This is a genomic window from Hylemonella gracilis str. Niagara R (assembly GCF_000600295.1).
Classification (GTDB): Bacteria; Pseudomonadota; Gammaproteobacteria; order Burkholderiales; family Burkholderiaceae_C; genus Hylemonella; species Hylemonella gracilis_A.
Genome location: NZ_JEMG01000001.1, coordinates 909,062 through 1,023,347, shown reverse-complemented (window position 1 = coordinate 1,023,347; position 114,286 = coordinate 909,062). Strand labels below are relative to the sequence as shown.

Genomic DNA, 114,286 nt, shown 5'->3' with positions numbered 1-114,286 from the left:
ACGTGGACGAGGCTTGCGGCGACCGCAAGGATATTTGATCCGAACTTGATCCGTGTACGCAGCCTGGCCGGGAAAACGGACCGGGCAAAGCTGCGGCTCAGGCCGGTTTCATCAGCACCAGATTGTCCCGGTGCACCATTTCCTGCTCAGCCATGTAGCCGAGCAAGATTTCAATCTCAGACGAAGGCTTGCGGCACAGCAGCCGGGCTTCGGCGCTGGCGTAGTTGGCCAGGCCCCGGGCGATCTCTGCACCCTGTTCATCGCGCACGGCGATGACCTCACCCCGCGAGAACTCCCCTTCCACCGCCGTCATGCCAATCGGGAGCAGGCTCTTGCCGTCCTCGCGCAGCTTGCGCACAGCGCCAGCATCCACGACCACCGCGCCGCGCAGCTGCAGATGGTCGGCCATCCACTGCTTGCGCGCCTGCGTCTTGCCAGTTTGAGCCACCAGCAGGGTGCCAATGGCTTCGCCCTGCGCCAGGCGCAGCAGCACGCTGGGCTCCCGACCCCAGGCAATCACGGTGCTTGCGCCGCTGCCTGCGGCGCGCTTGGCCGCGAGGATCTTGGTGATCATGCCGCCCTTGCCGATGCTGCTGCCCGCACCACCGGCCATCTGTTCCAGGGCCGGGTCGCCCGCGCGGGCTTCGTGCACGAACTGCGCCGCCGGGTCCTTGCGTGGGTCAGCTGTGTAGAGACCTTTCTGGTCGGTCAGGATGACAAGCACGTCGGCCTCGACCAGGTTGGCCACCAAGGCCCCCAGTGTGTCGTTGTCGCCGAACTTGATCTCGTCCGTGACCACGGTGTCGTTCTCGTTGATGACGGAGACCACGCCGAGGTCAAGCAGGGTCAGCAAGGTCGAGCGCGCGTTCAGGTAACGCTCCCGGTCGGCCAGATCGGCGTGTGTCAGCAGCACCTGGGCGCTGGGCAGACCGTGGGCGCGCAGGCGTGTTTCGTACATCTGCGCCAGCCCCATCTGCCCGACGGCGGCGGCGGCCTGCAGCTCATGGATTTCCTTGGGGCGACGCGTCCAGCCCAGGCGCTTCATGCCCTCGGCAATCGCGCCGCTCGACACCATGATGACTTCACGGCCGTCCTTCACCAGGGCGGCGAGCTGGCGACTCCACTCCTCAATCGCCGCTTCGTCCAGCCCCCGGCCTTCGTTGGTCACGAGACTGGAACCGACCTTGACGACAATGCGGCGCGCCTCGCGCAGCAGTGTCTGCGTTGCTTGCTGGTTCATGCTTCGTCAGGCAAATCCTTGAAACGCGGATCGACTTCCTCCGGCGCAGGACCCTGCTCGGCTTTTTGCTGCGTCCGCACCTGCTTGTAGACGGACTTGACCAGCAGGTCGCAGCCCTCATGCGTGAGCGCCGAGATCTGGAACACCGGGCCCTTGTACTTGTAGCGTTTGATGAAGTCCTGAACGCGGGCCTCGCGCTCTTCGATCGGGATCATGTCAAGCTTGTTCAACACCAACCAGCGCGGCTTCTCATACAAGGCCGTGTCGTATTTCTTCAGCTCGGCCACGATGGCCTTGGCCTGTGCCACCGGGTCGCTGTCGTCGAAAGGCGCCAGGTCCACCACATGCAGCAGCAGGCGCGTGCGCTGCAGATGGCGCAGGAACTGATGGCCCAGGCCCGCGCCTTCGGACGCGCCTTCGATCAAGCCGGGTATATCGGCCACCACGAAGCTCTGTTCCGGCCCGACCCGCACCACGCCCAGGTTGGGGTGCAGGGTGGTGAAGGGGTAGTCGGCAATCTTGGGCCGCGCATTGGAAATGGCGGTGATCAGCGTGGACTTGCCCGCATTGGGCAGGCCCAGCAGGCCGACGTCGGCCAGCACCTTGAGCTCCAGCCGCAGACTCTTCTTTTCACCGGGCCAGCCGGGCGTCTTCTGGCGCGGCGCGCGGTTGATCGCGCTCTTGAAACGCAGGTTGCCGAAACCCCCGTCACCGCCCTTGGCGATGGTGATGACTTCGCCCGGCGTCAGCAACTCGTACAGCACCTCACCGGTTTCAGCGTCGCAAATCAGCGTGCCCACGGGCATCTTGAGCGTGATGTCCGATCCGGCCGCGCCGAACATGTCCGATCCCATGCCGTGCTCGCCGCGCTGCGCTTCGAAGCGGCGTGTGTAGCGGAAGTCCACCAGGGTATTGAGGTTGGGATCGGCCACGGCATAGACATGGCCGCCGCGTCCGCCGTCGCCTCCGTTGGGACCGCCGAATTCCTTGTACTTCTCGTGCCGGAAGGAAACGCAGCCGTTCCCACCGTCGCCCGCGGCGACGTCGATCAAGGCTTCGTCTACAAACTTCATGGCGGGGATGTGCGTTGGTTTTCAGCGATTAGAAACGACAAACCCTGCGCCCCACGGGCAGCGTGGGCGCAGGGTTTGGTGCGAGAGTGCCCTGGAAGGCCGTTCAGGCCGCCGGCATCATGCCGTGGTCACGTTCACCATGTGCTTGCTCAGCGCGCCCTTGGTCGAGAAGGACACCACGCCGTCCGCCAGCGCGAACAGGGTGTGGTCCTTGCCCACGCCGACGTTCACGCCGGGGTGGAACTTGGTGCCACGCTGGCGCACGATGATGGCGCCAGCGCTGATCTGCTGACCGCCGAACACCTTCACGCCGAGCATCTTGGGCTTGGAATCCCGCCCGTTTCGCGTCGAGCCGCCGCCTTTTTTCTGTGCCATGTCTGCTGCTCCTTATGCGGAGATGGCGCCGATCTGCAGCTCGGTGAACTGCTGGCGGTGCCCCTGGTGTTTCTGATAGTGCTTACGACGGCGCAGCTTGAAGATGCGCACCTTGTCGTGCTTGCCATGCGCCACCACGGTGGCCTTGACAGTCGCGCCGGACAGCAGGGGCGTCCCGACCTTGAGCTCCGCGCCGTTTCCGACGGCCAGCACCTGGTCGATGACGATCTCCTGGCCCACGTCCGCAGCAATCTGTTCTACTTTGATCTTTTCGCCAGCGGCAACGCGATACTGCTTGCCACCGGTTTTTATGACCGCGTACATATTGACCTCTTGAGAAATCGGTTTCTGTATCCTTGGCGCTTGGCTTTCGTGGCCGCGCTTCATGTCGATGACACACAGCGGCTTGGGCCGCGCTAGGCGCCGCGCCATGGATGCACCCCGCGGACGGATTTCCACGGAGCCGGCGATTCTAGCATGGCCCGCGCATTCTAGCCAAGCACTGACCAGCCCTCCCGCATCGACGCTGCCGCAGGCTCCTGCCGGGGTCGCATCTGCCACGAACCGGCGCTCCAACCGAGCGGGGTGATGACCCTGCTTCCTATAATCCCGCTCTTCTATCGCTTGCTTCGATCCACTGTCGTGTCCTCCCCATCCGCACCCTCCCCGCTCACCCTGATCACCGACGACATGCGGGAAGTGGACCGGGTCATCGGCGAGCGACTTGATTCGGGCGTGCCGCTGGTGGGCCAAGTGGCCCGCTACATCATTGGCGCGGGCGGCAAACGCCTGCGCCCGGCCCTGCTGCTGCTGGTCAGCGGCGCGCTGGGTTACCAGGGCCCGCGCCGTCATGCGCTGTCCGCCGTGGTGGAATTCATCCACACCGCCACCCTGCTGCACGACGATGTGGTGGATGACTCGAAGTTGCGGCGGGGCAACGCCACCGCCAACGAGGCCTTCGGCAACCCGGCCAGCGTGCTGGTGGGGGACTTTCTGTATTCCCGCGCCTTCCAGATGATGGTGGAAGCGCAGAGCATGCGCATCATGGAGGTGCTGGCCGAGGCCACCAACGTGATCGCCGAGGGCGAAGTGCAGCAACTGATGAACATGCACAATGCCGACCTGGACGAGGCCGGTTATGTGCATGTCATCCGCTCCAAGACGGCCAAACTGTTCGAAGCCAGCGCCCGCTGCGGTGCCATCCTGGCGGGGGCCGACGCAGCACTTGAGACTGCCTGTGCCGACTACGGCCAAGCCCTGGGCACGGCCTTCCAGGTCATCGACGATGTGCTGGACTATGCAGGCGACGCCTCCGTCATGGGCAAGAGCCTGGGCGACGATCTGCGCGAAGGCAAGGCCACGTTGCCCCTGATTGCCGCCATGCAACGCGGTACCGAGTCGGAACGGCAACTGATCCGCGGTGCCATTGAAAGCGGTCTGGGCGACGACGAAGCGCGCAATGCCCAGGTGCTGCAGGAGGTGATAGATATCGTGCGCCGTACCGGCGCTCTGGACGTGACCCGCGCCGCCGCGAGCCGGGAAGCCGAGCGCGCCATCGCAGCGGCACAGGGCTTGCCAGTCAATCCATACAGCGCCAGTTTGGTACAATTGGCGACTCAGTTGCTTGCGCGTCAGTCTTGATGCGTCAAACAACCGCAAGGCAGGGCATCCCCATCGACGCCCTGCCTTGAACCAGTCGGAATGTAGCGCAGTCTGGTAGCGCACTTCGTTCGGGACGAAGGGGTCGGAGGTTCGAATCCTCTCATTCCGACCAGCAAATTCAAGGGTTAGCAGCCAAGCGGCTGCTAACCCTTTTCATTTTCTGGGCCCCGTGGATGCCGCCCTGGTGCCACCGGTCACCAAAAAAATTCAGATGCCTGCATCCAGATGAGCAATCGCGGCGTTCTGTCAGCAGAGTCGCAATGGTGCGACTCCACAACCAGATATGACAGGACACACTTCATGAAAAAGAGCATCTTCATCGCCGCTTGCGCAATTTCGGCCTTGCTCAGCGGCGCCGTCCAGGCCCAATTGGTCGTGCGCGATGGCGTGCTGACCGGCGCGGGGGGCCGCACGGTCTATACCTTCGACAAGGATGAACCCGGCAAAAGCAATTGCACCGGCGGCTGCCTCAGTGCATGGCCGGCTTTCCTCGCCAAGCCCGAAGCCGTGGCCAAGGGCGAATTCGGCTTGATCAGCGCCAGCGGCGGTGCACGCCAGTGGACGGTGAATGGCAAGCCGCTGTACTACTACGCCGGGGACGCCAAGCCGGGTGATCGCAATGGCGATGGCCAAGGTGGCGTTTGGCATGTGGTCAAGCCTGAAACCAAGTAAGACCTTCGCCCGCGCTCGGGGATGGTCGAGCATGCCGGCGCGGTATGCTCGACCCATCTCAACCCGGGACCCTGCCCAGATGGACGACGGAGACGAAACCAGTCACTTGCTGGCGCGCGTGGCCTTGCGCGATGCACAGGCGCTGGAGTCGCTCTACCGTCGGGTCGCCGGGCGTTTGATGGCGGTGGCCTGGCGCGTGACCCAGGATCGCGCCTTGGCCGAGGATGTGCTGCAGGAGGTGTTTGTCGGAATCTGGAACCGATCCGCCGCAGCCGCGCCTGGCGAGCACCGGACACTGGCTTGGCTCTGCGTGGTGACGCGGCACCGAGCCATAGATCTGCTGCGCAGACGCAGGCCGGAAGAACCGCTGCAATGGCGCACCGCATCCGGCGACGAAAGCACGCACGACATCGCGGCCGAGGGCGCCTCTCCCATGGAGCAGTTGCTGGGCCATGAGGACGATGCGCGCTTGGGACGCTGCATGGAAAGGCTGGAATCCGAACCCCGGCGGGCATTGCTGCTCGCGTTCTACGAGGGTCTGACCCACGCCGAAATCGCCCTGCGCATGCAACGCCCCTTGGGCACCATCAAAGCCTGGACACGGCGCAGCCTGATGCGACTGAAAGGATGCATGGAGGCGCTGGCATGAACTGGTACCGCAATCCATCAGCCATTGATTTGTTGGCCGCTGCCTATGTGGCGGGCACCTTGCAGGGCCAAGCCCGCAGGCGCTTCGAAAACGTGATGCAAGGCCAACCCGCCTTGGTCGATGCGGTGAACCGATGGACGACCCGCCTGGCGCCGCTGTACGACAAGCTTGTGCCCTTGCCCCCGAGCACCAGGCTCTGGCACCGGATCGCCGCAGCCACGACCACGCCTGCTGTGCCCCGGACTGCCTGGTGGCGGCATCTGCTGACGCCCTTGCCCGCCGGTGCCTTGGCCCTGGGCTTGATGCTGGGCACCGCCCTGCCCATCCTGTGGCAGGCCCAGGGCAGCCCAGGACGGGGCGTGCAACTGCCCGACAGCTACGTGGGCGTGCTCGCCACGGCGCAGGGGCAAACAGGGCTGATCGTCTCCAGCCTGCGCGCAGGCAAGGTGGTGGACATCAAGCAGGTCACGCCTGTCCACGTCCCGCCAGGGCAGACCTTGTACCTGTGGCGCATCGACAAGGCGGGTGCCATGGCGCCGCTGGGCCCCCTGGACAACGGCCCATGGACCCACATGACGCTGGACGTTCCCGCTGAACAGCTGTTCTTCACCGCCGTGGAACTTGCCGTGTCGACGGAACCCCTGGGCACGCAACCTCGCGCGCCGACCCAACCCTTCGTGTACCGCGGGCTCTGTGGCAAGCTCTGGCGCTGAGGATCAGGCAGGGCAGGTCCTACAATCGCCAGATCATGCGCCGTTGGCCCATCGCCATCCTGACATTGCATTTTTTTGCAAGCGTAGTTCTTTTCGCCTTCGGTCAATTCCATGCGCTGGGCCAAGACATCCCGGACCGGGTGTTTGCCGGTTCCTCGTCCACCGAAGCCAGCGGCGCCACCCACCCACAGCAGCACGTGGAGCAACTGGACCTCACACCAGATCACGGGCTGACCGATGGCCAGCCTGATCTGCCGGACACAGTCCAAGCCCATGTGAGCGGGCACAGTACCGACCGTGCGCCTGGCCAACCGAGCACATCGGCGCCGCTCAAGTTCGCCCCTCCCACGCTGGAAGGATTGCAGCGTCCTCCTTGCGCCTGCGCCGTGGCCTGAGGTCAGTTCAGGCCAGCGCCCGATCGGTCGCGCCCCCGACTCCCTCGCGGGCCACGCCTGGACCCGCAATTTCGCCTTGATCCTGAACTTGCGCACACTCGGTTTCGCAGCCCCGTTTCAAAGGCTCACTTGACTTAGCACCCCCATGGAAATTGCCTTACTGATTGCCTTGATCCTGCTGAATGGCCTTTTTGCCATGTCCGAACTGGCACTGGTGTCCGCCCGCAAGGCCCGTCTGCAAAAGTTCATCGACGAAGGCGACCGGGCGGCCATCGCCGCCGTGAAGCTCGGCGAGGACCCCACGCGTTTCCTGTCGACCATTCAGATCGGGATCACGTCCATCGGCGTGCTCAACGGCATCGTCGGCGAGGCGGCCCTGGCCGCGCCATTGTCAACCTGGTTGGTGTCGATGGGCATGCCGCTCAGCTACAGCCAGATCACGGCCACGGCCCTGGTGGTCGTGTTCATCACCTACTTTTCCATCGTGGTGGGTGAACTGGTGCCCAAGCGTCTGGGCCAGACCTACCCTGAGACGTTTGCCCGCCTCGTAGCGCGCCCCATCAATTGGCTGGCCGCAGCCACCAAGCCCTTCGTGCAACTGCTCACGGTCTCCACGCGGGGCCTGCTCAAGCTGCTGGGCGTCCAGGAAAACGCGGCCAACGCGGTGACCGAGGAGGAAATCCACGCCATGCTGGCCGAGGGCACGACCGCGGGCGTTATCGAGTCCCACGAGCACGCGATGGTGCGCAATGTGTTCCGGCTCGATGACCGCCAGATCACCTCCCTCATGGTGCCGCGTGGCGACGTGGTGGTTCTGGACCTGGAACAGAGTTTCGAAGCCAACATGGCCAGGATCGAGGAGTCCGATCATGCGCGCTTTCCCGTCGTCAAGGGCGGCATCGGTCATGTGGTGGGCGTCATCAATGCCCGCCAATGGCTCGCCCGGGCCTTGCGCGGCGAGCGTCGCGAACTGGCCGAACAGACTTTGCAGTCCCCGCTGTACGTCCCCGAGACCATCACGGGCATGGAGTTGCTCGACAACTTCCGCCAGTCCGACATGCAGATGGCCTTTGTCATCGACGAATACGGCGAGATTCAGGGCATCGTCACCCTGCAGGACCTGATCGAAGCCATCACGGGTGAATTCAGCCCGCGTGATCCCGCGACTTCGTGGGCAGTCCAGCGGGAGGACGGCAGTTGGCTGCTCGATGGCCACATCCCCGTTCCGGAGCTCAAGGATCGCCTCGGCCTGGCGGCGGTTCCCGACGAGGAGCGGGGCCGCTATCACACACTCAGCGGCATGATGATGTTGCTCACGGGACGCCTTCCGCAGACGGCGGACGTCGTGACTTGGGAAAACTGGCGCCTGGAAATCGTGGACATGGACGGACGCACCATCGACAAAGTGCTGGCGACCCGCGTCTCGGAGCGGGGGTTGGACGATCCTGCCGAAACCTGAGCGAATCGGGCATGACAGGGCAGATGTGCTCATGCCGCCAGGCTGACGAAGCCGCCCGGTCTTTCATCGCTCAACACGGCGGGGCTGACCGCTTGGAAGGCCGTGCATGCCTCCAAAACCAGCGCCGCGTTCACGGCACGCGACGGATCGACGAAGATGAACGCATGAGCAAAGCCGCGCCTCCCCGCAACGCCCCTCGCGCGCTTACCCCCGTCCTGTACATCTGGACGGGCGAAGATGCCTCTGGCCGCATGGTCCACGGCGAATTGCGCGCGGCCAGTACGCAGGCAGTGCGGGTGGCCTTGCGTGACCAGGACATCCTGCCCATCCGGATTCAGCGGCGCTGGTGGAACCCGCCGTCCCGCCGGATCACCGCCAAGGACATTGCCCTGTTCACCCGCCAGTTCGCCGCCATGGTGAAAGCCGGCGTGCCGCTGCTGCGTGGCTTCGACATCGTGGCGCAAGGTCGTGCCCATGCCAGCCTGACAGCCTTGCTGCGGCAGGTCCGCGTCGACGTGGAAGCCGGCGCGACGCTGAGCGCGGCTTTTGGCCGGCACCCACGCCATTTCGATCGCCTGTACTGCAGCCTCGTCGAGGCGGGTGAAACGGCGGGCATGCTCGACCAGATGCTGGAACGCTTGGCGCTGCACCTGGAACGCACGCTGGCGCTGCACTCCAAGATCCGCGCGGCCCTGATGTACCCCGCCGTCGTGGTCGGCACGGCCTTGCTGGTGGTGTTGCTCATCATGGCTTTCGTGATCCCCGCCTTCCGTGACGTGTTCCATTCCTTCGGCGCGGAGCTGCCCCATGCGACGCTGCTGCTCATGGCCATGAGCGACTTCCTGGCCCGCTGGTGGGCAGCTTTGCTGGGTGTGTTGAGCGCGGGCGCTTACCTGCTGCGACGCGCCCTCGGTCGCAATGCGGCGCTGCGCGCCCTGCGAGACCGCGCCGTGTTGACACTGCCGCTGGTCGGCCCCCTGTTGGACAAATCCTGCCTGGCGCGCTGGACACGCACGCTCGCCACCCTGCATGGTGCCGGCGTGCCCATGGCGCAGGCCCTGACGGCGGTGCGCGGCGCGGCGGACAACCAGGTCTATGAGGCAGCCACCGACCGTATCCGGCAAGAAATCACCCTGGGCACCAGCCTGGCCGTCGCCATGGAACGCAGCGGAGCCTTCGCACCGATGGTGCTGCAGATGTGCGCGATCGGCGAGGAGTCCGGCGCGATCGATGCCATGTTGGCCAAGGCCGCTGACTTCCATGAAGCCGAGGTCAGTGATCTGGTGACGGGGCTATCCGGCCTGCTGGAGCCACTGATCATCCTGCTGCTGGGGCTCGTCATTGGCGGGATCGTGGTCGCCTTGTACCTGCCGATTTTCCAGCTGGGCCAGATCGTCTGAGGAGAAATGCACTTGACCGTGGGCATCACCGCGCCGGACGCGGATTGGATCGGGGCTTTCGCGCTGCTGGGCCTGTTGATCGGCAGTTTTCTGAATGTGCTGGTCCATCGCTTGCCCCGAATGATGGAAAAACAGTGGCAGGCCGAGCTCGCTGCGGCGTCGGCGGCAAGTTCCGACGCCCCCTCAGCGCCTGAGTCTTCGGAGCCCGTGCTCTCCCTGCTGGGTCCGCGCTCGCACTGCCCGCGCTGCGGCCATGTGCTGCGTTGGCATGAAAACGTACCCCTGCTGAGTTACCTGGTGCTGCGGGGCCGCTGTTCGGCCTGCCACGGCGCCATCGGCCTGCGTTACCCCCTGGTGGAACTGGCCACGGCCCTGCTGTTTGCCTGGTGCGCGGCCCAAGCGGGCGGCTCGCAGTGGCCGATGGCACTGGCCTGGTCCGGCTTCTGCGCCGTGCTGCTGGCCCTGGCCCTGATCGACTGGGACACCCACCTGCTGCCCGACAGCCTGACCCAGCCCCTGCTATGGACGGGCTTGAGTGGTGCGGCGCTGGGCTGGACCGGGACCTCCCTGCCGGATGCCTTCTGGGGTGCAGCGATCGGCTACCTGAGCCTCTGGCTGTTGGCCAACAGTTTTCGCTGGGTCACGGGCCGCGAAGGCATGGGGCAGGGCGACTTCAAGCTCTTGGCCGCGCTCGGGGCCTGGCTGGGCTGGGCAGCCTTGCCGCCTCTGCTGCTGTTCGCTTCCAGCCTGGGCGCGCTGATCGGCCTGCTGCTGCTCGGCTTGCACCGGCGGGCAGCGGCGCGCATAGCAGGTGATGAGCCGGCGCAAGAAGCGCCGTTTTACATTCCCTTCGGTCCCTTCCTCGCCGTCGCGGGCCTGATGCTGATGGCGCTGGGGCACGAGCTTGTGTATGCCGCGCTGGGCTTGAGGCTGGCGGATCTGATGCTCATGTTGAAATAAAGCCCATGCCGCCGAACGCATCTTCCTCCCAGGCCATGCCGCTCGCGCCCTTGCGCCTGGGGCTGACCGGCGGCATCGGCAGCGGCAAGAGCACGGTAGCGGCCCTGCTCGCGGCCCGGGGTGCCGTGGTGATCGACGCCGACGCGATATCCCGCGCAAGCACGGCGGCAGGTGGCGCCGCGATCGGAGCCTTGCGCGCGGCTTTCGGTGCGCAAGCCCTCACGGCAGAAGGTGCGCTGGACCGCGCGCGCATGCGCGCCTGGATATTCGCGGACCCATCGGCGCGCTTGCGGCTGGAGGCCATCGTCCACCCCCTCGTCGCCCAGGAAACCGATGCGCAGACCCGGCGGGCAGTCGCCGCCGGCGCGAGCTGCATCGTCTACGACGTGCCCCTGCTGGTGGAGTCCAGCCTGGTCCAACGTGAGGACGGTCGACGACCCTGGCGCGAGCGGCTGGACCGCGTGTTGGTCGTGGACTGCACCCCGGCCTCCCAGATCGAGCGGGTGATAGCCCGCAGCGGCCTGACCCGTGCCGAGGTGGAGGCCATCATCGCGCAACAGGCCAGCCGGGCACAGCGCTTGCATGCCGCTGACCACGTTGTTTGTAACGAAGGTATCAGTCTGGCGGTGCTCGAAGCGGAGATCGCTGGTTTGGTGACATTGCTAGGTTTTTGACACGGTATTTGCCCGCAGTGCGGGCTTCTCGGACCGATTGCCCGGCTATGATTGCCGCAGAGTCCGCGCCAACAGTTGTGATCACTTACGAATACCCCTTCAACGAACGCATACGGACCTACCTCCGACTGGAGAGTCTGTTTCGCCGCCTGCTCGAGCTGGTCGCGCGCGAAGAAGCGCTGGACCACCACTACGCGCTTTCCAGCCTGTTCGAGGTGATGGAGGTCGGCATGCGCTCCGACCTGCGCGCCGAAGTGCTGCGCGACCTCGAGAAGCAGAAGCAGTTGCTCAACACCTATCGCGACAAGCCCGGCATCGCGCAGGCCGTGCTGGACGAAGTGCTGCAGCAACTCGACGAAAGCTACGGCCAGCTCACCAGCCTGACGGGCAAGACCGGCGCCATGCTGATGGAAAACGAGTGGCTGATGGGCATCCGCAGCCGCATCAACATCCCCGGCGGGGCCTGCGCCTTCGACCTGCCCGCCTACTTCGCCTGGCAGAACGAAAGCGCCGAACGCCGGCGCGCCGATCTGCACCGCTGGATCAGCCCCCTGACGCCTTTGGCGGCTGCCATCACCCTGTTGCTCACGCTGCAGCGCGATTCGGGCGTGCCGCAGAAGGTGCTGGCCAACGGCGGCCAATACCAACAAGCCCTGCCTCAGGGCCGCGCCTTCCAGCTGCTGCGCCTGGTGATCGACCCAACGCTGGGGCTCATCCCCGAGATCAGCGGCAACCGGCTGATGCTGTCGATCCGCCTCATGCGCAAGGACGACAACGACCGCCTGCACGCCAGCACCGAGGATACGGGCTTCGAGCTGACCCTCTGCGCCTGAGCTGGATTCCCGCGATGAATCGGTATCCGAGTGATACGCCGCCGCCGCAGGCCCGCGTGGTCCCTTGCCCGCGCTGTGGTGGCGACAGCATCTACGCACCCAGCAACCCTTACCGCCCTTTCTGCAGCGACCGTTGCAAGAAAGTGGACCTGGGTGCCTGGGCCAGTGAGAGCTTTCGCGTGCCCACCGAGGCGCCACCGGAAGACGAGCAGTACGGCGACCCGCGGCTGCAGTGACGCCGCCCCGGGGTTAACGCCTTTTCAAGTCCGGGCGTCAAGCCCGCGTGCAGCGCGCGGCCCGCTCCCCGGCCACGCGCAGGCGGTCCTTGAGGGCCGGTGGTTCCAGCACCTCGAAATCCACGTCCAACGCCAGCAGCCAGTACACCAGCGGGTCCAGCCCGTGCGCACCCCACTCCAGCAGGCAGCGCTGGGCATCCAGCACCTGCACCACACCGGCCGAGGGTGGAATGCGGCGCGCCATGACCTCGTGCGATGCGTGCAATACCACACGCGCCTGCTCCGGGTAAGGCGCCACTGCCAGGGAGCGCGACACGTAGGCGCGCAAATCGCCGCCCTCGGGCCCGGCGCGTGGCGCGAAATGCGCGCCCACCACCGGCTCACCCACGATGCGGTCAATGCGGAAAGTGCGCCAGTCCGCGCGCGTCAGATCCCAGGCCACGAGGTACCAACGCTGGCCAGTGTGCACCACGCCCTGTGGCTCCAGCCTGCGCAAGGCGCTGCGTCCCCTGATATCGGTATAGCTCAGGTTCAGTCGCAGTTGATCGCGACAAGCCGCCGCCAGAGTGGCCAGCAGCGTGGCATCCACAATGGGGCCGGCGCGGTCCAGGGGAAGGATGGCCGAGCGCAGCGCATCCACGCGGCGGCGCAGGCGCACGGGCATGGCCTGCTCCAGCTTGACCAGCGCGCGCAAGGCGGGCTCTTCGATGCCGCCGACCGCACCCGCCGTGGCCGTGCGCAAGGCGATCGACACCGCCAGCGCCTCCTCGTCATCGAGCATCAGGGGCGGCAAGGCCTGGCCGGCCCGGAAGGCGTAACCCCCTGCCACGCCGCTGCTCGCGTGCACTGGGTACCCGAGCTGGCGCAGCCGGTCGATGTCGCGCCGCAGGGTGCGGGGGTGCACGGCCAGCCGCTCAGCCAGTTCACTGCCGCCCCAATGGCTGCGGGTTTGCAGCAGGGAAAGCAGACGCAGCAGGCGAGAGGAGGAACTCAGCATGGCCCGACTGTACCTTTCATTGAGGGCCAAAACTGTCCGCAATGACACCTACAGTGCACCCACTTCAACCACCTCCAAGGAGCTTTCCATGTCCATCGTCCTGTACTGGCACCCCATGTCCAGCGCCACCCCCATCGCCTGCGCCCTGACCGAGTTGGGTGTGCCCCACGAACGCGTGAAGATCGACATCCAGACGGGTGAGCAACGCCGCCCGGACTACCTGGCGCTCAACCCCAACGGCAAGGTCCCGACCCTGACCGTGAACGGCGCGCCCATGTTCGAGGCCCTGGCCATCCATCTGTGGCTGGGCCACAGTTTCGGCGTGGAACGCGGACTGTGGCCGAAAGGCGGCACGCCCGAACACCTGCAGGCCATGTCCTGGTGTGTCTGGTCCTACGTCACCTACGGCGCGGTGCTCGTGCGCCTGCAGGTCAGCACGCAAGGCGATGAAGCGCTGCGCCACTCTGCGCATGCCGAAGCCGCCCGCCAGGGACTGGACCAATTGCTGGCCCTGCTGGATGCACGCCTGGCCGCGCAGCCCTGGATGCTGGGCGCGGACTATTCGCTGGTCGACCTGGTGGTGGGTTCCGTCATCGGCTACAGCGTCTATGTCGGGGCGCCGGTGGACGTGCACCCGCACGTCAAGGCCTGGCTCGCGCGCGTGCAGGCGCGGCCGGCGATGCAGATCGACGCGTGAACTGCGGCAAAACGTCTCGCAAAGATTAAGATGCACGCACCGCCCTGGGTGTGCAGGGATCGCCCAGCGGTTTCAACCAACTGGAGAAAAGGGATGATGCGTCAAAAATTCTGGGCAGTGCTCGTCGCAATTTTCGCGGGGCTGCTGCTGCCACTGGTGCCAGCGCACGCCACCGAGACACCGGAGGGCGAACTGGCTTTCAGCATCGAGGTACCGCCCCAGCTGACGGCACAGGAAGTGAACAAGACGGTCGTCATGGCCTCCATGGGCCGCGACTGGACCATCAAGGAAGACTCGGTCGGGCGTGTGGTGATCTACCTCAACCATCGCAACAATGAAGCCACCGTCACGTATCTGATTTCAGACAAGCAGATTCAAGCCTATTGCGTGGGCTACCGCCTCTACAACCAAGGGACGAGCAGCGAGAGCAAGTCCCCAAGTCAGCCCAAGGGATGGCTGGGCAATCTGAACCGGGACATCACCAAAGGGCTGCAGCAGGCCGTCTATCTGAAGAAATAACGATCCCCTGGCACGCTTGAAACGGCGTGGCTTCTTCGTTCGCCGGCATGCCATCCGTGCACCAGCCCTCGGTGACATGGGCTTGGTGAACCCAACGATTTGCATGCGCGCAGCGAATCGTATGAAAAGTGGTCGCCAAGCCCATGACGCCATGCGCCAGAGACAAGGCAGGCAAACACCACCCTAGGGATTTCGGGAATACTCCGCTTCCAGCCAGTCCAGCACTGGGTAAGCGCCCGGCAACACCGGTGACACCGTGAGCGGGAAGGTCTGCCAGGCCATCTGCTGGCCTTCGCGCATCTCGAACTCGCCCGACCAGGCGCGCACCTTGCACCAGTGCAGTCGCACCAGGGCATGCGGGTAGTCGTGCTCGGTGACCTTCCAGACCTCGGCGTCGGCGATGGTCACGCCCAATTCCTCGATCAACTCGCGCCGCAGCGCCTGGACCACGGTTTCACCCGCCTCCAGCTTGCCGCCCGGGAACTCCCAGTAACCGGCGTAGGGCTTGCCCTCGGGCCGGCTGGACAGCAGCAGCGCACCGTCGTCCCGGATCAGGATGCCGACGGCGACCTCGGTGTGCTGGCGGGGTTCGGTCATGCAGGGCTCCGCTGGGCCGTGCACGAGAGAGCCCGACCTCCTCGGGCCGCGGCGTATGAACGGCGTAACGCGCCTGAGGAGGTCATGCGCCGTGCCGCCCAGCGTAATCACGCGCGAACTGGTAGGCCACGCGCCCGCTGCGCGAGCCACGCTCCAGCGCCCAAACCAGCGCCTCGGGTTGCGCTTTCGCGATGTCGGCTTCGCCGACACCGAAGGAACGCAGCCACTGCGCGGCGATGCTCAGGTACTCGTCCTGGCTGAAGGGGTAGAAACTCACCCAGAGGCCGAAGCGCTCGGAGAGGGAAATCTTCTCCTCCACCACTTCGCCCGGATGGATTTCGCCGTCCTCGCTGGTGGTGTAGCTCAGGTTGTCCTTCATGTGTTCGGGCAGCAGGTGGCGGCGGTTGCTCGTCACGTAGATCACCACGTTCGGCGTGGCCGCAGCCACCGAGCCGTCGAGGATGGACTTGAGCGCCTTGTAGCCGCCCTCGCCGTCCTCGAAGCTGAGGTCGTCGCAGAAGATGATGAATTTCTCGGGCCGCTGCGCAACCACTTCCACAATGTCAGGCAGGTCCACCAGATCACTCTTGTCGACCTCGATCAGGCGCAGACCCTGGTCGGCATAAGCGTGCAGGCAGGCACGGATCAACGAGGACTTGCCGGTCCCGCGCGCGCCCGTGAGCAGCACGTTGTTGGCGGGCAAGCCGCGCACGAACTGTTCGGTGTTGCGCAGGATCTTGTCCTTCTGCGGCTCGATTTCCTTGAGATCGTCCAGCTGCATGCGCCCGACATGGCGCACGGGCTCGATCAGCCCCTGGCCCGAACTGCGTTTGCGGTAGCGAAACGCGATGGACGCGGCCCAGTCCGGCTGCGCGAACGCGCCCGAGGGCAAAGGCAGGATCGCCTCGACGCGCGCCAGCACCTGTTCCGCGCGTTCCAGCAGACGTAGGAATTGTTCGTTCATGGTGAGAGTTTATTCGCGGGCACCCGCAGGACCGGCTTTGCCGGGCTGCTGGGTGCAACCCCTGCCAGGGGTGGCGTAGCGACACGCAGTGCGCGCAGCCTGGGGGTATTCAACTCCGATAGTCGGCGTTGATGGACACGTAGTCGTGGCTGAAGTCGCAGGTCCAGACTGTGTCTTCGGCCTGCCCGCGCCCCAGCACCACGCGCACGGTGATTTCGCTCTGCTTCATCACGCGCTGGCCATCCTCTTCCCGGTATTCGGGGTGGCGTCCGCCCTTCACGGCCACGTGCACATCATCCAGGTAAAGATCGATGCCGCCCTGGTCCAGGTCGGTGATGCCGGCGTAGCCCACGGCGGCGAGGATGCGGCCCAAATTGGGGTCACTCGCATAAAACGCGGTCTTGACCAGGGGCGAATGCGCGATCGCATAGGCGGCCAAGCGACATTCTTCGGCGGTCCGGCCACCTTCCACCCGCACGGTGATGAACTTGGTCGCGCCCTCGCCGTCACGCACCAGGGCCTGGGCCAATTGGCGCGCCACGCCAAGCAGTGCGTCCTTGAGCGCGCGGCCCTCGACGCTGTCGAGCGAGGTGATCTCGGCGTGCGCGGCCTGGTTGCTCGCGATCAGGATGAAGGAGTCGTTGGTCGAGGTGTCGCCGTCCACCGTCACGCGGTTGAAGGAGCCCTCGGCGAGTTCGAATGCCAGTTGCCGCGCAACGGTGGGACTGACCCGCGCATCGGTGGCAAGGTAGCCCAGCATGGTCGCCATGTTCGGACGGATCATGCCCGCGCCCTTGCTGATGCCTGTAATGCTGACGGCCACGCCGCCTATCTCGGCGCGCGCGCTGACGGCCTTGGGCAGGGTATCCGTGGTCATGATGCCTTCGGCGGCGCGCAGCCATTGCACGCCCGAGGCGTCGGTTTTCGCATCGGCCAAGGCCGCCGGCAATCCCGCGATGATGCGGTCGTGCGGCAGCGGCTCCATGATGACACCGGTCGAGAAGGGTAAAACCTGCTCACGCGCGACGTTCAGATGCTTGGCGAGCGCGTCACAGCTTGCGCGTGCACGCTGCAAGCCATCGGCGCCGGTGCCGGCGTTCGCGTTGCCCGTGTTGATCAGCAAGGCACGGATGTGGTTGCCGGGGTGCGCCAGATGTTCGCGGCAGATCTGCACCGGTGCGGCACAGAAACGGTTCTGCGTGAACACGCCGGACACCGTCGCGCCCTCGTCGAGCAGAAAGACCGTCAGGTCCTTGCGATTCGCCTTGCGCACGCCGGCTTCGGCGACACCGATGCGCACGCCCGCGATGGGCAAGAGTTCAGCGGGGTTCGGTGCAGAGAGGTTGACGGGCATAAGAAAACTCTTTCAGCAAAGAGGTACCCTGTACGCGGGCACTCGCGGAACTGGCTTTGCCAGGCCGCTGAGTGCGCCCCCTGGAAGGGGGGATGCGAGCCACACGCAGTGGGCGAGAGTCGGGGGTCAGTTCAGTTTCCCGTGGCAGTGCTTGTACTTCTTGCCGCTGCCACAGGGACAGGGATCGTTGCGGCCGACCTTGGGAACGGCGGCCACTGCCGTGGCGGCATCCAGCCGGGTCTCGACCTCGCCGGTTTCGGTGGGCGCGGTGTAACGCACATTGCTGAGATGCTCGCCCTGCTGCTCCAGCGCCTCGGCGGCCTGGCCGACCTGTTCGCTGGACTGGACGCGCACCGTCATCAGCAGGCGGGTCACGTCGTTCTTGATCGCGTCGAGCAGGAGGGCGAAGAGTTCAAAAGCCTCACGCTTGTACTCCTGCTTGGGCTGCTTCTGCGCGTAGCCGCGCAGATGGATGCCCTGGCGCAGGTAGTCCAGCGCGCTCAGGTGCTCGCGCCAATGCGTGTCGATGCTCTGCAGCAGCACCATGCGCTCGAACTGCGTGAACTGCTCGGTCCCGACCAAGTCCACCTTGGCCTTGTACGCTGAATGCGCGGCGGCCAGCACCTGTTCCAGGATGTCCTCGTCGCTGATGGCGTCGGCCTGTTCCACGGTCTGGCGCAGGGGCAGGTTCAACTGCCATTCGTCGTGCAAGGCCTGCTCCAGGCCGGGCAGATCCCACTGTTCCTCCACCGAGCCTTCGGGCACATACTGGCGCACAAGATCGGTGAAGCAACCTTCACGCAAGCCAGCGATCTGGCCGGACAGCTCGGGCGCGTCGATGATGGCGTTGCGCTGCTGGTAGATGACCTTGCGCTGGTCGTTCGCCACGTCGTCGTATTCGAGCAGCTGCTTGCGGATGTCGAAGTTGCGGGCCTCGACCTTGCGCTGCGCGCTTTCAATGCTGCGCGTGACGATGCCCGCCTCGATGGCCTCGCCCTCGGGCATCTTGAGGCGCTCCATGATGGCGCGCACGCGCTCACCCGCGAAGATGCGCATCAACGCGTCGTCCAGGCTCAGGTAGAAGCGCGAGGAACCCGGGTCACCCTGGCGGCCCGAACGGCCGCGCAACTGGTTGTCGATGCGTCGGCTCTCGTGCCGCTCGGTGGCGATGATGCGCAGGCCGCCCAGCGCCACCACCTTATCGTGCTCCTCGCTCCACTGCGCGCGCAGGGCCTCGATCTTCTTTTGCTTGGCCGCTGCGTCGAGCGAGGCGTCGGCCTCCACGGCTTCCACCAATTTCTCGACGTTGCCACCCAGCACAATGTCCGTGCCGCGACCGGCCATGTTGGTGGCAATGGTGATGGCCTTGAGGCGTCCCGCCTGCGCGATGATGTCCGCCTCACGCGCGTGCTGCTTGGCGTTGAGCACCTGGTGCGGGAGCTTTTCCTTCTCCAGCAGCCTGTCGATGATCTCGGAATTCTCGATCGAGGTCGTGCCCACCAGCACCGGCTGGCCGCGTTCGTAGCATTCGCGGATGTCGGTGATCGCGGCCTGGTATTTTTCCTGGGTGCTCTTATAGACGCGGTCGAGTTGGTCCTGACGTCGGCTCGGGCGGTGCGGCGGGATCACCACCGTCTCCAGCCCGTAGATCTCCTGAAATTCGTAGGCCTCGGTGTCGGCAGTGCCGGTCATACCGCCGAGCTTGCCGTAGAGGCGGAAGTAGTTCTGGAAGGTGATGCTGGCCAGGGTCTGGTTCTCGGCCTGGATCTTCACACCTTCCTTGGCCTCGACGGCCTGGTGCAGGCCATCGCTCCAGCGGCGGCCCGTCATGAGACGGCCGGTGAATTCGTCGACGATGACGACCTGCCCGTCCTGCACCACGTAATGCTGATCACGGTGGTAGAGGTGACGCGCGCGCAAGCCCGCGTTCAGGTGATGCATCAGCGAGATGTGCGCCGGGTCGTACAGGCTGGCGCCTTCGGGCAGCAGGCCGGCCTGGGCCAGCAGGGCCTCGGCCTTCTCGTGGCCGGATTCGGTCAGGAAGACCTGGTGGCTCTTTTCATCGACCGTGAAGTCACCGGGCTTGATGACGCCCAGGCCCGTGCGAGGGTCGGCTTCGCCCTCCTGGCGGGTCAAATGGGGCGCGAGCTGATTGATGGCCAGGTACAGCGCGGTGTGGTCTTCGGCCTGGCCACTGATGATCAGCGGCGTGCGCGCTTCGTCGATCAGGATGGAGTCCACCTCGTCGACGATGGCGTAATGCAGGCCGCGTTGCACGCGGTCCTTGGCCTCGTACACCATGTTGTCGCGCAGGTAGTCGAAGCCGTACTCGTTGTTCGTGCCGTAGGTGATGTCGGCGGCGTAGGCGGCCTGCTTCTGCTCGCGCGGCATCTGCGGCAGGTTGATGCCCACCGTCAGCCCCAGGAAGTTATAGAGCTTCTCCATCCAGCGCGCGTCTCGGCTGGCCAGGTAGTCGTTCACCGTCACGACGTGCACGCCTTGGCCGCTCAGAGCGTTCAGGTAGACCGCCAGCGTGGCCGTCAGCGTCTTGCCCTCGCCGGTGCGCATTTCCGCCACCTTGCCCTGGTGCAGGGCCATGCCGCCGATCAACTGCACGTCGAAGTGGCGCATCTTCATCACACGGCGCGAGGCCTCGCGCACCACGGCAAAGGCCTCGGGCAGCAGTTTGTCCAGGCTCTCGCCCTGGGCGACACGCTGACGGAATTCCTGCGTCTTGGCCTGCAGGGCCGCATCGTCGAGTTGAGCGAGGCCCGGCTCCAGAGCGTTGATGCGCGTGACCACCGCGCGGTATTGCTTGAGCAGGCGCTCGTTGCGGCTGCCGAAGATTTTGGTGAGGATGTTGATGCCCATGAACACGACGCGTCCCGGTCGGGCCCCGCGCCTGTTTGGGCGGAGGTGCCGGAACACTTATCCGATGACCGATACCTTGAGTGTGAAAGCCCGCCCCTCGCGAGCGAGGCCGGCGGGCGCAGCTGAACGACGCATTCTACCCGGCAGGTCAATCACCTCGGGGGGGCCGGGTGTGTCGTCTTAGCGGGGTGCCTGGGGCGCGGAAACTGCCGCAGGCGCGGTGCCGGGCTGCGCGGCCACGCGAGCGGCCGCGTCCAGGGAAGCGGATTCGACCGGGGCAGCGTCCGTGCCAGTCTCCACCACTCGCACTGGGCGGGGTGGCAGACCGTTCGGTTGAATGCTGGCGGCGAAACGCAATTGCTGATCCAGGCGGTTGCGGCTGGCATTCATGAACTTGTTCGGATCTTGAGGCACCCCCCGCACCAACACCTCGAAGTGCATGTGGGGGCCGGTCGAGCGTCCGGTATTGCCCGAGAGCGCCACCTTTTGCCCGCGCTTGACCAGATCACCCTTGCTGACCAACAACTTGGCGTTGTGCGCATAACGTGTGATCACGTCCTTGCCATGGTCGATCTCGACCAGGTTGCCGTAATCGGGCCGCATTTCCGAAGTCACCACCACCCCACCGGCGGCCGCCAGTACCGGCGTGCCCATCGGGGTCTGGTAATCGATGCCGGTGTGCAGGGCCGCACGGCCCGTGAACGGGTCGATACGCCAGCCAAAACCGGAACCGAAACCGAACTCGACCGGATGCGAGGTCGGAATCATCATGGTGCGCACCTTCTGCTCGAACAGGCGGGACTCGGCCACCGCCATCATGTCCGTGCGCCGGCGCGTGGAACGCTCCAGGTCCGCCATGATCTTCTGCAGCTCCTGCATCGAGAGCGGGCGACTGTCCAGCCCTTCGACCAAGGCGCCGCCCTGGCCGGGCTTGGCGCGCGCCTGAGCCGGATCAATGCCCGCCATGCCGGCCACGCGCTCGCTCAGGGATTCCAGCTGCAGCAGCTTGGCCTGCATCTCGCCAATTCGGCGGGCCATGGCGTCCAGGTTGTCGCGCATGAAGCGGTCACGCAGGGCCATTTCATCTTGCACCATCCACTTGACCAGGGAACCGATCACCGGCCAGTTCTCACGCGCGCCCTTGAGGAACACCCAGTGGTACAGGCCCGCAGCGGCCATGAGCAGCACGAGCATGGCCGTCACACCCGCGAGCAAGAGCTGCGTGCCGCTCAGATGAATCGAGCGCCGCTTGGACACCCAGGAGGGGTCCGTGATAATCACATGCATCGTCTTACCTTTCCGTTGCGGGCCGCGCTCGTCGCCTGAGGTCTCGCGAGTCCTGCGGCGACACCGCAGCATCACACCCTAGCTATATCGGCAACACGCCGCCCCGCATGAACCCCCATCCCTCGCGTCAGCACCCGCCCCTGAGCCTGCAGGAAGCCGCCCAAGCATCCCCGGTGTTGGCCCGTCTGAGCGAGCTCAGCCGGGAATCCCAGGCCCGGCTGCTGACCATTCAACCGATATTACCAGCCGTGTTACAAGCAGCGGTACAGGCAGGCCCCATCGAGGGGCGCAATTGGTGTCTGATTGTTAAAAATAACGCAGCCGCCGCGAAAATTCGACAACTGTTACCGGCTTTCGAGGCGAGGCTGCGCAGCCAGGGCATGCCGGTGGATGGCATCCGGATCAAGGTGCAGTCTGGTGGCGGTTGACCGAAACACCCCCGAAAAAGCAAAAAACCCCTGGAAACCTGATTCCAGGGGTTTGCCGCTTTTGAGGCCCATCCGAGCATCTGAAATGGTGCCGCCTGTCGGATTCGAACTGACGACCTACCGCTTACAAGGCGGTTGCTCTACCAACTGAGCTAAGGCGGCACGGCCGTGCATTCTAACGGGGCCAGGGTCTGGGATTCTTGGTGCTCTGAGTCATTTTTCCGCAGGCACTTCTTTTAAATGTCTGATTGTTCCGGGCGCCAAAAGCAGAAACCCCCGCCGCGTTGCCGCGAACGGGGGTTGAACTTTCAGATCACAAGCTGACTTACGTCAGCAGGAGATCAGAAGTTGACGCGCAGGCCGGCCAGCATGGTGCTGACGGTGTCGCCGCCGTTGTAGTCGTCACCCGTGGTGGACACATAACGAGCGTAGACCGAGGTCAGCTTGCTCAGGGCATAGTTCACACCCACGGCGACTTGGTTCACGTCACCGGTGGCATCGACTTCGTCCGTCAGCGTTTGGTAGTTCACGCCCAGGGTCAGTTGCTCCGACAGCGGCACAATGGCTTGCAGGTTCAGGCCGGAGTTGACGTCGTCACCGTCGGCCGTGTAGTTGTGGTACCCCACACCGAACGTGGCAAAGCCGAAGTTGTACTGGAAGCCCAGGTGCAGCAGTTGCTCTTCAACAGCGCCCGTGGACTTGTTCTCGCCCAGGCTGTAGATGGCCAAGCCAGAGTTGATCGGGCCGGCCTTGTAGAAGACGGCAAGGTCGGTTTGTGCGGCAGTGTCTTCACCCGCATTGTCTTGCGAGCCAGGCACAATCATCGCCGCCGCGCTGAAGCCGCTGAAGTTGGGTGTTTCGTACACGATGGAACCGTTCTGGCGAGTCAGGCTCTTGCCGAACATGACCAGGGCCGGAGTGCCCGTGCCCGTGCCGGGGCCAGAAGCGTAGACACCGCCGGCAGAGTTACGACCACCGTCCTTGGTGCCGAACGGTGCGCCACGCAGACCGCTTTGGATCGTCAAGGACGGCTGGTTGGGAGCGCCCAGCTTGATGGTACCGAAGGCACCTTGCAGGCCAGCATAACGCTCACCCGTGCCATCGTTGGACGAGGCACCTTGGTCAGCAACCGTACCGCCGGTGAAGTTGAAATCGTGCTCGTACAGACCAATCGCCTTCAGGCCATCACCCAGGTCTTCGCTAACACGGAGGTACAGACCCGTGGTGCCGGAACCGTCACGGCCCACGGTGGTCTTTTGCGCCGTGCCGTTGTCGGTGATGCGCAGGGTTGTGTCAAGCGTACCGAACACCGTCACTTCAGCCATTGCACCAGCAGCAGCGAACAGGGCAGCTGCGGCAATCAGGGTCTTTTTCATGTGGAAAGTTCTCCAAAGGTTAAACAAGAGGTCCCAAGACTGGGTTCTTCAAGAGGCCTAAACAGCCGCAGGCTGTGAAGCCTGCGATGCTGGGGTGGACCCCTGGTTCACCTCCTCTAGCAAGGAAGTTGGGCGCTATTGCACCAGAAGCCCTCAGGGCTAGACAACGTGAAAACCCTGAAGTGGCCGCTTTGCGACATGGGTTGTGGTGCTGAGGCAACAATCGCCGTCAGACCAAATTTGCATCAACGAGGTCCATGTCACCCAGCACATCGCCCACTTCTACCTTTGAGCAAAGCACAGCATGTCAGTGCGTCTTTTAATAACCCGCTGGTCAGCGAGTGACAGCCTCACAAAGGCATCTGCACCCTGCGCAGACAGCAGACGCAAACGGCGCAGGCTCGTCTTTTTGTTACAGGTCATCGAACCACGTACCGCGCTTGTCATTTGATCTGCGTCATGCCTTGATGCGACCCACATCCACAGGCCGATGCACAATCCCGTCATGCCCTCCAATCAGTTGCCCTCGTCTTTTCCCGACGACCTGCTCACCGCCGCCGACACGGCCTTGCGCACCTTGTTCGCGCCGCCGCGCTCGGCCCGGCCTATGCCGCGCACCATGCAGTCCGCGAGCGATGCGGCCCGGCCCCGGGAGCTCAGCACGGAAGAAAAGCGCCTCTCCGCCGCGCTGATGCGCGTCAACCATGTGGGGGAAGTCTGCGCCCAGGCCTTGTACACGGCCCAGGCGCTGACCACGCCAGACCCCGCATTGCGCCGACACTTCATGCGCGCCTGCAACGAGGAAACCGACCACTTGGCCTGGACGAAGCAGCGCCTGGATGAACTGGGCTCACGCACCTCCCTGCTCAACCCGCTGTGGTACGCCGGGGCCTTCGGCATCGGACTGCTGGCCGGGCGCATGGGTAATGCCATCAGCCTGGGGTTCGTGGTGGAGACGGAGCACCAAGTGGAAGCGCATCTGGACAGCCACCTGGAACGCCTGCCCGCAGGTGACACGGCCTCACGCGCCATCGTGGCGCAAATGAGCAAGGACGAAGCCGGCCACGCCTCTGAGGCGCTGGACGCGGGCGGCGAGGAGCTGCCCGGCCCCGTCAAGGGCCTGATGCGCGCCGCCGCCAAGGTGATGACGACAACCGCGCACTACGTCTGATCGACAACTCAGACCAACGAACCGGCTGCGCGGCGCGGACCAGGTAGACCACCGATACAGACTCAGGCGATGCGCGTGACGATGAGCACCGCGAAGAACAGCAACGCCGCGATGATGGTCCACTTCAGCGTGAGCAACCCCCAGCGACGATAGCGGGACTGGCCCGTGCCGGCGTAGAAAGCAAAGCAAACGGCCGCACCCAGCAGCAGCAAGAGCATGGCCCAACGGAAAAGCAGCATGTCGATGTAACTCCGTGAGACGTGGGCGTGTCAGCGCTTCGGCGAGCGCGGATCGATGTAGCGGCTACCAAGCACGCGCCAGCTGAGCGTAACCTTTGGGCGCGAGCTTTTCGTTCTGGAACGTCACCAGTTCCCAGGCGTCCTCGTGCGCCAGCAGTTCACGCAACAGCTTGTTGTTCATGGCGTGGCCGGAACGGAAGGCGGTGTAACTGGCCAGCAGCGGCTTGCCCAGGATGTAGAGGTCACCCATGGCGTCGAGGATCTTGTGCTTCACGAACTCGTCGTCGTAACGCAGACCGCCAGCGTTGAGCACTTTGTAGTCGTCCATCACGATGGCGTTGTCCATGCCACCACCGAGGGCCAGACCATTGGCGCGCATCATCTCCACGTCCTTGGTGAACCCGAAGGTGCGCGCGCGGGCGATGTCACGTGAGTAGTTGTGCACGCTCAGGTCGAACTCCACGCGCTGGCCGGTGGAATCGACCGCAGGGTGATGGAAGTCAATCTCGAAGCTCAGCTTGTAGCCATGGTAGGGGTCGAGGCGCGCCCACTTCACGTTCTGCCCCTCGCCTTCGCGCACTTCCACCGGCTTCTTGATGCGCACGAAGCGTTTGGGCGCGTTCTGCAGCTCGATGCCGGCGCTCTGCAGCAGAAAGACAAAGCTGGCCGATGAGCCATCCAGGATGGGCACTTCCTCGGCCGTGATGTCGACGTAGAGGTTGTCGATGCCCAGGCCCGCGCAGGCCGACATCAGGTGCTCGACCGTGTTCACCCGCGCGCCACCGTGGCTCAGGGTCGAGGCCATGCGGGTGTCGCTGACCGCCAGCGTGTTGACCGGGATGTCCACCGGCTCGGGCAGGTCCACGCGGCGAAAGACGATGCCCGTGTCCGGCTGCGCGGGACGCAGCGTGATTTCCACGCGCTGACCGCCATGCAGGCCCACGCCTACCGCGCGAGTCAGAGATTTGAGAGTGCGTTGTTGCAACATGGCGACTATTTTAAGTTAGCAAGCCCTCACAGAGCCTGTTCAACGGCAGAAACCTTGACTATGGCGGCAATAGTTTGCTTGTGATGACAAACCATCGCGTCTCTGAACACCTCTCACGATGGACGGAATGGAAAGCGTGGCGAGCGGGTCGAGGTGCGGTTGAGAAGCGCAGCCGTACTTCCTGTACGGCGAGCATCACAAGCCGCAGATCGGCCCGCTCAGTAGCTTTACATCCGTCAATCCGCTTGCTTGCGCAGGAAGGCTGGGATCTCCAGATCCTCCATGCCCCCCGCAGACAAGGCGTCCACCTTGGCCGCGGCCTGGGTGCGGTCGCGGGTGCGCCAGACGGCGGGTGAAGCCATCTGGTTGTAGTCGGCCTGCGGCGGCGCGGGCGGAGTCATGCCGGGCAGATTGCCCTGCGCGGCGGCGGTGCGCTCGGCGACGCGGGCCTGGGCGGCGGCACGCGCGGCGCTGGACGAGGACGCACCCAACGGAGCGCTGAAGGGCTGGGACGGCGTAAATGGCTGGGCCGATGGTTGGGGCATCGGCTGCCCCAGGGGCTGGGTCAGCGTGGGCGGCGCGGTCACGGGCGCGGCATTGATCGGGTTATTCAGCGTTGGCACCTGCAGGGGTGCCCCCACGGCATCGTGCGTGCCGGTGCGCAAGACCTGCAGCGGCGGCGCGGTGCGGCGCCCGCCCTGGCGGATGGACAGGCCGGTGGCCACCACGGTCACGCGCAGGTCTTCACCCAGGGTGTCGTCGTACGCAGTGCCGAAGATCACCATGGCCTCGGGGGCGGCATAGGCGCGGATGGTGTTCATCGCCAGCTTGGTTTCGGCCAGCTTGAAGTTCTCCTTGCAGGCCGTGATGAGCACCAGCACGCCGCGCGCGCCCGACAGGTCGATGCCTTCCAGCAGCGGGCTGGCCACGGCCTGCTCGGCGGCGATGCGCGCGCGGTCCGGGCCACTGGCGCGGGCCGTGCCCATCATGGCCTTGCCGGGCTCGCCCATGACGGAGCGCACGTCGTTGAAGTCCACGTTCAGCTCGCCAGGCGTGGTGATGATCTCGGCGATGCCACCCACGGCGTTCTTGAGCACGTCGTTGGCGTAGGAGAAAGCCTGGGCCTGGGTGATTTCATCCCCCAGCACTTCCAACAGTTTCTCGTTGAGCACCACGATCAGGGAGTCGACATTGGCCTCCAGTTCGGCCAGGCCCGCGTCGGCGTTGATCATGCGGCGGCCTCCCTCCCACTCGAAGGGCTTGGTGACGACGGCCACGGTCAGGATGCCCATTTCACGCGCGATGCGCGCGATCACCGGCGCAGCGCCCGTGCCCGTGCCACCGCCCATGCCGGCGGTGATGAAGAGCATGTGCGCGCCGGTGATGGCTTCGCGGATCTGGTCTTCCGCCGCCTCGGCCGCCTCGCGGCCCTTCTCGGGTTTGCTGCCCGCGCCCAGGCCGCTGCGGCCCAGCTGGATCTTGCGCGCGGCGCTGCTGCGGCCCAGGGCCTGGGCGTCGGTGTTGGCGCAGATGAACTCCACGCCCTGCACGTCGCGCTCGATCATGTGCTCGACTGCGTTGCCGCCACCGCCTCCCACGCCGATGACCTTGATCTGGGTGCCGCGGTCGAATTCAGATTCGTCGATGATTTCGATGTTCATGCTGCTCATAACTTGCTCCTTGCCATCCGTGTCAGTTGCCTTGATTGAATTTCTGTCTTTGCCTCTCGGCTTGTTGTTCTCATGCGCCAGTCCTCATCCGCTCGCGCGCGGTCTTCGCCAGCGCCGCGGTGGACTTCGGCCCGGGCTGCCTCGGGCCAGTCGGCACAGGTAAAGCGTCGTCATGTCCTGGCCTCGCCTCAGAAGTTGCTGATGAACCAGTCACGCAGACGCGTGACCTTGCTCTTGACCGTGTGCAAGGGATTTCCCGTGCCAGCGCGGTACCCCCGCAAACGGGCCAGACGCGCCTCTTCCAGCATGCCCATCACGGTGGCGGCCCGGGGCTGGCCGACCAGCTCGGCGCCGCGCCCCCCGAACTTCGGCACGCCGCGTCGCACGGGCTTGAGGAAGATGTCTTCCCCCAGCTCCACGATGCCCGGCATCAGCGCGCTGCCGCCCGTGAGCACGATGCCCGAGGACAACACCTCCTCGCAGCCCGATTCGCGCAGCACCTGCTGCACCAGGGTGAAGATTTCCTCCACCCGCGGCTCGATCACGCCCGCCAGCGCCTGCTTGCCCAGCATGCGCGGGCCACGGTCGCCCAGGCCCGGCACTTCGAGCTGGCCGTCCGGATCGGCCAGCAGCTGCTTGGCGCAGCCGTTCTCGACCTTGATGTCCTCGGCGTCCTTGGTCGGTGTGCGCAGCGCCATGGCGATGTCGCTGGTGATGAGGTCGCCCGCGATCGGGATGACCGAGGTGTGGCGGATCGCGCCGCCCGTGAACACGGCCACGTCGGTCGCGCCCGCACCGATGTCCACCAGGGCCACGCCCAGCTCCTTCTCGTCCTCAGTCAGCACCGAGAGACTAGAGGCCAGCGGGTTCAGCATGAGCTGCTCCACCTCCAAGCCGCAGCGGCGCACGCATTTGACGATGTTCTCCGCCGCGCTGGCCGCGCCAGTGACGATGTGCACCTTGGCCTCGAGGCGGATGCCGCTCATGCCCACCGGCTCGCGCACGTCCTGGCCATCGATGATGAATTCCTGTGGCTCGACCAGCAGCAGGCGCTGGTCGTTCGGGATGTTGATGGCCTTGGCCGTCTCCACCACGCGCGCCACGTCGGCCTGCGTGACTTCACGGTCTTTCACCGCGACCATGCCGCTGGAATTGATGCCGCGAATGTGGCTGCCCGTGATGCCGGTGTAGACGCTCGCGATCTTGCAGTCAGCCATCAGCTCGGCCTCGCGCAGCGCCTGCTGGATGCTATGCACCGTGGCATCGATGTTGACCACCACGCCGCGCTTGAGTCCGGTCGAAGGCGCGATGCCCAGCCCGACCAGCCGCAGCTCACCCGCGTGCGGGCCTTCGTGCAAGACCTCGGCCACCACCGCCATCACTTTGGCGGTGCCGATGTCCAGTCCGACGACCAAATCCTTGTATTCCTTTGCCATGGGGGTGCGTGTCCTTCGCTTGTCCTTTATTGGCCCCGCGCCTTGTCCAGGGCCGCGACCGTGCTCACGCCACGCAGGCGCAGTGCATAACCCTGGGCGTACCGAAGGTCCGCGCTTTCCAGTGCCGTCAGATCACGCCGGTGATGCGCCGCCACCTGCGCCGCCGTGTCCAGGAAACGCTGCAGGCGTGCCCGCACCTCCGGCGTTTCGCCACCGCCCAGTTCGATCAAGGCCACGCCTGGGGCACCACCACGGGATGTGCCTGCAGGCGCCGCAGCCCGTTGGCGCACGCCGAGTTGCCAATTGCCGCGCGGCGTCAGCACCAGGCTGGCCGTGCGCAGGCCCTGCGCAGCCAGAATCGGCTCCATGTCACGCTGCAAGGTCAGCACCTCGGCGGCGCGCGCCACCGGACCATCCAGGCGCGGCAGGTTCTCGGTTTCCACCTCGTCCAGGTTGGCCTCGAAGACCTCGCCCTGCACGTTCAGCAGGGCTTGCGCGCCCGCGCCCTGGTCGGTGCCCTGCTCCTGGCCCCAGTAGGCAGCAGCTTGGTGCTCCTCCAGGATCACGCGCAGACGGTTGGGAAACTCACGCTGCACCACGGCGCGCCGCACCCAGGGTTGCGCCTCGAACACACGCTGCACTGCCTGCAAATCGACGGTCAGGAAAGTGCCTTCGATGTACGGCATCACGCGCGCGCGCAGCGTCGGCGCGTTGCTGTGCCGCACGTCCCCCAGCACCGTGAGGCCGCTGATCGAGAACACCGGATGCTGCATCACCCAGCGCCCGAAGTACGCCAAGGCCAGCAGCACGAACACCAGCAGCAGCGCGCGCGCCAGGCCGTTCATCAGCCTTACGTCGAAAGTGGCAGCTGCGGGCGCGGCCCGTCCCGCCGCCCTTGCGGCGGACGCGGATTTGGCCGTTGTCGTTTTCTTCATGCGCTGGCACCCTGTCGCGCATGGTCGAGCGCGGCCGATTGCAGCAGCGCCAGGCACAGGTCCTCGTAGCTGAGGCCCGCCGCCTTGGCCGACATGGGCACCAGCGAATGGCCCGTCATGCCCGGTGAAGTGTTGATCTCCAGCAAATAAGGGGCCCGCGTCTTGGCATCGATCATCACGTCGGCCCGCGCCCAGCCTCGGCAGCCCAGGGCATGGAAGGAGCGCAGCACCAATTGCTGGATGCGCGCTTCCTCGCCCTCGGGCAATCCGCTGGGAATGATGTACTGGGTGTCGTCGCTGAAGTATTTATGTTCGTAGTCGTAGTTGCCGCCGGGCGCGACAATGCGGATGGCCGGCAGCGCCCGTGCCTCGGCGCCGCTGCCGATCACGGGCACCGTGACCTCGTCACCCGCGATGAACTGCTCGCACAGCACCAGCGGATCATGCTGGGCGGCCAGCTGGTAGGCCCGCGTGCACTGCGCAGCGTCCGTCACCTTGGTCAGTCCGATGGTGGAGCCTTCGCGCGCAGGCTTGACGATCATCGGGGCGCCCAGATCTTTCAATGCGGCTTCGGTTTCCGCCGCGCTGCTCACGTTCTTCCAGCGCGGCGTGGGCAGACCCTCGGCCAGCCAGATGCGCTTGGTCATCACCTTGTCCATGGCCACGCTGGAAGCCAACACGCCGCTGCCGGTGTAAGGAATGCCCAGCAGTTCGAGCGCGCCCTGCACCGTGCCATCCTCTCCGAAACGGCCGTGCAGGGCGATGAAACAACGTGCGTAACCTTCGCGCTGCAACTCTCCCAGCTCGCGCTCCGACGGGTCGAAGGCGTGCGCGTCCACGCCGCGCGATTGCAAGGCCTTGAGCACACCCGCGCCCGACATCAGCGACACCTCGCGCTCGGCCGAGGCGCCGCCCATCAGCACGGCAACTTTCCCCAAATTCATTTCGTCAACTCCACAACCTTGGCCGGGACTCCTCCGATAGAGCCCGCGCCCATGCACATCACCACGTCGCCCGCGCGCGCCAAGTCCAGAATGGTCTGGGGCATGGCGGCGATGTCGTCCACGAACACCGGCTCCACCTTGGCCGCCACGCGCAGGGCACGGGCCAGGCTGCGTCCGTCGGCCGCGACGATGGGACTCTCGCCCGCCGCGTAGACCTCGGCCAGCAGCACGGCATCGGCGCTCTCGCCGATGACTTTGACGAAATCCTCGAAGCAGTCGCGCGTGCGCGTGTAGCGGTGCGGCTGGAATGCCAGCACCAGGCGCTGCCCGGGGAAGGCGCCACGCGCCGCGGACAGCGTCGCGGCCATCTCCACCGGGTGGTGGCCGTAGTCGTCGATCAGGGTGAAGGTGCCACCACCCTTGGCGGGAATGTCGCCGTAGCGCTGGAAGCGCCGTCCCACCCCCTTGAACTCGGCCAGGGCCTTGAGCAGCGCCGCGTCCGGAATTTCCAGCTCGGCCGCGATGGCGATGGCCGACAAGGCGTTGAGCACGTTGTGCCGCCCCGCGAGGTTGAGCACCACGTCCAGGTCGGGCAGCACCACCCCATTGCGCCGCTGCGCGGTGAAATGCATCTGCCCGTCCACGGCGCGCACATTGATCGCGCGTACCTGGGCGCTTTCGTCGAAACCGTAACTGGTGATCGGGCAGTTCACCGTCTCCGCCACCTCGCGCACGGCCGCGTCGTCCGTGCACAGGATGGCCGTTCCATAGAAAGGCATGCGGTGCAGGAAATCGACGAAGGCCTGCTTGAGCCGGCCGAAGTCATGCCCGTAGGTCTCCATGTGGTCGGCGTCGATGTTGGTCACCACCGAGAGCACCGGCAAGAGGCTCAGGAAGGAGGCATCGCTTTCGTCCGCCTCGACGACGATGAACTCCCCCTGCCCCAGGCGCGCGTTCGCGCCCACGCTGTTGAGCCGGCCACCGATCACGAAGGTCGGGTCCAGCCCGGCCTCGGCCAGCACGCTGGCGACCAGACTGGTCGTCGTGGTCTTGCCATGGGTGCCCGCGATGGCGATGCCGCGCTTCAAGCGCATCAGCTCGGCCAGCATGACGGCGCGGGGCACGATGGGCACATGCCGCTCGCGCGCGGCCAGCACCTCGGGGTTGTCGGCCTTCACCGCGGTGGAGGTGACCACCGCGTCCGCGTCCGCCACATGCTGCGCCGCGTGCCCCACGAAGGTCCGTATTCCCAGGCCCGCCAAGCGCCGCAACGTGGCGCTATCGGACAAGTCCGAGCCCGAGATCGTGTAGCCCAGGTTGTGCAACACCTCGGCGATGCCCGACATGCCGGCGCCGCCCACGCCGACGAAATGAATGTGCTTGATCGCGTGCTTCATGCGAACTCCTTCATTTCGTCGGCATGCCGAATGCGCGACGAAATGAGCTTTTGCTTGATCGCGTGCTTCATGCCACGCCTCCCGTCAGTTCCTCGCAGGCCATGACGACCCGCTGCGTTGCATCCGTCTTGCGCATCGCGTAAGCCGCCTCGGCGCGCCGCAGCAGTTCCTCGCGCGAGGCGTTCTTCAGCAACAGGGACAGGCCCGCAGCCGTCAAATCCTGTTGCTGGATCAGCCAGCCCCCGCCCACGTCCACCAGGAAACGCGCGTTCGCGGTCTGGTGGTCGTCCACCGCCGCCGGAAAGGGCACGAAGATGGCCGCCGCGCCGACAGCGGCGATCTCGGTCACCGTGCTCGCACCGGCACGGGCGATGATGAGGTCGGCCTGCGCGTAGGCGCTGGCCGTGTCCTCGATGAAAGGCGTCAGCTCGGCCTCCACGCCCGCGGTTGCGTAGTTGGCGCGCAGCGTGTCGATCTGCTTGGTGCCGCTCTGGTGCGTGACCTTGGGCCGCTCACCGCGCGGGATATAAGCCAAGGCCCGGGGCACGATGTCGTTGAGCGCTTGCGCGCCCAGGCTGCCACCAACCACCAGCACGTTCAGCGGTCCTGTGCGAGCGGCGAAACGCGCGGCGGGTGCAGGTTGGTTCAGGAACTCCGCGCGCAGGGGGTTGCCCACCCATTGCGCCTTGCGCAGGGCGCCTGGCCGGTCGGAGGGAAAGGCCGAATACACCCGGTCGGCCACGCCCGACAGCACCTTGTTCACCAGGCCCGCGATGGAATTCTGCTCGTGCAGCACCAGGGGTTTGCCCAGCAGCACGCCCATCATGCCGCCGGGAAAGGCGATGTAGCCACCCAGGCCCACGATCACGTCGGGCCGCACCCGGCGGACCACGACGATGCTCTGCCAGAAGGCGCGCAACAGGTTGAGCGGCAACAGGACCAGGGTGCGCAGGCCCTTGCCACGCACGCCACCGAAGTCGACATGCTCGAAGGCAAAACCACGGGGCGGCACCAGCGTGCCCTCCATGTGCTCGCGGTGGCCCAGCCAGTGCACACGCCAGCCGCGTTCGCGCAAGGCTTCGGCGACTGCCAGCCCGGGGAAAATGTGACCGCCCGTGCCGCCGGCCATGATCAGGGCGCATTTGGCGCGCCCCCCACCGCTCCCCGAAGGGATTTGGTCCGTCGCCACTTGGGGCGACCCGGCGTGGCTCACGGTCATGACCGACCTCCGTGCATCAAGGCGCGATTCTCGAAGTCCACCCGGAGCACCAAGGCCATCGCCACAAGATTCATCAGGATCGCCGATCCTCCATAGCTCATGAACGGCAAGGTCAGTCCCTTGGTCGGCAGTGCGCCCAGGTTCACGCCCATGTTGATGAAGGCCTGAAAGCCGATCCAGATGCCCACGCCCTGCGCCACCAGGCCGGCGAACACGCGGTCGAGCGCGATCGCCTGGCGGCCGATGTGCATGATGCGACGGGTGAGCCAGAAGAAGAGTCCGGCCAGGGTCAGCACGCCGATCAGGCCGAATTCCTCGCCAATCACGGCCAGCAGGAAATCGGTGTGCGCCTCCGGCAGCCAGTGGAGTTTTTCCACGCTGCCACCCAGGCCCACGCCGAAGATTTCCCCACGCCCGAAGGCAATCAGGGCATGCGAGAGCTGGTAGCCCTTGCCCAGCGCGTGCTGTTCACTCCAGGGATCGAGGTAGGCAAAGATGCGTTCGCGCCGCCAGTCGCTGGCGGCGATCATCAGCACGAAGGCGACCAGCAGGATGCTGGCGATCAGGAAGGACATGCGCGCGTTGACACCGCCCAGAAAGAGGATGCCCATGGCGATCACGGCAATCACCATGAAGGCGCCCATGTCGGGCTCGGCCAGCAGCAATACGCCGATCAGCGCGACCGCCAGGCCCATGGGCGCAACGGCACGGAAGAAATGCTCCTTCACCTCCATCTTGCGCACCATGTAGCCTGCGGCGTAGAGCAGCACGGCCAGCTTGGCCGCCTCGGAAGGCTGGAAGTTCATGAACCCCAGCGAGAACCAGCGCCGCGCACCGTTCACTTCGCGGCCCACGCCGGGCACCAGCACCAGCGCCAGCAGCGCCAGTGACGCCAACAACAACCAGGGCGCCAGTTGCTCCCAGCGGTCCATGGGGATGCGGAAGGCCACCACCGCGAGCACGATGCCCACGCCCAGGGCGAGCGCGTGACGCAACACAAAGTAGCCCTGTCCATATTGCGCGAAGCGCGGGTTGTCCGGCAGGGCGATGGTGGCGGAATACACCATCACCAGCCCCCATGCCAGCAAGGCCACCAACACCCCGAACAGGGCCTGGTCGAAGGCCATCAGGCGGGCGGGCAGCCCGCCATCGCCCTGGCCATAGAGGTAGCTGCGCCGCGCCGAACCCAGGTCCACCGTTGCCGCACCGCCGCCCAAGGCACCGAGACCGAAGCTGCTGTTGCCGAAGGTGCTGGTGCCAAAACCCGTGCCTGCGCCATACAAGCCTACCTTGACCGGCAGTTCCATGGGCGGTTCGACGTCTTCACGCGGCGCGGACCCGCCACGCTGGCCCTGCAGACGGACGCGCAGACCTTGCCAGGCATAGCGTGTGCCCCCCGAGGCCAGGCGCCACGCGTGGCCCGCGCCGGTGCTGATCAATCCGCCCAGGGAAGCGGCCATCGTGCCCAGATGTGACATTGCCTGGGCCGCCAGGGGGGTGGAATTGCGATCGGAGCGCTGGTTCACAATTCACCTCCAGCGTCTTGCGCCAGGACCCGCACTGCCTCGACGTACACGCGCGCGCGGTGTTCGTAGTGGTCGAACATGTCGAAGCTGGCGCAGGCGGGCGACATCAGCACGGTGTCCCCCGCGCGGGCCTGCTCGCTCGCCAGCCGCACGGCGTCGGACATGTCCCGGGCGTCCAGCATCGGCACCCCACTGTCTTGCACGGCGGCGCGGATTTGCGGCGCGTCGCGCCCGATCAGGACGACCGAACGCGCGTAGCGCCGTACCGGATCGGCGAGCGGGGAGAAATCCTGCCCCTTGCCTACGCCTCCGAGGATCAGGACGATGCGTGGCCCCGAAGCCTGGCCCACCAGATCATGCGCGCCCCCGGCCGGCGCGGTGTTCATCGCCTCACCCAGGCCCACGAGCGCGGCCACGGTCGCGCCCACGTTCGTGCCCTTGCTGTCGTCGACATACTCGACCTCGCGCACGATGGCCACCGGCGCGACGCGATGCGGCTCACCCCGGTATTCGCGCAGCCCGTACAGCAAGGGCCCCAGGGGACAACCCGCCGCCTGGGCCAGCGCCAGCGCGGCCAGGGCATTGGTCGCGTTGTGTCGGCCACGGATGCGCAAGGCATCGGCGGGCAGCAGGCGCTGGATGAACAGCTCCTCGTCCTGCGCTTCGCCTGTGGGCTTGCGGCGCTTCTGGGTTTCGTCCGCGTCCTGCGCGCGCACCAGCCAGCTCATGCCATTGACCTGTTCCAGGCCGTAGTCACCCGGGCGGCGTGGCATGTCCACGCCAAAGCTGACCGTGGCGCGCGCGCGCGCCTTGCCCGCGCGGGTCTTTTCACCCAGTGGTGACGCAAGCATGGCGACCACGGCCGGGTCGTCACGGTTGTACACGGCCAGGCCCTGACGGCCGTACACACGCGCCTTGGCCGCAGCGTAAGCCGCCATGTCGGGGTGCCAGTCCAGATGGTCTTGTGTGAGGTTAAGCACCACGGCGGCGGTCGGTTCGAAACCCTGCACCTCGTCAAGCTGGAAGCTGGACAGCTCCAGCACCCAGACCTCGGGCAAGGCCTCTCCCCGCTGTGCCCGCGCGTCGAGTTTTGCGCTCAGCACGTCCAACAGGTTGGGGCCGATGTTGCCGGCCACGGCCACGGTCTTGCCAGCGTGCTCCACGAGCAGCGCCGTCAGCGCCGTGGTCGTCGTCTTGCCATTGGTGCCGGTGATGGCCAGCACCTTGGGTTGGTAGTCCTCAGTCTTGTCCGCGCCTGCCCGCCCGTCCCGCAGGTCGCGCAGCGCATGCGCGAACAAGTCAAGCTCCCCGCCCGTCCACAGGCCACGCGCGCGCGCGGCCTGCCACACCGGCGCCACCTGCGCGGGCGACAAACCCGGACTTTTGAAGACGGCGCGCACATCACCGTGGTCCACGCCTTCGACGAGAGCCGCGCTGAACTCGCCCGCGATGAAGGTGGCCTGCGGCAACTCGGTGCGCAAAGTGTCGAGTTGCGGCGGCGCTGCGCGTGTGTCAGCCACGCTCACGCGTGCGCCCTGACGCGCGCACCAGCGCGCCATGGCCAGGCCAGAAGCGCCCAGGCCCAGCACCAGCACATGCTGACCTTGCAGCGCGGAGACGGGCGCGGCATCCGCCTTGTCGCCGCTGTCACCCCCCTCGCCCAGCTCGTCCTCGGCGGAGCGGCCCAACAAATCACCGGAACCCGGCACGGCGTCGGTTGGTTCGGTCACACCGGCCGATGCGGGCACCGCACCGTCGCTTGCTGGCGCATCGGCGAACAAGGCAGCGACGAAAGCGGCCGCCTCGCGGCCCGCGGTCAATGTGTCCATGCCGGGCACGGCGTGCGTGCGCCCCCCCGGCTGCGCCACGGGCAGTCCGGCCAACGGCGCTTGCGCGGCCGTGGACAGCGGGTCTTGCGGGATGTGGGACGATTCTGAATTCATCGCGGCGGGTTCAACGCAATTTCAGGGTGGCCAGGCCAGCCAGGCACAGCAGCATGGTGATGATCCAGAAACGCACGACCACCTGCGTTTCCTTCCAGCCGCTTTTCTCGAAATGGTGGTGCAGGGGCGCCATCTTGAGCAGACGCCGGCCCTCGCCGTATTTTTTCTTCGTGTACTTGAAATATGTGACCTGCAGCATCACCGACACCGCCTCGGCCACGAAGATGCCGCCCATGATGGCCAGCACGATTTCCTGGCGCACGATGACGGCGATGGTGCCCAGGGCGCCGCCGAGGGCCAGCGCACCCACGTCGCCCATGAAGACCTGGGCCGGGTGCGCGTTGAACCAGAGGAAGGCCAGACCTGCGCCCGCCATGGCGGCGCAGAAGATCAGTAGCTCGCCCGAGCCGGGGATGTAGGGGAACAGCAGGTATTTGGAATAGAAGACGCTGCCGCTCACGTAGGCAAAGACGCCGAGCGCGGAGCCGACCATCACCACGGGCATGATGGCCAAGCCGTCCAGCCCATCGGTCAGGTTGACTGCGTTGCTCGCCCCCACGATCACCAGGTAGCTCAGCACGACAAAGCCAATCACACCCAAGGGGTAGCTGACCTGCTTGAAGAACGGCAGCAACAGACCGGCCTTGGGGGGCAGCGTTACTTCACCCGCCTGGATCCAGGTCATCAATAGCTCCCACACGCTCTGGTTGCCGTTGGCCGAGATCGCGAACACCAGGTAGAAGGCCGCGACGATGCCGATGAGCGACTGCCAGAAATACTTCTCGCGCGAGCGCATGCCTTCCGGGTCCTTGCGCACGACCTTGCGCCAATCGTCCACCCAGCCTATGGCGCCGAAACCGAAGGTCACGAACAGCACGGCCCAGACAAAACGGTTGCCCAGGTCGAACCACAGCAGCGTGGACACCGCGATGGAGAGCAATATGAGCACACCGCCCATGGTGGGCGTGCCGCTCTTGACCAGATGCGTCTGCATGGCGTACTCGCGCACCGGCTGGCCGATCTTGAGCGCCGCCAGACGACGGATCACGTAGGGCCCGGCGATCAGTCCGATCAGCAGCGCCGTCACCGCCGCCAGCACGGCGCGCAGCGTGAGGTATTGAAAGACGCGCAGGAACCCCAGATCGGGATTCAGCGTCTGCAGCCATTGGGCCAGACTCAGCAGCATGTCGGACCCTCCTGTTCAGGACGAAGAAGCATGTTGTTTTTCCTTTTCCAACGTGGCGTAGGCCTGGATGGCCTGCACCACGCGTTCCATCTTCATGAAGCGCGAGCCCTTGACGAGCACGCTGCGCACCTGGGGCAAGGTGGCCAGCACGACGAGGTTGAGCGCGTCGATGTCCTGGCCATGGTGCATCCCCCCCGTGTAGGCCTGGGCCGCGGCCTCGCTCATCTCGCCCAAGGTGTGCAGCAGTTCGATGCCGCGCTCGCGCGCGTAGGCGCCAACCTCGGCGTGAAAGCGCGGGCCTTCCTGCCCCACCTCGCCCATGTCGCCCAGCACGAGCAGGCGCGGGCCGGGCAGGCCAGCCAGCACGTCGATGGCAGCGCGCACCGAATCCGGGTTGGCGTTGTAGGTGTCGTCGATCACGGTCAAGCCCTGCCCGCGCACCGTCAGGTGCAGGGCCCGGGACCGACCCGAGACCGGCTCAAAGGTCTCCAGCCCGCGCGCGATGGCGTTGAGCGGCACTCCCGCGGCCAGGGCACAGGCGGCGGCGGCCAAGGCGTTCTTGACGTTGTGCAGGCCCGCGACGCGCAGGGTGAAGCGCAAGGGGCCTGCCGGCGTGCGCGCCTGGACTTCCCAGCGGCCACTTTGCTCATCGGCGCGCCACAGGGGTGCCGCCAGCGAGGGATCGGCGCAATGCAGATCGGCCGCCGCGTCAGTGACGGAGAACGTGAGCCGGGTCCGTGCGCCGGCCAACTCACGCCAGACGCCGGTGTAGGCGTCATCCGAGGGATAAACCGCGACGCCCTCGGCGCCCAAGGCCGCGATCACCGCGCCGTTCTCGCGCGCGACCGCTTCGATGCTTTGCATGAATTCCTGGTGTTCGCGCTGCGCGTTGTTGACCAGCGCCACCGTGGGCCGGGTGATGGCGGCCAGCTGCGCGATCTCGCCGGGATGGTTCATGCCCAGCTCAACCACGGCCAGCTCGTGGCGGGGCCGCAGGCGCAGCAGGGTCAGCGGCACGCCGATGTCATTGTTGAAATTGCCTTCGGTGGCCAGCGTGGTCTGCGGCTTGTGCGCACGCAAGATGGCCGCCGTCATCTGCGTCACCGTGGTCTTGCCATTGCTCCCGGTGACGGCGATCAGTGGCAGGCGGTGCCCGCGCGCGATGTGTTGGCGCCAGCCCGCAGCCAGTTGCCCCAGCGCGCGCCGAGTGTCGCTCACCACCAGGCCGGGCAATTGGGCCTGGCGCAGGGCTGCGGCATCACTGCACAGGGCCGCCACGGCGCCCGCTCCCCGGGCCTGGGCCAGGAAGGCGTTGCCGTCGAAACGCTCGCCCTGCAGCGCCACGAAGAGATCACCTTCGCGCAAGGTGCGTGTGTCGGTGTGGACGCGCCGCACCCGAACCTCGTCCGCAACGGAACCGTCCGCCCCCGCGGCCAACAGCTGGGCACCGTCGATCCAGGGCAAGGCCTCGCGCAGGCCGAACATGGTTTCCGTGTTGCCGTTCATGCCCGCGCTCCTGCCGGTGTGGACTGACGCTCGCGCCACGCCCGCAGCGCCGCGCCCACTTCTTGCCGGTCGGAGAACGGCCGGCGCACACCCGCCGCCTCCTGGTAGTCCTCGTGGCCCTTGCCCGCGACCAGCACCACATCGGAGGCCTGCGCCTCGTTCACGGCGTGCTGTATCGCCAGGGCACGGTCCGGCTCGATCCAGGCCCCGCTGGTCGTGGGCAGGCCACTGCGGATCTGCTCGATGATGGCCTGCGGTGACTCGCTGCGTGGGTTGTCGCTGGTCAGGACCACGCGGTCGGCATGCCGGGCCGCCGCCGCGCCCATCAGCGGTCGCTTGACCGGATCGCGATCGCCCCCGCAACCGAAGACGCACCACAGACGGCCGCCCCGCTGCGCCGCCAGCGGACGCAAGGCTTGCAGAATCTGCGCCAGGGCGTCGGGGGTGTGCGCATAGTCGACGACCGCCAAAGGCATGGCGTCTCCGCCCTGGAACTCCATGCGCCCCGGCACCGGATGCAGCTGGCCACAGGCCGCCACCGCGTCGGCCAGGTCGTAACCCAGGCAGCGCAAGGCGGCGACCACGCCCAGCAGATTGCTGACGTTGTAGTCACCCAATGTACGGACTTGCAGACTCGCCGTCTGCGCGCCTTCGCGCAATTGAAAGCCCAAGCCCCCGGCGTTCACGCGGATGTCGGTGGCAAGCAGGCGGGCCGGGCTGTCGGCGCGCAGTGAGCAGGTCCAGAGATCAAAGTCAGGACGCTCGCCCAGCGCGGAGGCCAATTCCGCGCCCTTGGGATCATCGATGTTGACGACCGCCGCGCTCAGAAGCGGCCAGTCGAACAGGGCCGCCTTGGCTTGCCAGTAGGCTGCCATGCTTCCGTGGTAGTCCAGGTGGTCCTGAGTGAAATTGGTGAAGAGCGCGACATGGATGCGCGTGCCATCGAGCCGGCGTTCGACGATGCCGATGGACGAAGCTTCGATGGCGCAAGCGGAAACGCCCTGGTCCACGAAACGACGCAGGGTCTGCTGCAGCAGCACGGGGTCGGGTGTGGTGAGCCCCGTGCCGACGATCTCCTCGGCGGCGGCGGTGACGCGTCCCACCCCCAGGGTGCCGATCATGGCGCAGGGCGCGGCGGGGCGCAGCGCCGACAAGGCCTGGGCAAGCCACCAGGCGGTGGAGGTCTTGCCATTGGTGCCGGTGATGGCCAGCACCTCGAGCGCTTGCGATGGCTGCCCGTGGTAGTCGGCCGCGATCAGGCCGCTGGCCGCCTTCAGGCCCTCGGGGCCGTCATAGGCGGCGATGCGTTGCGCGCGCGCCGGGTCATCCAGTCCGAAGCCCGCGGCAAACGCCGCCAGCCCGCGCGCGTCGACCAGGCAGGCCGCCGCGCCCTGGGCCAGGGCTGCGGACACGAAAGCCCGGCCGTCACGCGCCGCGCCGGGCCAGGCGATGAAACCATCGCCCGCGCCGATGCGCCGGCTGTCGGTGGACAGCTGGCCGCGCGCGGGGGCGACGCGCTCGCGCAGCCAGCGCGAGGCCTGCTCGGGGGTGCGCAACAGCAGCGGTGTCACCGTCACAGCCGGCCCCCTCTCGTGGTCCGGTTCATGCCCTCGGCGACGATCTGCGGCTTCACGTCCAGGTCCGGCTGCACGCCCATCAGGTGCAGGGTCTGCTGCACGGTATCGCTGAACACCGGCGCGGCCACGTCGCCACCGTAGATGCGGCCAGCGCCAGGCTCGTCGATCATCACGGCCACGATGATGCGCGGCTGGTCCACAGGCGCCAGCCCCACGAAGACGCTGCGGTACTTCTGCATGGAATAGGTGCCGTTGTCGTCGAGCTTGCGCGCCGTGCCCGTCTTGCCGCCGACCGAATAACCCTGGGCCTGCGCCCGGGTGGCCGTGCCGCCAGTGCTGGTGACCATGCGCAGCATCTGGCGCACGGCGCGCGCATGATCCGCTTGCAGCAGGCGCACGCCGCGCACAGCCTGCGCCGCGTCGGCCTCGGCGCCCTGTGCCCGCTGCAGGGTGATGGGGATGATCTCGCCGTCGTGCGCGAACACGGAGTAGGCCTGGGCCAGTTGCACCAGACTGACCGACAGGCCATACCCATAGCTCATGGTCACATGCTCGATGGGCTTCCAGCCTTTCCAGGGCCGCAGCCGCCCGCTGACCACGCCCGGGAAGGGCAGTTGGGGGCGCTGGCCAAACCCGATCTGGCTGTAGAGCTCCCACAGGTCGCTGGCCGGCATCTGCAGCGCCAGCTTGGCCACGCCGATGTTGCTGGACTTCTGCACGATCTCCGAGACCGTGAGCACGGGGTAGGCATGGGTGTCGCTGATGACGGCGCCACCGAAACGCATCTGGCCGCTGGCGCTGATGGCCACGCGGGTAGAGGGCGTCACGATGCCCCGTTCCAGCGCCAGCGCCGCGACGAAGGGCTTGACGGTGGAGCCGGGCTCGAAGGTGTCGGTCAGCGCGCTGTTGCGCAAGGCCACGCTGCCGCGCCGCGTCAGACGGTCCGGGGTGTAGCTGGGGTAGTTGGCCATGGCCAGCATTTCGCCGCTTTGCGCGTCCAAGACGACCACGCTGCCCGACTGCGCGCGTTGTTCCTCCACGGCCTGGCGCAGTCGCTCGTAAGCGAAGAACTGGATCTTGCTGTCGATGGACAGGCGCAGGTCCCGGCCTTCCACCGGCGGCACTTCGGTGCCCACGGCCTCGACCACGCGTCCCAGCCTGTCCTTGATGACACGGCGCGAGCCGGGTTTGCCCGCCAGCGTAGCATTGAATGCGAGCTCCACGCCTTCCAGCCCATGGCCCTCGATGCTGGTGAAACCGACCAGATGCGCGGCGGCCTCCCCCTCGGGGTACTGACGCTTGTATTCCTTGGTCTGGTAGATGCCCTTGATTCCGAGCGCGGCCACCTGCCGCGCGGTGGGCTCGTCAACCTGGCGCTTGAGCCAGACGAAGGTCTTGTCCTCGGCCTGAAGCTTGCGCTTGACCTCGGCCAGGGGCATGTCGAGCAAGCGGGCCAGCTTCTGCCATTGCTGGGGCTGATCCTCGACGTCCTCGGGGATGGCCCAGATGCTGGGCGCGAGCACACTGGTGGCCAGCAATTGGCCATTGCGATCCAGGATGCGCCCGCGCGTGGCCGGCAGTTCCAGCGTGCGCGAGTAACGCACCTCGCCCTGTCGCTGGAAGAAATTGTTCGAGAAGACCTGGATGTAGGCCGCGCGCGCGGCCAGCACCAGAAAGGCCAGCGCGACCAGGGCGACCACCATCTTGCTGCGCCAGACCGGCGTGCGGCTGGTCAGCAGGGGGCTGAGGCTGTAGCGGATGTTGCGCGGGCCGGCCATCAGCGCCCCTCCCTAGCCGTGTCGCCGCCATCGGGGTTGACCAGGCCACGCGGCAGGTTGACGCCGCTCAGGCGTCCCTGCACCTCGCGCGCGGCGCCTGCCTCCACCATGGCCACGCTGCCGTTGCGACCCAAGGTCACATAGTCGGTGATGGCCGGCGTGGCGGTGCGCATCTGCAGACGGTCACGGGCCAATTGCTCCACGCGTTGCGCCCCGGCTTGTCGACGCTTTTCCAGCTCCAGCTGTTCGCGCTCGGTATCGATGCGGTGAGCATCCAGCATGGCGCGGTCCAGCGCGGCAAAAAGCCGGCGCGACTCATACTGCACATGCACCAGGTACAGGGCGCTGACCATCACGGCCAGGAAGAGCATGAAGTTGACGCGGGTCATGGCAGAGCCCCCACGCTTGTCACTTCGTGTACTGCGCTGCCCCCCGAGGGGGTCTTCACGCCTTGGGACGGCCCGGCGGCGCTCATCATAGCCCCCACGCTTGTCACTTCGTGTACTGCGCTGCCCCCACGCGCAGGCTTGCCCTGCGCTTCGCTGGGGGTAGGGTCTCGCAACACTTGGGACGGCCCGGCGGCGCTCATCATGTCGGTCATGCGTCTGCCCTTCCGGCGTCCGTGCGCACGGCCACGCGCATGATCGCGCTGCGCGCGCGCGGGTTGGCCGCCACCTCGGCCTCCGAGGGGCGCACCCGCTCGACGGCGCGCAGGCGCGTCGGGATCGGCGCGGCGAAGGGCGCGCGACGGTCGTAGACCTCGCGCGCGTGCCGCGCGATGAACTGCTTGACGATGCGGTCTTCCAGTGAATGGAAACTGATCACGACCAAGCGCCCTCCGGTTTGCAAGACATCGAGACTCGCCTCTAACGCCGCCTGCAGTTCTTCAAGCTCGGCGTTGATGAAAATCCGAAAAGCCTGAAATGTGCGCGTCGCAGGGTTCTGGCCCGGTTCGCGGGTTTTGACCGCGCCAGCCACGAGCTGGGCCAGTTCAGCGGTGGTGGCAAGGGGGCGGCCCGTCTGGCGGCGTTCGACAATCGCCTTTGCAATCGGGCCAGCAAACCGTTCTTCGCCATAGTCACGAATCACCTCCGTGATCTCCCGCACCTCGGCCATCTTCAGCCACTCGGCCACGCTGCGTCCGCGCGTCGGGTCCATGCGCATGTCCAGCGGACCCTCGGCGCGGAAGGAAAACCCCCGCGCCGGGTCGTCGATCTGCGGCGAGCTGATGCCCAGGTCCATCAGGATGCCCTGGCAACTCTGCGCGGGCAGCTCGTTCAGATGCGCGAAGCCCTGGTGCCGGATGGAGAAACGCGAGTCGGACTCGGCAATGCCACGCGCCTCGGCCACCGCCTGCGGGTCCTTGTCGAAGGCCGTCAGGCGCGCTTGAGGTGAGAGCCGGGACAACAGCAGACGCGCATGGCCACCGCGCCCGAAGGTCGCGTCGACGTAGTGCCCGTCCTCCGTCGTCAGGGAGTCCGGCAATTCCACCGGTCTGTTGAGCAAGGCATCGACCGCTTCGTTCAACAAGACCGTGGTGTGCGTCCATGTCTGTTCCACCGCCGCCCTTCAGAAGGAAAAGTCCTTGAAGGCGTCAGGCATGCTGGCCTGCATGGCCTGGGCCTCCTCGGCCTCGTAACGCGCCTTGTCCCACAACTCAAAATGCCGCCCCATGCCCAGCAGCATCACGTCCTTGCTGATGCCGGCCGCGGACCGCAGCTCGGGCGAGATCAGCACGCGCCCCGTGGCGTCGATTTCCACGTCCATGGCATTGCCCAGGAAGATGCGCTTCCACCACTGAGCGTCCATGGGCAGGGCCGCGATGCGCTCGCGGAATTTTTCCCACTCGGGACGCGGGAACACCATGAGGCAACCGTGCGGGTGCTTGGTGATGGTGAGTTGCCCAGCGCCCAGGCCTGCCGCGTCGGAGACGAGCAAGTCCCGATGCCGGGTCGGCACGGACAGCCGCCCCTTGGCATCCAGACTCAGCGACGAAGCCCCTTGAAACACGCGCAGCACCTCTTGTTTGCACCAGCACAGGAGGGTGGAAAGCGCACACGCACTTTCCACCACTTAATTGCACTTTTTTGCACTGTATCAGCAAAAACGACGGGCGCAAGAGGTGGCTGCGAATTTTTTCAATGAAATCAAAGACTTAAACGCTTAATTGAAGGCAATTAGGAATGAAAAATCGATCTAAATGAAGGACTTAGATCGTAAAGTGCATGTTTCGCTTGAAGGAAGTGGGCGCCCACAAAAAGAAACCAGGGCGTCCCTGGGACGCCCTGGTTCAGACTTGCGAGCACTTGCCCGGTGGCGATGCAAGGCGTTCGCCGCCGGTCAGGGTCAGGCGGCGCTCAGAGGATGTAGTGCGACAGATCCTCGTCCTTGCTCAGCGCCGCGAGGCGTTGATCGACGTAAGCCGCGTCGATTTTCACCGTCTGCCCGCCGAGCTTTGCAGCGTCGAAGCTCACCTCGTCCAGCAGTCGCTCCATCACGGTGGCCAGACGGCGCGCACCGATGTTCTCGGTGCGTTCGTTCACCTCATAGGCGATATGGGCAAGTCGCGTGATGCCGTCCGGCGCGAACTCCAGGGTCACGCCCTCGGTGGCCAGCAGGGCCTGGTACTGCCGGGTGAGCGAGGCATGGGTTTGCGTCAGGATGGCTTCGAAATCCTGCACGGACAGCGAACTCAGTTCCACGCGGATCGGCAGGCGACCTTGCAGTTCGGGTATCAGATCGCTGGGTTTGCTCAAATGGAATGCGCCCGAGGCGATGAAGAGGATGTGGTCAGTCTTGATGACGCCGTACTTGGTGCTCACCGACGTGCCTTCCACCAGGGGCAGGAGATCGCGCTGCACGCCCTGACGCGAGACTTCCGCCGTGCTCTGGCCCTCGCTGCGCGAGGTCACCTTGTCGATCTCGTCGATGAACACGATGCCGTTCTGCTCGGCGTTGCTCAGCGCCTGCGCCCGGATTTCGTCTTCGTTCACGAGCTTGGCGGCTTCCTCATCCAGCAGCAGCTTCATGGCCTCGGCGATGCGCATCTTGCGCAGCTTGCGCTTGCCCGCGCCCATCTGCCCGAAGAGGCCGCGCAATTGCTCGGTCATTTCCTCCATGCCTGCCGGCCCCATGATCTCGAGCTGGGCCTTGGGTTCGTTGAGTTCGATTTCGATCTCGCGCTCGTCCAACTGGCCTTCGCGCAGCTTCTTGCGGAAGATTTGGCGCGTGTTGCTATCGCCCGCGCCCTCGGAACGTCCGCGTTCCAGTTCCTCGCCAAAACCATCACGCGAGAAATCACGCGGCGGCGGCAACAAGGCGTCCAGGATGCGTTCCTCCGCGGCGTCCTCGGCGCGGGTACGCACCTTCTTCATCTCTGCTTCGCGGGTCTGTTTCACGGCCACGTCGAGCAGGTCGCGGATGATGCTGTCCACGTCCTTGCCCACGTAACCCACCTCGGTGAACTTCGTGGCCTCGACCTTGATGAAGGGCGCGTCGGCCAGGCGGGCCAGGCGGCGCGCGATCTCGGTCTTGCCCACGCCGGTGGGACCGATCATCAGGATGTTCTTGGGCGTGATCTCAGGCCGCAACGCGGCCTCGACCTGCTGGCGCCGCCAACGGTTGCGCAAGGCGATGGCCACGGCACGCTTGGCATCCTTCTGGCCAACGATGTGGCGGTCCAGTTCGGAGACGATCTCCTGGGGGGTCATGCTGCTCATTTTTGCTCTACCGGCTCCAGCACCTCGATGGTGTGGTTCATGTTGGTGTAGATGCAGATCTCGCCCGCGATTTCGAGCGACTGCTTGACGATCTCCCGTGCGTCCAGTTGCGTGTGCTTGAGCAAGGCGATCGCGGCGGATTGCGCGTAAGCGCCACCCGAACCGATGGCGACCACACCATGCTCGGGTTCCAGCACGTCGCCATTGCCGCTGATGATGAGCGAGCTTTCCAGGTCAGCGACAGCCAGCATGGCTTCAAGGCGGCGCAGCACACGGTCAGTGCGCCAGTCACGTGTGAGTTCGATGGCCGCGCGCTGCAGATGGCCCTGATGCTTGTCGAGCTTGGCCTCGAATCGCTCGAACAGCGTGAAGGCGTCGGCCGTCGCGCCCGCGAAGCCCGCGAGCACCTTGCCATGGTGAAGCTTGCGCACCTTGCGCGCCGTACCCTTGACGACGATGTGCCCCAGCGTGACCTGCCCGTCCCCGCCGATGGCGACCTGCATGCCCTGTGGGGTCTGCCGCCGCGCGCTGACGATGGTGGTTCCGTGAAATTGTTCCATGGGGGTATTGTCCCGCATCGGGTTTGAAGGCGGCATGGACGCACGCGGGCGTGAGGACTTGGGGACCGCTCCCCGCTGCAGGAAATACGCGGGCACTCGCGGAACTGGCTCTGCCAGGCCGCTGAATGCGTCCCCCCTGCCACCGAAGGTTGGCGTTCAGGGGGCTGAAGGCTGCGGCTCCACGCCTGTCTGCGCAGGCTTGGACAGCCTGAAGAACCTTGGTCTCTGGCAATTGGTACCGAGGCGCGCGGTGCCTCAGGGGGGTCAGTCTGATCTCGGAACGACCCGCGCGTGTTCGGAAATCCCGATCACGTTGAAAAAAGCCGCCACCAGCCGGTGCACGTCGCGCAACTGCACCTGCCGTCCCTGGGCTTGTTGCTCGGCCGCCCAGTTGAGCAAACCACCCGCCGCGGGAAAATCCACCCGGATCAGGTCCGTGCAAGAGACCACCATGTGCGTGCGCCCCGCGATGGCCTTGGCCAGCTTGGCCAGTACCTCGGTGGCGTCGCCGACGATTTCCCCATACAGATCGACCCGTACCGGCTGGGCCGCGCTGCCCTCAACCGGCGGCTCCACCACGTCAGCGCCGCTGCCGATCCATACATCCAGCGTGCCCAGCGCGTCGCGGTCCAGTGAGACCCCAGGCAGGGTCTCGCCATTCCAGGCCGAGCCCTCCATCGTGTCCCAGTTGGCGCGGATGTCCTCGGCCTCGGCTTCCAAGGGGTCGCTCGGCCCCCGCAGTAGACAGACCGCCAGGGGCTCCTGCCAGGCCGGAGCCTGGGTCTCGTGGGTCACGCCATAGTCCAGCGCGGCCAGTTCAAAGGCATCGCGCAAACGCATCAGGCGCAAGGCATCCATGCGCAGACGCCATTCCGCCGCGCTGGCCTGGGCCTGGACCCCGGCTCCGTGCGTGAGGGCCAGCAACGCCCGCTCCAGGCTCGTGGGCCCCCGGAAGACCAGACCCAAGGAGGCGCTGGCGGGCGCCTCGCACCATTGCGAGAACAAGCGAGCCAGCACGGGCACCGCCTCGACCGCGATGACGCGCAGTGCCTGCCAATCCAGAACCAGGGCGGCCGTGCTGTCGTCCACCACCGGGGGCACGTCCGAGGGCACGAACATCGCGCTGGACTTGGCTTGCAATGCCAGCGCGGCCGGGGCATCCAAGCGGGCGGGGCTGCGCCAGTCCGGCGCGCGCACAGCCGGCAGCGCGGGGCGATGCAAGCGCACCGCGCCCTTGCCCGGCCCAACCCGGTCGGGAATCGAAAACCAACGCGGCACCGGGCAGGCGGCCAGGTGGGTGTACACCGGTGCGTAGCGCTGCTGCCAGTCCCGGGCCACGCGCTCGTACTCGGCCTGCTGGCCGGTCGCGCGAGCCAGGTCCACGCAGGCCAGCAGCCAGGTCTCCACCAGTTGCGGCGGGGGTGCCTTGCCGCCGTGGGCCGCGCGCACCAAAGCCTGCAAGACCGAGGAGGCCGCGATCTGCGGCGCCTGCGCCGCAGCTTCCAGCGCCGATTCCAGCGCGGCGTGCAAGCTGCGCGCCGCGCCTTCATGGTCGCCGTTGGCGTAGCGGATGGCGGCATCTTCCAGATCGGGGTCGGCCAGATGGTCAGGTGCGGGCGGTGGCAACGGGCGCGCGAAGATGGCGCGCGCCGCGGAGGCACCGAGTTGCGGCAGCACGCCGCCGCGCCACCCGCCACCGACGGTGCCGACCCCGCCCAGGCCCGCCGGGCCGCCCAGTCGCGAGGCGCGCCAGGCCTCGCGCCCCGGATCGGCCGGCATGGGCACCGCCGGCCAGGCCGAAGCACTGGTTCCCACGCTGTTCAAGGCGGGGGATGGAACCGGCTGCGCGGGCAAGCCAGGCAAGGCGCTGGGGTTTGCATCGTTCCAGACATGGCCGTCGTCCTCGGACGGGGGCGCGGAACGGTCATACGCCAGGCCGGACAACGCAGCCATGCCATCGAGATCCGGCGCGGAGGGCGGTGCGCTGGCCTTGGAGGCGTCCCCGCTGTCCGCGCCAAAAAAAGTAGACAGGGGCTCAACGGCGTCATCCGCGCGCGCGCGTGGCCAGGGCGCCTGGGCCGAGGCATCGGATGCACCCTTCGAAGGGGCCGAGTCAGTCCGCGGAGGAACCGGAGCGGCCTGGGCTGCGCGTGCATGCCCCCGCCCCACGGCCGAGGCGGGCATGGACCCGGCAACCGCATCTTTTTCCCCGCCCAGCCACTGGCGCGACATCTGCGCCTCGATCTCGTTGATCTTGCGGATGGTGGCGGCGCGGTTGCGCAAATCCGAGGACGCCAGACTGCTTTGAAAGGAGGTGAAGCGATCGGTCTCGGTCGTGGCGACCGGCTCGCGGCGACGCAATCGCCGCAGGTGCTCGAATTCGCGCTTGCGCACGAAATCATTCTGGCGCTTGCGCTCGATCAGTTCCTTGAGAGCTTCCTTGCTGTAGCCCGGCCCGGGACCGGTTTCCTCCGGCTCAAGCCAGGCCGGGATGCTGCGCCAGCGCAGCCAACGGGCCAGCCAGCGCAACAGGCCGGCTCGGGACCAGCGCCATTTGCGTCCGGTCCCTGCTGCGGCTGGCTTCATGGCACGACCCTGGGTGCGAAGCGGCAGCGGGGTCAGGGGCGAGGCAACACCTCCGGCGACGGAGGCATCAGTCCCCGAACATCTTCTGTTTCAGCTCGCGCCTTTGCTGCGCCTCGAGCGACAGTGTGGCCGTGGGGCGCGCCAGCAAGCGACCGACGCCGATGGGCTCACCGGTTTCGTCGCAATAGCCGTAGTCGCCCGCGTCGATGCGCGCGATGGACTGCTCGATCTTCTTGAGCAGCTTGCGCTCGCGGTCACGCGTGCGCAGCTCTAGTGCATGCTCTTCCTCGATGGTGGCGCGATCGGCCGGATCGGGCACCACCACAGTGTCCTCGCGCAGGTGCTCGGTGGTTTCACCGGCATTGGTCAGGATGTCCTGCTTGAGCTGCTGCAGGCGCAGCCGGAAAGCCGCGAGCTGCTTGTCGTTCATGTACTCGCTGTCGGGCATCGCGATGAGTTCCTCATCGCTCAGTTCCTCGGCGGACTTGGTTTTCCAGTTGTTGGCGAGCTTGGGATCTTTCTTCACGGGCGCAATCAGAGGGGAGTCAAGAACAGGTTGAGTCAGGGTCGAGACGTAGCTCGCCCTGCTCGCATGGGCCGCGGCCGGGTCGATGGATGGCACGGTGATCTGCGCCAGTCGGGCATTCGCCTTGCTCATGCGAGGCAAGCCTTCGCTGGCCGACGAGACGGACACGACGGGCGCGGAGGATACAGGAGTTGGCGCCCTGGCGGGCACCGATGGTGTGAGTTTTTGTGTGCTGGCTGGCTTCGCGAGGGACAGGGCCGGCGGCGCGGTCTTCGCCGCCGCCTTCTTCACCGGAGCCGACGGGGTGGTGGGTCGCTTGGCGACGGACGGGGCCGGGGCGCGGGATACAGCTTTCGAAGCGGTCTTGGCAGGTGTTTTGGCTATCGTCTTGCTGGGCGCCGACTTCGCGCTCACCGGCTTCTTGACTGCGGGTTTGGCTGCAGCTTTGGCGGTGGGCTTGGCCGGGACCTTGGCGACCGGAGCAGCCTTGCCGGTCTTGATGGTTTTGATGGTTTTGGCAGTGGCCGACGACTTGGCGGCCTTGACAACCGTCGACGCCGTTTTCTTGACCGTCGGCTTGGCGGCCGCTTTCACGGCGGCCTTCGGTGATGCGCTGGTCTTGCCGGTCGTCTTCGCCCCCGTCGCGCCCCGATTCGGGGACGCAGCGGCCCCGGCCTTGACCCGCGCGGGGCTGGCAGGCGACTTGGCCTTGGAGGGGGACGATGTGGTCATCGACTTGGCTGGTTTGGCTTTCACTTGATGGACTCCTCCGGGCAAGCTCGGGCTTGCTTCTTCTGGTGCACGACAGCGACGCCCCGTGTTGACGAACGCAACACGGACAAGGCCAGGAACGGCCTCAAGGGGCGCGAGTGTAATGCATGCCCGTTACAGACCCTTCGCCCCAGGCCCCAGAGGAATCCCGCAGGGCTCCGCTCAGGCTTGCAAGATTCAAACCAGGCTTTGCTGCAGCCCCTGCACCAGGATGTCCTTGGGTAGGTCGATGCCGATGAACACCATCTTGGAAAGACGCTGCTCCTGAGGGCCCCATTCCGGCCCCAGATCGCTGCCCATCAGCTGATGGACGCCCTGGAAAATCACCTTGCGGTCCGTTCCCTTCATGTTCAGCACGCCCTTGTAACGCAGCATGCGCGGGCCATAGATGTTGACGATGGCGCCCAGGAAGTCCTCCAGCTTGGCCGGGTCGAAGGCCCGCTCGGACTTGAAGACGAAGCTCTTCACGTCATCGTCGTGATGGTGGTGGTGCGGGTGGTCGCAGTGCTCGCCATGTTCGTGATCGTGGTGATCGTGGTCATGCCCGTGATCATGGTCGTGCTCGTCGGCGTTCAGGAAGTCCGGATCGATTTCCAGCTTGGCGTTGAGGTTGAAGCCGCGCAGGTCAAAGACCTCGGAAATCGGCACCGCGCCGAAATGCACGGCCTTCTGCGGCGCGCGCGGGTTCATGTGCTTGAGGCGATGGATCAGCGCCTCCACCTCCTCCTCCGCGACCAGATCGGTCTTGCTCAGGAAGATCTGGTCGGCAAAACCCACCTGCCGCCGCGCCTCCTGGCGCTCGTCCAGCTGCTGGTTCGCGTGCTTGGCGTCCACCAGGGTGATGATGGAATCGAGCAAATAGCTCTCGGCAATTTCATCGTCCATGAAGAAGGTCTGCGTCACCGGGCCCGGATCGGCCAGACCGGTGGTCTCGATCACCACGCGTTCGAAATCCAGCAGGCCCTGGCGCTTCTTGGCCGCCAGCAACTGCAGCGTCGTGCGCAGATCCTCGCGTATGGTGCAGCAGACGCAGCCGTTGTTGAGCTGGATGATCTGTTCCTGGGTGTCGTTGACGAGGATTTCGTTGTCGATGCTTTCCTCGCCGAATTCGTTCTCGACCACGGCGATCTTCTGCCCATGCGCTTCCTTGAGCACGCGCTGGAGCAGGGTCGTCTTGCCGGAACCGAGGAAGCCGGTGAGGATGGTGGCGGGAATCAGGGCCATGGTGGGTCTCGCAAGCGGGAAGTAATAAAGGCCGCTGCAAGCAAGCGGCCCATCCAGGAGAAGATGGGAAGTTTATCGATTACTTCAAGAGCCTGCCCGCCAAGGTTCAGAGCAGGCGCGGCATCACTTCTTCATCACCACCAGCCCCTTGAGGTACTCCCCTTCCGGGAAGGCTAGCGTCATGGGGTGGTCCGGTGCGCCCCCCAGGCGTTCCTGAATGTAGCCATCCACGCCAGCGTCGGCGCCGGCCGAGGCCACGATCTTGTGGAACAGCTCAACGCCAATGCCACCCGAGCAGGAGAAGGTGAAGAGCACCCCGCCGGGCTCCAAAATCTTGAAGGCCAAGCGGTTGATGTCCTTGTAGGCCCGGGCCGCGCGTTCTGCATGGGCCACGGTCGGAGCGAACTTGGGCGGGTCCAGGATGATGGCGTCGAAACTGCGCCCCTCCTCGGCGAAGCGGCGCAGGCTGGCGTTCACGTCCGCGTCCAGGAATTCACTGCGATCCGCGTCCAATCCATTGAGCGCGACATTGGCCCGCGCCTGCGCCAGCGCGGGCGCGGAGGAATCGATGGAAGTCACCCGCGCGGCCCCGCCTTGCAAGGCCGCGACCGTGAAGCCGCCCGTATAGCAATAACAGTTCAGCACCCTTTGGAACTGCAGGCGCCGTGTGAAATCGCTAAAGCGCTTGCGGCTGTCCCGCTGGTCGAGGTAAAAGCCGGTCTTGTGACCATGCGCGATGTCCAGCCCCAGCTTCCAGTCGTGTTCCCGCAGGATCAGGGAGGTATCACCCTGCCCGCGCAACCAGCCGGTGGCTTCTGGCAATCCTTCCAGCCCACGCGCGCTGGCGTCCGAGCGCTCGTAAAGACGGCTCAAGCCTGTTTCCGCCAACAAAGCATCGACCAGCACCGCCTTCCAGCGCTCAACGCCAGCGCTGGTGAACTGCGCGACCAGGGTGTCGCCATAACGATCGACGATCAATCCCGGCAAGCCATCGGCTTCGCCATGGACCAGGCGCAGGCCATCGCTGGCAATCGCGAAACGCGCGCGCGCCCGCACGGCGGCGGCCACGCGCTGGCGAAAGAAATCCGGGTCGATGCGCTGCTGCGCGTCAAAACTCCAGACCCGGGCGCGGATCTTGGACTGCGGACTGTAGGCGGCCCAGGCCATGAACGCCCCCGCTGCGGACTCCACGCGCACGGTCTCGCCCATGTCGCCCCCGCCCTTGGCGATGGCCGACTCGAACAGCCACGGATGCTGGCGCTGCAGGGCGCGCTCCTTGCCCTCTTTGATGCGTATCACCTTCATGGGGCATCATTGTCGCGGCTATTGCGAAGAAATCCGCGGTGGTGCCCCGACAAGGCGAAGTCCACCGCCACAGTCCGGGGCTTTCCCGAACTATGCATGCACACGGCTTGGGCATAGAGTGGCCGTCATATAAAAAACCAGGAGACCGCGCGCCATGCGCATCAAGGACTTGCAGATCGGCGCCCAGCTCATGGGTGGCTTCATACTGGTGTTGGTGCTGGCCGCCGCGCAGTCCCTGTACGCCATCTACGGGGCCGGATCGCTGAACGACAACGCGCGCCAGATGGCCGAGCGCTGGTTGCCCGCCACGCAACACGCGGGCGCGCTGCATGCGCAGGTCAATCTGCTGCGAGCCGCGCAGTTCCAGCATGTGCTGAGCTTCGGCGAGGACGAACGCCGTGCCCTTGAAAAGCAGATGGAAGAAATGCGCAAGGGCATCGACCAGGAACTGCGCAGCCTGACACCTTTCTTCACCGAGGGCGCACAGCAGCAGACCGTGACGGCCCTGCAGGAGGCGTGGAAGCAGTACCAGGCCCAGCAGGAGGAAATCGTCGGGCTGGCGCGGCAACGCAGGGACGAGGAAGCCCTGGACATCCTCAAAGGGCCGGCGCTGCGAACCTTTGGCAGTCTGACGGCCGAAATCGGCAAGCTGGGCGAGCAGGCGAGGCTGGGTGCGGGTGAAGTCCACGCCCAAAACGGCGCCGTGCGCGACCGTGTCTTGTACGGCAATCTGGGTTCCCTGGTGCTGACCTGCGCGCTCGGGCTGCTGATCGGCCACGCTCTGAGCCGACGCATCTCGGGCGGCGCGCGTCACGCCGCCCAGTTGGCGCTGCGGGTGGCCCAGGGTGACTTGAGCGCGCAGATCCAGCCCAATACCCGTGACGAATTCGGACAGCTGCTGCGGGCCTTGCTGGAAATGCAGACTGCGCTGACGAACCTGGTCGCCCGGGTCCGCGCCGGCAGCGAGGCCGTTTCACTGGCCAGCGCGGAAATCGCCGAGGGCAACCAGGATCTGAGTGCGCGCACCGAAGCCCAGGCCAGTTCACTGGAGCAGACGGCAGCCTCGATGGAGCAGCTGGGCAGCACCGTCAAGCAGAACGCGGCCAACGCCCAGCAGGCCAATGAGTTCGCGCGCAACGCCTCCGCCGTCGCGGCACAGGGCGGCGAAGTGGTCTCGCAGGTGATCGAGACCATGAAGGGCATCAGCGAAAGCAGCCGCAAGATCGCCGACATCATCAGCGTGATCGACGGCATCGCCTTCCAGACCAACATCCTGGCGCTGAACGCGGCGGTGGAAGCCGCACGTGCCGGTGAGCAAGGACGCGGATTCGCCGTGGTGGCCAGCGAGGTGCGGTCATTGGCGGGCCGCAGCGCCGATGCCGCCAAGGAAATCAAGGCCCTGATCTCGGCCAGCGTCACCCAGGTGGAACAAGGCGCTAGCCTGGTGGACCAGGCTGGCAGCACCATGGCCAAGGTGGTGGACAGCATCCGGCGCGTGACCGAGATCATGGGCGAGATCAGCGCCGCCAGCGCCGAACAAAGCGATGGCGTGGCGCAGGTCGAAGAGGCCATCACCAACATGGACCAGACCACCCAACAGAACGCCGCGCTGGTGGAGGAAATGGCCGCCGCCGCCGGCAGCATGAAGACGCAGGCGCAGGCCCTGGTGCGCACGGTCGGGGTGTTCAGGCTGAAAGAGGGCGCCACCGCCTCCGGCCCGATGGCCCTGGCGCCCCCGGGCGAGACAGAAGAGACCATCGGAGACGACACCTTGCCGCCTGCGGACCCGCCGAGGCTGCCCATGCCGGGCCAGCCCTGAGGTCCTCAGAACCGAAGCCAGCCTGCGGATCACTTCTTGGCGCGGGTCTTCCCCTGCGACTTGGCATCCAGCTTCGCGCGCGGATGCGCCTCGTCGTAGGCCCGCGCGAGGTGCTGGAAGTCCAGGCGGGTGTAAACCTGCGTGGTGCCGATGTTGGCATGCCCCAGCAGTTCCTGCACCGCCCGCAGATCGCCGCTGGACTGCAACACATGGCTGGCGAAGGAATGGCGCAGCATGTGCGGATGCACGGGCGTGGACAGACCGGCCTGCAGGCTGCGGCGCTTGAGGCGCTGCCAGATGGCCTGCGGCGTCAGGCGTGTGCCATTGCGACCGATGAAGAGCGCGGTCTGTTCGTCCTGCGCGGCAGCCGGTAGCCCCTGCCCGCGCACGACCAGCCACTGCGACAAGGCCTGGCGCGCGGCGGCGCCCACGGGCACGGCGCGGCGCTTGCCCCCCTTGCCCTGGACTTCAACTTCGCCCGCCTGCAAGTCCAGCCAGCCCCTGCCCGCCTTGCGCGCCGCCTCGCTTGCGGCCACGTCCAACCCGGTGAGTTCCCCCACGCGCAGGCCGCTGCTGTAAAGCAACTCGGTCATCGCGGCGTCACGGGCTGTGAACCAGGGATCCTCTTCTTCGCCTTGGCGCGCAGCCAAATCGTCTGCGTGGCCACGATAACTCGCGAGCCGCACGGCGTCGTCGACGCTGAGCGCCTTGGGCAGTGGTTTTGCGGCCTTGGGCGCGCGCACGTCCTGCACGGGGTTGCTGGTGATCAGTCCCTGACGCCCCAACCAGGCATAAAAACCGCGCCAACCGGACAAGATAAGCGCGATGCCGCGCCCGCTGCGCCCGCCGGCGTGCATCTGCGCGATCCAGCGCCGCACATGCGCGCCATGGACCTGCAGCAATGGCAGGCCGGTTTGCTGCGCGAACTCACCGAGCTTGTGCAAGTCCAGCGTGTACAACTCGACGGTGCGCTGCGCGAGGCGTTTCTCCACGCGGACATGGGCCAGATACTGCTCAATGAGTTGCGTATCCGACAGCGCCATGCCTCACCTCAGCCGCGACAGGGCCGCGCTGGCCACCTCGGCGATGCGAATCAGGAAATCCGTGCCCATGGTGCTGCTGTAGCGCTGCGCGTCGGGCGACGCCAGCACGATGAGGCCCATGGCCGACTCGGCCTGTGGCATGCGCAAGGGCAGCAAGGCGAGGGACACTGCCTGCTCTGGATGCGGCAACCAAGCGGTGGCTTCGAAACCGGTGTTCACGCCGCAGAAAGGCTCGTACAGGGCGTCGGCGAACTGGCGGATGTCCTCGGTCGCACCCTGGACCCAAGGCGCACTGCTGTGCGCGGCAGCCACGTCCCAGACACGCAAGGCCACTTGTGGCACGGCGAACTGCTGCTGGATGGAGTCGGCGATCAGCATGGGCACGCGGGTGGCATCGTGCTCCAGGAACAGGTCGCGCGCCCAGCGCAGCAGGCGATCCGCCAGCACGGTGTTGTCGGCACCATGGCGCAAGAGTTCCATGAGCCGCGTCTCGAAGGCGCGGATCTTCTCGCGCAACAGTTCGGCCTGGCGCTCCTGCAGACTCACAGTGCGTCGGCTGTGCGGGCTGACCAGCACAATCTCGGCCAGGGCATCCGCGTTGCGGTCAAAAAAAGCTGGATTGCCACGCAGGTAGCGGACGATTTCTTCTTCGGTCATGGGGCGCAGATTCAGGCTCAGGAATTCACAAGATCGGGAACATCGGGCCGCTCAGGCACGTCGATGACGCCCTCGAAGACCGTGGTGGCCGGGCCGGTCATCTGGACCGCTTGCCCCTCTCGCCACTCGATGGTCAGCACGCCCCCCCGTGTCTGCACATCGACGCGCGCATCCAGCAGGCCCAGACGAATGCCGGCCACCACGGCAGCGCAAGCCCCGGTGCCACAAGCCAGGGTCTCGCCCGCACCCCGCTCCCAGACGCGCAGTTTGACCTGATCGCGGCCCAGCACCTGCATGAACCCCGCGTTAACGCGACGCGGAAAACGCGGGTGGTGCTCGATGCGTGGCCCCTGCTCGCGCACTGGCGCGGCATCCACGTCCGCGACGAGCTGCACCGCATGGGGGTTGCCCATGGACAGCACGGCCAGGACCACCTCTTGGCCATCCACCGGCACCCGCCAGCTTCGCCAGGCGCCTGGCCCGCTGCCATGGGACACGGCGCTCAGGCCAGCGGCGTCAAAGGGCACCCGCGTGAGTTCAAAGATGGGGGCGCCCATGTCCACCGTGACACGGCCATCGGGCGTGAGCCGGGGTTCGATCACACCGCCCACGGTCTGCACGCGGATGGCTTGCTTGCCGCTCAGTCCTCGGTCGTGCACATAACGGGCGAAGCAACGCGCGCCGTTGCCGCATTGTTCGACCTCAGCGCCATCGGCGTTGTGGATCACATACTCGAAATCGATGCCGGGCACCGGCGCGGGACGCACGCTGAGGATCTGGTCCGCACCCACGCCGAAATGGCGGTCCGCCAGCCAGCGGTATTGGGCCGAACTCAGGCCCAGCAAGCCCTGGGTTTCATCGAGCACGACAAAGTCATTGCCCGCGCCCTGCATCTTGGTAAAGCGTATGCGCATATTGCAAATTATCGGGCAGACGGATGCGCGGTCTGAGGCCGCCGCCGATCTGGCATTCGGTCTTGATGCCGTTCCTGTTGTGCCAGAGACGGCCATCCGCATCGCCATGCAAGCATCGAACCCACCGCGACACCCTCCTGACTTGGGTCACCAGTCGTGGGCGTGCAGGCCGGTGAAGACGGGGTCAACGCAAGCTTCTCGCATTTACATAACTTTATTCACCACAGTTGTTGGCAATCACTTTCAATAAAAACCAATAAAAACAAGGCATTGAAACTATTTTCACTCGCCAAAGCGAAAAAGCCTTGAAGTTGAAGGGAACTTCCCTATGTTGGAATGACTCAGTCCCTCACCGATTGAGCAGGACGCGTCCGAACCGCCTACTCGGTCGGGTTCGAAGTTTTCTGGCCAAAAGAAAAGGAGTTCCCCATGCGTCTGAGCGCCAAAAGCCGCTTCGCCGTCGCCGCCATGATCGACCTCGCCCTGCGCGAGGCCACCGGCCCCGTGCCGCTGAACTCCATCGGCCAACGGCTGCAAATCTCCCTGTCCTACCTGGAACAGCTCTTCTCCAAGCTGCGCCGAGCCAATCTGGTGGAAAGCACCCGTGGCCCGGGCGGCGGTTACACCCTGGGCCGCAGCGCCCAACGCATCAGCGTGGCCGACATCATCCGTGCCGTGGAAGGCACGCAGGAGCTGATGGGCGAGGAAGTCGCGGATGCCGGCGAAGCCGGCCTGCAGCTGACACGCGACCTCTGGTCGGGCCTGAACAGCCGCATGATGGACCACATGGAAGGCATCAAGCTGCACCAGCTCTGCGAGGAGCAGCGCGCCAAGGGCGTGGACCTGGGCGCCGAGCCCGACCATGGCGGGCAGCCCTCCGCAACCCGCAGCACCCAGACCCGCCGGGGCATCTTCGCGCCACGCCCCGTGGAGCGCCCCCGCACCACGGCGCCGAACTCGGTGTTCGCGCTGGGCGCGGCTCTGGCGGCGGCATCGAAGTCCTGAGCACACATCGGTCTTCGGTGCCCTGTTGGCACCGAAAACCCGATGCATCCCGGAAAGGCTGGCTCTGTCCAGCCTTTTTCATGGGCGGCATGCTGCGAACAGTCGCGCCGCGCGGAGAAAAGTGTGAAGTCGGCCTGTAAGCCGGATTCTGTGCATCACGGTCGCCCGTGACGTGACCGCCATTCATCTGGGCCGCCGGTCACCCGTGCGGCTCGGTGCCACCTACCCGCACACTCGGGGGGCCCCGTCATCGTGTGCCTATTTGGTGTTGCTGCGCGTAGAGATTGCCCGTTTCACCCACCTTGGTGCTCGTGCCTCGGGCTTGCGCCCTCGGTGCGGCCCCAAGGTGACTCGTCTCTGTTGCTCTGATCCTCACCTCGCGGTGGAGAGGTATTACCTCCTACGCTGCCCTGCGCAGTCCGGACGTTCCTCCAGCACCAGGTTTCCCTGATCGTGCCAGCGGCGGTCCAGCCGACTTCACGGGCCGCATTATCCCCTCGCCTTATCATTCCGGTCTTGCTCCACCTCTTTCTGCTTGATCACCACAAGCCCGAGGAACCCATGATTCGTCTGTCCGAACTCAAGCTCCCGCTGGAGCACGACCCTGATGCCCTGCCCGCGCTCATCGCACGGACCCTGGGTATCTCCCCCGATGAAATCCTAACCCACCAGGTCTACAAGCGCAGCTTTGACGCACGCAAGGCCGAGCTGCTGCAGGTTTACATCGTGGACGTGGAAGTCGCACCCGGCTTGGAACCGAGTCTGCTCGCCAAGTTCGGACCACACCCGCATATCGGCCCCAGCCCCGACCTGCACTACCGGGCACCTGTCCAGGCGCCGGGGGACTACGCGGCACGCATCCAGTCCCATCCCGAAGACCGCCCCGTCGTCATCGGCTTTGGCCCCTGCGGCATCTTCGCCGCCCTGCTGCTGGCGCAGATGGGCTTGCGCCCCATCGTGCTGGAACGCGGCAAGGCCGTGCGCGAACGCACCCAGGACACCTGGGGCTTGTGGCGCAAGAAGGTGCTGCACCCCGAATCGAACGTGCAGTTCGGCGAAGGGGGCGCCGGCACCTTCAGCGACGGCAAGCTCTACAGCCAGATCAAGGACCCGCGCCACCTGGGCCGCAAGGTGCTGAACGAGTTCGTGGCCGCAGGCGCGCCAAAGGACATCCTGACCGAGGCACACCCGCACATCGGCACCTTCAAGCTGGTGAAGATGGTCGAGTCCATGCGTGCGCAGATCGAAACCCTGGGCGGGGAAATTCGCTTCCAGCAGCGCGTGACGGACCTGCTGCTGGACAGGGGCACCCCCTCGGACGGACAGAACAGCCTGCGCGGACTGAAAGTTCTCGACCTCGCCACGGACACCACCTACGAACTGCCGACACGCCATGCCGTGCTGGCCCTGGGCCACAGCGCGCGGGACACCTTCGCGCGCCTCTGGGACCAGGGCGTGGCCATGGAGGCCAAGCCTTTCTCGATCGGCTTTCGCATCGAACATCCGCAAAGCCTGATCGATCGCGCGCGCTGGGGCCGGCACGCGGGCCACCCGCTCTTGGGCGCGGCGGACTACAAGCTGGTGCACCACGCCAGCAACGGACGCGCCGTCTACAGCTTCTGCATGTGCCCGGGCGGCACCGTGGTGGCCGCCACCTCGGAACCGGGCCGGGTCGTCACCAATGGCATGAGCCAGTACTCACGGGCCGAACGCAATGCCAACGCCGGCATGGTGGTGGGCATCGAGCCGGACGACTACCCCGATGGAGTGCATGACCAGGCGGACTGGATCGCGGCCTTCGGCGAGGAGGACGGTCGCCGTTACGCCACCCAGTCGGCTGCGCTCGCGCGATTGCAGCCACGGCAGTACCACCCGCTGGCCGGTGTCGTGCTGCAACGCAAGCTGGAAACGCTGGCCTACCAATTGGGAGGTGGCACTTACGAGGCGCCCGGCCAGCTGGTCGGTGACTTCCTGGCGCAGCGCCCTTCGCGGGAATTCGGCGCGGTGCAGCCGTCCTACAAACCGGGCGTCAAGCTGGGCGATCTGAGCCTGGCTTTGCCGACCTACGCCATCGAGGCCATGCGGGAGGCGCTGCCGGCCTTCGGCAAGAAGATCAAGGGCTACGACCTGCCAGACGCCGTGCTGACGGGGGTGGAGACACGCACCTCCTCGCCCCTGCGCATGCCGCGTGGCGAGGACTACCAAAGCAGCAATGTGCGCGGCTTGTACCCGGCGGGGGAAGGCGCGGGTTACGCGGGCGGCATTCTGTCTGCGGGCGTGGACGGCATCAAGGTCGCGGAGGCCCTGGCCTGCGCACTGTCACGCGACTTGTCGGTCGCTCAGACCGTCTGAGCGCGACGCGACGCACACCCGGCTCAGCCTCTGCAGCTCCCTGGTCTGGCGCCCTGGATCAGGCTTGGCTCATGGCGTCCAGATCGTAGGGCGTGGCAGCCAGCCGCGCCACCAACTCGGCGAACTCCGCAGCCGGCAGGGGACGTGCCAGGTGATAGCCCTGGGCTTCGTCACACCCCAAACGACGCAGCGCGGCCAGCACCTCGGCATCCTCCACGCCCTCGGCGATGGTGCGCAGCCCCAAGCCTGCGGCCATCTGGATGATGGCCCGCACGATGGCCGCGTCATCGGGGTCATGCGCCAGATCACGGACAAAGCTCTGGTCGATCTTGAGCTTGTCCACCGCGAAGCGCTTCAGGTAAGCCAGACTGGAGTAACCGGTGCCGAAGTCGTCGATGGAGAGCTTCACACCGAGTTGCTTGATCTGGTCCACGCTGGCCAACACCTGTTCCGTGTTGTGCAGCAGGATGGATTCGGTCAGTTCCAGCTCCAGTAGTTCGGGGGCCAGACCACTGTCCCGCAGCGCCTGCGCCACCACGCTCTGCACCTCACCGCGCCGGAATTGGACGGCTGACAGGTTCACCGCCATCAGCAGGGGCGGCAGCCCGGCCTGGCGCCAGGCCACCGCTTGCGCGCAGGCCTGCCGGATCACCCATTCGCCGATCGGCACGATCAGGCCGCTGTCTTCCGCCACGGGCACGAAACGCGCGGGCGAAATCAGCCCCTCCTCCGGGTGCCGCCAGCGCAGCAGGGCTTCCACGCCCACCACGCAACCGGTGCGCAGGTCGAACTGAGGCTGGTAGTGCAGTTCCAACTCGCCACGGCTCAGGGCGCGGTGCAGGCCGTTTTTCAGGTGCAGATGGTCCACCGCCTCGGCGTTCATCTGCTCGTCGAAGAAACGCGCCTGGTTGCGCCCCGCGTCCTTGGCGCGGTACAGCGCGGTGTCAGCTTTCTTGAGCAGAGTTTCGAAATCGCGGCCATCGTCCGGGTACAGGGCCACGCCGATGGACGAGGAAATGCTCAGTTCATGGCCGTCGAACAGGAATGGTTGCTGTAGTCGCTCACGGATCTTGACCAACACGGGTGAGATCATCTCGGTGCCCTCCAGATCGGACAACACCACCAGGAACTCGTCGCCGCCCTGACGGCTGATGGTGTCGATCTCGCGCATGCACTCGCTCAGACGCCGCGCCACCTCCTTGAGCAGAGCGTCGCCGGTGGCATGCCCCAACGAGTCGTTGATGGTCTTGAAATGGTCCAGATCCAGGAACAGCAGCGCTACCTTGTAGTGATGGCGCTCCGCCCGCGCGATGGACTGGGCAAACCGATCCTGCAGCAAGGAGCGGTTGGGCAGGCCGGTGAGCACGTCGCGGTAAGCCAGGAACTCCACCTGCCGCTCGGCCCGCTTACGCGCCGTCACGTCCGCCGCGATGGTGAGAAAACCGCTGATGGCACCATCATCGTCACGCAGGGGGGTCAGGGATGCGCTCAGGTCGAACAGCTCGCCAGTGGCCTTCTGCCGCTGCACCTCCAGGTCGGGAATGCTTTCCCCCGCCAGCACTCGCCCACGCAAGGTCTTGTCCTCATCCTGGTACTCCGTGGCCAATGGGACGCTGGGCAGAAAGCGCCCGAGCACCTGGGCCTCGGTCCAGCCAAACAGTTTTTCAGCCGCCGGATTCCAGGCCGTGACCCGCCCTTGGGTGTCGCGCGTGTAGATGGCCAGGGGTGCCGAGCGCACGATGGTTTGATTCAGTTCCTTCTCGAAGCGCAAGGCGCGCAAGGCGGCGGCCTGGCTACGCCAGGCGCGATGGATGAGCACGGAAACGACGAGGCTCGCCAACAGGAACAGCAGGATCAGACCCAAGGCCTTGTCGCGTTCCAGGCGCCAGTCATGCAGATAGTCCTGCGCCGACAGGCCCAGCGCGAGATAGAAGGTGCTGCCTTCCAGGCGACGAACCAGGAACAGGCGCTCATGCGCGCCGACGCCCATGCGATGGGTCCAACGCTGCCTCGTACCCACCGGGGTGAAAAAAGTCCCCGCCATCCGCCCCTCCACCACCATCGCCTGCAGTTCAGGGGATTCGAACGATGCCGAGCTTTCCTCCAGCGCCCGGCTCGACGGCGGATGGCGCACGATCTGGCGCAGACCCGCGTCAAACACCGCGAAATAGCCGTGCTTGCCCAGAAAGCCCTGAAGCTCCGGCAGGAGGCGCAACTGCTGCGCCAGCACGCGTTCGGGCTCCAGCGGGTCCTGCCCGTTCAGGGCGTAGGCAGTGTTCTGCGCCAAGGAACGCAACAAACTCTCGGACGCCACGATGGTGCCCTGCTCGAAGCGCATGCGGCTGGCTTGCAAGGCGCCCACCGTCAATCCGAACAGCACCAGGTTAAAAACCAGGGTGACTCCCCATAGACGGGCCACGAAACCGCGCGCGAGGCGGGTCGGACGGGGATGACCCCAGGGGGATGGCTCTTTGGGGTGCGGCACGATGGCTGAACTTCGCGTGGCCTGCGATGCAAGGGCTTTCATCATCATGGCTGGCGCAAGCGCGGTCAAGCTGGTGACGCGGGTGGCGCGTCGGCCCCGAGCACACCGCCACCATACCAATCACAAGCAAAAAACCCGCCCGGGTTTGCACCGGGCGGGGCTGCGTGTGGCGATGGCGTCGTCCACACGAAGCGCGCGCGACGGCGCCTCGGAGGACTTAAGCTATCTCAGCGCATGGCTTGCAGCGCGGCAATGCGCTCTTCGATCGGCGGATGCGTGCTGAAGAGCTGGCCAATGCCGCCGGCAATGCCCATGGCCGCAACGCTCTTGGGCAGTTCACCGGGCGTCAGCCCACCCAAACGGGACAGGGCGTTGATCATCGGCTGCTTGCGGCCCATCAGCTGGGCGGCGCCCGCATCGGCACGGAACTCGCGCTGGCGCGAGAACCAAGCCACGATGATGGCGGCGAGGAAACCCAGGATGATGTCCAGCACGATGGTGGTGACGTAATAGCCGATGCCGGGGCCGCTGTTTTCCTGGTCGCCCTTGCGCAGGAAGCTGTCAACGGCGTAACCGATCACCCGAGACAGGAACACGACGAAGGTGTTCATCACGCCCTGGATCAGGGTCATGGTGACCATGTCGCCATTCGCGATGTGCGCCACCTCGTGACCGATCACGGCCTCCACCTCCTCGCGCGTCATGTTGCGCAGCAGGCCGGTGGACACCGCGACCAGCGCCGAGTTCTTGAATGCACCGGTGGCGAAGGCATTCGGCTCACCCTCGAAAATACCCACCTCGGGCATGCCGATGCCAGCCTGGTCGGCGAACTTGCGCACGGTGTTGACGATCCAGGCCTCGTCCGCCGTGCGCGGTTGCTCGATGATCTGCACGCCCGCGCTCCACTTGGCCACTGGCTTGCTGATCAACAGGGAAATGAAGGCGCCACCAAAACCCATGATGAGCGCGAAGCCCAGCAAAGCGCCCAAGTTCAGGCCATTGGCCGTGAGGTAGCGGTTGACACCCAGCAGGTTCGCCACGATGCCCAGCACGAGCACGATGGCCAGGTTGGTCAGAACGAAAAGAACGATGCGTTTCATGATTTCCTTGGAACAAACCGCACGGGGGATGGCGGCCACGGCGCGAATGGTAAGGGCGCGCCGCCCGGTTTCAAGAAAAACCGTGCAATCCCACAGGCGGCACCGGCAATTCCCGTGATTTCACCCCGTATGGGATCAGCTCCCGATCCGGCGGCCCCCTCCCCTGGCGGCACCACGGCCCACTATCATGGCGCCCGGTCAGCCCCCACGCCGTTGGAGAAATGCCTCATGTCCATCGTTCTCTACCACCACCCCTATTCGCGCGCGGCGAATACCCTGTGGATGCTCGAGGAAACGGGGGTGCCTTACGCCCTGCGCTTCGTGGACATCATGAAGGGCGCGCAGAAAATGACCGAAATCCTGGCCCTGAATCCCATGGGCAAGCTCCCCATCCTGACCGATGGGGCGACGGTCGTGACCGAAAGCGCGGCCATCGGCCTGTACCTGGCCGACCGCCATGCCCCGGGGCACCTGGCCCCCGCGCTGGACGATCCGGCGAGGGGCAGCTACCTGCGCTGGTCCTTCTTCGCGCCTTCGGTCATCGAACCGGGCGCCATGGCACAGGCGTCGGGCTGGGAATTCAGGCCCGGCGCCGCAGGTTTCGGCAGCTACAAAGAAATGCTCACCACGATGGAAACCGCACTGACCCCCGGCCCCTGGCTGCTGGGCGAGCACTTCACGATGGCCGACGTGATCTTCGGCGGTACCCTGCGCTACATGCTGCGCTTCAAGATGATGGAACCGCGCGCCGTCTTCACAAGCTATGTGCGGCGCCTGGACGAACGCCCCGCCTACCAGCGGGCGGATGCCAAGAACACCGCCATCGCGCGGGAGCACGGCCTGGGTTCGTGACCTGGGCGCGGACCGCGCCTTTCACGCCAGCGAAGCACCGGTCCGAGCCGGCCGGAACACCCGGGTGTCGTCGTAAAACCCGGGCGCTTCGTTGTCGGCGCACCAGCCTGGAATTCCCAGTACCGGCAATGGCGTGAAGGGCTTGCGCGCCAAACACTCGGACTGCAGTTGACCGGCCAGCCAAGCATCGAGCATGGCCATGGAGGACCACTGCGCCTGCGCGCGCAAAACATGGGCCGTCAGGTCCTTGCGCGGCCGCTGCAACTGTTCCAGCAAGGCATGGCCGCAGACCAGCAGGCGCGCCTCGTGCCAGCGCGGACGCAGCGTCAGGAAAAGACGCGTCCAATCCCGGGCGATCAAAGCCTCCCAGATGTCGCACGGGGCCATCAACACGGCGCCGTTTTCATCAAAGACCGTCAGCGCATCGCGCACCGGCCCACGCTTGGCGCCAACGCCGCGTGCCGTGATCTCGGCCGCCTGCAGCTGGTTCATGCGCCGCTTGGCCTGGGGCAAGCCCAACCAGACCAGACCGTTGAAGAAATCATGCGCGTTGTCGCGCGTCGGAACGGCGCCCTGCTCGAAGATGTGGCGCTCGTAAGGCGCGCCCACAGGCAAGGTCTGCTGGGACACGAAACGTGGTGCCAGGCCATGGGCCTCCTGCCCCAACGCATTCAAGGCCTGGTGCACGGCGAGACCACCCTGGCACCACGCCGCGGCCTCGGCCCCGGTGTCACGCCAGGGCCGGAACCAGGGCAAGGCCCAGTCGATCGCTGGCGGCACCCAGCCTGCGGCCGGGCCGACAGGCTTCGATGCAACACGCATGCAGCATCAGGCCCGGCGCCAGGCCAAGGCCTCGCCTGCGCGCAGGGGCTTGAGTTCAGCATCCCCGAAGGCGAAACGCTCGGGGGGGGTCCAGCTCTCGCGCTTCAAGGTGATGCGCTGAGGGTTGCGCGGCAGACCGTAGAAATCCGCGCCATGGTGGCTGGCGAAACCCTCCAGTTTGTCCAGCGCATTCATGGCGTCGAAGACCTCGGCATACAGCTCGATGGCCGCGTGGGCGGTGTAGCAACCCGCGGCGCAGACCGAGTTCTCCTTCAGCAGGGCCGCGTGCGGCGCGCTGTCCGTGCCCAGGAAAAAACGCGGATTGCCGCTGGTCGCCGCCTGCACCAGGGCCAGGCGATGTTCCTCACGCTTCAGCACGGGCAGACAATAGAAATGCGGGCGCAGGCCGCCGGTAAAGATCGCGTTGCGGTTGTAGAGCAGATGCTGGGCCGTGATGGTCGCGCCCGTGTAGCGGTCGCTGGTGGCCACGTATTGCGCGGCCTCCTTGGTGGTCAGGTGCTCGAAGACGATCTTCAGTTCCGGAAAATCCTGGCGCAGGGGCCGCAGCACACGATCGATGAACACAGCCTCGCGGTCAAACACGTCCACCGCCGGGTCGGTCACCTCGCCGTGCACCAGCAGCAGCAGGCCGTGGCGCTGCATGGCCTCCAGGGTTTTGTAGGCCTTGCGGATGTCCGTCACACCCGCATCGCTGTTGGTCGTCGCGCCCGCGGGATAGAGCTTGAGCGCCACCACGCCCGCGTCTTTCGCGCGCGCGATTTCCTCGGGAGGCGTGTTGTCGGTCAGGTAAAGCGCCATCAGGGGCTGGAAGCCGGCGCTGTCGGGCAGGTCCTGGGGCACGGCCGCGAGGATGCGCTGCCGGTAAGCCTGTGCCTGCGCGGCGGTTGTGACTGGGGGCCGCAGGTTGGGCATGATGAGCGCGCGACCGAACTGCGCGGCCGCGTGCGCCACGGTCGTGGCCAGCACCGCGCCATCGCGCAGGTGCAGGTGCCAGTCGTCGGGACGGGTCAGGGTGATGGTTTGCGTCATGCCCGTATTGTCCCAGCATCGATAATCCTGCCCACCATGCAGCCCGCGCTCGCCGATCCCCTGTTCAATCAATCGTTGGAAAAAGGGCTGGCCGTGCTGCGCGCCTTCGACGCGGCCCATCCCACGCTGACCCTGGGCGAGGTGGCAGAACTGGCGGGCATGAGCAAGGGTTCGGCCCAGCGCGCGGTGCACACCCTGCAGACCCTGGGTTATGTGGGCAAGCACCCCCAGACGCGGCGCTTCCAACTGCTGCCCAAGGTCATCGATCTCGGCTTCAACTACCTGGCCGCGCATCCGCTGATCCGTGCGGCCCATCCCTATCTCTCGCAGCTGGCTCAGTCCAGCGGCGAGACCGCCAGCCTGACCGAGGCGGTGGACGCGGACATGGTCTACATCGCCCAATTCCTGACCACACAGCACATTCCGGTACTCACGCCGGTGGGCATGCGCATTCCCATGTACTGCACCAGTTCGGGCCGCGCCTGGCTGAGCACCTTGCCCGATGCGCAGGTGCGCAGCCTGCTGAACAGCACGCCACGAACTGCGCGCACGCCCAACACCCTGACCAGCGTGAACGCCATCCTGGAGCACGTGGCCTTGTGCCGCAAGCAGGGATACGCCACCAACTGCGAAGAACTGTTCATCGGCGACATGGGCATCGCCGCGCCGGTGGTCAACAGCCAGGGCCGGGCGGTGGCCGCCGTGCACCTCTCTCCGCCGACCAGTCGCTGGTCCCTGCAAGAGGCGCAAACCAAGTTGGCGCCGTTGGTCATCGAATGCGCGCGCGCGATTTCGCGCTCGATCGCCTACTGAAGGGCTGCCGCCACCCACAAGTCACCGTGTGCTCTGCGCCTAACCGGCATGGCAAGCCGGACTGTCAGCGCGCGTGCTCCAGCATGGCCAACAACAGCACGTTGGCGCCAGCCGCCAGGTGCTCGGGCTTGGCATCCTCAATTTCGTTGTGGCTGATGCCATCCTTGCAAGGCACGAAGATCATGCCCGTGGGGGCGACGCCGTTCAGATAAACGGCGTCGTGCCCGGCACCGCTGACCACGTCCATCTGCGGCAGGTTCAACGCACGCGCCGCGCTGCGCACGCTGTCCACGCAGTCCGGGTGGAAGACGCAGGGCTTGTACTTGGTGACCTGCGTGATGCCGACCTCGCACTGGCCTTGCGCGGCGGCCAAGGCAAAGGCCTCGCGCATGGCCGCGTCCATGCGGTCGAGCCCGGCTTGCGCCAGGTTACGGAAATCCACCGAGAACTTCACCTGCCCCGGAATGACGTTGCGCGAATTGGGCGCGGCCTGGATGAAACCCACCGTGCCGCGGCCATGTGGCGCTTCGGCCAACGCGATGCGGTTGACCGCCTCGATCATGCGCGCGGCGGCCAGCAGCGCGTCATGCCTCAATGCCATCGGCGTGGGGCCCGCATGCGCGTCCTGCCCGGTCACGACCACGTCGTACCACTGCTGTCCCAGCGCGCCCGTGACGACGCCGATGGGCAGGTCCGCGTCCTCAAGCACGGGACCCTGCTCGATGTGCGCCTCGAAGTACGCGGCGTACATGCCGCCCGGCACCTGCCCGCAGGGCTGGGCGCCACGGTAACCGATGCGCGCCAGTTCCTCACCCACCGTCTTGCCCTCGAGGTCCGCGCGTTCGCGAATGAAATCCGGCGCGAACAGCCCGGCAAACGCGCCTGAACCCATCATGACCGGGGTGAAGCGCGAACCCTCTTCATTGGTCCAGAACACCACCTCCAGCGGCGCGCGGGTGCGGATGCCGTGGTCGTTGAGCGTGCGCACCACTTCCAGGCCGGCCAACACACCATAGTTGCCATCGAACTTGCCGCCCGAAGGCTGGGTGTCAATGTGGCTGCCCGTGGCCACGGCGGGCGCCTGGGGGTCCGTGCCGGCACGGCGACCGAACACATTGCCGACTTCGTCCACGCGCACCTCCAGCCCCGCAGCGCGGAACCACTGCACCACCTGGTCACGGCCCTGACGATCCTCCTCGGTCAAGGCCAAGCGCCGCACGCCTCCCCGGGACGTGGCGCCGATACGCGCCAGGTCCATCAGGGACGCCCAGAGGCGTTCGGGATTGATGCGGAGTTCAGTCGTGACGGGGGTGCTTGCGGGGGCGTTCATGGTGCAGGCCTTTGAGAAAGCGTGGGGGTAAGGCGCGGAACAAACGTAACAGTTCCTTCCACCCTTTGAAGCGAATACCATGCCAAATATCGATAAGTTAATCAACAGTATCGATAATCGATTCATTGATCATCTTTTTGGCACGCGGTTTGCAACGACGCCTGCATCCTCAACCCGCTGACTTCTGGAGGTCACATGCGTCTGTTCCCTTCCGCCGCGCGCCTGGCCACGCTGGGCCTGGCCCTGAGCGCCACCCTGTCATTGCTGCACGGTCACGCCCAGGCGCAAGAGAAAGTCTTGCGCATCGCCATGACGGCCGCTGACATTCCGCGCACCTTGGGCCAACCCGACCAAGGCTTTGAAGGCAATCGGTTCACTGGCATTCCCATCTACGACGCGCTGACGCAATGGGATCTGTCCAAGTCCGACGCCCCCAGCGTGCTGATCCCCGGCCTGGCGACCTCCTGGGCGGTGGACGCCAAGGACAAGACCAAATGGACCTTCAAGCTGCGCAGCGGCGTGAAGTTCCATGATGGCTCCGCATTCAATGCCGACGCCGTGGTCTGGAACGTGCAGAAGGTGCTCGACAAGGAAGCCGTCCATTTCGACGCCAGCCAGGTCGGCGTGACCGCCTCGCGCATGCCCACGCTGCGCAGCGCGCGCAAGGTCAATGACCTGACGGTGGAGCTGACCACCAGCGAACCCGATGCCTTCCTGCCGCTGAACCTGACCAACCTGTTCATGGCCTCGCCCGCCCACTGGCAGAAGAAGTTCGAAGCCGCCGCGGGCGCCACGCCGGCCGACAAGGCCAAGGCCGCCTGGACGGCTTTCGCCGCCGACCCCGCGGGCTCCGGCCCCTTCCGCGTCACCCGCTTCCTGGCCCGCGAGCGCCTCGAACTGGCGGCCAACAAGGGCTACTGGGATCCCAAGCGCACGCCCAAGATCGACAAGGTCGTGATGCTGCCCATGCCCGAGGCCAATGCCCGCACCGCGGCGCTGCTGGGCGGCCAGGTGGACTGGATCGAGGCACCCGCGCCCGACGCCATGGCGCAGATCACCCAACGCGGCTTCAAGATTTACAGCAACGCCCAGCCCCATGTCTGGCCCTGGCAGCTGTCCTTCGCCGAAGGCTCACCCTGGCTGGACAAGCGCGTGCGCCAGGCCGCCAATCTGTGCGTGGACCGCGCCGGTCTCAAGCAGTTGCTGGGCGGCATGATGGCCGAGCCCAAGGGCGTGGTCCCGCCGGGCCACCCCTGGTGGGGCAACCCCAAGTTCGACATCAAGTACGACGTCAAGGGCGCCCAGGCGCTCATGACCCAGGCTGGCCACAGCGCGGCCAAGCCGCTGAAGGTCAAGGTGCAGATCTCCGCCTCGGGTTCGGGCCAGATGCAGCCCCTGCCCATGAACGAGTTCGTGCAGCAGTCGCTCAAACAGTGCTACTTCGACGTGGAATTCGACGTGATCGAATGGAACACGCTGTTCACCAACTGGCGCAAGGGCGCCAAGGACCCGTCCGCCAACGGCAGCAACGCGGTCAACATCAGCTTCGCGGCCATGGACCCCTTCTTCGCCATGGTGCGCTTCGTCTCCACCAAGGCCTTCCCCCCGGTTTCGAACAACTGGGGCTATTACGGCAGCCCCGAGGTGGACAAACTGGTGGCGGATGCCCGCAACAGCTTCGACGACAAGGCGCGTGACGCGGCCCTGGCCAAGCTGCACGCCCACATGGTCGAAGACCCGCCCTTCGTCTACATCGCCCACGACGTCGGCCCGCGCGCCATGTCGGCCAAGGTGAAAAACGTGGTGCAACCGCGCAGCTGGTTCATCGACATCGCCACGATGACCATGGACTGATCGCGCGGCTGGGGGCGCCCTCTCCCCCAGCCCGTGATCCGCTGTAGATCGACGTCAAACCGGCAGGCACCACCGAACAAGGTGCGCAAACGCGACGCCTGCCGGCCCCTGTGATCCGCATCCGAGCCAGCCCCACGCCCGCCACCATGCTTGCCTACCTGCTCAGACGCATCGTCTACACCCTGCCCATCATGCTGGGCGTGGCCCTGGTCTGCTTCACCTTGGTGCACCTGGCGCCTGGGGACCCTCTGGTCTCCATCCTGCCGCCCGACGCCTCGGCCGAGTTGCAGGCCCAGCTGCGTGAGCTCTATGGCTTCAACCGCTCCCTGCCAGAACAGTTCGGGCTGTGGATCTGGCGTGCCCTGCAGGGCGATCTGGGCACGTCCATCGCCACCAGCCGCCCGGTGATCGACGAGGTGCTGCGTGCGGTGACCAACACCCTGAGGCTGGCCGTGGTGGCCACGCTGATCGGTTTCCTGCTGGGCAGCCTGTTCGGTTTCGTCGCTGGTTATTTCCGCAACTCCCTGCTCGACCGCGCCGCCTCGCTGCTGTCGGTGCTGGGCGTGAGCGTGCCCCATTACTGGCTGGGCATGGTGATGGTGATCGTGTTTTCCAGCCTGCTGATGTGGCTGCCGGCCACGGGTGCGGGCCCCGGCGGTTCCGATGAATGGGCCTGGAACTGGGAGCACATCCAGTTCATGCTGCTGCCGGCGCTGACCATGTCGGTCATCCCCATGGGCATCATCGCGCGCACGGTGCGGGCGTTGGTGGCCGAGTTGCTGGAGCAGGAATTCATCGTCGGCCTGCGCGCCAAGGGCCTGACCCAGTTCGGCATCTTCCGCCATGTGGTCAAGAACGCGGCCCCCACCGCGCTGGCGGTGATGGGCTTGCAACTGGGTTATCTGCTGGGCGGCTCCATCCTGATCGAAACCGTCTTCTCCTGGCCGGGCACGGGTTTCCTGCTCAACTCGGCGATCTTCCAGCGCGATCTGCCTCTGCTGCAAGGCACCATACTCGTGCTGGCCTTGTTCTTTGTCATTCTCAACCTGCTGGTGGACCTGCTGCAAACGCTGCTGGATCCCCGCATCGCACGCTGATGAACGCACAAAGCTCCACCCTGGCCACGGCCGCCGTCCAAGCCTTGCCCGCCACCCGCTCGCCCGGCTACTGGACTTCGGTCGTGCGGCGCTTCCGGCGCGACCCGGTCGCCATCGGCGCGGCCATCGTCGTGCTGCTGCTGGTCCTGATGGCCCTCTTCGGCCCCTGGATCGCGCCGGCCGATCCTTACGCGGCCTCCATGCTCAAGCGTCTGCGACCCGTGGGCAGCGAAGGCTTTCCGTTGGGCAGCGACGAACTGGGCCGTGACCTGCTGTCGCGCCTGATCGTGGGCACCCGGCTGTCGCTGTTCATGGGCATCACGCCGGTGATCTGCGCCTTCGTGATCGGTGCCTCCCTGGGCATCGTCGCGGGGTACGCGGGCGGTTTGACCAACACCGCCATCATGCGCACGGTGGACGTGTTCTACGCCTTTCCATCGGTGCTGCTGGCCATCGCGCTGTCAGGCGCCTTGGGCGCGGGCATCCTGAATTCCCTGATTTCCCTGACCATCGTCTTCATCCCGCAGATCACACGGGTGGCCGAGGCGGTGACCACCCAGGTGCGTGGGCGCGACTACGTGGAAGCCGCGCGGGCCTCGGGCGCGAACGCTTTCACCATCGTGCGGGTGCATGTGCTGGGCAATGTGCTCGGCCCCATCTTCGTCTACGCCACCAGCCTGGTGGCGGTGTCGATGATCCTGGCCTCGGGCCTGTCCTTCCTGGGCCTGGGCGTCAAGCCACCGGAGCCCGAATGGGGCCTGATGCTCAACACCTTGCGCACGGCCATCTACACCCAGCCGCTGGTGGCGGCGCTGCCGGGCGTGATGATCTTCATCACCTCGATCTCCTTCAACCTGCTGTCCGACGGTCTGCGTTCGGCCATGGACAACAAGGGGTGACACCGTGACCGAGTTGCTGACTCCCCTGGCCGACGTAGGCGGACCCGCGCAACCGCTGCTCACCATCCGCGGTCTGCAGAAACACTTTCCACTCAAGAAAGGACCTCTGGGCGGGGGTGGGGGCGTGGTGCGCGCCGTCGATGGTGTCGACTTCGACGTCCTCAAGGGCGAGACCCTGGGCGTGGTCGGCGAGTCGGGCTGCGGCAAGTCCACCACGGCACGGCTGTTGATGCAACTGATCGCGCCCACCGCCGGCGAGGTGGTGTTCGACGGCCGCGTGGTCGGCACACGTGACCTGCCGCTGAAGGAATTCCGCCGCCAGGTGCAGATGGTGTTCCAGGACAGTTACGCCTCGCTCAACCCGCGCCTGACCATCGAGGACTCGATTGCCTTCGGCCCCCAGGTGCATGGCCTGGACGCCCGGCAGTCCGTGGCGCGTGCGCGCGACCTGCTGGCGCGGGTGGGTCTGGAGCCCGGCCGTTTCGCCGAGCGTTACCCGCATGAACTCTCGGGCGGTCAGCGCCAGCGGGTCAACATCGCCCGTGCGCTGGCGCTGCAGCCGCGCATGGTCATCCTCGACGAAGCCGTGTCGGCGTTGGACAAGTCGGTGGAAGCTCAGGTGATCAACCTGCTGCTGGACCTCAAGGCCGAGTTCGGCCTGACCTACGTCTTCATCAGCCATGACCTGCATGTGGTGCGTTACATCAGCGACCGCGTCATGGTGATGTACCTCGGCCAGGTGGCCGAGATCGGCGCGGCCGACCAGCTCTATGAGCAACCGGCCCACCCTTACACCCGGGCGCTGCTCTCGTCCATGCCCTCCATGGACCCCGACCACCGCACCGATTCGGCCCCGCTGGCCGGCGATCCACCCAACCCCATCAACCCGCCTTCGGGCTGCCGTTTCCACCCGCGTTGCCCGCAGGCCGCACCGGTGTGTGCCGAGCGCGTGCCGCGGCTTGGAGCCATCACGCCCCAGCAGCGCGTCAGTTGCCTGATCCACGAGGCCGGCAGCGGCCACCCCCTCGCCTTGACGCAAGCGGCCTGAGCACCATGACCCACACCGCCTCCACCGACGAGCCGCTGGTCCGCTTGCGTGACCTGAGCGTGACCTTCACCGGCGGCCGCAAGCCCGTGCGTGCCGTCAGCGGCGTCAGCCTGGAGGTGCGGCGCGGCGAGGTGGTCGCACTGATCGGTGAATCCGGCTCGGGCAAGAGCGTGACCCTGCGCACCCTGCTGCGCCTGCACCCCGAGCGCCGCACCCTCCTGGCCGGCGAAGTGCGCGTGGCGGGACGCGAAGTACTGTCCCTGTCCGGGCGGGCACTGGCCGCCTACCGGGGCAAGGTGGTCTCCATGATCTTCCAGGAGCCGCTGCTGGCGCTGGATCCGGTGTATTCGGTGGGCGCGCAGATCATCGAGTCGATCCGCCGCCACGAAGGTGTGGACGCTGCGGTCGCCCGCCAGCGTGCACTGGCGCTGTTCGAGCGCGTGCGCATCCCCAGCCCTCAACGGCGCCTGGCGGCCTACCCCCATGAGATGTCTGGTGGCATGCGCCAACGCGCCATGATCGCCCTGGCCATGGCCTGCGAACCGCAACTGCTGCTGGCCGACGAGCCCACGACGGCCCTGGATGCCACGGTGCAGATCCAGATTCTGCTGTTGCTGCGCGAACTGCAACGCGAACTGGGTTTGTCCATCATCTTCGTCACGCACGACATCGGCGCCGCCGTCGAAGTGGCCGACCGCATCGCCGTGATGTACGCGGGCCGTATCGTCGAGGAAGGCACGGCCAAGGAACTGATCCGCACGCCGCGCCACCCCTACACACGCGCCCTCTTACAGGGTCGTGCCCATGGTGCGATGCAAAAAGGCGTGGCCCTGCAGACCATTCCCGGCGCGCCGCCGGACCTGAGCGCGCTGCCGACGGGCTGTGCTTTCGCGCCGCGCTGCCCGCACGCGAACGATGCCTGCCGCACGCAGCAGCCCGAGGCCGAGGAACTGAGCCCCGGCCACCGTGTGCGCTGCCTGCGCCTGCACGAGATTTCCTGACCGTTTTTCCGACCGCCCCGGCCATGCCCCTGAACGACCCGTCTCACGCTTTTGTCCCCTACCCCGACGTCCCCGTCGCCCACGCATCCACCGGCCCACTGACCGGCCTGTCTTTTGCCGTCAAGGACTTGTTCGATGTGACCGGTTACCCCACGGGCGGTGGCAACCCCATTGTGCTGGCGCTGTCGGGCATCAAGACCCGGACTGCCCCCACGGTGCAGAAGCTGCTGGACGCGGGGGCGCGTTTCGTGGGCAAGACCGTCACCGACGAACTGGCGTTCTCGATGAACGGCAACAACGCGCATTTCGGCGCGCCGATCAACGGCGCGGCGCCAGATCGCATCACCGGCGGTTCGTCGTCCGGCTCGGCCTCGGCGGTTTCGTCCCGGTCGTGTGACTTCGCGCTGGGCACTGACACCGGTGGCTCGGTGCGCGCGCCAGCCAACCATTGCGGCCTGTACGGCATCCGACCCACGCATGGCCGCGTCAGCCTGGCGGGCGCGCTGGACCTGGCGCCCAGCCAGGACACCTGCGGCTGGTTCGCGCGCGACGCACAGACATTTGCACGCGTGGCCGACGTGCTGCTGGGAGCCGATCCGCAAGCGCTGCCCGCCCAGGTCCGCTTGCTGCGGCCCACCGATGTCTGGGATCTGTTGTCAAAGGAAGTCACCGCCGCGTTGAGCCCCGCCGTGCAACGCGTGGAACAACTGCTGGGCGGGAGTGATGCCGTCAACGCCGCGCTGGACAGCTTCGACACCATGTACTGGAGCTTCCGCTACATCCAGGGCCGCGAAGCCTGGACGACCGACGGTTCCTTGATCGAACGCCACGCGCCGCCCCTGGGCCCGGGTGTGGCGGAACGTTTCGCCTGGTCACGCCAGGTGACGGACGAACAGGTGCAGACCGCCACCACCTTCCGCGCGCGTTTTCGGCAGCACCTGACGCAGCTGCTGGGCACGGATGGTGTGCTGCTGATGCCCACCATGCCCGACATCGCACCGCTGCGCAGCACTGCCGAATCCGCGCTGGAGGATTACCGCAACCGCGCCATCCAGATGCTGTGCATCGCTGGGCTCGCTGGTTTCCCGCAACTGTCGATGCCGCTGGCGCAACGTGAAGGCGCGCCGCTGGGCCTGTCCTTGTTGGGCCCCGCGGGCAGTGACCGTTCACTGATCGCGTTGGCTGAAGGCATCGCCGCAGCCGCTTGATTGAGGTTGAGGACGTGGGCCGCCCGCGCAGCCCATTCAACTCTACGCCAGTGCCAGCACCATGGGCTGCGGCAGATCCACTTCGTCACAATCGACGGCGCTTGCAGCGCGCTCGATCACCACGAAATCCCCCGCGTCCACCGCCAGCAAGGCGTGATGCCAGACACCAGGCGCGAGCACGATGCCCTGCTGACCATCCGTGATGAAGGCAGACAGGTCTTGCGCGCGCGGGGCGGCCCCTGCGGGCGCGACGACGATGACAAAGCGCCGCAGCCCCAACGGGATGAAGGCCTGGCTGCCCAAGGCGTGACGCTCCAACACCGTGAGCGTTTGCGGAAACGCGCGGGCATGGGCACGGAACAGGGCCAGTGCCGCGCGCCCGTCGTGGGCATGCAGGGAGAGTTCACCCAGATCCCAGCGTTGCGCGCTGCCGGCGTTGATGACCCGGCCCGGGCCGCCCGGGTGCTGGATCACCAGCCCGAAAGGCGCGAAGGCCGACGCCGACAGCGGCGCGGGACGCAGCAGGACCGGGTTCACGCGAGGGCGCGCCGGAACTCAGTGCGCCAGGATCTTGTTGAGGAAGTCCTTGGTGCGCGGCTGGCGCGCCTCGAGGTTGCCGAAGAACTCATCCTTGGAGCAGTCCTCCAGGATGCGGCCGCCGACATCGATGAAGATCACGCGGCTGGCGACCTTGCGGGCAAAGCCCATCTCGTGCGTGACCACCATCATGGTCATGCCTTCCTTGGCGAGGTTGACCATCACGTCCAGCACCTCGCCCACCATTTCGGGGTCCAGGGCCGAGGTCGGTTCGTCGAACAGCATCACGATCGGGTCCATGGACAGCGCGCGCGCGATCGCCACGCGCTGTTGCTGGCCGCCCGACAGCTGGCCAGGGAACTTGTCCTTGTGCGCCATCAGGCCCACGCGATCCAGCATCTTCAGGCCACGGGCCTTGGCCTCGTCCACGCTGCGGCCCAGGACCTTCACCTGGGCGATGGTCAGGTTCTCCGTCACGGACAGGTGCGGGAACAGCTCGAAGTGCTGGAACACCATGCCCACGCGACTGCGCAGCTTGGGCAGGTTGGTCTTGGGATCGTGCAGCGGCACGCCGTCGACGAAGATCTCGCCCTGCTGGAAGGGCTCCAGCGCGTTCACGGTCTTGATCAGGGTGGACTTGCCCGAGCCCGAGGGACCACACACCACGACCACGTCACCCTTGTTGATGCTGACCGAGCAGTGGTTGAGCACCTGCACCGGGCCGTACCACTTGGACACTTCCTTGATTTCGATCATGGGCTGGGACATGGATGAAAAACTCCGACGAAACAGTATTTGGCTTTAGCGAATGATGGCGATCTTCTGCTGCAGGCGCTTGACGCCGTTGGACAGGGTGTAGCAGATCACGAAATAGAGCACGGCGGCCAGGATGTAGGCCTCGCGCGGGTGGCTCAGGTTGTTGCCCGCCACGGTGAAGCCGTGCAGCAGGTCATGGGCTGTGATGATGTAGACCAGGGAGGTGTCCTGGAACAAGATGATGGTCTGCGTCATCAGCACCGGCAGCATGTTGCGGAAGGCCTGCGGCAGGATGACCAGCTTCATGTTCTGCCCATAACTCATCCCCAGCGCGTAACCGGCGTACACCTGGCCACGGGGAATGGACTGGATGCCGGCACGCATGATTTCACTGAAATAGGCCGCCTCGAAAGCGATGAAGGTGATCACCGCCGAGCCCTCGGCGCCAATGGGACGGCCGATGATCAGGGGCACCAGCAGGAAGAACCAGAGCAGCACCATCAACAGCGGGATGGAGCGCATGCCATTGACGTAGATGGCGGCGATCGACGCCAGAATCTTGAAGCCCGAGAGGCGCATCAGCGCCAGCAGCGTGCCGAAGAAGATGCCGCCCAGCGTCGCGACCACAGTCAGCCCCAGGCTGAACCACAAGCCGCCCAGGATGTAGGAACGGAAAACGTCCCAGGTGAAGAAGGAGAAATCGAGGGCCATCATGTCAGTGTCCTCCGCCGGTCGAGGCCACGAAACCCGGCACGCGCACGCGCTTCTCGACCATGGCCATCAAGCGGTTGATGGTGAAGGCGGAGATGATGTAGAGCGCGGTGACGGCCAGGTAGATCTCGACGCCGCGCGAGGTTTCCTCCGCCACCTGCTGGGCAAAGAAGGTCAGCTCGGTGATGGAGACGGCGAAGGCCACGGAAGAATTCTTGAAGATGTTCATGCCTTCGCTGGTCAGCGGCGGCACGATGATGCGAAATGCCATGGGCAGCAGCACATAGCGGTAGGTCTGCCAGGTCGAGAAGCCCAGCGCCATGCCCGCGTATCGCTGGCCGCGCGGCAGGGCCTGGATGCCCGCGCGCACCTGTTCGGCGATGCGCGCCGAGGTGAAGAAGCCCAGGCCCATCACCACCAGCAAGAGCTTGGGCGTGTCGGCGAACAAGGGAAACACTACCGGCACCACGTGGTACCAGAGGATGACCTGCACCAGCAGGGGGATGTTGCGAAAGAACTCCACCCAGAGATTGGCCCAACGCGCGATGCGCGATTTGCCACGCGGGGTATCGGGCAGGGTGCGCGCCACGCCGATGACCGTGCCGATCAGCAAGGCGACGATGAGCGACAGCACGGCGACCAGCACGGTCTGCCCCCAAGCCTCCAGCAGCCAACCCAGGTAGGTCTGGTTGCGGCCAAAACCAAGGCAGGTGGCCTGCACCTGCTGGTCGATGGTGTCAGCACAGAAGATGGACCAGTCCAGCGCCATGTACGTTACTCTCGCTCGGGTTTTTAACTGCTCTTGTGAAAACGCCCGCCGGGCGAATCGCCGGGACTCGCATCACGGCCATTCCTGCGGCGGGCGTGGTCAGGCGCTTCTTACTTGTTGAATTCCTCGGCCGGCGCGTCGGACGGATTCTTCAGCAGGTCCTTCAGCACGGAACCCATGGCCAGGTTCACGCTGGTGTTCTTGGGCGGGATCGGGGCCAGGAACCACTTGGTGTAGAGCTTGTTCAGTTCGCCGGACTTGATGGCAGCGCGGATGTAGTCGTCCACGGCCTTCTTGAAGGCCGGGTCGTCCTTGCGGACCATGATGGCGATGGGTTCGATGTTCAGCGTCTCGCCAACGATGGTGAAGTCCTTCGGGCTCTTGGAACCGGCGATCAGGCCGGCCAGGATGTTGTCATCCATCACGAAGGCATCGGCGCGGCCGGATTCGAGCAGCAGGAAGCTGTCGGCGTGGTCCTTGCCGTAGACCTCGTTGAACTTCACGTCGGCGCCACGCTTGTGCTTGCGCAGCAGGGCCACGGAAGTGGTGCCGGTGGTCGTGGCCACGGTCTTGCCTTCGAGGTCAGCGATGGACTTGATCTTGGACGTGGTCTTGACGGCCGTGCGCACTTCGGTCACGTAGGTCGTCAGCGCGAAGCTCACGTCCTTCTGGCGGGTGGCGTTGTTGGTGGTGGAGCCGCACTCGATGTCCACGGTGCCGTTTTGCACCAGGGGGATGCGGTTGGCGGACGTGACGGGCGTGTACTCGACCGTCGCGCCGGGGGCGATGGACTTCAGAATGTTCTGGCAGAGCTCGACGTGGTAGCCGGTGTACTTGCCGTCGCCCAGGGTGTAGGACAGGGGTGCGGACGATTCGCGCACGCCCATCACCACCTTGCCGGAGGACTTGATCTTGGCAAGGGTGTCATTGGCCTGGGCTTGCACGCCTGCCGCCAGGGTCGTCAGCGCCACGGCAAAGGCGGAAACCAGCAAATGCTTTTTCATGGGAGGAGCTCCTTCTGTGTGTTCCGGAAAAATCCGGGATGGAAAAATTGAGACGGCGAAGTATCCAGCAAAAAGACGAGCAAAAACCGTACCCGGGTCTCCTTTACGGGAAAACCGGGAGCGGATTATGGCCCCAGTCCATGACCTCTGGACCGCGCGCGGCTCAGGCCCCGTTCGAAACGCTTTGTTGCAAGGCCCACATGCGCGCATAGACCCCTTTCTTTTCCAGCAGGGCCACGTGCGCGCCCCGTTCGACGATGCGCCCCTGCTCCAGCACCAGGATTTCGTGCGCATCCACCACAGTGGACAGCCGGTGCGCGATGACCAGGGTGGTCTTGCCCCGCGCCGCGCTTTGCATCTCGGCCTGGATGGCGCGTTCGTTGGCGCTGTCCAGGGCGGAAGTCGCTTCATCGAAGATCAGGATGGGCGGATTCTTCAACAAGGTGCGCGCGATCGCCACGCGCTGCTTCTCGCCCCCCGAGAGCTTGAGCCCGCGTTCGCCCACCATGGTGTCGTAGCCCAGGGGCTGCGCGCTGACGAAGTCATGGATGTGAGCGGCCTTGGCCGCGGCCTCGATCTCCTCGCGGCTCGCGCCGGCCTGGCCGGGACGGGCCGGGTCGGTCGTGCGGCCGTAGCCGATGTTGTAGGCGATGGTGTCATTGAACAGCACCGTGTCCTGCGGCACGATGCCAATGGCCCGACGCAAGCTGGCCTGGGTCACCTGGCGGATGTCCTGCCCCTCGATGCGGATGCTGCCGCCCGTGATGTCGTAGAAGCGGTAGAGCAGACGCGCCAGCGTGGACTTGCCCGCGCCCGAAGGCCCGACCACGGCCACCGTCTTGCCGGCCGGGATCTCGAAACTCAGGTCGTGCAGGATGGGGCGGGCCGGGTCATAGGCGAAACTGACATGATCGAACCAGACGGAAGGCGGGCCCGCTTCCGGCAGCGCCAGTTCCACCGCGCCGGGTGCATCCGCCACCTCGCGCTCGCGTTCCAACAAGGTGAACATTTTGTCGATGTCCGCCAGGCTCTGCTTGATCTCGCGGTACAGCACGCCCAGGAAGTTCAGCGGGATGTAGAGCTGGATCATCAGGGCATTGACCATCACCAGATCACCCAGGGTCATGCGGCCCTCGGCCACCCCCGACGCCGCGCGCCAGAGCATGGCCACCAGGCCCGTGGCGATGATGAGCTGCTGCCCGGTATTGAGCAGGCTCAGGGTCATCTGGCTCTTGATGGCGGCGCGCCGGTACTGCTCCAGATGCTCGTCGTAACGACGCGCCTCGAAGGCCTCGTTGTTGAAGTACTTGACCGTCTCGTAGTTGAGCAGGGAGTCGATGGCGCGGCCGTGCGCGTTGCTGTCCATCTCGTTCATGCGGCGGCGGTACTGCGTGCGCCACTCGGTCACCGAGACCGTGAACACGATGTAGGCGATCAACGCCGCCAGGGTGATCCAGACGAACATCGGATCGAACTTGAGCGCGAGCAGGCCCAGCACCAGCGCGAACTCGATCAGGGTCGGCAGGATGCTGTAGAGCGAATAGGAAATCAAGGTGTGCACGGCGCGCGTGCCACGCTCGATGTCGCGTGTCATGCCGCCTGTCTGCCGCTCCAGGTGGAAACGCAGCGACAGTGCATGCAGGTGCCCGAAGACCTGCAGGGACAGCTTGCGCGCGGCGCCCTCGGTCGCCTTGGCGAAGATCAGCTCGCGCAGTTCGGTGAACAGCGAGGTCATGAAGCGCAGCGCGCCGTAAGCCAGCAGCAGGGCCGCCGGCACGATCACCGCCGCGGCCACCACGCCACTCATGCCCGTGACCCCGCTCATGCGGTCCACCAGCTCCTTGAGCAGCACCGGCACGCCCACGTTGGCCAGCTTGGCGCAGACCATGAAACCCAAGGCCGCCAGCACGCGCCATTTGTAGTGCCAAAGGTAGGGGAACAGTTTGCCCAGGGTGGCCCAGTCGGAGCGTTGCGCGCCCGCCTGCGTGGGCCCGGCGGAAGCAGCAGCATTCAGGAGCGCGCCAGCACGGCGCGCGGGGGAGTCAGCGTGGCTGCGCATGGGAAGGAGGGGAAAGGGAGTGAGACAATTCGGAAAATCCGCCTTGCGCGGACCGGTTTTCAGGAATTGTCCTCCATGTCCTTTGTCCCCGCTGCCCTCCCCGCCAATCTCGGCCCTGCCACCCCGCCTTCTGACGAAGAATTGGTGCTCAAGGTCATCCCCATGCCGGCGGACTGCAACGCCAACGGCGACATCTTCGGCGGCTGGGTCATGGCCCAGGTGGATTTGGCAGGATCCGTCATCCCTGCGCGTTACGCGGGCGGCCGCATGGCCACCGTGGCCGTCAACGAATTCCTGTTCAAGCAGCCCGTGCGCGTGGGCGATCTGCTGAGCTTTTATTCCAAGCTCGTGCGTATCGGCCGGACTTCCATGACAGTCAAGGTCGAGGTCTTTGCCGAGCGCATGAAGTCCCAAGGCCAGTTCGTCAAGGTCACCGAAGCCACGCTGACCTATGTCTGCATCGACGAACAAGGCCGGCCGCGCGAAGTGCCGCACCGGCCCCCGCTGACGGCCTGAGGGCGGCCAGCTTCAGAGCCGACCGCTCAGTCGGTAAGCCGCCAGCCCCAACAATTCGTGCAGCGCCATCTGCCATTTGGCGGCGCCCTGGGACAAGGAATACTGGTGCCATGGCGTGGCCACACCGGTGCGATAGTCCGTGGGCCAGGGCGTCACGTTCCAGCCAGCTTGCTTGAAGGTACCCAGGGCACGCGGCATGTGCCAGGCCGAGGTGATGAGCAACCAGGGACGTGTCCGATCCACGCCGGGCAAGGCGGCGCTCAACAGGGCATTTTCATAGGTGTTGCGCGAGCGGGTTTCCAGCAGCAGCCGTCCCGGCGGCACGCCCTGCTCGGCATAAAAGCGGCGCGCACGCTCGGCTTCGCTCGGGCCATCGGCCAGCAGTTCACCTTCACCGCCCACGTAGAGCAGCACCAGTTGGGGCGCGCGCCGCAGCAGGGGTAAGGCCGCCGTCAGGCGCTCGGCCGCGTTGTTGAGCGCGGGCTGCGCGTGCCCCTCCCAGACGTAACTGGATTCGGTGCTACCGCCCAGCACGATCACACCGACGTACTGCGACAGATCGATCTGCGCAGGCGCGGGGTGTTGCGCTTCGAGTCGGCGCAGCACGGCATCGGGCCAGGGCTCCCAACCCTGCAAGAGCAGTACGCACAGCGCGGCCCAGAGCAGGCCCAGGCCCGCGCGACGCCAACGGTGCTGCAGCAAGAGCCCGAGGAGGAGCAAAGCCACGACCCAGGCCAGAGGCTGGGTGAGGACGTTAAGGAGCTTGGAAAGAACGAACATGGGCCATTGTGGCGACCCTGCAGGCAGTCGACTTCAGACTTTGCTGAAGTCGGGTTTGCGTTTGGCCATGAAGGCGCCGAAGGCTTCCTGCGCGGCGGGTTCACGCAGCATGCGGCCGAAGCTGGCGCCCTCCTCGTTCATGCGCGCGTTCACCTCCACGTCCAGGCCGCGTTTCATCAGGCGCTTGGTCTCAACCAAGGCACTCAGGGGCTTGGCCGCGAGCTTGCGGGCCTGGGCCTGGGCGTAGGCATGGGTTTCGGTCGGCGCGAGCACGCGGTTGACGAGGCCGACTTCCAGCGCGGCTTCGGCCATGAAGGGTTCGCCCAGCAGCAGGGCCTCGGCCGCGCGGTGGTAACCGAACATGCGCGGCACCAGCAGGCTGGAGGCAAACTCCGGGCACAGACCCAGGTTGACGAAGGGCATGGAAAACGCCGCGTTGTCGCCCGCGAACACCAGATCACAGTGGAACAGCAGGGTGGTGCCGATGCCCACCGCCGGGCCGTTGACGGCGGCAAGCGCAGGCTTCGGGAAGCCGGCCAAGGCCCGCATGAAACGCCAGACCGGCGCATTGGGATCAGCCGGGGGCGCGTTCAGGAAATCACCGATGTCGTTGCCGGCCGAGAACACCGTCTCGCTGCCCTGGAACACCAGCACGCGCACGCTGGCATCGGCCGCCGCGGCTTCCATCGCGTCGGCGAGTTGCGCGTACATGGCGGAGGTGATGGAATTCTTGCGCTCGGGGCGGTTGAAGCTCAATGTGGTGATGCCGGCTTCGGTATGCACGAGGATGTCGCTCATGGGAAGTCTCCTGGATTAGGCTTTGTAGTAGACGATCTGATGGCTGGTGGCGAGCAGCACGCCCGCCTCGTTCCAGAGCTGCGCGGACTGGTCGAAGAAACCGTTGCGAAATTCCTGCGCGCTGGCCTGGCCCAGCAGCCAGCCCACGCCCGTGGCCTTCAGCTCCTGGGCGCTGGCGTGGAAATAGGTCGTGATCGACACCGTGCCGGCAGGTGTGTAGGTCGCGCGCCGGAGCCAGACGCGCGGAAAGAACACGTCCGAGCAGGCCAGCAACGAGCAGAAGTCCAGCGGGCGGGGTGGCTGGTCGCGGATCCAGAGCCGCGTGGTGCTGTCCGCACCCAGGCGATCGTCCCAGGTGTCGGGCACGGAACCGCTGACCGGACGCATCTCGTACTGCCCCAGCCAGGCCATGGCCCGCTCGAAACCCCGCGTCGGCAACTCGGCGGGCGCGGGCACCTGGGGCATGGGCCGGTCGCTCATGCTCCAGGTCTCGCGCCGCACCGCCGTCACGGCCGTGGCCGTGGTGACGATCTGGGCTTGGCCTTCTTCGTCGTTCTGCACGATGGCCGCCGTCCAATGCTGGGTCGAACGGTTGGTGCGCGCTGGCAGCACCTGCACCTCGAACGGTCCCTGCGTCAGCGCGGCCGCGTAGTTGACCGTGATGGACAGGGGTGCGCCCAGCAGGTCGGGATGGCGCAGGATGGCGGCCAGCACCACGGCCGCCGTGCAACCGCCAAACGGGCCGACCATGTTCCAGTAGTCGTCACTGGTGTGCCCGGCGAATCGCGCGGGGCGACGGTCCTGCCCGATCGGGTTCAGTCGCAGCGCGGCGTCGAAAGCATGCATGGTGGCCATACCGCTCAGAAACGGGAATCGCGGGCGTAATGCTCGTCCGCGAAGGATTGCAACACCCGCGCGCTGCGCGGCCAGAGTGCCTTGCGCATGCTGTCGCGGAAAAAACCGAAATGACCGATGCGGGGCAGATCGACCTCGGCAGGCCGGATGATTTCCAGCGCCTGAGGCGCGGAGGCATAGAGGCCGAGCAGACTGCGTGTGCCCTCCAGGGTCATCATCTCGTCGTCGCTGAAGGACCAGGCTCGGATAGGGTACGGTGCGTTGGCGTAGAGTCGCTCCACCTCTGGCCCCTCGGCGACCATGTAACGCGGATGCAGGCACCAGCGTCGCCACTGGCGGATCACCCCCGCCGGCAGGTCGCCCACCATGCCAAGCCGGCGACCTGGAAAATAGCCGCACAGCAGCGTCGCCAACGGCGCCATGAAATACCAGAAGAACAACACACGCCGCCGCAACGGGGCTGCGTTCTCGCGCCAGTAGCCACTGCCGGCTGCCAGGCTGAACAGCCCGTCCACGCGCTCGGGACGTTCGAACAGTCCGGGCAGTTGCGCGCCCAGGCTGTGGCCCAGCAGGTAAAGCGCAAGCTGGGGACGTTCATTCCAGGCGTTCTTCACGACGGCTTCGTAGTCGCGCGCCCAATCGAACAGATCGGCCTTGAAGCCGCGCAGCCGACCACCCGGCACTTGCGCCAGGGAGTCCCCATGCCCGCGGTAATCGAAGGTCCAGACCCTGTAGCCTTCCTGCGCCAGCCAGGTGGCATAAGCCGCGTAATAACTCTGCGGCACGCCCATCGCGCCGCCGATGACCACCGTGGCCCGTGCTTCGCCCGCAGGCTCGAAGAGGCGCACGGCCAGCACGGCGTTGTCGACGGAGAGGGTTCTGGTTTGCATGGCGAAGCTCCCTGGGGACCTGGCGGGCCGCTAGGGCCGGACCGCAGGCTTTCAGACGCGCTCGAAGATGCCGGCCGCGCCCTGGCCCATGCCGACGCACATCGTGACCATGCCGTACTTCAGGTTCTTGCGACGCAGCGCATGCACGACCGTGGCCGAGCGGATGGCGCCGGTCGCGCCCAGGGGGTGGCCGAGCGCGATCGCGCCGCCCATGGGGTTGACCTTGGCGGGGTTCAGGCCCAGGGTACGGATGACGGCCAGGGATTGCGCGGCGAAGGCCTCGTTCAGTTCGATCCAGTCCATGTCCTCGTGCTTCAGGCCGGCGTAACGCAGCGCGGCGGGAATCGCCTCGATGGGCCCGATGCCCATGATGTGCGAGGGCACGCCCTTGGACGCGAAACTCACGAAGCGCGCCAGCGGTTGCAGGTTGAAGCGCTTGACGGCGGATTCACTGGCCAGGATCAGGGCGCCCGCGCCGTCACTGGTCTGCGAGCTGTTGCCCGCCGTGACCGAGCCGCGTGCGGCGAAAACCGGCTTGAGCTTGGCCAGTGCCTCGACAGTGGTGTCGGGGCGCGCGCCCTCGTCCAGGTTCACACTGCGCTTCTTGATCGACACCTCGGCCGATTCCAGGTTCACCGAGCGGTCCGCCACTTCGATGGGCGTGATCTCGTTGGCGAAGTCGCCGGCCTTCATCGCGGCGACGGCCTTCATGTGGGACTTGTAAGCGAACTCGTCCTGGTCGTCGCGACTCACCTTCCACTGCGTGGCGACCTTCTCGGCGGTCAGGCCCATGCCATAGGCGATGCCGTAGTCGTCCACGTTGTCGGTGTTTCCGAAGAAGTTGGGCGAGAAGGACGGCACGTTGCCCCCCATGGGCACCATGCTCATGCTCTCCACGCCAGCGGCGATCATCACCTCGGCTTCGCCAACGCGGATGCGGTCGGCCGCCATCTGCACGGCCGACAGGCCTGAAGCGCAGAAACGGTTGACCGTGATGCCGCCCACGCCCACGGGCAGGCCGGCCATGACCGCGGCGATGCGCGCCACGTTCAGGCCCTGCGCCCCTTCGGGAATGGCGCAACCGGCCACCACGTCCTCGATGGTCTTGGGGTCGAGGTTGGGCACCTGGGCCAGCGCGGCCTTGAGCGTGGTCGCCAACAGGTCGTCGGGCCGCATGTTGCGGAAGAAGCCACGGTGCGAACGGCCGATGGGCGTGCGCGTGGCGGCAACGATGTAAGCGTCTTGTACTTGTTTCATGATGCGTCTTTCTTCATCACGTTAAAAGGGTTTTTCGTCATTGAGGAAGCGTGGCGAGCGGCCCTCAGGCAAGGCGAGCGGGGCGCAGGAACCGGAACGTACTTCCTGTACGTGAGGATTCCGAGCACTGCCCAACGCGGCATGAGGAACGCGCAGTAGCTTCATCAATTACGAACCGGCTTGCCGGTGTTGAGCATGCCCAGAATGCGCTCCTGCGTCTTGGGGTGCACGATCAGGGAACAGAAGGCCTTGCGCTCCAGCGCCATCAGGTACTCCTCGCTGACCAGAGTGTTCGCGTCCACATCGCCGCCGCAGACCACTTCGGCGATCAGGCTGGCGATATGGAAGTCATGCTGGCTGATGAAACCGCCGTCGCGCATGTTCACGAGCTGGCCCTTGATGGTCGCGATGCCACTGCGGCCCGCCACCGGGAACAGACGCTTGAGCGGCGCGCGCCAGCCACCTTGGTACATGGCCTTGGCTTCGTTGAGCGCGACGTAGAGCAACTCATCCTTGTTCGGGACGATCACGTCGCTGTCGAGCAGGTAGCCCAGCTTGCGCGATTCCAGCGCGCTGGTGCCCACCTTGGCCATGGCGGCGGCGGTGAAGCCCTCGGTCAGGAAAGGCAGCAGTTCCTTGTTGGTGGAGTAAGCCGCGTTCTCGGCCGCGCGGCGCGCGATGTAGGTCAGGCCGCCCGCACCCGGCACCAGGCCCACGCCCACTTCCACCAGTCCGATGTAGCTTTCCATGGCGACCACGCGGCGCTGCGAGTAAACCGCCAGTTCGCAGCCGCCGCCGAGCGCCATGCCGCGGATCGCTGAGACCACCGGCACGCCCGCGTAACGCAGGCGCAGCATCATGGTCTGCATCTCCTGCTCGGCGCCTTCGATCGCGCCCACGCCGGCCACCATGAAGGCGGGCAGCGTAGCCTGCAGGTCCGCGCCCACGCTGAAGGGTTCGTCACCCGACCAGATCACCAGGCCCTGGTAACTCTGCTCGGCCAGGTCCACCGCGCGCATCAGGCCCTCGACCACGCCGGGACCGATCGCGTGCATCTTGCTCTTGATGCTGGCGATCAGCACGCTGCCGGTCACGCTGGCACGGTTGTCGTCCAGCGTCCAGATGCGAATGGCCTCGTCCTCGTGCAGGGTGATGCCCGCGGTCTTGTATTTCGGGGAACCGTCACCCAGCAGGCTTTCGCGGAAGTACTGCAGTTCATAGACGGGCAGACGGCGGCGCGGCTGGAACTTGCCGGTCGTGGGGTTGTAGGAGCCTTGCGGCGTGTGCACGCCACCGGCTTTCACCACTGCGTCGCTGAACACCCACTTGGGCAGCGGTTCCTTGCTGAGCGCCTTGCCCGCGTCGATGTCGGCCTGCACCATCTTGGCGACTTCCAGCCAACCGGCTTCCTGCCACAGCTCGAAGGGGCCTTGTTTCATGCCGAAGCCCCAGCGCATGGCCAGATCCACGTCGGCCGCGGTCTCGGCGATGGTCGCAAGGTGCACGGCCGCGTAATGGAAGCTGTTGCGCAGGATGGCCCAGAGGAACTGGCCCTGCTTGCCTTCGGCGTTGCGCAGCAGCTTGAGGCGCTCGCCCGCGGGCTTCTTGAGCATGCGCTCGTAGACCGCGTCGGCCTTTTCGCCGCCCGGCACGTAGTCCTTGCCCTCGAGGTCGAAGCGCAGGATGTCGCGCCCCACCTTTTTGTAGAAGCCCGCCTTGCTCTTCTGGCCCAGATTGCCCATCTCGATCAGGGTCTTGAGCACGGCCGGCGTGCCGAAGCTGCCGTAGAAGGAGTCGCTCTTCTCGTCCAGGTTGTCCTGCAGCGTCTTGATCACATGGGCCATGGTGTCCAAGCCCACCACGTCGGCGGTACGGAAGGTGCCGCTGGAGGCGCGCCCCAGCTTCTTGCCCGTGAGGTCATCCACCACGTCGTAGCTCAGGCCGTAGTTCTCCACCTCCTTCATCGTGGCCAGCATGCCCGCGATGCCCACGCGGTTGGCGATGAAGTTGGGTGTGTCCTTGGCGCGCACCACGCCCTTGCCCAGGCTGCTGGTGACAAAGGTTTCGAGCTGGTCGAGGATCTCGGGCCGGGTGGTCGGCGTCGCGATCAACTCCACCAGGTACATGTAGCGCGGCGGGTTGAAGAAGTGGATGCCGCAAAAGCGTGGCTTGATCTCGGCCGGCAAGGCTTCGGACAGCTTGGTGATCGACAGGCCCGAGGTGTTGGACGCGACGATGGCGTGCTTGGCCACGTGCGGCGCGATCTTCTTGTACAGATCGAGCTTCCAGTCCATGCGCTCGGCGATGGCCTCGATGATGAGGTCGCATTCACCGAGCAAGCCCAGGTTTTCTTCGTAGTTGGCGGCCTGGATCAGCGCCGCGTCGTCGGCCACGCCCAGCGGCGAGGGCTTGAGTTTCTTGAGGTTGTCGATGGCCTTCTGGACGATGCCGTTCTTGGGACCTTCCTTGGAGGGAAGGTCGAACAGCACGACCGGCACCTTGACGTTGACCAGATGGGCCGCGATCTGCGCGCCCATCACGCCCGCGCCGAGCACGGCGACCTTGCGGACTTGAAATCGGGACATGGTGATGTTCCTTGTTGTGTTGGTTTACTGAACCCGGTTCCAGACCTGGGTTCGGTAGAAGGGACCGAGGTAGCCACGCACCTGCAGCTTGGCCCCGCCCTCGATGGGCGTGAGCTTGAGCTTGTAAGTCTTGCCTTTTTCCGGGTCGAGGATCTCGCCGCCTTCCCAGATGGTCTCGCCCTTGGCCTGTTTGGCACCGCGGATGATTTCAAGGCCGACCATGGGCTGGCCCTTGCGGTCGTCCTCGCATTTCAGGCAAGACGCCTTGGGGTCCGCGCCCTTGCGCAGCAACTGCTCGATGCGGCCCGCCAGCACGCCACCGGCCTCGGTGATGGCGATCAGGCTCTTGACCTCGCCGGTTTCGTCATCGATGGTGTGCCACTTGCCCACGGGGGTGTTCTGGGCCGAGGCCGCCGCGGCGGCCAGCCCCAAGCTCAGAGTCAGCAAAAGCTTGCAATAGCTGCGCATCTCGGTCTCCTTCTTCTTGGACGTCGTGATCAGGCCAGGGCCAGGTGGGTGTCCATCAGGGACTTGGAGCCCGCGCGGGCCGTGCGCATCAGCGTCGCCGTCTCGGGGAAGAGCTTGGCGAAGTAGAAGCGCGCGGTCTGCAGCTTGGCCTGGTAGAAGGGATCGGTGTCACCGGCGGCGATTTTCTTGAGCGCGACGGAGGCCATGCGTGCGAAGAAGTAGCCGAACACCAGGTGGCCCGCGACGCGCAGGTAATCCACGGCGGCGGCACCCACTTCGTCAGGGTTCTGCATGCCCTTGAAGCCGATTTCCATGGTGAACTTGGTCATCTGCTCGGCCAGCACGCCCAAGGGGCTGATGAACTCGCTCATCTTCTCGTTCACGCCCTCTTCCTCGATCAGCGCGCCGACGAGCTTGCCGAACTTCTTGAGCGTCGCGCCGTTGTTGCCCAGGATCTTGCGGCCCAGCAGGTCCAGGGACTGCACAGTGTTCGTGCCTTCGTAGATCATGTTGATGCGGGCATCGCGCACGAACTGCTCCATGCCCCATTCCTTGATGTAGCCGTGGCCGCCAAAGACCTGCTGGCACATCACGGTGGCCTGGAAGCCGTTGTCCGTCAGGAAGGCCTTGATGATGGGCGTGAGCAGGGCCAGCAGTTCGTCGCTGTCCTGGCGCACCTTTTCGTCGGGGTGGTAGAGGTGCTGGTCCAGCAGCAGCGCGCAGTAGCAAGCCAGGGCACGGCCGCCTTCGGCGTAGGCCTTGGCGGTCAGCAGCATCTTGCGCACGTCCGGGTGCACGATGATGGGATCGGCTTCCTTGTCCTTGGCCTTGGTGCCGGACAGGCTGCGCATCTGCAGGCGGTCCTTGGCGTAGGCCAGGGCGTTCTGGTAGGCCACCTCGGTCAGTCCCAGCGACTGGTTGCCCACGCCCAGGCGGGCGGCGTTCATCATCACGAACATGGCCTGCAGGCCCTTGTGCGGCTGGCCCACCAGGGTGCCCACCGCGTTGTCCAGGATCATCTGGCAGGTGGCATTGCCGTGGATGCCCATCTTGTGCTCCAGACCACCGCAGTAGATGCCGTTGTGCTCGCCCAGGGAACCGTCGGCCTTGAGCTTGTACTTGCTGACCGCGAACAGGCTGATGCCCTTGCTGCCCTTGGGCGCGTCGGGCAGGCGGGCCAGCACCAGGTGAATGATGTTCTCGGTGAAGTCGTTGTCACCCGAGCTGATGAAGATCTTGGTGCCGTTGATCTTGTAGGTGCCGTCGGCCTGGGGTTCGGCCTTGGTGCGCAGCAGGCCCAGGTCGGTGCCGCAATGCGGTTCGGTCAGGCACATGGTGCCCAGCCATTCGCCGCTGACCAGCTTGGGCAGCAGTTGCTTCTTCTGCTCGTCGGTGCCGTGGGCCTGCAGGCACTCGTAGGCACCGTGCGACAGGCCGGGGTACATGGTCCAGGCCTGGTTGGCCGAGTTCATCATCTCGTACATGCACTGGTTGATCACGAAGGGCAGGCCCTGGCCACCGTACTCGGGATCGCAGGACAGAGCGGCCCAGCCGCCTTCAACGTACTGCGCATAGGCTTCCTTGAAGCCCTTGGGCGTGGTGACCTCGCGCGTCTGCGGGTTCAGCGTGCAGCCTTCCTGGTCGCCGCTGATGTTGAGCGGGAACAGCACTTCGGCGGCGAACTTGCCGCCCTCTTCGAGCACGGCATTGATGGTGTCGGTGTCCGTGTCGGCGTGGCGCGGGATCTGCTTGAGCGCATCGCTCACGTTCAGCATCTCGTGCATCACGAACTGCATGTCACGCAGGGGCGGGTTGTAGCTGGGCATGGTGTACTCCTTGTGTGTTCGAAGGTTGGATTAAAGAACCGGTATGTGTAAGCCTGATGGAAGCACCGCTGTATCTTGTGATGTGCGGCAGGCTCACGGACCGCCGGACGAATATCGCGCCAGGATCTGCTCGAACGCCCTTTGTGCGCGCTCGATGGACCCCGGCGTCTGAAGAAAACGCGCCTCATAGTGAACGGACAAAATCAAACCGTGGATCTCGAAGCAAATCTGCCGCTCATCCGCGTCGGCCACCAGCTGACCCTCTTCCTTGGCGAGGGTCGCGGCGCGCTCCACCGCCGCCAGCCAGACCCGCACCGACGTGGCCAGGGCGTCGCGCACGGGGCCGGGCCGGTCGTCGAAGTCGATCGCGCCGCTGATGAAAATGCAGCCCGACTGGATTTCCTCCGTCACCCGCTTCATCCAGTTCTCGAACAGCGCGCGCAAGCGCGGCAGGCCACGCGCTTCCTTGATCGCCGGATAGAACACCTCCTGCTCGAAGCGCTGGAAGTATTCATGAATGACGGAAATCTGCAACTCCTCGCGTGAACCGAAATGCGCGAACACGCCGGACTTGCTCATGCCGGTGGATTCGGCCAAGGCGCCGATGGACAATCCTTCCAGCCCCGCCTGGGCCGCCAAGCTCAGCGCGGCATCGAGGATGACCAGCCGGGTCTGCTGCCCCTTGTGCAGGACACGGCTCGGCACCGCATCAGGGGCGGCACTGCGGCGGCGGACGGTCTTGCGGCCGGAATCGGCGACTTGAGGCATGGAGAAAAATAAAACGAACGATCGTTCTATTTTGCCTCAAAAATTGTCCCCGTCAATCTTGCGCCCATCCGACCGGGCCTCGGTCGGGCGCGCGCCTTCCGCCGCACTTTCCGATCCTCCCCGCAGCCTTCAGTACTGCGAACTGGGCCCGAAGGGTCGCGGCGGGAAGTGCACGGTGCGCGCGGCCGGGCGGTCGTAGGCGTGGCGCAGGTAGATCAGGAAGCGGTTGGGCGCGTAATCTGGCGAGCGGTCCAGCTCGGCCACCCCACCCAGGAAGGTGCGCGCGCTCAGTTGGTATTCGGACGAGAGGGCCAACGAGCGCCCCGTGCCCCGACTCGGGCCGCCGTCGTGGAAGGCGTTGATGCCTGCAGCAACCGCGTCGTCCTGCAAGTTCGCGTCGGTTGGGTAATAAGGCGCGCGCGCCATCGTCGACCAGGAGGTGGACACCGAGGCCCGCGCCAGCCAGGACCACCGTTGCGTACGCTCGCCATAACTCACGGGCAGCGCCAGCGAGCGGTAGCGCCGCGGGCTGTAGTAGCCGCCATGGCCATAGGTGTACTCGCCATTGTTTTCAGAGAAATGCCAGACCATGCCGGTCAGGCCGAACTGCAGCAGGCGGTCGTCTTCGTTGATGACACGCACCTGAGCACCCGCCATCAGCTGCAGGCGGTCGTTGTCCAGGACGTCGCGCCCGCTGAGCCGGTGCAGCCCCAGGGAGGACCAGGCGCCGTAACGGCCCCCCTCGTCCAGGCTCAGGCCCAGGCGCACGCCTGTCGCCTGCACGCCGCCCCAGGTGCGACCGGTGCGCGGGTCGCGCGCGCCGGCATAGGACAAGACGCTGCCGGTCACCGGGCGACGCGACAGGTCGAACGAATAACCGAAAGGGCCGAGATCACCCTTGTGCAGGATGCCGCCCACCCAACCCTGGACCGGAAAACCGATGGGCGTGGTGCCCAGGTCATAGCGTGTGGCGCCGCGCTCCAGGCCCACATTCAGGGCGAGGCCCTCGACCTGCCGTGGCGAGGCACTGTCGCAGTCGGCCTGCGCGGCGCACAGGGCCGCGCTGCCGAACTGCTGCCGGTCATAAGCGTTGGCTCGCGACCAGTCGAAGCGCCCCGCGTCCAGCCGCACCAGATCGGCCCGCAGAGCCCAACGGCCTTCCTCGCGCTCGGGGAACAGCCATTCCATGGGCAGCTCCGTCGCCTCGTAGCGCGACACGCCCGCCGTGCCTGAGCGCGCGCGGTGGTCGATGCCGGCCGACAACCAGGTGGTGTCGCGGTCCAGCAGCTCCTTCAAGCTGCGGTCATCCCCAGCGCTGTTCGCCGGGTCGGCCGCGAGTGCGCGCCGCTGGTAGTCGATGGCCAGGCCCATGCGCCCTTCTTCGCGCGCCAGTCGCGCCGCGTAAGCCAGGATGCGCGCGTGCGATGGATCCGGCTGTTCGGCCAGCCGCGCCTGGATCACATGCCAGGCGCGTTGCGTGTCGCCCAAGGCAAGCAGGGCGGCGACGAGGTCGGCGGCCTGGTCGGGCGTGGCCTCTTGAATCTGGTCGAGTTGTGCGTCGATCAGCACGCGTGCCTCCGCATGGCGACCGCCGGCCACCAGCAGCTCGATCAAACCCAGCACGGCTTCGCGGTGATCGGGGTCGTCGCGCAACAAGGCGCGGTAGTCGGCCTCGGCGCGCGCGGGGTCCAGCCGAGCCTCGCGGGCGATGCGGCGCAACTGCAGGCGGCGCTGCAACTCCCGGATGCTGGCATCGCGCCGCGCCGGGGCGATGCCGTCCAGCGTGGCCAGGGCCGCGCTGTCCCGTTCCAGACCGGACTGGTACAGCGCGTAGGCATGCAGCGCGCCCGCGCGGTCCGCTTCGTCCAGGGGGCGCGAGACGCGCGAGAGCAAGGCGGTGAACAGCGCGTCGCCCTGATCCGGGTCACCGCGCGCGGCATACAGGCGCGCCAGCCGCAGGCGCAGCCAGGGATCGTCGGCATCGTCGCGCGCGGCCCGTTCCAACAGCCGCAAGGCTTCGTCGTCGCGACCCTGGGCCAAGGCCTGGGCCGCCTGCTCTTGACGGAGGGAGGCACGGCCTGCCGCCACGCTGGCCAGCAAGTCGTCTTGGGGGCGGTCCAGTCGGCTCAGCAGGACCCGCGCATCGCGCTCGCGGCCCTGGCGCAAGTACAGCCTCACCAGCGCCTCGGTCGTGCCCGCATGGTCGGGCATGTGTGCCAGCGCCAGCTTCAAGTGCCGTTCCGCGTCCGCGTCGCGCCCCTGGGCCAGCGCCCTGTCCGCCTGTTCCCGATAAAGGTCGGCGCGGACCGACGCCACGGTGGCCCGCAGCGCTTGCGGATGATCCAAGCTGCTGAGCAGGACCCTCACATCCCGCTCGCGACCCTGACGCAAGTACAGCGCAACCAGCGCCTCGGTCGCCCCCGCATGGTCTGGCGTCAGTGCCAAGGCCTGCTTCCAGTGCCGTTCGGCATCCGAGTCACGGCCCTGAGCAGCGCGCAAGCGTCCCAGCAGCACCCAGGCGGCAGGCTCGGCCGGGTCGATGGCGATCGCCTCGTTCAGGCGGGCCTCGGCCCGCGCGTCGTCGCGCACATCGAAAGCATCCCCCCCCTCACGCATGGCGCCCCAGTAGCGGGACACCGCCAGCAACTCGCCCCAGCGGCTGTTGGCCGGGTCGCGGGCCTGAGCCCTGCGGAACTGCACCTGGGCCTCGGCATGCCGTCCTTGGCGCATGCGCAACAGGCCCAAGCCGCCCAGCACCTCGGCGTCGTTCGGCCGCGCCGCCAAGGAGCGCAACAACAAGACCTCGGCCTGCTCACGCCGGGTCGGGTCGTCCTGTTCCAACAGGGCCAGGCCGGCACGGCCCGCGCGGTACGCCGGGTCGGCTTGCAGGGCGCGCTCACGTGCGATCGTCGCGCGCAAACCCGCCAGATGCGCCTGCACCGTGCTGTCCGGCACTTTTTCCTGGGCCAGATAGGTTTCGATCAGCGCCAGGCTGGCGGGCTGCGGCGGCAGGCGCAGCATGGCGCTGCGCCAAGCCGTGCGCGCGGGGCGTTCCAACTGTGGGTCCTGGCTCAGATCGCGCAGCACCTGCAGAGCGGCGGCATCGTCGGGCTGGCGCGTGGTGACATGCTCGGCCCAGGCCAGCCGGTAGCGCGGCGTGTCGGGGTAGGTGGCCATCAGTTCTTGCAGGCCGGTCAAGGCTGGCTCCCAGCCCTGCTCGGTGGCGGCCACGATCTGCCAGTACTCGAGCGCGAGATCGCCGGTGGGCGGCCCCACGGGGTAGATCTGGCGCAGCAGTGCCAGGGCCGGTTCAGGCTGCCCCTCGCGCGCCCAGGCCCGCGCCTGCGCCAGCTTGGATTGGTCCGCGCCCTCCAGTCGGAACAAGGTATCGAGCCGGGCGATGTCTGGATGCAGGGGCTGCAGGGCGCGCAACCGCGCCAGCGACAGGCGCGCCGCTTCGGGCTGCCCAGCGCGCAACTCGATGTAGCTCAGTTGGGCATGGGCGTCTGGATCGTTGGGCGCGACGCGCAGCAACTTGGCCAGCGCCTCGCGCGCCCGGTCATCGCGGCCGCGTTCCTGCCAGAGCTTGACCTGCGCGAGCAGGGCTTCTTGCGCCGCTGGGCTGTCGTCGCCCGGGGCCGCACGCGCCGCTTCGCCGGCCGCGCCGCACAAGAAAGCGAGCAGGAGGGCCCCAATGCGCGCGCGTTGGCTCAGGGCGCGACGCATGACCAGCGAGGCAACAAGGCGCCGTCGGGCGCGAAACGGTACAACCCTTCGAACCAGCCCAGTCCGAACAAGGCGAGCACCTGGTCGTAGTAGTTGTCACGGCCCGCAAACACCGGCCCCAGGGGCGGACGCGACAGACGCTGACGCTGGGCCTCGGCGGCCTGCGCCTGCCCCATAGCCTGCAGCAGGGGCAACAGCGCCGCCGAGAAACCGGCCGGGCCAGCACCTTCCACCCGCCCCTTGCTCGTGTCCACCCGCAAGGGCGGCTCCCCAGTGGTGACGAGCTGCCGCACCATGGGCGCGAATGCGTCCAGCAAGGTGCCCCGGGCCGGGTCGGCCTCGTGCATCATGCCGACCCACAGGTAGACACGGATGGCGTCGTAACTGCCCACGCCCTGCGTGCGCGGGTCGGCGGCGAAGCCCCCGGCGCGGTGCAGCACCCAGTCCGGCGCGTAGCCGCGCGGCGCGGACCCGAGCAGGACGGCCAGGGCGCTGTCCATGACCCGAGGCCATGCGGTATCGGGGTACAGCCGCGCCAGACGGCGCAGCAGTTGCGGCGGCACATAGCTCGGGTTCAGCCGGTAGCTGCCGGCCTCGGTGCCCGAACCGGGCGCGAAGCCCCGCGGCCCGGGCAAGAGCGTGGGCCCCAGCGGAGCGATGTCCGCCACCTCCTCGCGCAGCACGCGCGCGCCCAGAGCCTGGGCCAGCTGGGCGTAACGCGGCTCGCCCCAGAGGCGGGCCGCCTCGCCCAGGGCGTACACGATCCAGAGGTCGGCGTCGGAAGCGGCGTTGTCGTCGATCACGCCCCAGCTGACCTGCCCCGCCGCGTCCACGCGCCGCCCCCACAACCAGGCCGGCAGGCGCGCGGCCAGATCGCCGGCTGCCAGGTTGTCCTGGGTCCAGCGCAGCAGGCGGTCAAAGGTTGGACGGTCGTTCGCGACCAGGGCAAAGAACAGGCCATAGGACTGACCTTCGGAAACGGTCTGCTGCCGGGGCGTGGACGCGTCGATGACACGGCCATCCGCACTGATGAAGTGGTCCCGGAAAACCGCCCAGGCGGGCCAATGCGCGTCGGCCGGGGCTGACAGCGGCGTGGCGGTCCGCGGCGTCACCGGGCAGGCCGTGGCCATGGTGCCTGGGTCGGCCACGGCCGCACCGGGCAGCGCTACCTGGGCTGCGCACCACAGCAATACCATGAAGGACCCGCGCCGCTTCATGCCCGAGCGCGCCCCCGACGCAAGCGCAGGGCCAGCCACAGTTTCCACAAAAGCAGCAGGCCCGTGGCGGCCAAGCCCAGCAGAAGCAGGCCCAACAGCGTGGGGTGCTCCCACAACCAATGGCCCATGACCATCCAGAACGGCAGCACGCCGATGGTGTAGGTCGGCCCGACCGCGATGCTCTCGACCTTCACGGCATCACGCCCCGTGATCCCATCCCTCAAGCTGCGCACGAGGACTACGCTGCCGTGCATGGCACCAGCCTGGGTCTCCAACGCGTCCAGCAGCTTGGGCAGGTCGCGGGTTTCGCCCGCCGTCACGGCCACCACGCTGCGACCGGATGTCAAGGGAGATTCAAAGCCCAGCAACGCGGCCAGGGGGCCAGTGCCTTCGATGTGTTCCTGCGTCGCGGCGGCCGGCTCGCGCGGCAGGCCCAAGCCGCCGTACAAGGCCGAGACCGGGCGCGCTGGCTGGCTGACGCGGCGCTGCGTGCCCATGACCATGGCAGGCAAGTGTGTGCTCCAGTCCTGCAGCAGTCGCTGGCCGGGTGCAGCGCCGATCAGCAACAGGTCGCGGTCCCGCACCGTGGCCACCTGCTGCGGCCCCACCACCGCGACCCGCGTGGCCGGGTAACCTGTGGATTCGCCCATGCGGCCCAGCAAGGTGAGCAGGGTTTCGATGTCTTCGCGGCCCGGCTGCTCGGGCATCACCACCGCCGTCTGGGACAGGTCTGCGTAGCGGGTGAAGGGGAAGCCCAGGGAGGCAAAATGGCTGAGTTGCGGCAGCTCGGCGTAATGCGGGTAACCCGAAAAGTCGATCGTCGAGTCGGGGTCGATCGCACCACGCGCGTTGTCCACGGCAGGGTTTTCGCAGTCACCGCCGCGGTGCGTGGCGAAGGAATAGGCGTACTGCAGCTGGCTGCGCGGCGCGAGCTGGAAGGGCGAGACCATCACGCGCTGGCGCTCGACGGCCAGGCCCCGGTCCATCAAGGGTGGGGCCCAGGATCGGTCCGCGCTGCGGCCGGGCTCGGAGGCGCGCAGGTTGAAGGCCTGCACCAGTGCATCGTTCAGGCTCATGGTCATGCGCGATTCGCTGGCGCGCACGGGCGGTGTGTAGCGGAACTTCAGGTCCACCGGCACGCCCCGGCTTTTCCAGGTGTAGAGGTCGGGCGGGATGCGCAGGTCCACCCGGATGTGGTCGGGCTGGCGGCCCGCCGCCTGCAACTGCTGCGGCGCCTGCACCAGTTCACCAAAGGTCGTGGGGCGGTCCATGCGCACCCAGTTGGGTGCGTCGTAAGGCGTGCGCGTGCCGGGCGCAGGACTGGCCTGCACGGCCACTTGCGAACCCGACAGCCCGGTGGCGCCGCGCACCAGCGCATCGGCGGCGACCCGCAGGTCCTCGCCATCACGACCGCTGACGAGCAGCAGGCGCGACCACCCATCACCCGGATTGCTCTGCATGCTCAGGCCCGGCCCGTTGTAAGGCGGCTGCTGCGCCAGCCAGGCCGGGCGCTCGCTGTTGGTCGCGAAGACCAGCGCGTGCCCCGGGGGCGGCGCGCCATCCACGCCGTCCAAATGGGCCGTGAAGCGCGCACCGCGCCAGGCCGCCAGTTGCCCAAACCACGAGGCCGTGATGCCTGCGGCGCGCAGCGTGTCGGCGGACGGCTGCGCGGCGAACACAAAGGGCAGATTCAGCCGCCCCAGATCGCGCGGATCAAAGAAGGGCTCGGGCAGCGTGGCCAGGTTGTCGCGCAGCTCGATCGGGCGCACGGTCAGCTCCAATTCGCTGGCGCCGCTGACGTCGGCCCAGAGGCTGCTGTGCGTGGTGAGCTCGCAGTTTTGCGCGTAGTGGCCGACGAACTGCAGGGTCAGGCGGTTGAAGTCGACGATGAAACGCGGGTCGATCGGGACTTCTTGCGTCACGGGCTGACCGGCCTGGGCGGCCGTGAAAGACAAAGTGGTCATCAGCTCGTCGTTGAGCAGCACCTTGATGTGCGAATGCTCGGGAATCAAGGAGGGCGAATAGGCGTAGCGCAGGCGCAGCACGGCGCGCGTGACCAGCTCGTCGGCGCGCAGGCCGAAGTTGATGTCGGCCCGGCCTTCGGTGGTGCGCAGGCGGAAAGCGGTCTGGTTGCCCAGCTGGCCCAGGTTCAGGCGACGCACCTGGGTCGGTGGCGAGGACCTGGCTGCGCTAACCGCCGCCGGTGTGCCGGTCGGCGCGAGCAGGGCGGTGCTGGTGGCGCCAGATGCCGCCGCCACGACGGTCTGTGGCCAGGCGGGCACCGGGGTCAGCAGTGGCGCGGTGGCAAGCACGGTGAGCGCTGCAGCGCGCCCGATGGGCCGCAAGTTGGCGTAGGTCGATCGTTTCATGCAAATTCTTTGGGCTGAGGGGCGCCGCCCCGGGCGGGCGCCGGGCGGGGCTCGAGAGACTGCGGCGTGATGGGCCCGGGCATGCGCGGCAAGAAACTGCCGAGGCCCTCGGTGACGGCACGGATGGCGCGCGTGAGCGGCGCCGTGTGGGGAGAAACATGTTCGGCGACGCGCAGGTAGCCGTCCACACCGGTGCGCAGCACCTGGCGCAAGCCGGCCAGGGGGCGGTCCCGCCGCCGCCCCTCGGACCAAGTCAGCCAGGCATCCGCGCGTCCAAAGGTGCACTGCACCAGGGCCATCCGCTGCTCGGCGCTTTCCAAGGTCCAGCGCAGGCGCAGACGGGTGGCCGAGCTGCCGACCACCTGGGCTGGGAAGACATGTTCCTCCTCGCCGCGCCACAAGGACACCTGCACCGCCACCTGGACCGCCAAGCCCTGTTCGACCGGCACGGCGAGGGACAGGCCACCCTCGGAGAAATCCTCGGTCTCGCAACGCAGCAGCAGACCGTCGGGCCGGCGCAGCACGGCAGGCAATCGCATCTCCACGCGATGGGCGCGCCGCACTTGGCGGGTTTCGGATGCCACCGACATGGCCGCGCCCAGCAGCAGCACGTTGTAGCCCACCCAGAACAGGTTCAGCAGCGTGGTCGGGATCTCGTCCGCCGGTCCCCAGAACAGGCGCCAGAGACCAAAACCCAGCCCCAGCAGATTCAGGCCGATGATGACGAGGTAGGGCAGCGAGATGCGCCAGTCGAAGTAGTCGCGCTCGACCAGGCCGCCCTTGCCCGTGACGTTGAACTGGCCCTGGCGCGGGTCGATCAGGGCAGCCAGGGTGGGGCGCCAGATGTACCAGGCCAGCACGGTCTCGTAGACCTCGGCCCAGAAGGAATGGCGGTGCGCGCCCTGGATGCGCGAATTGGTGAGGTTGGCGTGCGCCATGTGCGGCAGCACATAAAGCAGCACGGCGATGGCCGGCGCGTAGATCACGTAGGCGTGAAACAGCAGGAAGGCCAGCGGCGCGGTCAGGAAGATCAGACGCGGCCCGCCGTTGAGGAAGTGCAGCATGGCGTTGCCGTAGCAGATGCGCTGCATCCAGCTCAGGCCCTTGCCCAGAAAGGGGTTGTCGATGCGGAAGATCTGCGCCATGCCGCGCGCCCAGCGCACGCGCTGGCCGATGTGGGCGGACAGGCTCTCTGTGGCCAGCCCCGCCGCCTGCGGCACATTGACGTAAGCCGTGTTGTAGCCCCGGCGCTGGAGCTTGAGCGCGGTGTGGGCGTCTTCCGTCACCGTCTCGACCGCGATGCCGCCCACCTCCAACAAGGGCTCGCGTTTGAGCACCGCGCAGGAGCCACAGAAGAAGGCGGCGTTCCACAGGTCGTTGCCGTCCTGGATCACGCCGTAGAACAGCTCGCCTTCGTTGGGCATGCTGCGAAACAGGCCCAGGTTGCGCTCGAAGGGATCGGGTGAAAAGAAGTGATGCGGCGTCTGCACCAAGGCCAGCTTGGGGTCGCGCAGGAACCAACCCATGGTGGCCTGCAGGAAGGAGCGCACCGGAATGTGGTCGCAATCGAAGATGGCGATGTACTCGCCCTCTGTGCGGGTCAGCGCGTGGTTGAGATTGCCCGCCTTGGCGTGCTTGTTGTCGGGGCGCACGATGTAGCCCACGCCGGCCTGCTCGGCGAACTGGCGAAAGGCCTCGCGGCGGCCGTCGTCGAGCAGCCAGACCTTGATCTTGTCGCGCGGCCAGTCGAGCCCCAGGGCCGCGTGGACCGTGGGCATGACCACGCTCAGCGGCTCGTTGTAGGTCGGGATGTACACGTCCACCGTGGGCCAGTCGCGCGTGTCCTTGGGCAGGGGCGCGGGCTTGCGCTTCAAGGGCCATGCCGATTGGGCGTAGCCCAGCAGCAGGATGATCCAGGTGTAGACCTCGGCCGCCAGCAGCAGCAGACCCCAGACCAGGTCCAGGCTCTCCTGCCAGTTCAGCGTCTCCGTAAAGCGCCACCAGAGGTAGCGCGAGGAGGCGGTGAGCGACAGCACGATCAGCAGCAGCGTCCCCACCGAACCCGGCACCTGCCGCACCAGCATGGCGATGGCCCACAGCAGGGTGACAAAGACCAGTTGGGCCAGGGTGTTGAACGGGGTCGTCACGCACAGCAAGGCCAGCACGGCGGCCAGGGCGTAAGCGAGGTAACGGATCAGCGGACGATCCCAGAGACCATGCGCGGCGAGGGACAAGGACATGGCGCCGGAACGCGCCTGCAGCCGCCGCAAGTCGGATCGCGCGGGCTGCAGCGACGCCAAAGCGCGACGCAGCCAGGCAGTGGCCGCCCGCGCGGGTCGGCGCACCGCAGCGCCGAGCAAAGCCCCAGCCGCTCGGGGCCGTTGCTGGGGCGATACCCGCACCAAGAGCAACCACAGCACTTGCAGGGGCACGCGCAGCAGGTCGCCCAGGCGCGGGCGACGCAGGTTCACGTGGGGAAAGCAGGCCGCGAGCGCATCGCGCCAGCCGGCCACGGTCGTCAGCGGGGCCTGGCGAAACAGCAGGGACAGCAGTTGGTCATGCCAGGCCAGACCAGGGGGCAGGCCAGCCGCGCGCGCCAGGCGCCGCAGGAGGGACGACAAGGCGGCGGCCGGTTTGATCACGCGCGTTGTTCCGGGGCCGGCGCCAGCGCCTGGCCCCCCTGCATGCCCTGAACGATCTGCCCGAGCCGCGCCAGCGTCCACGTCCCCAGCGCGGCATGGTCGTGGGCGGCCTGGCTGCGCGGCGCGAAGTCGAACACCGTCTGCTTGCAGGCCAGGGCCTCTCGCAAGGACTCGTCACGGTGCACGAGGACTGGCGAGAAGACCGGCTTGTACTGCGTGCGCAACAGCAGGGCAATGTCGCGGTCGAGCTGACGCGCGGGGTCGAAGCCGTTGAGCACGATGACCACCTCGGGCGAGGCGCGCCCGCCGAAGCCTTGGTGGCGCGCGCGGTCCACGAAGCGGGTGGCGTGGGCGTAGGACAAGGTGTCCGGCGCGCACAGCATCAGCACAAGATCGGCGGCGGCCAACACCTGGTCTCGCCAGGCCGAGGGCCCGGCGGGCGCATCACAGACCACGACCGCGCCGTCCTCGAACTGCAACTCACCCAGACGGTCGCGCAGCCAGCCCGGGCGTTCCCCCAGCCACTGGGCCAGGCCCGCGAGCGCGCGGCCCTCGTCCAGCGTCCCAAATGGCAGGAAATGCCGCCCCTGGCTGTCACGCCAGGCGGCGGTCTGCCAGTCCTGGCCGTCCAGCACGTGCCGGGCCCAGCCCCCCTCTTCCGCCCAAGCCATGCCGAAATGCAGGCGCAAGGCATTGGCCGGACAGACATCGAGCGCCAGGGCCGTGCGCGGCTGCGCGGCGAGGGCGGACGCCAGATGCGCCACGGTGGTGGTGGCACCCGCGCCACCGGTGGCACCCAGGACTGCGACGACCCTCACACGCGGCTTCGCTCTCTGCCTTCACTGGCCGTTCGGCCGGGCGGACAGGTTTTCGACTTCGGCCAGCAAGGGCCAGCGGGCGGCCGCGACCCGGGCGGCTTCTTCGCGCACCAACTCACGGTAGTGGTGGGAGCGCGTCGCCGCGCCCACATGCGCGTAGAGCTGGTTCACATCGTTTCCCGGAGCGCCGCTTGCACTGAGGGGGTCGGAATATCGAGTCGGAACAGCCATCGGGAAACAGGAAACCAAGCAGGGAAAACCCGATTATGTTACAAATCAAGCAATGGTTGTAACAATAAATCCCCATTCCAGACACGGTCTGCGCATCGGACATCTGGCGCCCGTGCTGAATTTGGAGCAGGGAAAGTTGTACGCCATCGCCGCGGAGGACGACGGGGCAGCAGCAGCCCTGCTCTGGCACACCCTGCTGGACGCCTCGGCACAGGAGCGGCCGGCCAGCCTGATTTCAGCGCCCGGCATTGCCGAGAACCTCGCACAAACCCGGCTGTGGCAACGCGTTCAGAACGCCCTGTCCCACAAAACCCTCACGGTGTTTGAAATGGAGCCCGCGCCACGCGCAACCCTTCCGCCCTCGTCGGCGGAACAACAGGTCCGCGTGCGCCGCGTGGCGCACGACTTGGCGCACCAGGCGCGGCGTGGCGGCCAGACGCCCGGCTTGCTGGTCATCAACGGCGCCGAAACCCTGTTCCCCGCGCTGGACGAGGCCACGCTGCGGTTCTGGCGCGCGCACGCCGAACAGGCCGATTGCGCCGTGGTCCTGCTGTTTCGCGAACACGCCCGCGCGCTGGCCGCACTGAGGCCGCTGGTCGCGGCCTTTGCCGGCCTGATCGAACTCAAAAGCCGCCACGGCGCGACCACATTGGGCATTTTTCACTGGTTCCACCCGGAAGGCCTGCGGATGGACCGCAGCGTGCCGCTGCGCCTCGACGCCCAGGGCATGCTGCAAGCCGAGGAAGCGGGCCCCGACAGGCCAGGCCGCGAGCTGGCGCCCAGCACTGCGCTGGCCCCCGCCGCCGACGAAACACAGTTCATCGCCATGCGCTCGGTCTTCGCGCCGCAGGAGAAAGCCCCCTCGGGCTGGCGCATCACCGACGACGACCCGGGCCTGCTGCAGGCGCTGGGGGTGGAGGCGGTGGCCGCGACCTTCGTGCTGGCCTTCACGCCTGCCACTGACTTCGACGCGTGGGCGCGCTGCATTTTCGACCTGCGCAAGCGCGGCGGACCGCGGGTCAAGATCCTGGTGCGCGAGGTCGGCTCGCGCCTGCGCTACAACCAGGAGACGCTGGCCGTGCGGCTGGGCGCCAACCTGGTGGTGCCGGCCGAACTCAGCACCACGCGTTTTCTCAGCCTGAGCACCATGGTGCAAGGCCAGGTCTTCCCGCACAGCCTGCCCTCGAGCTACGAACAAGCACTGCAACAAGCCATGCCCGAGCAGGAGCGTGGCTACCTGCCACCGGCCGAATTCACGCGCGCGGTGCGCACCGCGCTGGCCCAGAGCCGGGTGCTGGGCGTGCAGGTGGCGCTGCTGCGCCTGCCCTTGGCCTACGGCCTGCTGCCCCTGGACGCCCTGCGCTACTGCAAGATCAAGCGCGCGGGCGACCTCTGCTGCGCCGATCAAGCCAGCATCTACCTCTTCCTCTATGCCTGTCGTGAGAACGACGTGGACGCCACCCTGGGCCGCCTCTTCACCCTGCCCGTGGGTGAGCTCTTCACCGGCGACGACCGCCTGCTCTCGGCGCGCGCCATCGAGGACGCGCTGCGGGAGCTGGACACCCGTCACACCAGCGCTCGTTTCCCCGACCTGGGCGGCGAACTGGCGCGCCTGATGGACACGCCCATGACCTGGGCCGGGCAGCCCGCTCCCCAGAATGGGACCGCGCGGCCCGAAACCACCGCCGCGCCAGGGTCGCACCCCAGGTCGAACTACACGGCACGCGACATGGCCCGCTATCCGGCGCCGCCCCCGGCCGTGCCGGCCCCGCTGGCCCTGCGCACCGCGCCCCGCGCCGAGTCCGAGTCCGAGTCCGAGTCCGAGTCCGAGTCCGAGTCCGAGTCCGCCGCCAGCACCCAGCCTCCAGCTTCCCCCGTACATCCATGACCTTCACAGTTGCCCTGCTGATCTTCGCCCTGGGCGTGCTGATCGGCCACCATCTGCACCGCCCCCTGGGTGCGCTGAGAACCCTGCTGCGCCGCCGTCGCTACCAGTGGGAGGTGCTGCGCCCGTGGACACCCGGCCCGCGCAGCCCAGGGGCCAAGCCCAAGGCCCTGCCCCCTGCTGCTGCACGAACCCCGAACCAGCACGCCCACCCATCGCGCGGTGCCCAGCCCCATGATTGAACCGCCCCGTACCGGCCCGGCCCCGGTGGCGCACGGTCCCGCGTCCCCTGCAGCGTCGATCCAGCTCGGCGGCTGGAGTTTCTATTTCATCGCCAAGTTTCTGCTCCACGGACGCGGGCTGATCGACTTCCACGCGCTCGAAAACCTGGCCTTTGCCGCCGCGCTGCTGGCGCCCCTGCCACCGGCCTGGCGGCGGCTGCGCCTGGTGCTGGCCGTGCCGGTGGCGGTGGCGTTGCTCTACCACGAGTCCTGGCTGCCGCCCTTTTCCCGGCTGTGGTCGCAGGCCACCTTGCTCACGGATTTCAGCGCCGACTACCTGCTGGAACTGGCCGGGCGCTTCGTGAACGTGGAAGTGGTCGCCCTGCTGGTGCTGGCCTGGGCGGCGCAGCACATCGTGTCGCGCTACATCCGGGTGGGCGTGCTGGTCACCGCCGCCCTGCTCGTCCTTGCGGTCATGCCATACACCCAGATGCTGGCAAAGGGCCCTTCATTGGCCAGTGCGGGCGCCCTGCCCGCCACCACGGCGCAGCGCGATCAGGGACCGGATGCCCTGCTGCGTGACTTCTACGCGGCCGAGGCGCGCCGTGTCGTGTCGTTGCCAGACTTGGCAGCCAGGGGTGAGGCCCCGCCCTTCGACCTCGTGTTCCTGCATGTCTGCTCCCTGTCCTGGGACGATCTGCAGTTCAGCGGGCTGGACGGGCATCCGCTGTGGTCCCGCTTCGACGCGCTGTTCACCCGTTTCAATTCAGCGGCGTCCTATAGCGGGCCCTCGGCCATCCGCATCCATCGCGCGCTGTGCGGGCAGACGCCCCACCAAGGCCTGTACGACACCGCTGCGGACAGCTGTTATCTGTTCCCGAACCTGAAGCGCGCCGGTTTCACGCCCGAGCTGGCGCTGAACCACGATGGGCATTTCGATGACTTCCTGTCGGTGCTGCGCCGGCAGGGGCTGAACGCGCCACCGCTACCCTTGGAAGGCACGCCCGTCCCGCAACGTGGCTTCGACGACTCCCCCATCCACGACGATCTCGCCGTGCTCGCGCGCTGGCTGGACGGACGCACGCACCGCGACCCGGATCAGAGCACGCAGGCACGCGCGGCGCTCTACTACAACACCATCAGCCTGCACGATGGCAACAAGCTGAGCACCGGCGCTCGGCTGGACGCCGCAGCCAGCTACCGCCTGCGCGCGGGCAAGCTGTTCGACGACATCAACGCCTTCCTGAACCTGCTGGAGCAGAGCGGACGACGGGTCATCGTGGTGCTCACGCCCGAGCACGGCGCCGCGCTACGCGGCGACCGCTACCAGATCGCCGGGCTGCGGGACATGCCGACGCCGCAGATCACCAACGTGCCCGTGGGCGTGAAGGTCATCGGCGCGCGCCGCGAAGACGCGGCCTTGCGCATCGACCAGCCCAGCAGCTACTTGGGCCTGTCGCAATTGCTGGCCCAACTGATCGCCACGCCGCCCTACCCAGCGCAGCAGGACGCGTCCGCTGCCGCGTCGGCGGGATTCCGCATGGCCGACTACGCTCGGCAACTGCCCGCCACCCACTACGTGGCCGACAACGACGGCACGGTGATGCTGGCCTTGCCCGACGCGGGCAGTGACACGGGTGCCGGCCACTACCTGGTCCAGCGCAAAGGCCAAAGCTGGCAGGACTATGCGCCTTGATCGGGTCCTGTTCGGCCTGCGGCTCTGGCCTTGCTGGGCCGCGCTGGCGCTGTCGGCGGTCTTGGCCCCGTCGGCGCGGGCCGAACTGAACGCATCGAATCAGCCCACCGCACCCCCCACGGAGCGGACCCGCCTGGTCAGCTTCGCCCCCCCGAACGGGCAAGCCACGCTGCGACTGCGCCCGAGCCAGCCCGCGCCACCCTGGTTCTTTGGTCTGCGCGCCGACGAACAGGTGACGCGGGCCACGTTGCGACTGAGTCACAGCTTCTCACCGGGGCTCACCCCCGGGCGCGCGCAAATCCGGGTGCTGCTCAATGGCCAGGTGGTCGCCACGCTGCCGATGCCCAGGGCACCAGCACCGGATGGCCAAGGCCGGCCGGGTGGCGTCACGCGCGAGATCCCGCTGGCCCCCTCGGCCCTGGGCCGCTACAACCAGCTGCGTCTGGAACTGCTGGGCCAGGAAGCGGCCACCGACACCTGCCCCGCGCCAAGCGCCACCGCACCGGCCGACGCAACGTGGGTGGACATCGCCTCCGACAGCAGACTCAGCCTGACCGTGCGGCCCCAAGCCGTCGAGAAAGACCTGGCGCTGCTGCCCGAGCCCTTTTTCGACCCCGCCGACACGATGCCGCCCCGCCTGCCCTTTGTGTTCGCGGCTACCCCCACGGACGCGGCGCTGCGGGCCGCAGGCATGGCCGCGTCCTGGCTGGGCGTGCTGGCCGACTGGCGCAAACCACGCTTTCCCGTCCACCTCGACACCCTGCCCCCGGGCCATGCCCTGGTGTTCGCCACCAACACCGAAAGCCCAGCTTTCCTGGCCGCGCCTGGCCTGGCCCAGCCGCCCTTTACCGGTCCTGAGTTGCGCCTGCTCGACCATCCGCGTGATCCCACGGCCAGGCTGCTGCTGATCGGTGGACGGGATGGTGCAGAACTCGTGCGCGCGGCCCAGGCGCTGGTGCTGGGCACCGCCGGCCTGTCCGGTGCACAAGCCCGCGTGCTCACCGCATCCCCGGCCCCGCCGCGCCTGCCCTATGACGCACCCAACTGGGTCCGACTGGACCGGCCGATGCGCTTCGGTGAATTGATCACCTCCGCCGGGCAGTTGCAGGTCAGCGGCCAGGCACCGCCACCAGTCAGCATCAGCTTGCGCATCCCACCCGATCTCTTCACCTGGCGCAGCCCTGGGGTGCCGGTGGACCTGAAGCTGCGCTACACCCCGCCCAACGCGCAGGCCACGGCGGCGGGCGGCCAGGCGCGCGTGACCATGCGCATCAACGGCGAAGCGGTGCAGACGATGGCGCTGAGCCCCAGCGGCCGGGGCGGGGCGGCGGCGCGCGTGGTGCTGCCCCTGCTGGACACCGGCCTGTTGAGCGACAGCCGCGAAGTGCTGATCCCGGCCTTCAAGCTCGGCAGTCGCAACCAGCTCGACTATGTGTTCGAGTTCGGCGCGCCGACGGACCCGGCCTGCGGCGAGACGCGGCCGGACAGCCTGCGCGCCATGATCGACGCCGACTCGCGCATCGATTTTTCGGGGCACCCCCATTACGCGGAGATGCCGCATCTGGGATATTTCGCGACCTCGGGCTTTCCTTTCACCATCCACGCCGACCTGGCGCAGACCGTGGCGCTGCTGCCGCAAGCGCCCGCCGTGCCGGAAATCGAGGTGCTGCTCGCGCTGCTGGCGCGCATGGGCGCAAGCACGGGTTACCCCGCCACGCGCTTGCAGATTGCACGCGGTGAGATCCAAGGCGAACCGGCCGCGCTGCAGGGGCGCGACCTGCTGATGGTCGGCGCGCCCGACCGCCTGCCCTTGCTGCACACCTGGCGCGACGCCTGGCAAGCCACCCTGGACGACCACGGGACCACGGAGGCGGCCTTGCTGGGTTTCGAGTCACCCTTGACGCCAGGGCGCAGCGTGGTGGCCGTGACGGCATTCAAGCCCGAGCACTACACGCAGGTGCTGGACCTGCTGGACCAGGACGCGGCCATCTACACGCTGCACGGCGGTGCGGTGCTGTTGCCGGGCAAGCAAGGCGCCGCGGCCCACAGTGTGCCGGCCCGCCACGGCTACACGACGGGTCAACTGCCTTTCTGGACGGCCATCTGGTATCCGCTGTCGGGTCACCCCGTACTGCTGGCACTGATGGCCGTGCTGGCCGTTCTGGTGCTGGCCTTCGCGCTCTGGCGCAGCCTGAAAGCCACCGCCGAACGCCGGCTGGGCGAGCCGGGCGGCTGAACGTCCTGTGACGGACGATCCGTGCTTGGCTGGGCACTCAACGCTTGAAGGCGACCACACGCTGGGTCTGCATGCCCAGGCCTTCGATGCCCAGCGTCATCACATCCCCGGGCTGCAGGAAGCGCTGGGGCTTCATGCCCATGCCCACGCCGGGCGGCGTGCCGGTGATGATCACGTCGCCGGGCGTGAGCGTCGTGTACTCGCTCAGGTGGCTGACGATCTTGGCCACGCTGAAAATCATGGTGCGCGTGTTGCCGGTCTGCATGCGCTGGCCGTTCACATCCAGCCACATGGCCAGCTTCTGCGGGTTTGGAATCTCGTCTTTTGTCACCAGCCAGGGCCCGAGCGGACCGAAGGTGTCACAGCCCTTGCCCTTGTCCCACTGGCCGCCGCGCTCCAGCTGGAAGGCGCGTTCGCTCACGTCATTGGCCAGCACATAACCCGCCACATGGTCCAGCGCGGCCTTCTGCGTGACGTGGCGCGCGGTCCTGCCGATGACCACGCCCAGCTCCACCTCCCAGTCACCCTTCTGGCTGCCCTTGGGCAGCATCACGTCGTCGTCCGGCCCCTGGATGCAGCTGATGGCCTTGGTGAACACGATGGGTTCGGCCGGAATGGGCATGCCCGCTTCCTTGGCGTGGTCGCTGTAGTTCAGGCCGATGGCGATGAACTTGGGCGTGCCGGCCACCGGAGCGCCGAGTCGGACCTTGCCTCGCACCAGGGGCAGCTTGTCTGCGTTCAGTTTTTGCAGCTTGGCCAGCGCGGCGTCTGACAGCTGGGTCGGACCGATATCCGGTACCACGCCGGCCAGCGAGCGCAGCCGGCCCTCGGCATCGATCAGGCCGGGTTTTTCCAGGCCGGGCTTGCCGTAACGAACGAGTTTCATGGCGGGTCTCCTCTTGCTTTTCTCTCTGTGCTGGGGTGCTTGCGAACAGGCACCACCCCGCACCACAAACAGTGCCCTGCCCCAACCCAGCGGGCAGCGCCTCAGCGCAGCATCTGGGCCAGGCTGTCGTCCAGGAATTCCGTGGGCGGGCGGCGAAAGCCCGAGCGGGCAAAGCGCTGCAGGCGACCCACCACAAAGGCCGTGAGCACCGAGGCCTGCACCTGGGCGTCGGCCGAGGGTGTGGACGCATCGGCCGCCGCGCCGAAGCGCAGGCCTTGCTTGAGCAGGGTTTCGATCTTGTCGAAGAACTGGTTCATGCGCTGCTGCAGGCGCTCGTTCTCGTAGACCAGGGCGTCGCCGACCATCACGCGCACCATGCCGGGGTTCTTCTCGGCGAACTGCAACAGCATGGTCACGACCGCGGCGGCCTGGCGCAGGCCAGCGCTCGGGTCAGTCGCCTGGGATTCGCGCTCGGCGATCTGGTTGGCCAGCGTGAACACGGACTGCTCGATGAACTCGATCAAGCCCTCGAACATCTGGGCCTTGCTGGCGAAATGGCGGTACAGCGCCGCCTCGCTCACCTCCAGCCGGGCCGCCAGGGCCGCGGTGGTGATGCGCTCTGCGCCGGGCTGCTCCAGCATGGCGGCCAGCGCCTGCAGGATCTGGATGCGCCGCTCACCCGGCTTGGGGCGCTTGCGGGCCGGGGCGGCCTCCGTCCCGGCCTCGACTTCGGGGGCGTCCGTGGCGGGAGATTCGGCGGCGGAGGGAAGGTCGGCGTCGGACATTCGGTACGGGGAATCAGTGTTGAGCGGGTACGGGCCATTGTCCAACATTCGGCCGCGGAGATTCCGGATGGGAAGGAATCACCATCCGGCAGGCACTCAGTGGGAACGGATCATGGTGCCGTAGGCATCACCCGTCAGGATTTCCAGCAGCATGGCATGCGGCACCCGGCCGTCGATGATGTGCACGGCGTTCACACCGCTGCGGGCCGCGTCCACCGCGCCCGCGATCTTCGGGATCATGCCGCCCGAGATGGTGCCATCGGCCGTCAGTTCATCGATGCGCTTCATGGTCAGTTCGGTCAGAAGCTGGCCCTGCTTGTCCAGCACCCCGGGGATGTTGGACAACATGAGCAATTTCTCGGCCTGCAACACCATGGCCAGCCTGGCGGCTACCACGTCGGCATTGATGTTGTAGCTCTCATTGGCCTCGCCAAAACCGATGGGGCTGACCACCGGGATGAACTGGTCGTCCTGCAAGGCCTTGACCACCGACGGGTCGATGGCCGTGATGTCGCCAACCTGGCCCAGTTCGGGATTCAAGGTCTTCGCGCGGATCATGCCGCCGTCGCGCCCCGTCAGGCCCACGGCCTTGCCGCCGGCCTGGTTGATCAGGCCCACGATGTCCTGCTGCACCTCACCGGCCAGCACCCATTCCACGACCTCCATGGTCTCGGCGTCGGTCACGCGCATGCCCTGGACAAACTCACCCTTCTTGCCCAGGCGCTTCAGGGCCGTCTCGATTTGCGGCCCGCCGCCGTGCACCACCACGGGGTTGATGCCCACCAGCTTGAGCAGAACCACATCCTCTGCGAACGCCTTCTGCAGCGCTGGCTCCGTCATCGCGTTGCCGCCATACTTGATGACCATGGTCTTGCCATGGAACTGGCGGATGTAGGGCAAGGCCTGGGCCAGGATGGCGGCTTTGGCGTGGGAGGAGGCGGGGGAGTTCTGGGCGTCGGTCACGGCAGCAAACGCAAGGAGGGAGGACGAGCAAATTGTGCCGCAAGTTGCGGGGGACTTCCCCATGTAGCTTGCATCACCAGTCAGAACCGGTCGGATGATCACCCGTGAAGCTGACTAACGGTCCACAGAATCTTGTTCGGAATTGTCTTCGTCCTCGGTTCGCGTCTTGCGCAGCACCAATTGCCTGGGTACCTTGAACAGCACGATACGGCGGTAGAGCCAGACATAGCTCACGGCGAACAGCAGCACGAAGCCGATCAGGATGGGGGTCGAACGCCAGAACAACATGGCCGGAAAAATCGCCAGGGAAGACAGCACCCAGAGGTAGGGCGAGGTCAAGGCGTTGCGGTTGTTGCGGTCCACCACCTCGACGCTCCCCACGGCCCAGCGCACCAAACGTTTGTAAACCAGCATGTGCAGGTGAACGCCGTCGGGTTGCCCAGGAGACATGCCGCGCAGTACCTTCTTACGGTAAATAGAAAACAGCGTCTCGAACACCGGGTAGATCATCAACAGCATGGGAAACCAGGGCGAGACTTCTGGGTTGCGCAGCACCAGCAAGACCGACAGCTCCCCGGCCATGAAACCCAGAAAATAGGCCCCCCCATCGCCCAAGAAGATGAGGCCGCGCGGGTAATTCCAGACCAGGAAGCCGAACAATGCACCGATCAGGGCCGCGCAGGTGGTCCACAGCAACGTGTCCCCCAACAGGAAGGCCACATACCCCAAAGCGCCGAAGATCATCAGACAGAACACCCCCGCAAGGCCGTGAAAGCCATCGATGATGTTGACGGCGTTGGCCACGCCCCCGATGGCCACCATGGTCAGCAGCAAGGACAAAGGCCACCAACTCAGCGCATAGTCCACCCACTGATCCACAAGTGGAACGTCCAATCGGTTCAGTTCCGCTCCCAGCAGCACATAGCCCAGCACGGCGGACACCATGGTCAAACCCAGACGCCAGAACACGGAGACCTTCTTGGTCAAGTCCTCCACCAGCCCTCCGGCAAAGGCCGGCAGCCCCGCAAGCAGGAGCAGCACCACGC

General features: G+C 66.4%; 100 protein-coding genes, 2 tRNA genes and 1 other RNA gene (1 of these 103 only partly in view). 34 read left to right on the top strand and 69 right to left on the bottom strand.

Going from position 1 to position 114,286, the window contains the following annotated elements; all coding sequences use genetic code 11:
- On the top strand, positions 1-38 hold the end of the coding sequence (locus AZ34_RS04655; RefSeq protein WP_035605331.1) for an RNA pyrophosphohydrolase. The gene continues 661 nt to the left of window position 1, outside the view; only the last 38 of its 699 coding nucleotides appear in the window; the start codon falls outside the window, past its left edge; it ends in the stop codon at positions 36-38.
- Between the two features lie 59 nt (positions 39-97).
- Here AZ34_RS04655 and proB read toward each other — a convergent pair whose 3' ends face one another.
- The 4 genes from proB to rplU all read right to left on the bottom strand — a co-directional run bounded on the left by proB (position 98) and on the right by rplU (position 3,012).
- On the bottom strand, positions 98-1,240 hold the full coding sequence (gene proB / locus AZ34_RS04650; RefSeq protein ID WP_035605328.1) for a glutamate 5-kinase: 1,143 nt from the start codon (positions 1,238-1,240) through the stop codon (positions 98-100).
- On the bottom strand, positions 1,237-2,313 hold the full coding sequence (cgtA, locus tag AZ34_RS04645) for an Obg family GTPase CgtA (protein WP_035605325.1): 1,077 nt from the start codon (positions 2,311-2,313) through the stop codon (positions 1,237-1,239). Before cgtA ends, proB begins: the two co-directional genes overlap by 4 nt.
- A gap of 117 nt (positions 2,314-2,430) precedes the next feature.
- Positions 2,431-2,688: a 50S ribosomal protein L27 gene (gene rpmA, locus AZ34_RS04640; RefSeq protein WP_035605322.1), complete on the bottom strand. Its 258-nt coding sequence runs from the start codon at positions 2,686-2,688 to the stop codon at positions 2,431-2,433.
- 12 nt (positions 2,689-2,700) lie between these two features.
- On the bottom strand, positions 2,701-3,012 hold the full coding sequence (gene rplU / locus AZ34_RS04635; protein ID WP_006296171.1) for a 50S ribosomal protein L21: 312 nt from the start codon (positions 3,010-3,012) through the stop codon (positions 2,701-2,703).
- A gap of 366 nt (positions 3,013-3,378) precedes the next feature.
- On the opposite strand from rplU, the gene AZ34_RS04630 reads away from it, so the two are divergent.
- The 12 genes from AZ34_RS04630 to AZ34_RS04575 all read left to right on the top strand — a co-directional run bounded on the left by AZ34_RS04630 (position 3,379) and on the right by AZ34_RS04575 (position 12,341).
- Positions 3,379-4,329 carry a polyprenyl synthetase family protein gene (locus AZ34_RS04630; RefSeq protein WP_035605318.1) on the top strand — a complete coding sequence of 317 codons (951 nt, stop codon included), beginning with the start codon at positions 3,379-3,381 and terminating at the stop codon, positions 4,327-4,329.
- 56 nt (positions 4,330-4,385) lie between these two features.
- Positions 4,386-4,462 (top strand) — tRNA-Pro (locus tag AZ34_RS04625).
- 188 nt (positions 4,463-4,650) lie between these two features.
- Positions 4,651-5,022: a hypothetical protein gene (locus AZ34_RS04620; protein ID WP_035605315.1), complete on the top strand. Its 372-nt coding sequence runs from the start codon at positions 4,651-4,653 to the stop codon at positions 5,020-5,022.
- 79 nt (positions 5,023-5,101) lie between these two features.
- The gene (locus AZ34_RS04615) at positions 5,102-5,671 is read left to right on the top strand and encodes a sigma-70 family RNA polymerase sigma factor (protein ID WP_035605312.1); all 570 of its coding nucleotides are present in this window, start codon (positions 5,102-5,104) and stop codon (positions 5,669-5,671) included.
- Positions 5,668-6,384 carry an anti-sigma factor gene (locus AZ34_RS04610; RefSeq protein WP_035605309.1) on the top strand — a complete coding sequence of 239 codons (717 nt, stop codon included), beginning with the start codon at positions 5,668-5,670 and terminating at the stop codon, positions 6,382-6,384. The genes AZ34_RS04615 and AZ34_RS04610 overlap by 4 nt, the downstream gene beginning before the upstream one ends.
- Before the next feature lie 35 nt (positions 6,385-6,419).
- The gene (locus tag AZ34_RS04605) at positions 6,420-6,779 is read left to right on the top strand and encodes a hypothetical protein (RefSeq protein ID WP_035605306.1); all 360 of its coding nucleotides are present in this window, start codon (positions 6,420-6,422) and stop codon (positions 6,777-6,779) included.
- A gap of 145 nt (positions 6,780-6,924) precedes the next feature.
- Positions 6,925-8,238, top strand: a complete 1,314-nt coding sequence (locus AZ34_RS04600) for a hemolysin family protein (protein WP_035605302.1) — start codon at positions 6,925-6,927, stop codon at positions 8,236-8,238.
- 164 nt (positions 8,239-8,402) lie between these two features.
- The gene (locus AZ34_RS04595; RefSeq protein WP_035605298.1) at positions 8,403-9,638 is read left to right on the top strand and encodes a type II secretion system F family protein; all 1,236 of its coding nucleotides are present in this window, start codon (positions 8,403-8,405) and stop codon (positions 9,636-9,638) included.
- A gap of 6 nt (positions 9,639-9,644) precedes the next feature.
- A complete protein-coding gene (locus tag AZ34_RS04590) occupies positions 9,645-10,598 on the top strand; it encodes a prepilin peptidase (RefSeq protein ID WP_035605296.1) in 954 nt (317 codons plus the stop codon).
- A 5-nt stretch (positions 10,599-10,603) separates the two neighbouring features.
- Positions 10,604-11,272, top strand: a complete 669-nt coding sequence (gene coaE, locus AZ34_RS04585) for a dephospho-CoA kinase (protein WP_155831721.1) — start codon at positions 10,604-10,606, stop codon at positions 11,270-11,272.
- A gap of 77 nt (positions 11,273-11,349) precedes the next feature.
- Positions 11,350-12,105, top strand: coding sequence for a cell division protein ZapD (zapD, locus tag AZ34_RS04580; protein WP_035605293.1), 756 nt, complete (start codon positions 11,350-11,352; stop codon positions 12,103-12,105).
- Positions 12,106-12,119: 14 nt separating this feature from the next.
- Positions 12,120-12,341: a DNA gyrase inhibitor YacG gene (locus tag AZ34_RS04575; RefSeq protein WP_035605289.1), complete on the top strand. Its 222-nt coding sequence runs from the start codon at positions 12,120-12,122 to the stop codon at positions 12,339-12,341.
- A 37-nt stretch (positions 12,342-12,378) separates the two neighbouring features.
- On the opposite strand, the gene AZ34_RS04570 is transcribed toward AZ34_RS04575, so the two are convergent.
- Positions 12,379-13,338, bottom strand: coding sequence for a helix-turn-helix transcriptional regulator (locus AZ34_RS04570; protein WP_035605286.1), 960 nt, complete (start codon positions 13,336-13,338; stop codon positions 12,379-12,381).
- Positions 13,339-13,426: 88 nt separating this feature from the next.
- Between AZ34_RS04570 and AZ34_RS04565 the strand changes: the two genes are divergently transcribed.
- Together AZ34_RS04565 and AZ34_RS04560 are read left to right on the top strand one after the other, a co-directional pair.
- The gene (locus AZ34_RS04565) at positions 13,427-14,035 is read left to right on the top strand and encodes a glutathione S-transferase family protein (protein ID WP_035605283.1); all 609 of its coding nucleotides are present in this window, start codon (positions 13,427-13,429) and stop codon (positions 14,033-14,035) included.
- 93 nt (positions 14,036-14,128) lie between these two features.
- Positions 14,129-14,554 (top strand): hypothetical protein, encoded by a 426-nt coding sequence (locus tag AZ34_RS04560; RefSeq protein WP_035605279.1) that lies wholly within the window; start codon positions 14,129-14,131, stop codon positions 14,552-14,554.
- A 183-nt stretch (positions 14,555-14,737) separates the two neighbouring features.
- Here the strand turns inward: AZ34_RS04560 and AZ34_RS04555 are convergent, their stop codons facing one another.
- The 5 genes from AZ34_RS04555 to AZ34_RS04535 all read right to left on the bottom strand — a co-directional run bounded on the left by AZ34_RS04555 (position 14,738) and on the right by AZ34_RS04535 (position 21,627).
- The gene (locus AZ34_RS04555) at positions 14,738-15,151 is read right to left on the bottom strand and encodes an NUDIX domain-containing protein (RefSeq protein ID WP_035605275.1); all 414 of its coding nucleotides are present in this window, start codon (positions 15,149-15,151) and stop codon (positions 14,738-14,740) included.
- Positions 15,152-15,233: 82 nt separating this feature from the next.
- Positions 15,234-16,115 (bottom strand): ATP-binding protein, encoded by an 882-nt coding sequence (locus AZ34_RS04550; protein WP_035605272.1) that lies wholly within the window; start codon positions 16,113-16,115, stop codon positions 15,234-15,236.
- A 109-nt stretch (positions 16,116-16,224) separates the two neighbouring features.
- Positions 16,225-17,469 carry a bifunctional glutamate N-acetyltransferase/amino-acid acetyltransferase ArgJ gene (argJ, locus tag AZ34_RS04545; protein ID WP_035605269.1) on the bottom strand — a complete coding sequence of 415 codons (1,245 nt, stop codon included), beginning with the start codon at positions 17,467-17,469 and terminating at the stop codon, positions 16,225-16,227.
- 126 nt (positions 17,470-17,595) lie between these two features.
- Positions 17,596-20,340 (bottom strand): preprotein translocase subunit SecA, encoded by a 2,745-nt coding sequence (gene secA / locus AZ34_RS04540; RefSeq protein ID WP_035605266.1) that lies wholly within the window; start codon positions 20,338-20,340, stop codon positions 17,596-17,598.
- A gap of 180 nt (positions 20,341-20,520) precedes the next feature.
- Positions 20,521-21,627, bottom strand: coding sequence for a M23 family metallopeptidase (locus AZ34_RS04535; RefSeq protein WP_035605263.1), 1,107 nt, complete (start codon positions 21,625-21,627; stop codon positions 20,521-20,523).
- Between the two features lie 107 nt (positions 21,628-21,734).
- Here AZ34_RS04535 and AZ34_RS17910 point away from each other — a divergent pair, with 107 nt between their 5' ends.
- A complete protein-coding gene (locus AZ34_RS17910) occupies positions 21,735-22,055 on the top strand; it encodes a hypothetical protein (protein WP_081767084.1) in 321 nt (106 codons plus the stop codon).
- 86 nt (positions 22,056-22,141) lie between these two features.
- On the opposite strand, the gene AZ34_RS04530 is transcribed toward AZ34_RS17910, so the two are convergent.
- Together AZ34_RS04530 and AZ34_RS04525 are read right to left on the bottom strand one after the other, a co-directional pair.
- A tRNA-Thr gene (locus tag AZ34_RS04530) sits at positions 22,142-22,217 on the bottom strand.
- A 179-nt stretch (positions 22,218-22,396) separates the two neighbouring features.
- Positions 22,397-23,431: a porin gene (locus tag AZ34_RS04525; RefSeq protein ID WP_035605260.1), complete on the bottom strand. Its 1,035-nt coding sequence runs from the start codon at positions 23,429-23,431 to the stop codon at positions 22,397-22,399.
- Positions 23,432-23,936: 505 nt separating this feature from the next.
- On the opposite strand from AZ34_RS04525, the gene coq7 reads away from it, so the two are divergent.
- Positions 23,937-24,602, top strand: coding sequence for a 2-polyprenyl-3-methyl-6-methoxy-1,4-benzoquinone monooxygenase (gene coq7 / locus AZ34_RS04520; RefSeq protein ID WP_035610906.1), 666 nt, complete (start codon positions 23,937-23,939; stop codon positions 24,600-24,602).
- 62 nt (positions 24,603-24,664) lie between these two features.
- On the opposite strand, the gene AZ34_RS18530 is transcribed toward coq7, so the two are convergent.
- From AZ34_RS18530 to dksA, 21 genes are all read right to left on the bottom strand, one after another.
- Complete coding sequence (locus AZ34_RS18530; protein WP_197026499.1) at positions 24,665-24,841, bottom strand: hypothetical protein; 177 nt, start codon at positions 24,839-24,841, stop codon at positions 24,665-24,667.
- Between the two features lie 64 nt (positions 24,842-24,905).
- Positions 24,906-25,829 (bottom strand): UDP-3-O-acyl-N-acetylglucosamine deacetylase, encoded by a 924-nt coding sequence (gene lpxC, locus AZ34_RS04515; protein WP_035605257.1) that lies wholly within the window; start codon positions 25,827-25,829, stop codon positions 24,906-24,908.
- A gap of 236 nt (positions 25,830-26,065) precedes the next feature.
- Positions 26,066-27,490, bottom strand: coding sequence for a cell division protein FtsZ (gene ftsZ, locus AZ34_RS04510; protein ID WP_035610904.1), 1,425 nt, complete (start codon positions 27,488-27,490; stop codon positions 26,066-26,068).
- A gap of 197 nt (positions 27,491-27,687) precedes the next feature.
- Positions 27,688-28,935 (bottom strand): cell division protein FtsA, encoded by a 1,248-nt coding sequence (ftsA, locus tag AZ34_RS04505; RefSeq protein WP_035605254.1) that lies wholly within the window; start codon positions 28,933-28,935, stop codon positions 27,688-27,690.
- A 26-nt stretch (positions 28,936-28,961) separates the two neighbouring features.
- Positions 28,962-29,870, bottom strand: a complete 909-nt coding sequence (locus AZ34_RS04500) for a cell division protein FtsQ/DivIB (protein WP_081767083.1) — start codon at positions 29,868-29,870, stop codon at positions 28,962-28,964.
- Positions 29,867-30,814: a D-alanine--D-alanine ligase gene (locus AZ34_RS04495; RefSeq protein ID WP_035605249.1), complete on the bottom strand. Its 948-nt coding sequence runs from the start codon at positions 30,812-30,814 to the stop codon at positions 29,867-29,869. Before AZ34_RS04495 ends, AZ34_RS04500 begins: the two co-directional genes overlap by 4 nt.
- On the bottom strand, positions 30,811-32,211 hold the full coding sequence (gene murC / locus AZ34_RS04490; protein WP_035605246.1) for a UDP-N-acetylmuramate--L-alanine ligase: 1,401 nt from the start codon (positions 32,209-32,211) through the stop codon (positions 30,811-30,813). Before murC ends, AZ34_RS04495 begins: the two co-directional genes overlap by 4 nt.
- 67 nt (positions 32,212-32,278) lie before the next feature.
- Complete coding sequence (murG, locus tag AZ34_RS04485; RefSeq protein WP_269320439.1) at positions 32,279-33,430, bottom strand: undecaprenyldiphospho-muramoylpentapeptide beta-N-acetylglucosaminyltransferase; 1,152 nt, start codon at positions 33,428-33,430, stop codon at positions 32,279-32,281.
- A complete protein-coding gene (gene ftsW / locus AZ34_RS04480) occupies positions 33,427-34,737 on the bottom strand; it encodes a putative lipid II flippase FtsW (protein WP_081767301.1) in 1,311 nt (436 codons plus the stop codon). The genes murG and ftsW overlap by 4 nt, the downstream gene beginning before the upstream one ends.
- Positions 34,738-34,952: 215 nt before the next feature.
- Positions 34,953-36,899 (bottom strand): UDP-N-acetylmuramoyl-L-alanine--D-glutamate ligase, encoded by a 1,947-nt coding sequence (gene murD / locus AZ34_RS04475; RefSeq protein WP_051509532.1) that lies wholly within the window; start codon positions 36,897-36,899, stop codon positions 34,953-34,955.
- 10 nt (positions 36,900-36,909) lie between these two features.
- On the bottom strand, positions 36,910-38,085 hold the full coding sequence (mraY, locus tag AZ34_RS04470) for a phospho-N-acetylmuramoyl-pentapeptide-transferase (RefSeq protein WP_035605244.1): 1,176 nt from the start codon (positions 38,083-38,085) through the stop codon (positions 36,910-36,912).
- Positions 38,086-38,100: 15 nt separating this feature from the next.
- Positions 38,101-39,591, bottom strand: a complete 1,491-nt coding sequence (locus tag AZ34_RS04465; protein WP_035605241.1) for a UDP-N-acetylmuramoyl-tripeptide--D-alanyl-D-alanine ligase — start codon at positions 39,589-39,591, stop codon at positions 38,101-38,103.
- Positions 39,588-41,168, bottom strand: coding sequence for a UDP-N-acetylmuramoyl-L-alanyl-D-glutamate--2,6-diaminopimelate ligase (locus AZ34_RS04460; RefSeq protein WP_035605238.1), 1,581 nt, complete (start codon positions 41,166-41,168; stop codon positions 39,588-39,590). The genes AZ34_RS04465 and AZ34_RS04460 overlap by 4 nt, the downstream gene beginning before the upstream one ends.
- Positions 41,165-42,946, bottom strand: a complete 1,782-nt coding sequence (locus AZ34_RS04455) for a peptidoglycan D,D-transpeptidase FtsI family protein (RefSeq protein WP_035605235.1) — start codon at positions 42,944-42,946, stop codon at positions 41,165-41,167. Before AZ34_RS04455 ends, AZ34_RS04460 begins: the two co-directional genes overlap by 4 nt.
- Positions 42,946-43,335, bottom strand: coding sequence for a cell division protein FtsL (gene ftsL / locus AZ34_RS04450; RefSeq protein WP_081767082.1), 390 nt, complete (start codon positions 43,333-43,335; stop codon positions 42,946-42,948). The genes AZ34_RS04455 and ftsL overlap by 1 nt, the downstream gene beginning before the upstream one ends.
- A gap of 208 nt (positions 43,336-43,543) precedes the next feature.
- Positions 43,544-44,506 (bottom strand): 16S rRNA (cytosine(1402)-N(4))-methyltransferase RsmH, encoded by a 963-nt coding sequence (gene rsmH / locus AZ34_RS04445; protein WP_035605232.1) that lies wholly within the window; start codon positions 44,504-44,506, stop codon positions 43,544-43,546.
- Positions 44,507-44,515: 9 nt separating this feature from the next.
- On the bottom strand, positions 44,516-44,956 hold the full coding sequence (gene mraZ / locus AZ34_RS04440; RefSeq protein WP_035610894.1) for a division/cell wall cluster transcriptional repressor MraZ: 441 nt from the start codon (positions 44,954-44,956) through the stop codon (positions 44,516-44,518).
- 347 nt (positions 44,957-45,303) lie between these two features.
- A complete protein-coding gene (gene hslU / locus AZ34_RS04435) occupies positions 45,304-46,665 on the bottom strand; it encodes an ATP-dependent protease ATPase subunit HslU (protein ID WP_035605229.1) in 1,362 nt (453 codons plus the stop codon).
- Positions 46,662-47,225 (bottom strand): ATP-dependent protease subunit HslV, encoded by a 564-nt coding sequence (gene hslV, locus AZ34_RS04430; protein ID WP_035605226.1) that lies wholly within the window; start codon positions 47,223-47,225, stop codon positions 46,662-46,664. The genes hslU and hslV overlap by 4 nt, the downstream gene beginning before the upstream one ends.
- Before the next feature lie 264 nt (positions 47,226-47,489).
- Positions 47,490-49,811, bottom strand: coding sequence for an STAS domain-containing protein (locus tag AZ34_RS04425; protein WP_231495459.1), 2,322 nt, complete (start codon positions 49,809-49,811; stop codon positions 47,490-47,492).
- 67 nt (positions 49,812-49,878) lie between these two features.
- Entirely contained in the window at positions 49,879-50,931 is a 1,053-nt protein-coding gene (dksA, locus tag AZ34_RS18205) for an RNA polymerase-binding protein DksA (RefSeq protein WP_231495458.1), read from the bottom strand.
- Here dksA and AZ34_RS18525 point away from each other — a divergent pair.
- Complete coding sequence (locus AZ34_RS18525; RefSeq protein ID WP_197026498.1) at positions 50,915-51,097, top strand: hypothetical protein; 183 nt, start codon at positions 50,915-50,917, stop codon at positions 51,095-51,097. The genes dksA and AZ34_RS18525 overlap by 17 nt on opposite strands.
- 188 nt (positions 51,098-51,285) lie before the next feature.
- Here AZ34_RS18525 and AZ34_RS04410 read toward each other — a convergent pair whose 3' ends face one another.
- The gene (locus AZ34_RS04410; RefSeq protein ID WP_035605216.1) at positions 51,286-52,332 is read right to left on the bottom strand and encodes a CobW family GTP-binding protein; all 1,047 of its coding nucleotides are present in this window, start codon (positions 52,330-52,332) and stop codon (positions 51,286-51,288) included.
- 123 nt (positions 52,333-52,455) lie between these two features.
- Positions 52,456-53,637: a class I SAM-dependent rRNA methyltransferase gene (locus AZ34_RS04405; protein ID WP_035605213.1), complete on the bottom strand. Its 1,182-nt coding sequence runs from the start codon at positions 53,635-53,637 to the stop codon at positions 52,456-52,458.
- Between the two features lie 154 nt (positions 53,638-53,791).
- Between AZ34_RS04405 and AZ34_RS18875 the strand changes: the two genes are divergently transcribed.
- Positions 53,792-55,456 carry a methyl-accepting chemotaxis protein gene (locus tag AZ34_RS18875; RefSeq protein ID WP_051509530.1) on the top strand — a complete coding sequence of 555 codons (1,665 nt, stop codon included), beginning with the start codon at positions 53,792-53,794 and terminating at the stop codon, positions 55,454-55,456.
- Positions 55,457-55,485: 29 nt separating this feature from the next.
- On the opposite strand, the gene AZ34_RS04395 is transcribed toward AZ34_RS18875, so the two are convergent.
- Genes AZ34_RS04395 through dapF form a run of 3 tightly spaced genes read right to left on the bottom strand, consistent with a single transcriptional unit; the run spans position 55,486 to position 58,070 of the window.
- Positions 55,486-56,499, bottom strand: coding sequence for a tyrosine recombinase XerC (locus tag AZ34_RS04395; protein ID WP_051509529.1), 1,014 nt, complete (start codon positions 56,497-56,499; stop codon positions 55,486-55,488).
- A gap of 3 nt (positions 56,500-56,502) precedes the next feature.
- Entirely contained in the window at positions 56,503-57,156 is a 654-nt protein-coding gene (locus AZ34_RS04390) for a DUF484 family protein (RefSeq protein ID WP_035605210.1), read from the bottom strand.
- Between the two features lie 17 nt (positions 57,157-57,173).
- The gene (gene dapF, locus AZ34_RS04385; protein ID WP_035605207.1) at positions 57,174-58,070 is read right to left on the bottom strand and encodes a diaminopimelate epimerase; all 897 of its coding nucleotides are present in this window, start codon (positions 58,068-58,070) and stop codon (positions 57,174-57,176) included.
- 429 nt (positions 58,071-58,499) lie between these two features.
- Between dapF and AZ34_RS04380 the strand changes: the two genes are divergently transcribed.
- A complete protein-coding gene (locus tag AZ34_RS04380; protein ID WP_035605204.1) occupies positions 58,500-59,075 on the top strand; it encodes an Rrf2 family transcriptional regulator in 576 nt (191 codons plus the stop codon).
- A 121-nt stretch (positions 59,076-59,196) separates the two neighbouring features.
- Here the strand turns inward: AZ34_RS04380 and rnpB are convergent.
- Positions 59,197-59,554: RNase P RNA component class A (rnpB, locus tag AZ34_RS17775), an RNA gene on the bottom strand.
- An 82-nt stretch (positions 59,555-59,636) separates the two neighbouring features.
- On the opposite strand from rnpB, the gene AZ34_RS04375 reads away from it, so the two are divergent.
- Positions 59,637-61,427, top strand: coding sequence for an NAD(P)/FAD-dependent oxidoreductase (locus tag AZ34_RS04375; RefSeq protein WP_035605202.1), 1,791 nt, complete (start codon positions 59,637-59,639; stop codon positions 61,425-61,427).
- Positions 61,428-61,485: 58 nt separating this feature from the next.
- Here the strand turns inward: AZ34_RS04375 and AZ34_RS17540 are convergent, their stop codons facing one another.
- Both AZ34_RS17540 and htpX read right to left on the bottom strand, forming a co-directional pair.
- Positions 61,486-63,912 (bottom strand): putative bifunctional diguanylate cyclase/phosphodiesterase, encoded by a 2,427-nt coding sequence (locus tag AZ34_RS17540; RefSeq protein ID WP_231495457.1) that lies wholly within the window; start codon positions 63,910-63,912, stop codon positions 61,486-61,488.
- Positions 63,913-64,139: 227 nt separating this feature from the next.
- Positions 64,140-65,012, bottom strand: coding sequence for a protease HtpX (htpX, locus tag AZ34_RS04365; RefSeq protein ID WP_035610887.1), 873 nt, complete (start codon positions 65,010-65,012; stop codon positions 64,140-64,142).
- A gap of 228 nt (positions 65,013-65,240) precedes the next feature.
- On the opposite strand from htpX, the gene AZ34_RS04360 reads away from it, so the two are divergent.
- Positions 65,241-65,864 (top strand): glutathione S-transferase family protein, encoded by a 624-nt coding sequence (locus AZ34_RS04360; protein ID WP_035605199.1) that lies wholly within the window; start codon positions 65,241-65,243, stop codon positions 65,862-65,864.
- Positions 65,865-65,885: 21 nt separating this feature from the next.
- Here the strand turns inward: AZ34_RS04360 and AZ34_RS04355 are convergent, their stop codons facing one another.
- A complete protein-coding gene (locus tag AZ34_RS04355) occupies positions 65,886-66,686 on the bottom strand; it encodes a DUF3025 domain-containing protein (protein WP_051509527.1) in 801 nt (266 codons plus the stop codon).
- A 6-nt stretch (positions 66,687-66,692) separates the two neighbouring features.
- The gene (pyrC, locus tag AZ34_RS04350; RefSeq protein WP_035605196.1) at positions 66,693-67,736 is read right to left on the bottom strand and encodes a dihydroorotase; all 1,044 of its coding nucleotides are present in this window, start codon (positions 67,734-67,736) and stop codon (positions 66,693-66,695) included.
- Positions 67,737-67,772: 36 nt separating this feature from the next.
- Here pyrC and AZ34_RS04345 point away from each other — a divergent pair, with 36 nt between their 5' ends.
- A complete protein-coding gene (locus tag AZ34_RS04345; RefSeq protein ID WP_035605193.1) occupies positions 67,773-68,549 on the top strand; it encodes an IclR family transcriptional regulator in 777 nt (258 codons plus the stop codon).
- Positions 68,550-68,613: 64 nt separating this feature from the next.
- Here the strand turns inward: AZ34_RS04345 and AZ34_RS04340 are convergent, their stop codons facing one another.
- Positions 68,614-69,879, bottom strand: coding sequence for a Zn-dependent hydrolase (locus tag AZ34_RS04340; RefSeq protein WP_035605190.1), 1,266 nt, complete (start codon positions 69,877-69,879; stop codon positions 68,614-68,616).
- A gap of 195 nt (positions 69,880-70,074) precedes the next feature.
- Here AZ34_RS04340 and AZ34_RS04335 point away from each other — a divergent pair, with 195 nt between their 5' ends.
- The 6 genes from AZ34_RS04335 (at position 70,075) to AZ34_RS04310 (ending at position 76,986) form a co-directional block, all read left to right on the top strand.
- Positions 70,075-71,733 (top strand): ABC transporter substrate-binding protein, encoded by a 1,659-nt coding sequence (locus AZ34_RS04335; RefSeq protein WP_051509526.1) that lies wholly within the window; start codon positions 70,075-70,077, stop codon positions 71,731-71,733.
- Positions 71,734-71,879: 146 nt separating this feature from the next.
- Positions 71,880-72,830 carry an ABC transporter permease gene (locus AZ34_RS04330; protein WP_035610883.1) on the top strand — a complete coding sequence of 317 codons (951 nt, stop codon included), beginning with the start codon at positions 71,880-71,882 and terminating at the stop codon, positions 72,828-72,830.
- Positions 72,830-73,729, top strand: a complete 900-nt coding sequence (locus AZ34_RS04325) for an ABC transporter permease (RefSeq protein WP_035605187.1) — start codon at positions 72,830-72,832, stop codon at positions 73,727-73,729. The genes AZ34_RS04330 and AZ34_RS04325 overlap by 1 nt, the downstream gene beginning before the upstream one ends.
- Before the next feature lie 4 nt (positions 73,730-73,733).
- Positions 73,734-74,777 carry an ABC transporter ATP-binding protein gene (locus AZ34_RS04320; RefSeq protein WP_419670196.1) on the top strand — a complete coding sequence of 348 codons (1,044 nt, stop codon included), beginning with the start codon at positions 73,734-73,736 and terminating at the stop codon, positions 74,775-74,777.
- 5 nt (positions 74,778-74,782) lie between these two features.
- Entirely contained in the window at positions 74,783-75,778 is a 996-nt protein-coding gene (locus AZ34_RS04315) for an ABC transporter ATP-binding protein (protein ID WP_035605184.1), read from the top strand.
- 23 nt (positions 75,779-75,801) lie between these two features.
- Entirely contained in the window at positions 75,802-76,986 is a 1,185-nt protein-coding gene (locus tag AZ34_RS04310) for an amidase (RefSeq protein WP_035605181.1), read from the top strand.
- Positions 76,987-77,028: 42 nt separating this feature from the next.
- On the opposite strand, the gene AZ34_RS04305 is transcribed toward AZ34_RS04310, so the two are convergent.
- From AZ34_RS04305 to AZ34_RS04280, 6 genes are all read right to left on the bottom strand, one after another.
- Complete coding sequence (locus AZ34_RS04305; RefSeq protein ID WP_035605178.1) at positions 77,029-77,523, bottom strand: ureidoglycolate lyase; 495 nt, start codon at positions 77,521-77,523, stop codon at positions 77,029-77,031.
- Positions 77,524-77,541: 18 nt separating this feature from the next.
- The gene (locus tag AZ34_RS04300; RefSeq protein ID WP_035610879.1) at positions 77,542-78,279 is read right to left on the bottom strand and encodes an amino acid ABC transporter ATP-binding protein; all 738 of its coding nucleotides are present in this window, start codon (positions 78,277-78,279) and stop codon (positions 77,542-77,544) included.
- A gap of 45 nt (positions 78,280-78,324) precedes the next feature.
- Positions 78,325-78,990: an amino acid ABC transporter permease gene (locus tag AZ34_RS04295; protein ID WP_035610877.1), complete on the bottom strand. Its 666-nt coding sequence runs from the start codon at positions 78,988-78,990 to the stop codon at positions 78,325-78,327.
- Positions 78,991-78,994: 4 nt separating this feature from the next.
- On the bottom strand, positions 78,995-79,759 hold the full coding sequence (locus tag AZ34_RS04290; protein WP_035605175.1) for an amino acid ABC transporter permease: 765 nt from the start codon (positions 79,757-79,759) through the stop codon (positions 78,995-78,997).
- Positions 79,760-79,869: 110 nt separating this feature from the next.
- Positions 79,870-80,763, bottom strand: a complete 894-nt coding sequence (locus tag AZ34_RS04285) for an amino acid ABC transporter substrate-binding protein (RefSeq protein ID WP_035605173.1) — start codon at positions 80,761-80,763, stop codon at positions 79,870-79,872.
- 163 nt (positions 80,764-80,926) lie between these two features.
- The gene (locus AZ34_RS04280) at positions 80,927-82,822 is read right to left on the bottom strand and encodes an ABCB family ABC transporter ATP-binding protein/permease (RefSeq protein ID WP_035605170.1); all 1,896 of its coding nucleotides are present in this window, start codon (positions 82,820-82,822) and stop codon (positions 80,927-80,929) included.
- Between the two features lie 75 nt (positions 82,823-82,897).
- Between AZ34_RS04280 and AZ34_RS04275 the strand changes: the two genes are divergently transcribed.
- Complete coding sequence (locus AZ34_RS04275) at positions 82,898-83,338, top strand: acyl-CoA thioesterase (RefSeq protein WP_155831720.1); 441 nt, start codon at positions 82,898-82,900, stop codon at positions 83,336-83,338.
- Between the two features lie 12 nt (positions 83,339-83,350).
- Here the strand turns inward: AZ34_RS04275 and AZ34_RS04270 are convergent, their stop codons facing one another.
- The 15 genes from AZ34_RS04270 to bcsR form a co-directional block, all read right to left on the bottom strand.
- Positions 83,351-84,118: a YdcF family protein gene (locus tag AZ34_RS04270; RefSeq protein WP_035605162.1), complete on the bottom strand. Its 768-nt coding sequence runs from the start codon at positions 84,116-84,118 to the stop codon at positions 83,351-83,353.
- Positions 84,119-84,151: 33 nt separating this feature from the next.
- Positions 84,152-84,916 carry an enoyl-CoA hydratase gene (locus AZ34_RS04265; protein ID WP_035605160.1) on the bottom strand — a complete coding sequence of 255 codons (765 nt, stop codon included), beginning with the start codon at positions 84,914-84,916 and terminating at the stop codon, positions 84,152-84,154.
- A gap of 15 nt (positions 84,917-84,931) precedes the next feature.
- On the bottom strand, positions 84,932-85,762 hold the full coding sequence (locus AZ34_RS04260) for an acyl-CoA thioesterase (protein ID WP_419670195.1): 831 nt from the start codon (positions 85,760-85,762) through the stop codon (positions 84,932-84,934).
- A 14-nt stretch (positions 85,763-85,776) separates the two neighbouring features.
- Positions 85,777-86,661, bottom strand: a complete 885-nt coding sequence (locus AZ34_RS04255) for an alpha/beta fold hydrolase (RefSeq protein WP_035605154.1) — start codon at positions 86,659-86,661, stop codon at positions 85,777-85,779.
- 51 nt (positions 86,662-86,712) lie between these two features.
- Positions 86,713-87,918 carry an acetyl-CoA C-acyltransferase gene (locus AZ34_RS04250; RefSeq protein ID WP_035605151.1) on the bottom strand — a complete coding sequence of 402 codons (1,206 nt, stop codon included), beginning with the start codon at positions 87,916-87,918 and terminating at the stop codon, positions 86,713-86,715.
- A 164-nt stretch (positions 87,919-88,082) separates the two neighbouring features.
- Complete coding sequence (locus AZ34_RS04245) at positions 88,083-90,503, bottom strand: 3-hydroxyacyl-CoA dehydrogenase/enoyl-CoA hydratase family protein (RefSeq protein ID WP_035605148.1); 2,421 nt, start codon at positions 90,501-90,503, stop codon at positions 88,083-88,085.
- A 24-nt stretch (positions 90,504-90,527) separates the two neighbouring features.
- A complete protein-coding gene (locus AZ34_RS04240) occupies positions 90,528-90,971 on the bottom strand; it encodes a DUF2147 domain-containing protein (RefSeq protein ID WP_035605146.1) in 444 nt (147 codons plus the stop codon).
- A 29-nt stretch (positions 90,972-91,000) separates the two neighbouring features.
- Entirely contained in the window at positions 91,001-92,797 is a 1,797-nt protein-coding gene (locus AZ34_RS04235; protein ID WP_035605144.1) for an acyl-CoA dehydrogenase C-terminal domain-containing protein, read from the bottom strand.
- A gap of 93 nt (positions 92,798-92,890) precedes the next feature.
- Entirely contained in the window at positions 92,891-93,565 is a 675-nt protein-coding gene (locus tag AZ34_RS04230; RefSeq protein WP_051509525.1) for a TetR/AcrR family transcriptional regulator, read from the bottom strand.
- Positions 93,566-93,694: 129 nt separating this feature from the next.
- A complete protein-coding gene (locus AZ34_RS04225; RefSeq protein WP_035605141.1) occupies positions 93,695-97,291 on the bottom strand; it encodes a cellulose synthase subunit BcsC-related outer membrane protein in 3,597 nt (1,198 codons plus the stop codon).
- A complete protein-coding gene (gene bcsZ / locus AZ34_RS04220) occupies positions 97,276-98,487 on the bottom strand; it encodes a cellulose synthase complex periplasmic endoglucanase BcsZ (protein WP_231495456.1) in 1,212 nt (403 codons plus the stop codon). The genes AZ34_RS04225 and bcsZ overlap by 16 nt, the downstream gene beginning before the upstream one ends.
- A 17-nt stretch (positions 98,488-98,504) precedes the next feature.
- Positions 98,505-100,877, bottom strand: a complete 2,373-nt coding sequence (gene bcsB / locus AZ34_RS04215; protein ID WP_035605138.1) for a cellulose biosynthesis cyclic di-GMP-binding regulatory protein BcsB — start codon at positions 100,875-100,877, stop codon at positions 98,505-98,507.
- Positions 100,874-103,519, bottom strand: a complete 2,646-nt coding sequence (bcsA, locus tag AZ34_RS04210; RefSeq protein WP_197026497.1) for a UDP-forming cellulose synthase catalytic subunit — start codon at positions 103,517-103,519, stop codon at positions 100,874-100,876. The genes bcsB (AZ34_RS04215) and bcsA overlap by 4 nt, the downstream gene beginning before the upstream one ends.
- Positions 103,516-104,337 carry a cellulose biosynthesis protein BcsQ gene (gene bcsQ, locus AZ34_RS04205; protein WP_035605132.1) on the bottom strand — a complete coding sequence of 274 codons (822 nt, stop codon included), beginning with the start codon at positions 104,335-104,337 and terminating at the stop codon, positions 103,516-103,518. The genes bcsA and bcsQ overlap by 4 nt, the downstream gene beginning before the upstream one ends.
- Before the next feature lie 21 nt (positions 104,338-104,358).
- A complete protein-coding gene (gene bcsR, locus AZ34_RS18200; protein WP_197026496.1) occupies positions 104,359-104,508 on the bottom strand; it encodes a BcsR/BcsP family cellulose biosynthesis protein in 150 nt (49 codons plus the stop codon).
- 112 nt (positions 104,509-104,620) lie between these two features.
- Between bcsR and bcsE the strand changes: the two genes are divergently transcribed.
- Genes bcsE through bcsB (AZ34_RS04185) form a run of 4 tightly spaced genes read left to right on the top strand, consistent with a single transcriptional unit; the run spans position 104,621 to position 110,606 of the window.
- A complete protein-coding gene (gene bcsE / locus AZ34_RS04200; protein ID WP_081767080.1) occupies positions 104,621-106,456 on the top strand; it encodes a cellulose biosynthesis protein BcsE in 1,836 nt (611 codons plus the stop codon).
- Positions 106,453-106,695 (top strand): hypothetical protein, encoded by a 243-nt coding sequence (locus AZ34_RS04195; RefSeq protein ID WP_035605126.1) that lies wholly within the window; start codon positions 106,453-106,455, stop codon positions 106,693-106,695. Before bcsE ends, AZ34_RS04195 begins: the two co-directional genes overlap by 4 nt.
- Positions 106,688-108,370, top strand: a complete 1,683-nt coding sequence (gene bcsG, locus AZ34_RS04190) for a cellulose biosynthesis protein BcsG (protein WP_081767079.1) — start codon at positions 106,688-106,690, stop codon at positions 108,368-108,370. Before AZ34_RS04195 ends, bcsG begins: the two co-directional genes overlap by 8 nt.
- Entirely contained in the window at positions 108,360-110,606 is a 2,247-nt protein-coding gene (gene bcsB, locus AZ34_RS04185) for a cellulose biosynthesis cyclic di-GMP-binding regulatory protein BcsB (protein ID WP_035605123.1), read from the top strand. The genes bcsG and bcsB (AZ34_RS04185) overlap by 11 nt, the downstream gene beginning before the upstream one ends.
- Positions 110,607-110,643: 37 nt before the next feature.
- Here bcsB (AZ34_RS04185) and AZ34_RS04180 read toward each other — a convergent pair whose 3' ends face one another.
- The 4 genes from AZ34_RS04180 to AZ34_RS04165 all read right to left on the bottom strand — a co-directional run.
- The gene (locus tag AZ34_RS04180) at positions 110,644-111,492 is read right to left on the bottom strand and encodes a fumarylacetoacetate hydrolase family protein (protein WP_035605121.1); all 849 of its coding nucleotides are present in this window, start codon (positions 111,490-111,492) and stop codon (positions 110,644-110,646) included.
- 101 nt (positions 111,493-111,593) lie between these two features.
- Positions 111,594-112,277: a nucleoid occlusion factor SlmA gene (slmA, locus tag AZ34_RS04175; protein ID WP_035605118.1), complete on the bottom strand. Its 684-nt coding sequence runs from the start codon at positions 112,275-112,277 to the stop codon at positions 111,594-111,596.
- A gap of 96 nt (positions 112,278-112,373) precedes the next feature.
- Positions 112,374-113,240 carry an acetylglutamate kinase gene (gene argB, locus AZ34_RS04170; protein ID WP_035605115.1) on the bottom strand — a complete coding sequence of 289 codons (867 nt, stop codon included), beginning with the start codon at positions 113,238-113,240 and terminating at the stop codon, positions 112,374-112,376.
- A gap of 114 nt (positions 113,241-113,354) precedes the next feature.
- Positions 113,355-114,286, bottom strand: a 932-nt coding sequence (locus AZ34_RS04165; RefSeq protein ID WP_051509523.1) for an MraY family glycosyltransferase, incomplete at its 5' end; no start/stop codon positions are given.

Bases quoted from the DNA above. Each gene is read 5' to 3' on its own strand.
- proB (WP_035605328.1), bottom strand. From the start codon at position 1,240: ATGAACCAGCAAGCAACGCAGACACTGCTGCGCGAGGCGCGCCGCATT.
- cgtA (WP_035605325.1), bottom strand. From the start codon at position 2,313: ATGAAGTTTGTAGACGAAGCCTTGATCGACGTCGCCGCGGGCGACGGT.
- rpmA (WP_035605322.1), bottom strand. From the start codon at position 2,688: ATGGCACAGAAAAAAGGCGGCGGCTCGACGCGAAACGGGCGGGATTCC.
- rplU (WP_006296171.1), bottom strand. From the start codon at position 3,012: ATGTACGCGGTCATAAAAACCGGTGGCAAGCAGTATCGCGTTGCCGCT.
- AZ34_RS04630 (WP_035605318.1), top strand. From the start codon at position 3,379: ATGCGGGAAGTGGACCGGGTCATCGGCGAGCGACTTGATTCGGGCGTG.
- AZ34_RS04620 (WP_035605315.1), top strand. From the start codon at position 4,651: ATGAAAAAGAGCATCTTCATCGCCGCTTGCGCAATTTCGGCCTTGCTC.
- AZ34_RS04615 (WP_035605312.1), top strand. From the start codon at position 5,102: ATGGACGACGGAGACGAAACCAGTCACTTGCTGGCGCGCGTGGCCTTG.
- AZ34_RS04610 (WP_035605309.1), top strand. From the start codon at position 5,668: ATGAACTGGTACCGCAATCCATCAGCCATTGATTTGTTGGCCGCTGCC.
- AZ34_RS04605 (WP_035605306.1), top strand. From the start codon at position 6,420: ATGCGCCGTTGGCCCATCGCCATCCTGACATTGCATTTTTTTGCAAGC.
- AZ34_RS04600 (WP_035605302.1), top strand. From the start codon at position 6,925: ATGGAAATTGCCTTACTGATTGCCTTGATCCTGCTGAATGGCCTTTTT.
- AZ34_RS04595 (WP_035605298.1), top strand. From the start codon at position 8,403: ATGAGCAAAGCCGCGCCTCCCCGCAACGCCCCTCGCGCGCTTACCCCC.
- AZ34_RS04590 (WP_035605296.1), top strand. From the start codon at position 9,645: ATGCACTTGACCGTGGGCATCACCGCGCCGGACGCGGATTGGATCGGG.
- coaE (WP_155831721.1), top strand. From the start codon at position 10,604: ATGCCGCCGAACGCATCTTCCTCCCAGGCCATGCCGCTCGCGCCCTTG.
- AZ34_RS04575 (WP_035605289.1), top strand. From the start codon at position 12,120: ATGAATCGGTATCCGAGTGATACGCCGCCGCCGCAGGCCCGCGTGGTC.
- AZ34_RS04570 (WP_035605286.1), bottom strand. From the start codon at position 13,338: ATGCTGAGTTCCTCCTCTCGCCTGCTGCGTCTGCTTTCCCTGCTGCAA.
- AZ34_RS04565 (WP_035605283.1), top strand. From the start codon at position 13,427: ATGTCCATCGTCCTGTACTGGCACCCCATGTCCAGCGCCACCCCCATC.
- AZ34_RS04560 (WP_035605279.1), top strand. From the start codon at position 14,129: ATGATGCGTCAAAAATTCTGGGCAGTGCTCGTCGCAATTTTCGCGGGG.
- AZ34_RS04555 (WP_035605275.1), bottom strand. From the start codon at position 15,151: ATGACCGAACCCCGCCAGCACACCGAGGTCGCCGTCGGCATCCTGATC.
- AZ34_RS04550 (WP_035605272.1), bottom strand. From the start codon at position 16,115: ATGAACGAACAATTCCTACGTCTGCTGGAACGCGCGGAACAGGTGCTG.
- argJ (WP_035605269.1), bottom strand. From the start codon at position 17,469: ATGCCCGTCAACCTCTCTGCACCGAACCCCGCTGAACTCTTGCCCATC.
- secA (WP_035605266.1), bottom strand. From the start codon at position 20,340: ATGGGCATCAACATCCTCACCAAAATCTTCGGCAGCCGCAACGAGCGC.
- AZ34_RS04535 (WP_035605263.1), bottom strand. From the start codon at position 21,627: ATGCATGTGATTATCACGGACCCCTCCTGGGTGTCCAAGCGGCGCTCG.
- AZ34_RS17910 (WP_081767084.1), top strand. From the start codon at position 21,735: ATGAACCCCCATCCCTCGCGTCAGCACCCGCCCCTGAGCCTGCAGGAA.
- AZ34_RS04525 (WP_035605260.1), bottom strand. From the start codon at position 23,431: ATGAAAAAGACCCTGATTGCCGCAGCTGCCCTGTTCGCTGCTGCTGGT.
- coq7 (WP_035610906.1), top strand. From the start codon at position 23,937: ATGCCCTCCAATCAGTTGCCCTCGTCTTTTCCCGACGACCTGCTCACC.
- AZ34_RS18530 (WP_197026499.1), bottom strand. From the start codon at position 24,841: ATGCTGCTTTTCCGTTGGGCCATGCTCTTGCTGCTGCTGGGTGCGGCC.
- lpxC (WP_035605257.1), bottom strand. From the start codon at position 25,829: ATGTTGCAACAACGCACTCTCAAATCTCTGACTCGCGCGGTAGGCGTG.
- ftsZ (WP_035610904.1), bottom strand. From the start codon at position 27,490: ATGAACATCGAAATCATCGACGAATCTGAATTCGACCGCGGCACCCAG.
- ftsA (WP_035605254.1), bottom strand. From the start codon at position 28,935: ATGGCAAAGGAATACAAGGATTTGGTCGTCGGACTGGACATCGGCACC.
- AZ34_RS04500 (WP_081767083.1), bottom strand. From the start codon at position 29,870: ATGAAGAAAACGACAACGGCCAAATCCGCGTCCGCCGCAAGGGCGGCG.
- AZ34_RS04495 (WP_035605249.1), bottom strand. From the start codon at position 30,814: ATGAATTTGGGGAAAGTTGCCGTGCTGATGGGCGGCGCCTCGGCCGAG.
- murC (WP_035605246.1), bottom strand. From the start codon at position 32,211: ATGAAGCACGCGATCAAGCACATTCATTTCGTCGGCGTGGGCGGCGCC.
- murG (WP_269320439.1), bottom strand. From the start codon at position 33,430: ATGACCGTGAGCCACGCCGGGTCGCCCCAAGTGGCGACGGACCAAATC.
- ftsW (WP_081767301.1), bottom strand. From the start codon at position 34,737: ATGGAACTGCCGGTCAAGGTAGGCTTGTATGGCGCAGGCACGGGTTTT.
- murD (WP_051509532.1), bottom strand. From the start codon at position 36,899: ATGAATTCAGAATCGTCCCACATCCCGCAAGACCCGCTGTCCACGGCC.
- mraY (WP_035605244.1), bottom strand. From the start codon at position 38,085: ATGCTGCTGAGTCTGGCCCAATGGCTGCAGACGCTGAATCCCGATCTG.
- AZ34_RS04465 (WP_035605241.1), bottom strand. From the start codon at position 39,591: ATGAACGGCAACACGGAAACCATGTTCGGCCTGCGCGAGGCCTTGCCC.
- AZ34_RS04455 (WP_035605235.1), bottom strand. From the start codon at position 42,946: ATGGCCGGCCCGCGCAACATCCGCTACAGCCTCAGCCCCCTGCTGACC.
- ftsL (WP_081767082.1), bottom strand. From the start codon at position 43,335: ATGACCCGCGTCAACTTCATGCTCTTCCTGGCCGTGATGGTCAGCGCC.
- hslU (WP_035605229.1), bottom strand. From the start codon at position 46,665: ATGAGCAGCATGACCCCCCAGGAGATCGTCTCCGAACTGGACCGCCAC.
- hslV (WP_035605226.1), bottom strand. From the start codon at position 47,225: ATGGAACAATTTCACGGAACCACCATCGTCAGCGCGCGGCGGCAGACC.
- AZ34_RS04425 (WP_231495459.1), bottom strand. From the start codon at position 49,811: ATGAAGCCAGCCGCAGCAGGGACCGGACGCAAATGGCGCTGGTCCCGA.
- AZ34_RS04410 (WP_035605216.1), bottom strand. From the start codon at position 52,332: ATGGCCCTGATTCCCGCCACCATCCTCACCGGCTTCCTCGGTTCCGGC.
- AZ34_RS04405 (WP_035605213.1), bottom strand. From the start codon at position 53,637: ATGAAGGTGATACGCATCAAAGAGGGCAAGGAGCGCGCCCTGCAGCGC.
- AZ34_RS18875 (WP_051509530.1), top strand. From the start codon at position 53,792: ATGCGCATCAAGGACTTGCAGATCGGCGCCCAGCTCATGGGTGGCTTC.
- AZ34_RS04395 (WP_051509529.1), bottom strand. From the start codon at position 56,499: ATGGCGCTGTCGGATACGCAACTCATTGAGCAGTATCTGGCCCATGTC.
- AZ34_RS04390 (WP_035605210.1), bottom strand. From the start codon at position 57,156: ATGACCGAAGAAGAAATCGTCCGCTACCTGCGTGGCAATCCAGCTTTT.
- dapF (WP_035605207.1), bottom strand. From the start codon at position 58,070: ATGCGCATACGCTTTACCAAGATGCAGGGCGCGGGCAATGACTTTGTC.
- AZ34_RS04380 (WP_035605204.1), top strand. From the start codon at position 58,500: ATGCGTCTGAGCGCCAAAAGCCGCTTCGCCGTCGCCGCCATGATCGAC.
- AZ34_RS04375 (WP_035605202.1), top strand. From the start codon at position 59,637: ATGATTCGTCTGTCCGAACTCAAGCTCCCGCTGGAGCACGACCCTGAT.
- htpX (WP_035610887.1), bottom strand. From the start codon at position 65,012: ATGAAACGCATCGTTCTTTTCGTTCTGACCAACCTGGCCATCGTGCTC.
- AZ34_RS04360 (WP_035605199.1), top strand. From the start codon at position 65,241: ATGTCCATCGTTCTCTACCACCACCCCTATTCGCGCGCGGCGAATACC.
- AZ34_RS04355 (WP_051509527.1), bottom strand. From the start codon at position 66,686: ATGCGTGTTGCATCGAAGCCTGTCGGCCCGGCCGCAGGCTGGGTGCCG.
- pyrC (WP_035605196.1), bottom strand. From the start codon at position 67,736: ATGACGCAAACCATCACCCTGACCCGTCCCGACGACTGGCACCTGCAC.
- AZ34_RS04345 (WP_035605193.1), top strand. From the start codon at position 67,773: ATGCAGCCCGCGCTCGCCGATCCCCTGTTCAATCAATCGTTGGAAAAA.
- AZ34_RS04340 (WP_035605190.1), bottom strand. From the start codon at position 69,879: ATGAACGCCCCCGCAAGCACCCCCGTCACGACTGAACTCCGCATCAAT.
- AZ34_RS04335 (WP_051509526.1), top strand. From the start codon at position 70,075: ATGCGTCTGTTCCCTTCCGCCGCGCGCCTGGCCACGCTGGGCCTGGCC.
- AZ34_RS04330 (WP_035610883.1), top strand. From the start codon at position 71,880: ATGCTTGCCTACCTGCTCAGACGCATCGTCTACACCCTGCCCATCATG.
- AZ34_RS04325 (WP_035605187.1), top strand. From the start codon at position 72,830: ATGAACGCACAAAGCTCCACCCTGGCCACGGCCGCCGTCCAAGCCTTG.
- AZ34_RS04315 (WP_035605184.1), top strand. From the start codon at position 74,783: ATGACCCACACCGCCTCCACCGACGAGCCGCTGGTCCGCTTGCGTGAC.
- AZ34_RS04310 (WP_035605181.1), top strand. From the start codon at position 75,802: ATGCCCCTGAACGACCCGTCTCACGCTTTTGTCCCCTACCCCGACGTC.
- AZ34_RS04300 (WP_035610879.1), bottom strand. From the start codon at position 78,279: ATGATCGAAATCAAGGAAGTGTCCAAGTGGTACGGCCCGGTGCAGGTG.
- AZ34_RS04295 (WP_035610877.1), bottom strand. From the start codon at position 78,990: ATGGCCCTCGATTTCTCCTTCTTCACCTGGGACGTTTTCCGTTCCTAC.
- AZ34_RS04290 (WP_035605175.1), bottom strand. From the start codon at position 79,759: ATGGCGCTGGACTGGTCCATCTTCTGTGCTGACACCATCGACCAGCAG.
- AZ34_RS04285 (WP_035605173.1), bottom strand. From the start codon at position 80,763: ATGAAAAAGCATTTGCTGGTTTCCGCCTTTGCCGTGGCGCTGACGACC.
- AZ34_RS04280 (WP_035605170.1), bottom strand. From the start codon at position 82,822: ATGCGCAGCCACGCTGACTCCCCCGCGCGCCGTGCTGGCGCGCTCCTG.
- AZ34_RS04275 (WP_155831720.1), top strand. From the start codon at position 82,898: ATGTCCTTTGTCCCCGCTGCCCTCCCCGCCAATCTCGGCCCTGCCACC.
- AZ34_RS04270 (WP_035605162.1), bottom strand. From the start codon at position 84,118: ATGTTCGTTCTTTCCAAGCTCCTTAACGTCCTCACCCAGCCTCTGGCC.
- AZ34_RS04265 (WP_035605160.1), bottom strand. From the start codon at position 84,916: ATGAGCGACATCCTCGTGCATACCGAAGCCGGCATCACCACATTGAGC.
- AZ34_RS04260 (WP_419670195.1), bottom strand. From the start codon at position 85,762: ATGCATGCTTTCGACGCCGCGCTGCGACTGAACCCGATCGGGCAGGAC.
- AZ34_RS04255 (WP_035605154.1), bottom strand. From the start codon at position 86,661: ATGCAAACCAGAACCCTCTCCGTCGACAACGCCGTGCTGGCCGTGCGC.
- AZ34_RS04250 (WP_035605151.1), bottom strand. From the start codon at position 87,918: ATGAAACAAGTACAAGACGCTTACATCGTTGCCGCCACGCGCACGCCC.
- AZ34_RS04245 (WP_035605148.1), bottom strand. From the start codon at position 90,503: ATGTCCCGATTTCAAGTCCGCAAGGTCGCCGTGCTCGGCGCGGGCGTG.
- AZ34_RS04240 (WP_035605146.1), bottom strand. From the start codon at position 90,971: ATGCGCAGCTATTGCAAGCTTTTGCTGACTCTGAGCTTGGGGCTGGCC.
- AZ34_RS04235 (WP_035605144.1), bottom strand. From the start codon at position 92,797: ATGCCCAGCTACAACCCGCCCCTGCGTGACATGCAGTTCGTGATGCAC.
- AZ34_RS04230 (WP_051509525.1), bottom strand. From the start codon at position 93,565: ATGCCTCAAGTCGCCGATTCCGGCCGCAAGACCGTCCGCCGCCGCAGT.
- AZ34_RS04225 (WP_035605141.1), bottom strand. From the start codon at position 97,291: ATGCGTCGCGCCCTGAGCCAACGCGCGCGCATTGGGGCCCTCCTGCTC.
- bcsZ (WP_231495456.1), bottom strand. From the start codon at position 98,487: ATGGTATTGCTGTGGTGCGCAGCCCAGGTAGCGCTGCCCGGTGCGGCC.
- bcsB (WP_035605138.1), bottom strand. From the start codon at position 100,877: ATGAAACGATCGACCTACGCCAACTTGCGGCCCATCGGGCGCGCTGCA.
- bcsE (WP_081767080.1), top strand. From the start codon at position 104,621: ATGGTTGTAACAATAAATCCCCATTCCAGACACGGTCTGCGCATCGGA.
- AZ34_RS04195 (WP_035605126.1), top strand. From the start codon at position 106,453: ATGACCTTCACAGTTGCCCTGCTGATCTTCGCCCTGGGCGTGCTGATC.
- bcsG (WP_081767079.1), top strand. From the start codon at position 106,688: ATGATTGAACCGCCCCGTACCGGCCCGGCCCCGGTGGCGCACGGTCCC.
- bcsB (WP_035605123.1), top strand. From the start codon at position 108,360: ATGCGCCTTGATCGGGTCCTGTTCGGCCTGCGGCTCTGGCCTTGCTGG.
- AZ34_RS04180 (WP_035605121.1), bottom strand. From the start codon at position 111,492: ATGAAACTCGTTCGTTACGGCAAGCCCGGCCTGGAAAAACCCGGCCTG.
- slmA (WP_035605118.1), bottom strand. From the start codon at position 112,277: ATGTCCGACGCCGACCTTCCCTCCGCCGCCGAATCTCCCGCCACGGAC.